Source organism: Pseudomonas guariconensis, from assembly GCF_040822035.1.
GTDB lineage: Bacteria > Pseudomonadota > Gammaproteobacteria > Pseudomonadales > Pseudomonadaceae > Aquipseudomonas > Aquipseudomonas guariconensis.
This window is the reverse complement of the sequence record NZ_CP162012.1, coordinates 1,771,456-1,886,798: the sequence shown is the minus strand read 5'-3', so window position 1 is coordinate 1,886,798 and position 115,343 is coordinate 1,771,456. Positions and strand designations below refer to the sequence as shown.

Genomic DNA, 115,343 nt, shown 5'->3' with positions numbered 1-115,343 from the left:
CTTGCCATGGCCCATGCGGTAGCCGCCGCGGGCTTTGTCCAGCAGGTATGGCGCATTGGTCATGCTTTCCATGCCGCCGGCCACCACCACATCGGCGCTGCCGGCCAGCAGCAGGTCATGGGCCATGATCGCCGCCTGCATGCCCGAGCCGCACATCTTGTTCAGGGTGGTACAGGTGGTGTGCTTGTTCAGCCCCGCGCCAAGCGCAGCCTGGCGTGCCGGTGCCTGGCCGAGGCCTGCCGGCAGGACACAACCGAACAGCACCTGCTCGACGCTGTCGCCCTGGATACCGGCACGCTCGACGGCGGCACGGATGGCGGCAGCGCCCAGCTGCGGCGCACTCAGGCTCTTGAGGTCGCCCTGCAGACCGCCCATGGGCGTGCGCACGGCGCTGACGATGACGATCGGGTCGTTGGCGAGTGTCATGTGCGGATCTCCTTACTTGGCAGCCATGCGCAAGGCACCGTCGAGGCGGATCACCTCGCCGTTGAGCATGCTGTTCTCGATGATATGGCGGGCCAGGGCTGCGTATTCCTGCGGGCGCCCAAGGCGCGGCGGGAACGGCACGCCAGCGGCCAGGGAGTCGCGGACCTCCTGGGTCATGCCGGCCATCATGGGCGTCTCGAAGATGCCTGGGGCAATGGTCATCACGCGGATACCGAAACGCGCCAGCTCACGGGCCGTCGGCAAGGTCAGGCTGGCGATGGCGCCTTTGGAAGCGGCATAGGCGGCCTGGCCGATCTGCCCGTCGTAGGCGGCGATCGAGGCGGTATTGATGATCACCCCGCGCTCGCCGCCTTCGTCCGCCGCCCCTTCGGCCATGGCCGCCGCCGCCAGGCGCAGCAGGTTGAAACTGCCGATCAGGTTGACGTTGATCACCTTGGCGAAGCTGGCCAGGCCATGGGGGCCATGTTTGCCTAGGACCTTCTCGGCGCCGACGATGCCGGCGCAATTGACCAGCCCGTGCAGGCTGCCGAAGGCGCTGACCGCAGCATCGACGGCCGCTTTGGCCGCCTGCTCGTCGCTGATGTCGGCGACGGCGAAGCGGGCCTGCTCGCCCAGCTCACGGGCCTTGGCCTCGACCGCTTCGGCATTGAGGTCGACCAGCATGACCTTGGCACCGGCGGCGACCAGCATCTGCGCGGTGGCAGCACCGAGCCCGGAAGCTGCGCCACTGACGATGAAATGCTTGTTGGCTATCTGCATGATGTACTTCCTCAGGCGCTGGCGTGTGAAGCCTGCGCGGCTTGTTGTAGGGCAATTTCCTGATTACGCAGGATGAAGCGTTGCAGCTTGCCGCTCGGCGTCTTGGGCAGCTCGCTGACGAATTCGATTTCCCTCGGGTAGGCATGGGCGTACAGACGCTGACGCACATGCTGGCGCAGGGCTTCCTCCAGTTCGGCGCTGCCTTCGAACCCCTTGGCCAGCACCACGAATGCCTTGATCAGTTCGGTACGTTCCGGATCGGGTTTGCCGATCACCGCAGCCTCGATCACCGCTGGATGTTCGATCAGCGCACTCTCCACGTCGAACGGCCCGACCCGGTAGCCTGAGGTGGTGATCACATCGTCACTGCGACCGACAAAGCTGATGCTGCCATCGGCATTGAGCTCGACGGTGTCACCGCTCAGGTAGTACTTGCCGACGAAGGCCTTGGTCGGCAACCCGTGGTAGCCCCCGAACCAGCATAGCGGCGACTGTTCGCGATCGACGGCGAGGATGCCGGGCTGTCCGGACGGCAACTCGTTGCCCTGCTCGTTCAGCACCACGATGCGGTGGCCGGGGATGGCGAAACCGGCCGAGCCTGGGTGGACGGTATGCTTGAGCGCGTGGTGGTTGCACAGCACCATGCCGAGCTCGGTCTGGCCGTAATGGTCGTGGATGGTCACGCCCAGCTCGTCCGCGAACCAGCGAATGACCTCCGGGTTCAGCGGCTCGCCGGCACTGCTGACCACCCGCAGGCGACCTTTGATCGGTGCCGAGAAATCGCTGCCGGCGGCTATCAGCAGCCGATAAGCAGTCGGTGAGCCGGCCAGGTTGGTGATGCCGTGCTTGTCGATCATCCGTGCGCAGCTCTCGACGCTGAACGGGCCGTCGTAAAAGGTGGTGGCGTGCCCCAAGGCCAACGGGCCGGTGACGGCGTAGTAAAGACCATAGGCCCAGCCCGGGTCCGCCAGGTTCCAGAACTTGTCGTCCGGGCGCAGATCGATGGCATCGCGCATGTAGCCTTGGAAGGCGACGATGGCCCGCAACGGCACCTCCAGTGGTTTGGCCGGCCCGGTGGTGCCGGAGGTGAACATCAGCAGGAAGGGGTCGTCCCCAGTACGCCACACAGGCTCGCATTCGTTGGGGGCAGCGTTGAGCTCGGTATGAAAATCCAGCTCACCGGCCGCCGCGCCCACCGTGATGATCGTCGGGCAATCCGCGACATCGTTGAGCTTGGGCCGGTTGTTGCGCTCGGTGACCACCACACGGGCGTGGGACTGCTCCAGGCGATGCTCGATCGCCTTGGGACCGAAGGCGGTGAATAGCGGCTGGTAGACCGCCCCCAGACGCCAGGTGGCGAGAATGCTCACCAACAACTCAGGGGTGCGTGGCATCAGGCCGGCGACCCGGTCACCGGCGCCGACGCCTTGAGCCTTCAACACATTGGCAAAGCGCTTGGCCAGGGCCTGCAGTTGGTCGAAGCTGTAGACCGCGCCATTACCGTCGCGATCCTCCCAGATCAACGCAGGCCGATCGCTGCCCACATGGCGGTCGCAGCATTCGACACAGGCATTCATGGCCTGCAGGTTGCCCTGCAACGCAGCCTGGACAGCCTGGGTGTAATCGAACGAACGGGCGGCTTCGGCGTAGTCACGCATCGTCAGACTCCTGGTTATTGTTGTTGGAGTGGACCCTTTGTCTGACGATGTTCGCGCCGGTCACCCAGGCCGGCAATGGCCAAAGCTGTCAATCTGGATGACCGGTTTGGCCGTTGTCATCTCACGCCTGATCGAGGGCCTGCGACTCGAGGATTTCGCAGGTCAACAGCTCGACCCTCTTCTGCACCGCCGCCTCTCGCGCCTTTTGCAAACGCGCCCATCGCTCGGTGTACTCCTGACTGGAGAGCCCTGTGCGGGCGTCGTCCAGTTCCGAGCCTTGCGCCTCGAAAGACGCGCCAAGATCGGCAAAGGCCGCCGGATGGCGGGCTTGCACGTAGTCGCGCCAGAACTGCCTCCCCCCCAGGCTCTCGGCCAGCGCTTGATTGGTTTGCGCAGCCTGCACGGTGCGCAAGGCCTCTTGCAACTGTGCTTCGCTGACGTTGGCCAGGTTCGTGAAGCGCATCGTGCGCGGCTGGAAAGGCAAGTCCAGTGTCTGGGCCAGGCGCACCCGGTAGAACAGATCGATCTCGACGGCATCGACGGCCCGCCCGGCAGCCACCCGCTGGGCAATGTCCCGGGAGGCGAAACGCTGCACCTGATCCAGGCGGAACAACTTGCGGCCCAGCTCCAGCAGCGCTTCGCCTGCGTCTTCAATACCCGTTCGATTTTCCACCTCGACCACCTGCCGGTGCACCAGCAGGTCACTGAACTGACGGGCAACGCTGTCGCTGCAGGTGCGCGGCTGATTGGCCCACGCATACAAACCGTCGCGCAGGGACGGGTTGTCGGCCAGGAACCCAATGAGTTCCCAGACTTGCTCGGCCAGATCCGCTGGCGTGCGTTGGTAATCCGATGTGCGTCGCAGTTCGCCCAATAGTTCGAACAGGCCGTTGCTTTCGGGTGTCGCGGCAAGGCTGTCCCATTGCGCCTGTCGAGCCTCGCGCAGATCGGCCTGGCTATCGTGCAGCCACCGGTCACGGGTTGTGATTGCTTCCACAACCTCGATGTCCAGCGGGTCATGGGGCAAATGGTCGATATCCAGCGCAACCAGGCGAGCCAATTCCCAAGACGGCAGCGGATTGCCCTCGATGATGAACGCCATCCGATGCGCCAAAGGCATGTGCAGCGTCTCGGTCGGAACACTGGCGATCAGGTTGTCACGCAGATCCACGTATGTGAGCCGTTCGCACAACTCGAGGCCCGACGGCCAGGTAGCCAGGCTGCATCGGCGCAGGCGTAGCTGATCCAGCCTTGGGAGATGGTTCCAGCGCATCTCCTGCGCCCCCAGTGGATTGAAGCTCAGGTCCAGCACCTGAAGCTCGGGCAATGTCGTGAGAATAGCGATGCCGGCGGCATCGAGCCGAATGCCGTTGCGCGCCAGCTGCAGGCTGCGCAGTTCGGACAGATACCCCAAGCCTTGGGGCACACGGCGCAGGCGGTTGTCCGCCAGGTTCAATCGCCGTACGGAACCGAAGCAGCGCAGGAACGGCGTAGGCACCTGCTCAAGATCCATGCTCGACAGTGACAGTTCCGTTACGTGCGCGAACTCGACCTCCGTGGGTATCTCAGGCAGGACCTGCGACGCGAAACCGCTCAGGTCCAAGCGCATGCCTTGTGGCTGCCCGTCTTCCCCGGTCACCGACTCCCCCTGCAGCCGCCAGCATTGGCGCAACCGCTGGCCCAGGTGTTGGCGCAGCGTGCGCCTGGATGCGCTCCCTTCAGCCGACACCCATCGGTTGAGCGCCTCGTCGAGCTGGGCATATTGGCTCTCCTGGACCAGCAACACTTCGAACGGCGAACCCGGTAAGCTGAGCAATTGCGCGAGAAATGCTTCCACCCGCTCGTCATCGAACTGCGGGTAAAGGCTGCGAATACGTATCCGCAAGGTGTCCGCCGCACGCTGACGCACCGCGCCACGGCCACTGAGTGGATAGCCGAGCCGGCCATCGGTCAGGCGCCGGGGCAGATTGAGCGACGCTGCATGCTCCGGCCAGCTGAGCAGTTGCAACAGTGCCTTGCGCGTCGTCGGCAGTCGACCTTGAACCAGCAAACGCAACGCCTGTGGCACATCGCCGGCTGCCAAGCCCAACCGAGTGGCCTGCTCGGACGTCAGCGCGGCGCTGACCGCCTCGAAGATCCCGCCCGGCTCGGCGACGTCTGTTTCCAGCTCACGCCCATGGTAGTCATAGAGACGGAACCGGCCTTCCTTGCGCACCAGCAACGTTCGGGCCTCGTCACGCCTGGCCGTGGGCGCGATCACCGCCAGACGCGGGCCGGTGTCCGAACCTTCACGCAGCTCCAGGTTCACCTCTTGTGGCCAGTTGGGCACACGCGACAGCACGGCCAACACCAGTTCACCACACAGGTTGCTGTCGGCATGGGACAGGTAGACCCCTTCCAAGGCGCGCGCCAATCGAGCGTGCTGACTGAGCACGCGCGCCCTGCGCGCGAGCGCCAGAGGTATTCGGGACTCGGCCAACGCCAGGCTACGCTGCGCCGCGGACACATCGCTGATCGCGTCCTGAGCATAGGCCTCCGGTAATCCGGGAAAATCCCGCTTCAGCAGGGTGCGCAACGCATCGTCGGCCAGGGTCTCCTGGCTCAGGTGCTGGAGCAGTTGCTCGCGTAGCAGCGCCTGGTCACCCAGCAATTTTTCACGTCGGGCCGTCGGGCTCAGCGTCTGCAGTTCAGGTCGGGCATCGCACCATGCCTGGATCTGCGCCTCGCCCTCGGTGCCGGCGACCAGGTGATCGAAGAACGCCTCGATTCGTCCATGGGCCTCGAAACGCCGCAAGGTGCTGCGCAGTTGCACTGGCAATGGGCGGTTCTCCACCAGTAACGCGCGCAACTGGGTTTGGTCCATCACCGCGATGCGCAGAATCTGCTCGGCATGCTCGGCGTCCAGGGGCTCGGGCATCGGCCACAAGGTATCGAGCATTTGGGCGCTGTCGCTCCACTCCAGCGGGTTGTCCTGGCGCAGACGCCAGCAGCGCTCGCCATTGGTCTCGACGATTGGACCAAACGCGTCCTGGCGCTCAGGATGACGCAGACGCCAGGGGCCGTCCGATACCGGCCGGTGTACTTCGTAGTAGCGTTGCCCCCGGCGCAGCCAGCGCCGCTCGCCCGTGCCACAGAGCCCATCCGGCGCAGGCTGGGGGTCGGCCGGCGAACACGCATAGACACTCAAGTCGTTGTTCCAGAGCCGAGCCGTGCTGCCATCGACCGTCACCGGTTCCAGCGCATCGACGAACGCGCTGCGCTCAAACCCACTGGCCACGGCCTGGGCGCCGGTGGCCACCACGCCGGCCACCGCCAGGTTCTCTGCAACACCCAGCATATGATCAAGCGCCTCGTGCTGATGACCGCGCTGCCAGTCCACTGCCCCCTCGAACACATGAGCCAATGTCTGCACGACGAACTGCCCCAGCAGCACGGCCCCGACAGTAGGCACGAACAACCCGGCCAGATTGGCCAAGCCAAGCCCCGCGTCCTTCCAAGCCTGCAGCCTGGACTTGCTGGCCTGGTGGTCCACTTCGGCGGTCGGTACCAACAGCAGGCGGGCATCGGCTTTCAGGCGCTCAACCTGGCGCTGCACAAGGCCATCGAATACATCGCCAGTCACCGGTTCGCCTTCGATCTGCAGATCAGGCTGGGTATCGGCCAGGCGCAGTTTGAGCAGTGCCAGCCATTCTGGCCGCTGGCCGAGCGCGATTCGCTGGCCGAACGATTGTTGATACTCCGGCCGCTTGAGTGACTCAACCAGGGCCTGGTTCAAGGCCGAGCGGGAAGAATAATGGCGCACGGCATGCTCCGGATCCCCTCCCAGGTAGAGCACCTGCCCCACATCCTCACCTTCACTGTCGCGCAGTTGCACCAGCAACCCATCCACCAAAGGCTGCCCGAGTACCGTCAGCAAGCCGGGATAGGCGAGTGTCTGCCCGCCCTGCTCGCTGCCAGCATCCACCACCCGCTCCAAGGCCGCCTGCGCGCTGCTGTCCAGCCGTCCTTCCAGCCCAGCGACAGCGGCCGCAAGCTTCAGACCTGCGCGCTTTTCGCCAGCCAGGGCGGTGCAAGTGGACGGGTCGAATACCTTGTTCAGCAAAGCCTGATAGCCAGCACCGGCGTCCAGTGCGCGGCATTGCCGGACCAGCTCGGTCAGGTCAGGTGTCAGCACGGTGTCTTTGCCTTCGGCCACCAAACCACTGCCGTCGTAGAACCGGGCGCCCTCGGTGAAGTTCTGCATCAGTCTCAGCAGACCGGGATGGCGACGCTCATCGGGCGTGTAATCCAGCCAACCGGTGCTCAATGGAACCTGCAGACTGGGCAGGATCTCGCGCCATTGCAGCGTATCGGGGGCCGGCGTGGTGGGCAGCAGCGGGCGCAGTTTTTCCTCCGCATACGCCTTGAGCCCGACCAGGGCTTCGGTCGCCTTGCTCACCTTGGCCTGGCTGGCCTTCAGAGCCTTGTAATGCGTCCGAAGCGCGCTGATCTGCCCAGGCGTGCCCTGCTCCAGCCAAGCAGGCAATCGCTTGATGATGAAGTCATCGGTAGCCGTGGCCAGCTTGGCTTTTTTTGCCGCATCCAGGGGTAGGTTGTCGCGCTTTGTCATGGTGAACCCTTCGTGTCGAAAGGCGCCACCTTGGCGACAGGCCGTCTCGCGCGGCAGACGGAAATCCGCCTAGGGTAGTGCCTTGGCCGGGCCGGACATTCCGCTCAGCTCGCGGTAGTGCCCTGGGTTGCACCCAAACCATTTACGAAACGCCTTGTAGAAGGAGCTGCTGTCAGCGAACCCCAGACGTTCGGCGATAGTGCCCAGCCCTACCTCACAATCGGCCAGCCATTGGATCGCCAATTGGCGCCTTACGCTGTCCTTGAGGCCCTGGTAGGTTTGGCCTTCTTCGGCCAGACGACGGCGCAGCGTCGATGCAGACAGGCACAGCTGGCGTGCCAGCGTTTCGGCATCCGGCCAGGAGGCCGGGTCCAAGACCAGCAGGTCGTGGCGAATGCGCCGTGCCAGGCTGGCCGGATCGCGGTACTTGACGAGGATGTTGCCCGGCGCTTCGGCCAGAAAACGCTGCAGTTCCTCTGCTGTGCGCTTGAGCGGTACATCCAGGCAGTCGGCGGCGATGATCATGCGCGTGCGGGGTCGGTCGAACTGCAGGTTTTCCGAGAACATCACCCGATAATCGTCGCAAAACGGCGGCTCGGCACAGCGCAAATCGATGGCCAGGATCGGGATGCGTCGCCCGGCCAGCCAGCAGGCCACGCCGTGTACGATCATCCAGAAGGTGAAGTAGGTAAAGGCGCGGCGCGGTGTCTCCCGCGGCTCGTTGATGACGATTTCGGCCAGGCTCTGCTGGCGCACCAGGCTCGGCTGCAGGTCCTCGAGCATCAACGACAGAAACGCCAGGGCAGTTTCCAGCCCTGCACCGAGGGTGGGTTGGGCCATGCTGGCCCGGCACAGGAACGCCAGGCTGCCACTGCGCAGGCCGCGCGGGTCCATGGCGAAGAATTCGTCATTGCAACGGCGCGCCAGCAGGCGCCAGAGCCGGGCGTAGGCTTCTGCACTGACCCGTGCCTGGGGCAGGTCGAGCTCGCTGGCGTCGATGCCAGCACGGGCCAGCAAGGGCGCGTCAGCCTGCCCGGCCGGGCAGGTCTGCAACAGCGCCTCGCGCACCAGTTGCATGGAAATGGTGTCTTTCTCGCTCATTGGCCATCCAGCGCCTGTGTTGTTTCAGCCGGCCATCTTAGGCCCGTGGGGGAAAAACGCCAGCGCCGGGCAGCGGGGCTTGCTGCGTGGCGCTTGCTTCAAAGGCTTGCGGCCAACCCCAGGAACGCCTGGATCAACCGCAATTCCCGGCGCCGCTCCAGGCAGCCGATCATGTGCCGATTGACCAAGCCTTCCCCGGCCAATGGCCTGGCCACCACCCGAGGGTCGTGGGCCACCTCCATCGACGAGACGATGCCAAAGCCTAACTCGGCCGCCACCGCCTCGGTGACCGCCTCGCGGCTGTCCAGCTCCAGCAACACCCGAGGCTGCACCTTGGCCGCGGTGCAGGCCTGGTCGAAGGTGCGGCGGGTCATGGAGCTGGGTTCGCGCAGTACCATGATCTGGCGGTCCAGGTCAGCCAGAGGCAACTCGCCCTCGCCTGCAGCCCAAGGATGGCTGGCCGGCAACAACACGCACAGCCGCGAGTCCCCCAGGCTTTGCAAGTACAGGCCCTTGCGCGGCTCGACCTCGGTGAGCACGGCCACGTCGGCGTGCTCGGACAACAGCGCCGCCAAGGTCTCCTGGGCGTTGCCCAGGCGCAGGTTGACGGTGATGCCCGGATAGCGCGCCCGCAGCATGCCAAGCATCGGCATCACCCGGTGCGGGCCATCGGCCGCGACCTCCAGGCGCCCAGTGAGCAATTGCCGGTTGGCCTCGAGCATCGCCTGGGCCTCTTCGGCCAGGCTGAACATCGCCCGGGTGATGGCCGCCAGACGCGTGCCCTCCTCGGTCAACTCCACCCGTCGCGCGGTCCGGCGCAACAACGTGATCTGGTAGTGCTCCTCCAGCGCCTTGACGTGTCCGGTCACCGCCGGCTGGCTGATGAACAGGCGCGCCGCAGCGCGGGTGAAGCTGCCTTCGCGGGCCACCGCATCGAAGGCACGCAGTTGGAACAGGTTCATAGCTATCGGCCTTACTTATGGCTGGCATAACGACAAACAATTTGATTGATAACTCGGCAAATTGCAATTTAGGCCCCGTAAGTTTCAGCCCACCGCTTGTGAGGAATACCGGAATGAGCAACGCCCCGATCCTGCTGACCCCTGGCCCATTGACCACCTCGTCCCGCACCCGCCAAGCCATGCTGGTGGACTGGGGCTCCTGGGACCGCGACTTCAACCAGCTGACCGCCAGCCTGTGCGAGCAACTGCTGGCCATCGTCAACGGCGCGGCCACCCACCACTGCGTCCCTCTGCAGGGCAGCGGCACCTTCGCCGTGGAGGCCGCCATCGGCACCCTGGTGCCACGCGACGGCAAAGTGCTGGTGCTGATCAACGGTGCCTACGGCCAGCGCCTGGCCAAGATCTGCAAGGTCCTGGGCCGTGCCTACAGCACCTTCGAGACCGCCGAAGACCAACCGACCACCGCCGCCGATGTCGACCGCCTGCTGGCCGCCGACCCGGCCGTCACCCACGTGGCGCTGATCCACTGCGAAACCAGCACCGGCATCCTCAACCCGCTGCCCGAGATCGCCCAGGTGGTCAAACGCCACGGCAAGCGCCTGATCATCGACGCCATGAGTTCCTTCGGCGCCCTGCCGATCGATGCCGCACACGTACCTTTCGAGGCCCTTATCGCCGCCTCCGGCAAGTGCCTTGAAGGCGTACCGGGGATGGGCTTCGTCTTCGCCGAGAAAAACGCCCTGGCCGCCTCCGAAGGCAACTGCCACTCCCTGGCCATGGACCTGCAAGACCAGCAGGCGTACATGGCCAAGACCGGCCAATGGCGCTTCACCCCGCCCACTCACGTAGTGGCGGCGTTGCATGAAGCCCTGGTGCAATACAACGAGGAAGGCGGCCTGCCCGCTCGTCACCAACGCTACGCCGACAACTGCAAGACCCTGCTCGAGGGCATGGCCAAGCTCGGCCTGCGCAGCTTCCTGCCTGCCGAGATCCAGGCGCCGATCATCGTCACCTTCCATGCTCCGCGAGACGCTCGCTACCAGTTCAAGGACTTCTACGAGCGCGTCAAGGCCAAGGGTTTCATCCTCTATCCGGGCAAGCTGACCCAGGTGGAAACTTTCCGCGTTGGCTGCATCGGCGTGGTGGGTGCCGAGGGCATGCAAGCTGCCGTCGATGCCGTAGCCCAGGTGCTGCGGGAAATGGAAGTGCTGGACATCTAATTCAACGACCGACCCTTTTCTTCAGGAACCCGCGCACATGAACTACAGCAACCCAACCCAGCTGCAAGCCGCCATCCTCGACTGGGCCGGTACCGTGGTCGACTTCGGCTCCTTCGCCCCGACCCAGATCTTCGTCGAAGCCTTCGCCGAATTCGATGTCCAGGTATCCATCGAAGAAGCCCGTGGCCCGATGGGCATGGGCAAGTGGGATCACATCCGTACCCTGTGCGATGTGCCCGAGATTGCCGAGCGCTACCGCAAAGTGTTCGGCCGTACGCCGACCGATGACGATGTCACCGCCATCTACGAACGCTTCATGCCCCTGCAGATCGAGAAGATCGCTGTGCACTCGGCGCTGATCCCAGGCGCCCTGGACACCCTGACAGGCCTGCGCAAGGATGGCCTGAAGATCGGCTCCTGCTCCGGCTACCCGAAAGTGGTGATGGACAAGGTGGTGGAGCTGGCCAAGCAGAATGGGTATGTCGCCGACCACGTGGTGGCCACCGACGAAACCCCGAACGGTCGTCCGTGGCCGGCCCAGGCCCTGGCCAACGTGATCGCCCTGGGCATCGATGATGTCGCCGCCTGCGTCAAGGTCGACGACACCGTGCCAGGAATACTCGAAGGCCGTCGCGCCGGCATGTGGACCGTCGCTCTGGTCTGTTCGGGCAACGCCCTGGGCCTGACCTGGGAGGGTTACCGCGCCCTGAGCGCCGAGAAGCTCGAAAGCGAGCGCAAGCGCATCCACGCGATGTTCGAAAGCTCCCGCCCACACTATCTGATCGACACCATCAACGAGCTGCCAGAGGTCATCGCCGACATCAACCGTCGCCTGGCCAAAGGGGAAATGCCACAGGCCTCGTAAGCCTCAGGTGCCGCTCGCGGACAAGCCCCCACTTACAAGGGATGCACTGCCCCGTCAGTGCGGGCTCGTCCACGAATGGGTCGGATCGCTCATGCAGATGTCAGACCGCGCGGTTGAGCTTCACCCAGGCCGCGAACTTGTCGATGAAGGCCTGCAGGAACGGGCGAGTCTTGTCATTGAGCTTGCCCGAATCTTCGAACAGGCTCGCCGCCCCCCCGAGGTAGGCCTCCGGCATCTGCATGCAGGGCATGTCCAGGAACACCAGCGCCTGACGCACCGCATGGTTGGCCCCGAACCCTCCAATCGCGCCCGGCGATACGCTCACCACCGCTGCTGGCTTGCCGCTCCAGGCGCTTTGCCCGTAGGGTCGCGAGCCCACATCGATGGCATTCTTCAACCCACCAGGCACCGAGCGGTTGTATTCAGGGGTGACGAACAGCACCGCGTCGCTGCGCCGGATCTCGTCGCGAAAACGCTTCCAGGCCTCCGGCGCATTGGCCTCGACATCTTCGTTGTACAACGGCAGGTCGCCGATTTCGACGATCTTCAGCGCAAGGCTGGAGGGCGCCAACTCTCCCAGGGCCCGGGCCACCTTGCGGTTGTAGGAATCCTTACGCAAGCTGCCGACGACGACCGCTACCGAATAAACCTGGCTCATGGTGGTGTGCAACCTCTATTGGTTGGGGAAGTTGTAGTTATAGATGACCGCTCCCCATTCCCGGAGTTTTTTTCCCACCTGCGGAAAACTTCCCCCCGGTTTCATCGGTCTATGCCTGCAGATGTTTCCGATAATTTCAGAGGTTTTCTCGCAAATGGCAGCAATCCTGGTCGGCCAATTCCACGCTCGTGACGCCGAAGGCCGCATCTATCCCGTGCACGAGTTCCAGGAGTCGACGCTCCAGGCCGACGGCAGCACCCTCGGCGCCCCCATCGTCACCTACCGACTGCCCGTCGGCGACCGGGTCAATCACCTGGGCGAAGACCGCTTCGAACTGGCCCGCAGCGGCGTTGAACTCATCCGCATTCCTTGATGCAGTCGACCGTATAGACGGGGCCCTGGCCAGCGTCTTCGCATTGCAGGCCATGGACATCGGCGACAAAACCCGGAAAACCGCTGTTGAAGGCCCGGGCGAAGGCCAGATAGTCGATGATTGCCCGCGTGGAGTCGGTAAAGCGCTCCCCCGGCATGATCAACGGAATGCCCGGTGGATACGGCACCAGCATGACCGCCGAGACACGCCCCAGCAGCGCCTCGATCGGCACGGCCTCCACCTCTGCCCGCACGAGTTGGTCATAGGCTTGGGCCGGGCTCATGGCCATCTCCGGCAAACGGGTGAACAGCCGCTTGAGCTGCTTGGCCGTTGCATTGGTCCGGTAGCAGTCATGCAACTGCTCACACAGATCACGCAGCCCTAGGCCCTGATAGCGTGACGGCGCTACCGCCATCACGCTGGGCAGACAAAGACTCAACGGTGTGTTGCCATCGTAGTGGCGCTTGAACTCCAGAAGCTCGGTGAGCAAGGTGCTCCACTTGCCCTTGGTAATACCCATGGAGAACAACACCAGGAAGCTGTACAACCCGGTCTTCTCCACCACCAGCCCTCGCTCCCAGAGAAACTTGCTCACCACCGCCGCCGGAATGCCGTGCTCGCCCAAGGCGCCCCCTGCCGTGAGCCCCGGCATCACCAGGGTGACCTTCAGCGGGTCGAGCAGCACGTAGTCCTGCTCCACTTCGCCAAAACCGTGCCACTCGGCGCCCGGCTGCAGCAGCCAGTCCTGCGCCGCCAGGCGGTGGATCCCTTCGGCTGCAGGTGGCTGCCAGATGCTGAACCACCAGTCATCAGCGGCGATGTGTTCACGCAGGTTAGCCAGTGCACGACGAAAGCTCAGGGCTTCGTCAAACATCTCCTGCAACAGCGAGCGCCCGGCCGGGCCTTCCATCATGCTCGACGCCACGTCCAGTGACGCCAGAATGCTGTACTGCGGCGAGGTGGAGATGTGCATCATGAAGGCTTCGTTGAAGCGGTCGCGGTCCAGTTGCCGCTGGCTGCCATCCTGCACGTGGATCATCGACGCCTGGCTGAACGCTGCCAGCAGTTTGTGGGTGGAATGGGTGCTGAACACCAGCGGGCTGCCGTCGCCACGCGCTGTGCCCATGGCATAGCGCCCGGCAAAGAACTCGTGGAAGGCGGCATAGGCGAACCAGGCTTCGTCGAAGTGCAGCACCTCGACACTGGCGCCGAGCTCCTGCTTGATCAGCCCTGCGTGATAGCACAAACCGTCATAGGTGGAGTTGGTCACCACGGCCAGGCGAATACGCGCCGCCCGCCCCCGGGCCAGAGGGTTGGCCTTGATTTTCGCCTGAATCGAGGCCGCGCTGAATTCGCTGAGCGGGATCGGACCGATGATGCCCAGTTCGTTGCGCTCCGGGCACAGGTAGACCGGGATGGCGCCAGTCATGATGATGGCGTGGACCACCGACTTGTGGCAGTTGCGATCCACCAGCACCAAGTCGTCGCGACCGACCATGGCATGCCAGACGATCTTGTTGGCGGTCGATGTGCCGTTGATCACGAAGAACGTGTGGTCGGCGCCGAAGTTACGCGCAGCTCGGGCTTCGGCCTCGGCCAAAGGGCCTGTGTGGTCGAGCAGTGAGCCGAGCTCGGGCACCGAGACCGACAGGTCCGAGCGCAAGGTGTTTTCCCCGAAGAACTGATGGAACGCCTGCCCCACCGGGCTCTTGCGGTAGGCCACGCCACCGCCATGACCAGGCGTGTGCCAGGAATAGTTCGATTGCGCGGTGTGCTGCACCAGGGCCTTGAAGAACGGCGGTAACAAGCCGTCGAGATAATTGTGGGCGGCGCGGGCGACTTGACGGGCAAGAAAGGGGACGGTGTCTTCGAACAGGTAGAGGATGCCGCGCAACTGGTTGAGCTCGCTCATGGCTTCAGCCGGGGCATATTCGAGGGTGACCTGTTCACCGAGGGCGAAGATCGGCAGGTCTGGCGCACGTTGTCGCGCCAGGCGAATCAGCTCAGCCATGCTTTGCAACAGATGAGCGTCTTCTCCGACGCCTTCGGCGGCGATCAACATGCAGGCCAGGCCGTGATGGGTCGCCGCTACCAGCCTGGCTTCAGCCTGGTCGGCGGCGGCCAGGATGGCGAAACCGTCCTGGGCGAGCTCCTCGGCAATGCCGCGCACGCGCTCACCGGCGACGCTGTCGGCCTTGATCGCGCGGTGGACGATGAGGATGGGGAACTTGAGGTCCTTGTACATCGGCAACTACTCCCTTCGCAGGACAGGTCCGTCCTTTCAGGGTAGAAGCTGGCCGATCAGGCTGCGCATCTTTCTGCGGGCGCTGGCGTCGCCTGGGAAAGGGCCGCAGAGCGGCCCCGGTATAGCCAATCAGCTGGCGGCAGGCTCCGTGAGCGCCTGCCACATCGACGGCGCCCCCGCCGATTTGGCGATCGCTGCCAAGCGCTCGGCATGTGCTTCGAGCTCCTCGGCACTGGCCAGGATGACTCGCCCCGGCTGGCGCCCGACGATGCGGCGGATCTCGCTGCCGGTACCGCCTTCGCCGGACTCGTCGCCGTCTGCCCCATGGGCCGCCAGCGACAGGCTGGTCTGGCCACCGGTCATCGCCAGGTAGACGTCGGCCAGCAGTTCGGAGTCGAGCAGTGCGCCGTGCAGCTCACGACCGGAGTTGTCGATGCCATAGCGTTTGCACAACGCATCGAGGCTGTTGCGCTGGCCCGGGTGCCGCGCCCGCGCCAGCATCAGGGTGTCGATGACGGTGCAGTATTGGGAAACGTCGGCGCGGTCGTGCTGGCCCAGCAGGGCGAACTCGTTGTTGATGAAGCCAACGTCGAACGCCGCGTTGTGGATGACCAGGTGCGCGCCTTTGATGTACTCGAAGAACTCTTCGGCGACATCGGCGAATCGCGGTTTGCCGATCAGGAAGGCATCGGTGATGCCGTGCACCCCGATCGCGCCTTCGTCACTCTCGCGGTCCGGTTGCAGATAGACGTGGAAGTTGCGCCCGGTCAGGCGCCGGCCGATGACCTCGACGCAGCCGATCTCGATGATCCGGTGGCCTTCGGTGACCGGCATGCCGGTGGTTTCGGTATCGAGGACGACGTACCGGTTGACTTGCTGCTCCACGCGGGTGGCTCCAACTTGCATCAGGACAAAGCCGGGATTGTACCCCAAACGACAGGGTGGGGCGCTACGTCGGGTGAACCCGCTACCACCTGACCAACCCAGGCTTTGGCAGCGGCCATACCCGCTGCAGTGCACCTTTGACTCAAGGACTCAGCGCTTGGCACGCACTTCGTCGACACCGCGGTTGGCCAGTTGGTCGGCACGCTCGTTGCCAGGGTGGCCGATGTGTCCACGCACCCACTTCCAGGTAACCTTGTGACGGTTGACCTGCTCGTCGAGCTGCTGCCAGAGGTCGGCGTTTTTCACCGGTTCCTTGGCCGCCGTTTTCCAACCGCGCTTCTTCCAGTTGGCCATCCACTCGTTGATGCCTTTCATGACGTATTGCGAATCGGTGGTGAGCACCACCTCGCATTCACGCTTGAGTGCCATCAGCCCCTGGATCGCAGCCATCAGTTCCATGCGGTTGTTGGTGGTTTCGCGCTCGCCGCCCCACAGCTCCTTCTCGACGCCTTTGTAAATCATCAGCACACCCCAGCCACCCGGGCCCGGGTTGCCCTTGCAGGCACCATCGGTGTAGATCTCGACGCTCTCGCTCATGTACCGCCTTTTCGCTCTGTGATATCGACCGCAGGCCCCTCAGGGCTCACTGTGGCGACGATTGACCTTGGCCAGCGGCAACGGCAGCAGTTTGCCCATGGGCTCGCGGCGCTCCAGGCGCAGCGGCCGCAGGCCCACCACCATCTTGCGCGCCACCACCAGGTAAACCCCGCCGCCAGCAGTCTGCCAACCGCCGGCCATGCGCTCCCAACCGGCCAGGCGCTGGTGCCAGGCCGGCGAAGCAAGCGGCGGACGATAGCACCCGAAGCGGCGTTTCTCCAGCGCGAAGCCCAGCAGGTTGAGCCAGTCGCCAAGACGCGACGGCGAGATGCAACGAGCCTTGCGCAACGCCCCGTGACTGAAGAAATGGCGCACGCCCCAACTGCTCCAGGGGTTGATCCCGACGATCAGCAGATGCCCGCCCGGGCGCACGGCGCTGGCGGCTTCACGCAACAAGCCATGGGGCGAGAGGCTGAAATCCAGGCCATGCTGCAGCACCACCACGTCGGCGGCATGCTCGGAAAGCGGCCAGGCCTGTTCTTCGCAGACGATTTCCACTCCCGGCAAGGGGGCGCCCAGGCGCACGTTGCGCTGCACTTGAGGCGCATTGGGCGGAGGCTCGGCACAGGGGCCGTAATGCACCAAGAAGCCGCCGAAGAAGCGGCCGAGTTCATCCTCGAGGAGTTTTTCCTCCTCGCGCAACATCAACTGCCCGAGCGGCCCGTTGAACCACTCACGGGCCAGGCTCATCAGCGCGATCCAGTCAGGATCGGCCTGGGCAAAGGCTTTGTCGGTCATTGCGTTCTCCCTCGAAGGTTCTCCGTCCGCGCCATCGCGGCTAAGATGCCTTCATGTTCACGCCAGGCGATTCGGTACGCACATGATACAGATCGATGCTCTTCCCGCTTTCTCCGACAATTACATCTGGCTGTTACAGGATACTGCCAAACGCCGCTGCGCGGTGGTCGACCCCGGCGATGCCGCCCCGGTGCAGGCCTGGCTTGCGGCCAACCCCGGCTGGGTGCTGGAAGACATCCTGATCACCCACCACCACCACGACCACGTCGGCGGCGTTGAAGCCCTTAAGCACGCCACCGGCGCACGCGTCTGCGGCCCGGCCCAGGAACGCATTCCAGCCCGCGACCTGGCGCTGGACGACGGCGACCAAGTAAAGGTGTTGGGCCTGGACTTCGACATCATTGCAGTGCCCGGCCACACCCTGGGCCATATCGCTTACTACAGCGCGCCGCTGCTGTTCTGCGGAGACACCCTGTTCGCCGCCGGATGCGGTCGCCTGTTCGAAGGCACGCCCGAACAGATGCACCAGTCCCTGTCGCGGCTGGCCGCACTGCCCACCGAGACCCGAGTGTACTGCACCCACGAATACACCTTGAGCAACCTGCGTTTCGCCAAGGCCGTGGAGCCGGAAAACCTGCACGTTGCCCAACGATTTGCCGACGTTACCCGGTTGCGCGATGAAGATCGCATCAGCTTGCCCTCGACCATCGGTCTGGAACGGCTCACCAACCCCTTTCTTCGCACGGCTGAAACATCAGTTAAACAAAAAGCAGACGAATGGAAGGGACATTCCAATACAAGCCAAGCCTCTGTTTTTGCTGCCTTGAGGTCTTGGAAAGACACCTTCTGATAACCCCAAGATATATCGCAACCCGTTGTCAACGGTTGACCCGGGGGGGACCGGTTTCTAGAATCGCCGAAATTTTTCGCCCGGAAACCTGTCCCAGCCGATGTCTTCCCGTAGCCGCAGAACCTCTCATTCCGTCGCCCTGACGCGTCTGGCCCAAATCAGCGCGCTGGCTCTGGCCGCCACCTTGGTGGGCTGCCAGAGCACCCGTCAGCTCGACGAATCCGACAGCGTTCGCGCAAGCTACCAGGCGCGCGTCAAGCACAAGCCTGCCCCGCTGATGGTCAAGAAAGCCGAGCAAGCCCCCCAGGATGTCTGGGAGCGCATGCGCCAGGGCTTCGCCTTGCAAGACAACATCGACGTCAACCCACGCATCGAGCAGCAACGCCTGTGGTTCGCCAGCAACCCGTCGTTCCTGGAAAACGCTGGCGAGCGTGGCAGCCTCTATCTGCACTACATTGTCGAGCGCCTCGAAGAGCGCGACATGCCGCTGGAGCTGGCCCTGCTGCCAGCGATCGAAAGCGCCTACAACCCGATGGCCTACTCCCGCGCCCATGCGGTCGGCCTGTGGCAGTTCATCCCCTCGACCGGTCGCCACTTCAATCTGCGTCAAACCAATTTCTACGATGGCCGCCGCGACATCACCGCGTCGACCAACGCTGCGCTCGATTATCTGGGCCGCCTGCACGACATGTTCAACGGCGACTGGCTGCTGGCCCTGGCGGCCTACAACGCCGGTGAAGGTACCGTGAGCCGGGCTATCGAGCGCAACGAGCGCCTGGGCCTGCCCACCGACTACTGGAACCTGCCGCTGCCCCAGGAAACCCGCGACTACGTGCCCAAATTGCTGGCCCTGTCGCAAGTGGTCATGACTCCGCAAGCCTACGGCGTCAGCCTCAGCCCCATCGCCAACGAACCTTACTTCGAAGCCGTGGCCATCAACGATCGCCTGGACCTGTCGCGTGTTGCGGCGTTCGCCGACATCGACGAGGACGAGCTGATCCAGCTCAATCCGGCCTTCAAGAAACGCATGACCGTGGACGGTCCCAAGCAGCTGCTGGTGCCCACCGCCAAGGCCCAATTGCTGACCGACAGCCTGTCCAACCTCAAGCCTGAGGAACTGGTTAGCCTGCAACCGAACAAGGCCGTGTTCCAGGCTGCCCTGGCCGAGACCAAGGCACCTGCGGCGACCCGCAGCTACCGGGTCAAGCGTGGCGACAACCTGGGCGCCATCGCCAAGGCCAACCGCGTGTCGGTGAGCGACCTGAAGCGTTGGAACCGCCTCTCGGGCAACCACCTCAAGGCCGGCCAGGTGCTCGCCTTGCGCGGTGGCAACCCATCGAGCGGAGCCGCCAACCGTGTCGCGGCCTCCAAGCAGCGCTCCACTCAATACAAAGTCCGCAAGGGCGACTCCCTGTATGCGGTGGCCAAACGCTTCAACGTCGAGATGAAGCATCTCAAGCGCTGGAATCCACGTAGCGGCCATGCCCTCAAGCCTGGCCAGACGCTGACCGTCTACCTGTCGCACTGATCCGATTGCCTTGGGGCCGCTGCGATGGGTGACAAAGCAGCCCCCGAGGACAAATCCAGTCACACTCCCCCGCGCCCAGCCCCGCGCCAGACACCCTTTTTCCATCCCAGACAAGCTGTTACTGTAGCCCGACCAACGCCCCACGCTGCCTGGATCGGATCACCGACTTGATACGTCCCCTCCTGTTGCTTTCACTCAGCCTCGCCATGAGCCTTCCCGCTGCCGCAACGGTGAGCGAAAGCCACGGTTATGCGCAGTTCGGCACCCTCAAGTATCCAGCCACGTTCACCCATTTCGACTGGGTCAACCCGCAAGCACCCAAGGGCGGCACGTTGCGGGCAATGGCGTTCGGCACCTTCGATACGCTCAACCCTTACACCTTCAAAGGCTCGAGCCCGGTCACCACGCCGAATTTCCTGCAGTACGGGGTCAACGAGCTTAATGAGCCGCTGATGGTCGGCACTGGTCAGTACGATCCTTCCGGAGACGAGCCCACCTCCAGCTACGGACTGATCGCCCGCTCCGTTGAGTACAGCGAGGACCGCAGCTGGGTCGTGTTCAACCTGCGCCCCGAGGCGCGATTCCACGACGGCCACCCCATCACCTCAGCGGATGTCGCGTTCTCCTACCGCACCCTGCTCAAGGAAGGCCATCCGATCTACCGCACCAACCTGCAGGAAGTGCAGCGCGTGGACATCCTCGGCCCGCTGCGCATCCGCTTTGTCTTCAAGCGCGCCGGCAACCCGCTTTTGATCCTGCGCCTGGGCGAGATGCCGGTGTTGCCCAAGCACTACTGGAAAGGCCGCGACTTCAAGGCCACCACGTTCGAACCACCGCTGGGCAGCGGCCCGTACCGTATCACCGAAGTTCAGCCCGGCCGGCGTCTGGTGTTCGAGCGAGTGAAGAACTACTGGGGCAAGCACCTCGCCGTCAACCGCGGCAAGTACAACTTCGACCGTGTCGAGTACGAGTTCTACCGCGACGCCACGGTCGCCTTCGAAGCCTTCAAGGCCGGCGAGTTCGACATCTACATCGAGCATCAGGCCAAGAACTGGGCCAACGGTTACACCTTCCCGGCCATCCGCCGCGGCCAGGTGATCAAGGCGCAGATCCCGCACCGCATCCCGACGCAAACCCAGGGGCTGTTCATGAACAGCCGCCGGGCCAACTTTAGTGACCCGCGGGTGCGCCAGGCCCTGGGCCTGATGCTCGACTTCGAGTGGACCAACCGCGCCCTGTTCAGCAGTGCCTACCGCCGCTCGACCAGCTACTACCCCAACAGCGAGTTCGCCGCCAGCGGTCTGCCCAAGGGCAAGGAGTGGCTGCTGCTGGCGCCGTTCCGTGACGAACTGCCGCCCAAGCTGTTCACCGAACCCTACACGGTGAGCCACACCGACGGGCGCGGCATCAGCCGCCAGACCCTGCGCCAGGCCCTGGCGCTGTTCGCCCAGGCCGGCTGGAAGCTCGATGGCCAGCGTCTGGTCAATGCCAAGGGCCAACAGTTCCGCATGGAGTTGCTGCTGGTCAACCCGAACCTCGAACGCATCCTTCAGCCCTACGTGGAAAACCTCGCCAGCATGGGCATCGACGCCCACCTGCGCACGGTCGACCGCGCCCAGTACAAGCAGCGCCTGGATCAGTTCGACTTCGACATGATCCTCATGACCCTCAACCAGACCCTGAGCCCGGGCCTGGAGCAATGGCTGTACTTCCACTCGAGCCAAGCCTCGGTCAAGGGCAGCAAGAACTACGCTGGTGTGAAAGACCCTGTGGTCGATCACTTGCTCGACACCCTGCTCGCCGCCCGCACCCGCGCCGACCAGGTCGCTGCGGCCCGCGCCCTGGACCGGGTGCTGTCGTGGCAGTACTACATGATTCCCAACTGGTATCTCGACAATCACCGCCTGGCCTACCGCAACCGGTTCGCCTTCGTCACCACGCCGCCCTATACCCTGGGCCTGAACAGCTGGTGGCTCAAGACTTCGGAGAAAGCCCAATGATGCCAACGCACCCTTTGCGCCTGCTGGCCGGCAGCCTGTTGCTGGCCTGCCTGAGCCTACCGGCGATGGCCGCGCCGCAACACGCCCTGACCCTCTACGGCGAGCCGCCAAAATACCCGGCGGACTTCAAGCATTTCGCCTATGTAAACCCTGACGCCCCCAAGGGCGGCACCTTCCGCCAGTCCAGCTTCGGCGGTTTCGACAGCCTCAACCCGTTCATCAACAAGGGCGTGCCAGCCGACGACATCGGCCTGATCTACGACACCCTGATGCGCCAGAGCCTCGATGAGCCCTTCACCGAGTACGGCCTGGTGGCCGAGAAGATCGAAAAAGCCCCCGACAACGGCTGGGTACGCTTCTACCTGCGCCCCGAGGCACGCTTCCACGACGGCCACCCGATGCGCGCGGACGACGTGGTGTTCACTTTCAACGCGCTGATGAGCAAAGGCGCACCGCTGTACCGCGGCTACTACGCCGACGTCGCCGAGGTGATCGCCGAAGACCCGCTGCGGGTGCTGTTCAAGTTCAAGCACAAGAACAACCGCGAGCTGCCACTGATCCTCGGCCAGTTACCGGTGCTGCCCAAGCACTGGTGGGAAGGCCGCGACTTCGACCGTGGCAACCTGGAGATTCCGCTGGGCAGCGGCCCGTACAAGGTCGCCCAGGTCAAGGCTGGGCGCTCGATCCGCTACGAGCGGGTCAAGGACTACTGGGCCAAGGACCTGCCGATCAACCGCGGCTTCTACAACTTCGATGTCATGACCTACGACGCGTATCGCGATAACACCGTCGCACTGGAAGCGCTCAAGGCCGGGCAGTTCGACTATTGGCTGGAGACCAGTGCGAAGAACTGGGCCACCGCCTACGACATCCCAGCGGTGCGCGAAGGCCGGCTGATCCGCGAGCAATTGGCCAACGGCAACCCCACCGGCATGCAGGGTTTCATCTTCAACTTGCGCCGCCCTGTGTTCCAGGACGTGCGGGTGCGCGAGGCGCTGAGTCTGCTGCTGGACTACGAATGGACCAACAAGCAGTTGTTCAACGGCGCCTACACTCGCACCGGCAGCTATTTCGAGAACTCCGAGATGGCCGCCAGCGGCCTGCCAGGGCCGGATGAACTGAAGATCCTCGAGCCCCTGCGCGGCAAGATCCCCGAGCAAGTCTTCACCCAAGCCTTCCGCAACCCGGTCAGCGATGGCAGCGGCATGATCCGCGACCAACAACGCAAGGCCTACAAACTGCTGCAGGAAGCCGGCTGGAAGATCGTCGACGACAAGATGGTCGATGCTCAGGGCAAACCGGTGTCCCTCGAGTTTCTGCTAGCCCAGACCGAGTTCGAGCGCATCCTGCTGCCGTTCAAGCGCAACCTCGCCGACCTTGGAATCGAGCTGAACATCCGCCGCGTCGACGTTTCCCAATACATCAACCGCCTGCGCTCGCGCGACTTCGACATGATCGTCGGCGGTTACCCGCAATCGAGCTCGCCGGGTAATGAGCAGCGTGAGTTCTGGACCAGCGCCGCCGCCGACAACCCAGGCAGTCGCAACTTCATCGGCCTGCGCGACCCGGCCATCGACCAACTGGTCGAGCAGTTGATCAACGCAGACTCGCGCCAGAGCCTGATCGCCCACACCCGCGCGCTGGACCGCGTGCTGCTGTGGGGCTACTACGTAATCCCCAACTGGCACATCAAGACCTGGCGCGTGGCCTACTGGAACCACATCGGCCATCCTGAGGTGTCGCCCAAGTACGACATCGGCATCAACACCTGGTGGATCAAGCCCGGTGCGAAGCCGGCCGAGGCCCAGGCCGAAGAAGCGGCAGCCGCGCAAGAGGCGAACTGACATGCTGGCCTACATCCTGCGTCGCCTGCTGCTGATTATCCCGACCCTGTTCGGCATCCTGATCATCAACTTCATCATCGTCCAGGCCGCTCCCGGCGGCCCGGTGGAACAGATGATCGCCAAGCTCGAAGGCTTCGAAGGCGCCACCAGCCGCATCGCCGGCGGCGGCGCTGAAGTCTCGGTGGCCGGCTCCAACTACCGTGGCGCCCAAGGCCTGGACCCGGCCCTGATCGCCGAAATCGAGCGCATGTACGGTTTCGACAAGTCGGCGCCCGAACGCCTGTGGATCATGATCAAGAACTACGCCCGCCTGGACTTCGGCGAGAGCTTCTTCCGCGATGCCAAGGTCATCGATCTGATCGCCGAGAAGATGCCCGTGTCTATCTCCCTGGGGCTTTGGAGCACGCTGATCATGTACCTGGTGTCGATCCCGCTCGGGATCGCCAAGGCCGTGCGCCATGGCAGCCACTTCGATGTCTGGACCAGTTCGGCAATCATCGTCGGCTACGCCATCCCCGCCTTCCTGTTCGCCATCCTGCTGATCGTGCTGTTCGCCGGCGGCAGCTACTTCGACTGGTTCCCCCTGCGCGGACTGACCTCCAACAACTTCGACGAGCTCTCCACCAGCGGCAAGATCCTCGATTACTTCTGGCACCTGGTGCTACCGATCACCGCGCTGGTCATCGGCAACTTCGCCACCATGACCCTGCTGACCAAGAACAGCTTCCTCGACGAGATCAACAAGCAATACGTGGTCACCGCCAAGGCCAAGGGCCTGAGCCGCTCGCGGGTGCTGTACGGTCATGTGTTCCGCAACGCCATGCTGCTGGTGATCGCCGGCTTCCCCTCGGCGTTCATCGGCATCTTCTTCACAGGTTCTCTGCTCATCGAGGTGATCTTCTCCCTCGACGGCCTGGGCCTGATGAGCTTCGAGGCAGCGATCAACCGCGACTACCCGGTGGTCTTCGGCACCCTGTTCATCTTCACCCTGCTGGGGCTGGTGGTGAAACTGATCGGCGACCTGACCTACACCCTGGTCGACCCCCGCATCGACTTCGCCAGCCGGGAGCATTGACATGGCACTCTCCCCTCTCAATCGCCGGCGCTTCGAGCGCTTCAAGGCCAACCGCCGCGGCTGGTGGTCACTGTGGATCTTCATCGTGCTGTTCGGCCTGAGCCTGGGCGCCGAACTGATCGCCAACGACAAACCCATCGCCGTACGCTACGAAGGCCAGTGGTACTTCCCCGCCTTCAAGCGTTACCCGGAGACCACCTTCGGCGGCGAATTCCCCCTGGAAGCGAACTACAAGAGCCCCTACATTCGCGAACTGCTCGCGGCCAAGGACAGCTGGGTGCTGTGGGCGCCCATCCCGTTCAGCTACCAGAGCATCAACTACGACCTCAAGGTCCCGGCCCCGGCACCGCCCTCGGCGGACAACTGGCTGGGCACCGACGATCAGGGCCGCGACGTGATGGCCCGGGTCATCTACGGCTTCCGCGTCTCGGTGCTGTTCGCCCTGACGCTGACCGTGCTCAGCTCCATCGTCGGCGTCATCGCCGGCGCCCTGCAGGGTTTCTATGGCGGCTGGGTGGATCTGGCCGGCCAGCGTTTCCTGGAGATCTGGTCGGGCTTGCCGGTGCTGTACCTGTTGATCATCCTCGCCAGCTTCGTACAGCCCAACTTCTGGTGGCTGCTGGGCATCATGCTGCTGTTCTCGTGGATGAGCCTGGTGGACGTGGTGCGCGCCGAGTTCCTACGCGGGCGCAACTTGGAATACGTGCGCGCCGCCCGTGCCCTGGGGATGCGCGACGGCCCGATCATGTTCCGGCACATCCTGCCCAACGCCATGATCTCCACCATGACCTTCATGCCGTTCATCCTCACAGGTGCCATCGGCACCCTCACTGCCCTGGACTTCCTCGGCTTCGGCCTGCCACCGGGCGCCCCCTCGCTCGGCGAGCTGGTGGCCCAAGGCAAGTCCAACCTGCAGGCACCTTGGCTTGGCATCAGCGCCTTCGCCGTGCTGGCGATCATGCTGAGCCTTCTGGTGTTCATCGGCGAATCCGCCCGCGATGCCTTCGACCCGAGGAAATGACATGAGCGAACACAACCTGATCGAAGTGCGCGACCTCTCGGTGGAGTTCGTCACCGGTGAACACGTGCATCGCGTGGTCGATGGCATCAGTTTCGACATCCGCAAGGGCGAGACCCTGGCCCTGGTCGGCGAAAGCGGCTCGGGCAAGTCCGTCACCGCGCATTCCATCCTGCGCCTGTTGCCCTACCCCCTGGCGCGCCACCCCAGCGGCAGCATCCGCTACAACGACCAGGACCTGCTGCAGCTCGGTGAAAAGCCCATGCGCCGCATCCGCGGGGACCGCATCGCGATGATCTTCCAAGAGCCGATGACCTCGCTGAATCCGCTGCACACCATCGAAAAGCAGGTCAACGAAATCCTCCTGCTGCACAAAGGCCTCACCGGCAAGCAGGCCACTGCCCGTACCCTGGAGCTGCTGGAGATGGTCGGCATTCCCGACCCGCACAAGCGCCTCAAGGCCCTGCCCCACGAGCTGTCCGGCGGCCAGCGCCAACGCGTGATGATCGCCATGGCCCTGGCCAACGAGCCCGAGCTGCTGATTGCCGACGAGCCCACCACCGCGCTCGACGTCACCGTGCAGTTGAAGATCCTCGACCTGCTCAAGGAGCTGCAGGCCCGCCTGGGCATGGCCCTGCTGCTGATCAGTCACGACCTGAACCTCGTGCGACGCATCGCCCACCGCGTGTGCGTGATGCAGTGTGGGAAGATCGTCGAACAGGCCGACTGCACCACCCTATTCAAAGCCCCGCAGCACCCCTACACCCAAATGCTGATCAACGCCGAACCCAGCGGCGCCCCCGCCCACAACCCCGTGGGCGACCCCTTGCTGGAAGTCGAAGACCTGCGCGTGTGGTTTCCCATCAAGAAAGGCCTGCTGCGCCGCACCGTCGACCACGTCAAAGCCGTGGACGGCATCGACTTCAGCCTGCCTCAGGGCCAGACCCTCGGCATCGTGGGTGAAAGCGGCTCCGGCAAATCCACCCTGGGCCTGGCCATCTTGAGGTTGATCGCCAGCCGCGGCGGTATCCGCTTCCACGGCCAGAACCTCGAAGGCCTCAGCCAGAAAGACGTGCGCCCCCTGCGACGGGAAATGCAGGTCGTGTTCCAAGACCCCTTCGGCAGCCTCAGCCCCCGCATGTGCGTGGCCGACATCGTCGGCGAAGGCCTGCGCATTCACCGCATCGGCTCCCCTGCAGAACAGGAAGCGGCGATCATTGCCGCGCTGGAGGAAGTCGGCCTGGACCCCCGCACCCGACACCGCTACCCACACGAATTCTCCGGCGGCCAACGCCAACGCATCGCCATCGCCCGCGCGCTGGTGTTGAAGCCTGCGTTGATTCTGCTGGATGAACCCACCTCCGCGCTGGACCGCACGGTACAGCGGCAGGTGGTGGAGTTGCTGAGGAATCTGCAGCACAAGTACAACCTGACGTACCTGTTCATCAGTCATGACCTGGCGGTGGTGAAGGCGTTGAGTCATCAGTTGATGGTGATCAAACATGGGCATGTGGTTGAACAGGGGGATGCGCAGACGATTTTTCATGCGCCGCAGCATGCGTATACGAAGCAGTTGCTGGAGGCGGCGTTTTTGGAGGTTTAGGGGGCAGGACGAACCTGTTACGCGCGTTTTAATGGCTAAGTGCAGGAGAGGTCTCGCCTGCACCTGGCTTTTGAAAGAGCCCCACGCGCAAAACGTACGTAAACCTCACCAGCATCCGTCAGGCGCACCGTCCTGAACGGCATCTCTATATCCTATCGAGCCAGTTAACGTTGTATAAGCGCTTGTAAATCAAGCATATTTTATTTTTCTTTGAAACTGCTGTAGCGAGGGTATTGACCATGGAGAACGATCGTTCTACCATTGCCGACATGAACAGCGAAAATAGTAACGACACTAAAGAGCGGCTATTGAAGATCGGGGAAGACTTGATCTATCGCGGCGGAATTGCTGCAACCGGAATGGATCTTTTAGTAAAGACATCTGGTGTCGCTCGCAAGAGTATCTACCGCTATTTCGGCACTAAGGAAGCGCTCGTAATAGAAATTTTAAAGCGCCGCGACAGAAACTGGATGCGATGGTTTGAGTCGGAAGTAAATAAAGCCGATTCAGCAGCAGACAAGCTGCTACGCATGTTTGATGTGCTTTGCGACTGGTTCGCCTCTGAAAATTTCAGAGGATGCGCATTCATTAATACCGCCGGTGAAACAGGCGACCCAGAAGATCCAGTACGACGTGTGGATAAAGAGCACAAAGAAAACGTAAAAGCGTTTGTGCTCTCTCTCTGTAAAGAATATGGCTTCGATGATCCAGAGGCGCGTGCGCGCCAATTTCTGATTCTGATCGACGGCGCCATCACCGTTGCCCATTTACTTGGTGACAGCCGATCAGCAGTTGATGCAAAAGCCATTGCACAACAACTGCTGAATCGTTAATCGCCAGTAGGCGGGCGATACCAGCCCAGTAAGCGAGGAATTAAAATGTCCGCTCATAACGAAGTACGCCCGCCCGTACCGCCATTCACACGTGAAACCGCCATTCTCAAAGTACGTCTGGCCGAAGATGGTTGGAATAGCCGCGACCCAGAAAAAGTCTCTCTGGCTTACTCCCTTGATACCCAATGGCGTAACCGCGCTGAATTTGCATTTAACCGTGAGCAAGCAAAGAATTTCCTGACTCGTAAATGGGCCAAAGAACATGAGTACCGTTTGATCAAGGAGCTGTGGGCATTCACCGAGAACCGCCTGGCCGTTCGCTATGCTTATGAATGGCACGACGATTCTGGTAACTGGTTCCGCTCGTACGGTAACGAAAACTGGGAGTTCGGTGATGACGGTCTGATGATCAACCGCTATGCCTGCATCAATGACATGCCCATTAAGGAATCCGAGCGCAAGTTCCATTGGCCTCAGGGCCGTCGTCCAGACGATCACCCAAGCTTGTCCGATCTGGGCTTGTAAACGTTTCCCGTGTACACGGAAGTTCACCCTATTTTCTCTATGTTCTCTCACTCTGTAATTGGCGTGGCGCCCGATGGGTTCCCAGAGGGTAAGCCACGCCTTTAAATGCTTTTGAAGCATGGCGCTTATACGCCGCTCTCCTTCCCTTCTGCTGCATGCTCGCTAGCGCGCGCTCTGCGTGGCTGACAGGCGGCCCTCGGTACTGACCACCAAGGCCATCCGGCGGTCATTTCTGCCTGACTGCGGGACGCTTTCACACCGTGGGTTGGGTGATGCGATTGTTCAATGAGAACAATAGCGCAAATATATTTTGCGCGCCAACTATTCAGACACAAAATAAACCCACGCAGCAAGCAGTCGCTGATCCCAATATCCACGCTCACGGAGAATCATCATGACTTTTAGCAAAGCACTCGCCATCGCCACCCTGACCTTTGGCACCAGCGTCGGCGCCTTTGCCCAGAGCGCCACCCCCTACCACTACGGCATGAACTTGGACATCGCTCGAGTGATCGCTGTAGACGCGCCGGCCAACACCGCCAGCTACGCCAGCACCGCCACCCTCACCTACCGCGACAGCCACGGCAAGCTGCAGAAAATCAGTTACCTGCGCCCCACCACCTCCGCCAACCAGAACTAATGACTCCAGCGTCCCAGGAGCTTGACCATGAAAATGTCCCGCACCCTCACCGCCGGCCTGCTCGCCCTCGCCGTCAATAGCGCCTTCGCCGCTGGTAGCCCCGGTGTTGAAACCACCACTCAAGGCTTCCTGCAGGCCCTAGCCGCGGGTGGCGGTAAACCGTTGGAAACCCTGTCCCCGAAAGATGCCCGCGGCGTGCTCACTGGCGCCCAGGCCAGCGTGAAAGTGGATGTCTCCGGTGTCCAAATCGAGCGCCGCAGCATTCAGGTCGACAGCCAGGCGCTGGAGATCCGCGTGATACGGCCACAAGGCGCGAAAGGCGAACTGCCTGTGTTCATGTTCTTCCACGGAGGTGGCTGGGTGTTGGGTGACTACCCGACGCACGAGCGCCTGATCCGCGACCTGGTGGTCGGCTCCGGTGCAGCAGCGGTCTATGTCGACTACACCCCGTCGCCGGAAGCCCAATTCCCCACGGCCATTAACCAGGCTTACGCCGCCACCCGCTGGGTTGCCGAGAATGGCAAACAGATTGGTGTCGATGGCAGCCGCCTGGCGGTGGTAGGCAACAGTGTCGGTGGCAACATGGCGGCGGTGGTCGCGATCAAAGCCAAGGAGGCCGGCACGCCCAAGCTGCGGTTCCAAGCCTTGTTGTGGCCGGTGACTGACGCCAACTTCAACAACGGCTCGTATAACCAGTTCGCTGAAGGTCACTTCCTGACCCGCAATATGATGCAGTGGTTCTGGGACAGCTATACCACCGATCCGAGGCAGCGTAACGACATCCATGCATCGCCACTGCGCGCCAGCCTGGATCAGTTGAAAGGCTTACCGCCAGCATTGGTGCAGACCGCCGAGATGGACGTGCTGCGCGACGAAGGCGAAGCCTATGCCCGCAAGCTGGAGGCTGCCGGTGTACCGGTGACCGCCGTGCGTTACAACGGCATGATCCACGACTTCGGCCTGCTCAACGTACTCAGCCAGGTGCCTGGAACCCGCAGTGCATTGGACCAGGCTGCCCAGGCGATCAAGCAACACCTGAAGTAATCGAGAGGGACCGAACCGGGGCGGCATTGACGCCCCGGTCGTGCTTGTAGGCTCATCGGCACCTTGTACCGGCCAGCCCACCGATCGGCATACCGTTCCCTGCGCGAAACGGTGCAAAGCCTTGAGCAGCCTCGGCTCTATTCGTTCACCAACAAAGAAGGTCAATCACCGAGCCGCCACTCAAGGATCGGAAGACTTCGGGCCTCGCCATTGATCGGGCGCGATACATCGCCCACATGCCGGGCCCCGAGCCGCTCGTAGAAGGCCCTGGCGGAAGGATCCGACTCAACCGCTAGAATGGTTACGCCCAGCCCGCGTGCTACAGCCAGGGCGTGGTCTACCAGGCGCCGTCCGTGCCCTCTTCCCATGGCCGAGGGATCAACCCAGCAATGCTCCAGTTGCCAGCCATCCTCGCCGTGCTCCAGCCCATAGAAGCCCAACAATGCGCCATCCGCCGCGGTCAGCACCGCATAATGGCCGTTCAGTTGCGTAGAGTGGATGGTCAGCGCGCCCTCCCACGCATTCATCCAAGCTTCGGGATAACCCCAATGAGCCTTGCTGCGTCGGGCCAAGGCGCTCAGAGCCTGCGCATCCGCCTCACGTGCCGGACGCAGCGTTGGGGTGTCGTCCATCAGCATCGCTAGCGCCGCCGGGTCGGTAGCCAGCAGACTGAACTGGTGCAGGCTGAGGAAGCGCCCGCCCTTGTACTCCACATCTCGCAACGTTCCCTCCAGCACAAAGCCGAGGCGCTCCAGCAAGCGGGTACTGGCGGAGTTTTCAGGCTCGACATCTGCATGGATGCGGTGCACGCCGAGGGTATCGAAGGCGAAGCGGAGGATGGCGAGCAGGCAATCCTGCATCAGCCCCTGGCCCCAGTTTTCAGGCATCAGCCAATAGCCGATATCCACGCTGCGATCGGCTTTAGACCAATCATTGAAGCCACAAGCACCTATCAGTTCGTCTTGACCCGGTAAGGCGATACCCCACCAGATGCCTCGATCCTCCTCCAGCAGCGCGTCGTACCAATGCATTTGCTCGTGGGTCGCCTCGATGCTATCGAAAGACACACCATAGTGAGCAATAACCTGCGGGTGGGAAAGTCCGGTAAAAATCGCCGCTACATCGCCGCAATGTATCCGGCGCAGTGTGCAACGCGGGAGCAAGAATTCGGGAAACTCGACAGAAAAGTCCATCATTATCAAATTCACAGGCCTGGATCACCGGAAAATCTTCTCAACAAAGGACGCGGGTCTACAAGGACTGTCAGGAGAGGGATGGCAGAACAGAAAAATAGGGCGATTGCGTGGTGTCGCCATCAAGCGGTTTGGGACGGCAGTTGCTGAAAGCGACTGGCAGGTATGGGTCGGTAGCGGTCGCTATCGACCCATAGATACCTCACGGCAACGGCCGGAATGTTTTGCTTCTAATCCGCCTAATGAAGATACTCCGCGAAATAATTCGCAGAGAGATTTGCTGAAGCTTTGACATTGGTCTCGGCTTCCTACCTAACGCTATCGGCGTAGCCTAGATCGCATGGCAATCACCGCGATCATCAGAGGATGATCTACGCTTTGAGAGCAATACTTCAGATCGAAGAAACATCACACACGGTTGTTACGGCCAAATGCCGGTGGCAAGGGAATGTTCATTCTTCGGAATCCGACACCCTCATCGCCATCAGCCGGGGTACGCTCCGTGAGAAACAAACAGCCTGTGCTTGCCGTTCTATTACTCACGGTTCTGATTAATGGCTGCACCACGCCTAATGTGTTACACGAACCCAGTCAGGCCTTGCCTGCGTACACTTCGGCGTTCGGTCGTTCAATTCAGGCCCAGGTTGCTCCCCATCAAGGTCAGTCGGGCTTTCGCTTGCTCTCCGATAGTACTGAGGCTTTCGCCGCCCGCGCCGAGCTGATTCGCAATGCTCAAAGCAGCATCGATCTTCAGTACTACATCGTCCACGACGGTATCAGCACTCGAATACTGCTGAGCGAGCTGCTTGTCGCTGCAGATCGAGGCGTGCGCGTGAGAGTTTTGCTCGATGACACCACCAGCGATGATTTGGAGGAAACCATCGCGACGCTCGCCATGCATCCGCGTATACAAATCCGTGTTTTCAATCCGCTGCACTTGGGTCGCAGTACTGTCGTGACGCGTACTTTGGGCCGCCTCTTCAACCTGTCCCAGCAGCACCGGCGTATGCATAACAAATTGTGGGTGGTAGACAACAGTGCCGCTATCGTCGGAGGACGCAACTTGGGCGACGAGTATTTCGATGCCGAGCCTAACAGAAATTTTACCGACATCGACATGCTCAGTGTCGGCCCGGTTGCACAGCAGTTGGGACATAGTTTTGACGAGTACTGGAACAGCGTCCTGAGCAAGCCCATCGAGCAGTTTGTATCGTTCAAGCCGACTAGTAGAGATCTGAAAGAGCTTCGCATGCGGCTGGATGCCTCCTTGGAGGAAACCCGCACTCAGAATCATGCGCTCTACCAGCAACTGATGCGCTATACCACTCAGCCTCGCCTGAACCACTGGCGACAAGAATTGATCTGGGCTTGGAATAAAGCGTTGTGGGATGCGCCGAGTAAGGTCTTGGCGGAGGGCGAACCCGCTCCGTATTTACTATTGACCACCCAGTTGGCACCCGAACTTAACGGCGTCACCAAAGAGCTCATTCTAGTTTCGGCCTACATGGTACCCGGTCAACCAGGGGTAGTGTATTTGACACGTCGTGCCGATGCCGGGGTGTCGATCAGCTTGCTGACCAATTCACTGGACGCAACCGATGTTCCCGCTACGCATGGTGCCTACGCGCCTTATCGGAAGACCTTGCTCCAGCATGGTGTGCAATTGTTCGAGCTACGCCGCCAATCCGGTGCTCATAGCGAAAGCAAGCCGCGTCTCTTTCACAAGGGGTCTTCCAACAGTTCCGACTCCAGCCTGCATACCAAGGCGATGATTTTCGACCAGCAGAAAGCCTTCATCGGCTCGTTCAATTTCGACTCGCGTTCATTGCTGTGGAACACCGAAGTTGGGGTGCTGGTCGACGATCCGGTTCTCGCCGGGCGGGCGCGTGAACTGGCTTTGGAGGGTATGGCGCCTGCCCTCAGCTATCACGTCCGGCTGGAAGATTCGCAGCTGGTATGGATCACCGAAGACAATGGCAACCAGCATACGTTGACCAAGGAACCGGGGAGTTGGTGGCGGCGCTTCAATGCGTGGCTGAGCAGCACGATTGGACTGGAGAAGATGCTATAGCGAGGGACGAACAAGTCATGCGGACGTGGACGAAAGGCTCTTTGCGGTTTATCAGTCAGATGACGATGGCGACTGGCATATACCTGCTCGCAATGATCGTTGACTCCCGGCTACTAGCTACACCTCAAACGGCTAGAGAAATAATAGGGTTGCTGGACTTCGTAGAGCACAGTGACTGCAAATTTGTCCGCAACGGATCTGAATATTCAGGTCCCCGTGCGCGAGCGCATCTAGAGCAGAAGCTGCATTATCTCCAAAGCAAAAACATGGTGAAAAGCGCGGAAGAATTCATTGACCTCGCTGCCACTAAAAGCACTATGAGTGGACGCGCCTACAAGGTGCGATGCGCAGAAGGTGTGGAGCCGGCAGGTATCTGGTTGCACAGAGAACTGCAGAGGCAACGAAAATTTCAATAATCTTCTAGTAAACCATGGGCGCTGCCCGATCCGCCGAATCCATCGCTGACAGATATCGAGCAATGCCATGAATAGTATGATTAATTTTGGCTGGAGCATGTCCATTATGGGTCGATACAGTTGAAAAAAGTCAGACTTTCAGTTCGCCAGCACCCCGGCATAAAACTGCTTTGATGCGCTGGCGATGCGCTGGTACTTACGCTGCTGCCGGTTAATGCCGCGGATATCTAGAAAAAATATCTCTGCACTACGCCAGAGCAGCATCCACGCGGTGACGGTAACGACTCCCACGGGGATGGTGCCTTCAATGCCCAGAGCTGTGCCTGCCAGCACCAAGGCCAGTGCCAAGCCCAGGAGCGTCAACGCTACCAGGCGTTGGGTGCGAATATCCCCTCTGAGTTGTTCCCTCTTTTCCGCAAAGGTATTACTGATGGCCTGCTGCAGGCGTTCACGCTCCTCTTCTGGACAGCGAATGTGCAGGCACAGCTCGTGGTGGTACCAGGCGCTATCTGACAGGTAGTCCACCAGCTCGGGGCTTAACTTGGGGTTGTCCGGCGAGGCAAACGGATTGAGGTAATCGTGGGTAATCGTCAGATCGATTGTTTTAGTCATAACGAGCCTTTACCTAGTTGAGCTGTGAACGGTGACTTGAGTGTTCGAGGTAAAGCTAGTCGCAAGACAACTGCTCTGCCTGATCGGCAGTCGGACGCGCGGTAGCAGACGCGTATTTATCCGGAATGCGTCGGCTTATGTGGGCCGTGAACGCCTCCATCAGCGCTGACTGCTATCACGCTCTGCGTGAGGTACATCAGGCAGCGTGCAGCGCATGCGCGGATAAGGGTTAGAGGCAGTTGTTGGCCCTTCTCTACTTGTAATCCCTGGCGGCTTTGGGTCGAGAGCGGCCACTCGTGATTGGAGATTTCGTCCCAAAGCGGACGCTAAATCTTGCTGCTTTGTAGCAGCCTATCGCCGGCAAGCGCGTCTCAAGGTTTACAATCGAATGCCGTATTCAGGAAAAGCCGATGCTATACACCATCGCCCCAGAGGAGTGCCAGAGCTTTGTACGAAAGCTGGCACGGAAAATCGACATTACAAGTGACCTTCCGGCGCATATTTTCCTTGATCAGAACCTTTGTTATTGGTTCTTTGAGCGGTCACTTCTTTCTGACTTGGACCTGCTTGAAAGTCTGTTGATCGAAAGCCATCTGCAATTCTCAAGCGGGATGGGAGTGCTGTTTTCATGGGGCACCCGCGATTGCGTGGGCAGGTTCTTCGATGGCCGAAATACAGAGGAGAGTGTGCTTGAGCTTCAGCGCCAATCATTCCTATCAGACACGCCGCTGGAAATGCCGCACTTAGTATTCAGCCCGACCTATGAATGGCTTGCCTATGAAAGTGCTTTCGAAGAGTGGGGCGTGTTGGCAATGGACCGCTCCCTGATAAACACTGATTTTGCAGGGTATCTTAATCGTGAATTCATCAGCATCGGGGAAGCGTGGAGGCTCAGCAAGCTGGAGGACTTCAATGGCATGTTGGCTAGGGCTTTCCTCCACAATTACGCCTGCGTTTGAGGATTGATCAGTAATCTACCGGCATTATTCGCTGGGAAACTAACGCCGTGTATTGCCCACTTCCAAGGGCTGCTCTGGGTCGATAGCTGCCGGTCGTGGATGACCGCTATCAACCCATTGCAGCCATTCGAGATAGGGCTATTCATTCCCGCCAGAAGTGGACGCTCGATCCACACCCGTTTTCAGCCAAAAAGAAAAGCTGAATCTCTCCGCAGGCCTGCACTGCTAAAGTTTCCGGCTCACCAGCCGACAGTTGTTTATCCCATTTCACGGATGATTTGAATGTTCCGCTCTCTTTTCGCCGGCGTTGCTTTGCTCGCCTCCGGCGCAGCCTGCGCTACTCCCGTACAGGCCGTCACCACGCCCGATCAACTGTTGACTGAATTCTCTCGTTGCGATGCGCATTTCTTCGAGCGGCTGCGCGATGCGCGTCTGCCAGCAGGAACCTTGCGTCTGAGTGATTACGGCTCGGTCAAGGCTCCGACCATTTTGAATCCGTTACAGGAAGGGGGCACTTACCAACACTTCGAAACGCCTCTAATGGTCAATGGCGTGGCTCTTATTGGCTATTACAACCACGCCGAAACTATAAAGAACGTCGGCAATTTCCTGTTCTGGGGTTTCGTAGCCGATGGTTCGCCTAAAGAGGTGGCAGCGAAACTCAAGCCGCTGATCGTTGACAACGCACGCTTTGTCGGGCAAGGCAAAGCCATTGCTCGCGCTGAAATCCGCCGCGTCGGAGACCCGATCGGCCAATGGCGAACCGAAGGACTAACCGGTCCTGGCGTCGCCACGCCGTTTGGTTTCGTAGACCGCGTGCTGATCGTCGACACTGGCGACACGGTACCGCCGCTGGCGGGCCACACCACTGTGCTCTGCTCGCTTCAAGGCACTGTGACCGCGCCGCTCCTGCAGGTCTATCGCCCTGATCTCAATGCACATCTGCTCGACTGACAAGGATGCCTAACGTGAATGCTCGCTGGCCCATTATCATCGCCTGCACCGTCATCCTCACAGGTTGTGCTGGGATGCAAAACCCGAAAAACCCCAACCTGATCCACTGCACTAATCAGTTCAAAGCGCACAAAGTCGCAAACTACCCTCTGGCGTTGCAGGAGGGTGATCTATGCCTGCAAAAGAATACGCTGTCCGCTTCGCTGCAAAGTTTGGTTTACGCGGTGCAGGCGGATGCGTATAGCAACCTCAAGCGCTTCCCCGAAGCCGTGGTCGCCAAGGAAAAATCCATGCAGCTCGACGGTAAGCCTAGCCCACGCGACAACCTGGATTTGAGCGCCATGTATCGTGACGCTGGCAATCCGAAAAAGGCGCTCGAACTCGTCCAGTACAACCTTGATAACGGAATCGGAGAGGCAGGCAAAGGCACCGGCTTTCACATGCCGACCTATTATCATTTGGGCCTCGCGCTGACAGATCTTGGGCAATACCGGGAGGCCGCCGAAGCCTTCAGCACGGGCCTTCAGCGCCAGCCAGACTACGCATGGGCCTATTATGCGCGTGGAATAGCGTACGACCATTTGGAGAGTCAAGATGATGCCAAAGCCGACTTCATGAAGTTCTCGCAGATGGTCAACAAGAGTTACGTGAAAAATGAGCACAAGGCCAAGCTCGCAGAGTACGGGATTTCGCTGCCCTGATAGGTCAGTGAGTCGCGAGGGACTGTTATCGACCCATAGTGGCCGTGGCTCTTCGAAGTTGCAGGGGCGCCACGGCGCCCCTGTCTAGGATCACGTAGACATCCGTCGCATGATCAACTCACCATCAATGACTTCACCGGTCTCGACGAAGCCTTCGGATGCATAGAGACGTCGCGCGCCGACGTTTTCGGGGTCAACACCAAGGGCGACGCTTGGTCCCCCAGGCAAGGAGTGGAGATGAGCCATGAGCGCTCGCAGGGCCGCACGCCCGTAACCACGGCCTTGGTGGTTGCGATCAATCATCAGGCGGTAGATCCACCGGCTGTTCTCATCCGGATCGAGGGCGTGCATTAGGAAACCTACTAGCTCACCAGTCTGCACGGCCTCTTCCAAATGCTCCGAAACCGTAGAAAAAATCAGATTCCCCCTCTTCCTCGTAGTCCATTTCCCAAACACACTCCCGCCACCTTTTTTCCGTTGCGGGTGCTCTGGCAGGGCTCTAGTCTCGGCGAGCCGTTGCACTTCAACGACGCGGCTTTGACAGGCCGCAACGGAACGCAGGGGCATAGCTTGGCCTTCAATGGCGGCTGTGTGTGGGGCACGTTCGCGTGCGCCGGTCTTCCTGTATTCCACCGGTCTGTCAACCCATACGCAGCTGCCACCCACCTGTTTGACAGCAGGTCGTGTGCAGCACTATCGGGAATACAGGAGTTGCCATGCTGAAAAACGATCTTCGATCCATCTCGCTATCCCTTTCTCAAAGCACGATCCCCAGCCTCAACGCAAATTCAATCCATTCGGATCGTAGCTCACCATCCAATCCCGCTACTCCCACTTTCGATTCAGGTTTTGGGCTTGCGTGTCCAACCCTAAGACGCTGCATTTAAGCCTTTAACCATGTGCTATCTGCGCCGGCCCATTCGCGAGTGAATCCGCACCCACAGAGGTTTTGCGTTGTCGTGGGGGCAGCGGTGTGCCTGCGGGGCGGCGCTGATCATTTCAGGGAGATCGAACAATGACCACGAAGGACATCGAGCCGAGGACGGTGGGCAGGACGAAGTTCTACCAGGGCGAGGGCATGACCGCGCCGCTGTTTTGCATCGAGCCTGGTATCTCGGAGTTGATGGGGTATGTGGGGGACATGACCCTAACAGGCGCGATGGACGACAAGCCGCAGTTGGTATGGGCGTCGCACTATCTGGCGGCGTTAGCGAAGGCGCTGATGGATGATGCGGAGTTGGGCATGATGGGCTGAGGTCAAGGTGCTGTTGGATTCAGGGCTGCTTTGCAGCCCTTGCGCCGCGTTGGGGCGCGAAGCGGCACCGGTCAGGGCCCCGGGGCAACCAGGCGATAGCCTACGCCGGCTTCGGTGATGATGAACCGCGGCGCAGTCGGATCATCCCCCAACTTCTGCCGCACGTGGGCGACGACGATGCGCAGGTAATGGGTGTCATCGACGTGCGTCGGCCCCCAGATGTCCTTGAGCAGTTGCTGCTGGGTGATGACGCGGCCGGGGTGGCCGGCGAGCTGGGCGAGCAATGCGTACTCTTTGCGGGTCAGGGCTACTTCCGCACCGTCGAGGGTCACCTTGCGAAACGCAAAGTCCACCACCAAGGGGCCGAAACTTACGCTCGACTGGACAGCGTCGGCCTGGGACGTCTGGCGCAGCAAGGCGCGGATGCGGGCAAGGAATTCCTGGATGCCGAAAGGTTTGGTCACGTAGTCGTTGGCGCCGCCATCGAGTGCGTCGACTTTCTGTACTTCACTCGCGCGCACCGAGAGCACCAGCACTGGCACGGCGCTCCATTCACGCAGCTCGCGCAGCACCTGTTGGCCGTCCATGTCGGGTAGGCCAAGGTCGAGCACCACCAGGTCCGGCTTGCTCAGCGCGGCCTGGGCGAGGCCTTCGGCGCCGGTGGCGGCTTCGATGACTTTGTAGCCTTGTGAGGCGAGGCTGATGCGCAGGAACTTGCGGATCTGCGGCTCATCGTCGATGACCAGCAGGGTGGCGGACTGACTCATGGGGCTTCGCTTTCAGGCTCAGGTTGTGGAGGCAACGGCAAGCATAGAGTGATGCAGGTGCCCTGACCATCGATGCCGTCGCCGACGAGGATCTGCCCGCCGTGGGCGCCGATCATGCCTTGGCAGATGGCAAGGCCAAGGCCGGTGCCCTGCCCTCCCCGGTCGCCGCGGGCTGCGGTGTAGAACATGTCGAAAATCTTCTCGCGCTCACTCACCGGAATGCCCGGGCCTTGGTCGCTGACGGCGAAGTGCAGTTGCTCGTTCTGCTCAGAGACTTGCAACGCCAGGCGCCCGTTGACCGGCGAGAAACGGGCCGCGTTTTCCAGCACGTTGACCAGCGCCTGTTCGATCAGCGCCGGATGCACGAACAGCAGCGGCAGCTCGGGCGGCACATCGGTGTGCACACGCAGCGGAGCCAGGACCACGCGCAGGCGGTTGAGGGCGCTGCCGACGATGTCGGCCGGGGCGACCCAGTCGCGGGCGAGCTTGAGGCCGCCGTGGCCGAGACGAGTCATGTCCAAGAGGTTCTGGATATAGCGGTCCAGGCGTTCGGCTTCGTTGCGGGTGCCTTCGAGCAGCTCTTGGCGATCGGCCGGGGGGATGGCGTCGCCCAGGGCCAGCAGGCTGTCGATACTGCCGCGCATGGCGGTCAGGGGGGTGCGCAGGTCGTGGGAAACAGAGGCCAGCAGTGCACTGCGCAGTTGTTCGGTCTCGCCATGCAGGCGCGCGGCCTCCAGTTGCTCGCCCAGGCGGGCGCGAGCCAGGGCCTGGGCCAGGGGTTGGCCGAGAGACATCAACAGGCGTCGGCGTTGGGGGCTTAAGGTCTCCCCTGTGCGTGGGCGCACGCCAAGCAGGGCCAGGGGTTGATCGTCCACCGCGAGCGGCCACCACCACCAACGCCCATCAGGCAGGGTGTCGCTGCCGTGCCCGGCGGCCTGGCCGTGCTGCCAGGCCCATTCGGCGGCGGCGCGTTCGTTGTTGGTCAGTTGCGGTTCGTGGCTGCTGGTGGCTTGCAGCAGGCCCTCAGCATTGCGCTCGAGCAGGCAGGCCTGCATGTCCTGCCAGGCGCCCAGGTGCTGGCCGGCGGCGTTGAACACAGCCTGGCGGTCCGTGGCCACGGTGAGACGACGTGAGAGGTCCAGCAGTTGCGTGGTCTCGGCCTGGGTTTCGCGCAGGGCCTGCAACTGACGGCGCTGGCGGGCGGCGAGGTTGCCGGTGAGGCCCGCCATGAGCAGGAAGAACACCAGGGTGAGCACGTCTTCTTCGCGCTGGATGGCGAAGGAGAAGTTCGGCGGGATGAACAGAAAGTCATAGGTGAGAAACGACAGCGCCGCGCAGGCCAGCGCCGGCCCCAGACTGCTGCGCACCGCCACCAGCAGCACGGCAGCGAGGAACACCAAGGAAATATTGGGCAGCGCCAGCACACTGGATACCGCCCACGACAACCCTGCTGCCAGCACGGTGGCCACCAATGCCAGCAGGTAATGGCGCCAGACCCACACGCGCTGCACCGCCGAGGGTGCTGTGCGGGGTTGGGTGTCGCGGTCGAGGACGTTGATTTCCAGGCCGTGGCTTTCTCGCAGCAGGCGCGCGGCCACGCCTGCGCCGAACAAGCGACGGCGCAGCCGATCGCGGGACTGGCCTACCAGCACCAGGCTGGCCCGGCGTTCGCTGGCGTGCTGGATCAGGGTGCGGGCCACTTCGCCGGCACGCAGCACGACCACTTCGCCGCCCAGACGCTCGGCCAGTTGCTGGGCGGCCTGCAGGCGCTGGCGGGCGGTCTCGTCGCGCAGGCGGCCGTTGTCCACGTGCACCAGGCTCCAAGGCAAGTGGCGGCGCTGGGCAACGCGACTGGCATGGCGCACCAGGCGTTCGGCCTGCTCGTCACCGTCCACGCCCACCAGCAGGCGCCCGCGCAGGGCCGGGGCCTCCTGACCGCGCTGGCGGTAGCCGTGGGCGAGGTCGGCATCGACCTGAGCGGCGGCGGTCTGCATGGCCAGCTCGCGAAGGGCGGTGAGGTTGGTCTGGGAGAAGTAGGCGTCGATGGCCGCCCTCGCCTGCTCCGGCACATAGACCTTGCCCTCGCGCAGGCGCATGAGCAGCTCACGCGGTGGGAGGTCGATCAGCACCAGCTCGAAGGCTTCCTGCAGGACCCAGTCCGGCAGGGTCTCGCGGACCTGAACGCCGGTGATGTCGCGGACTTTGTCGTTGAGGCTTTCCAGGTGCTGGACGTTGACGGTGGTGTAGACATCGATGCCGGCAGCGAGCAGTTCCTGCACGTCCTGCCAGCGCTTGGCGTGGCGGCTGCCGGGGGCGTTGGTGTGGGCCAGTTCGTCCACCAGGGCCAAGGTGGGGGCGGCCTTGAGCAAGCCGTCGAGGTCCATCTCCTCGAGGGTCACGCCGCGGTAGTCGGTACGCAACAAGGGCTGCTGGGCCAGGCCGCCGAGCAGCGCCTCGGTTTCGGCGCGGCCGTGGGTTTCGACGATCCCGGCCAGCACTTGCACGCCCAGGCGTTGCTGGGCGTGGGCGGCCTGGAGCATGGCGTAGGTCTTGCCCACGCCGGGGGCGGCGCCGAGAAATACCTTGAGCTTGCCACGACCTTCGCGCGGCAGGCCCGCCAGGAGCGCATCGGCGCGGGCGGAGTCACTCATGTTTCATCCTTCGATTTCAGAGAGCCTGGAGCCTGCTGTGCAGGCCGCAGGCTTCGCTAGCTCCGATAAGGCTCAGGAACCGGAGGGCATCGGGGCCAGGCGCTCCAGCGCCTGGTTCAGCGCCAGCACGTTGACCACAGGCGGGCCGATCAATGGGTGGAGGGTGGACGCTTCCACCAACGCTTGCAAGCGCTGCACCGGCACTTGCCGCGCCGACGCCACACGGGGCAGTTGGTAGGCCACGGCATCGGGCGGCAGGTGCGGGTCCAGGCCGCTGCCGGAGGTGGTCAGCAAGGCCAGGGGTACAGGGCCTTGCTGGGGTTGATAGAGCGCAGAGGCCTCGGCCTTGACCCGCTCGGCCAGGGCCGGATTGCTCGGCGAGAGGTTGCTGGCGCTGCTGGCGACGGTGGCGTAGGCGCCGGCCGACGGGCGCGAGTGGAACCAGGCATCGCCAGTGAAGTCCTGGGCGATCAAGGCCGAGCCGCGCACCCGCCCCTGCTCGTCACGTACCAGGCTGCCATTGGCCTGCTCAGGGAAGGCGACCTGGGCGATGCCGGTCACCGCCAAGGGATACAGCGCGCCGGTGACCAGGGTCATCAGCAGGGCCAGGCTCAGGGCCGGGCGCAGGTAAGTGGTCATGTCCATCTCCTTCAAACCAGGTGCAAAGCGTTGAGCAAGAGGTCGATCGCCTTGATCCCGGCAAACGGCACGATGATGCCGCCCACACCGTAGATCAGCAGGTTGCGTCGCAGCAGGTGGGCCGCGCTCGCCGCCTGGACGCGCACGCCGCGCAGTGCGAGCGGGATCAGCACGACGATGATCAGCGCGTTGAACACGATGGCCGAGAGGATCGCGCTCTGCGGGCTCTGCAGTTGCATGAGGTTGAGCACGCCCAACTGCGGGTAGATCACGGCGAACAGCGCCGGCAGGATGGCAAAGTACTTCGCCACGTCGTTGGCGATGGAGAACGTGGTCAGCGCACCGCGGGTGACCAGCAGCTCCTTGCCCACCTGGACCACGTCCAGCAACTTGGTCGGGTCGCTGTCCAGATCGACCATATTGGCCGCCTCGCGCGCGGCCTGGGTGCCGTCGTTCATGGCCATGCCGACATCAGCCTGGGCCAGGGCGGGGGCATCGTTGGCGCCGTCCCCGCACATGGCCACCAGACGGCCGTCGTTCTGTTCCTGGCGGATGCGCGCCAGCTTCTTCTCCGGCGTGGCCTCGGCCAGCACATCGTCGACCCCCGCTTCGGCGGCAATGGCAGCGGCGGTCAGCGGGTTGTCGCCCGTCACCATCACCGTACGGATCCCCAGCTTGCGCAGCTCGGCGAAACGCTCGCGAATGCCGGGCTTGACCACATCCTTGAGGTGGATCACTCCCAGCAAACGCTTGTCGATGCACACCAGCAGCGGTGTGCCACCGCTCTGGGCGATACGCTCGACTTCACGGGCCAGCGGCGTGGGCATCTCCAGGCGTTGCAGGCCGACGAAGGCCAACACCGCATCGACCGCGCCCTTGCGGTAGCAGCGTTGCTGGAAGTCGATACCCGAGAGCCGCGTCTCGGCACTGAAGGCAATGGCTTCGAACTGGTTGGCCGAAGGTTCGATGAACGCCTGTTGCTGACGTAGGTATTCGACAATCGACTTGCCCTCGGCAGTGTCGTCGGCAAGCGAGGCGAACAACGCGCCCTCCCCCAGTTCCCGCGCGGTGATGCCGGGCGCGGCATGCAGTGCACTGCAACGACGGTTGCCGAAGGTGATGGTGCCGGTCTTGTCGAGCATCAGCGTGTGCACGTCACCCGCCGCCTCCACCGCACGGCCGGAGCGGGCGATGACGTTAAGGCGCACCAGGCGGTCCATGCCGGCGATGCCGATGGCCGAGAGCAGGCCACCGATGGTGGTGGGGATGAGCGTGACCAACAGCGCAGCAAGGAAGATCAGCGGCAGGCTGCCACCCGAAAAATGGGCGAACGGCTGCAACGTCACCACCACGATCAGGAAGATCAACGTCAGGCCGATCAGCAGGATATCCAGGGCGATTTCGTTGGGGGTCTTCTGGCGTTTGGCGCCTTCGACCAAGGCGATCATGCGATCCAGGGTCGACTCGCCGGGGTTGCTGGTGATGCGGATCAACAGCCAGTCCGAAACCAGGCGGGTGTTGCCGGTCACCGCCGAGCGGTCGCCGCCGGACTCACGGATCACAGGGGCCGACTCGCCGGTGATGGCCGCCTCGTTGACCGCAGCGATGCCTTCGAGCACCTCGCCGTCACCGGGGATCAACTCGCCGGCAACGACCTTGACCACATCGTCCTTGCGAAGCTGGGTGGCGGGCACGGTCTCGAAGCGGCCATCGACGGTGCGACGCTGGGCGGTCAGGCCCTGACTGCCGGCCTTGAGGCTGTCGGCACGGGCCTTGCCACGGCCTTCGGCCAAGGCTTCGGCGAAGTTGGCGAACAGCACGGTGAACCACAGCCACAGGGCGATCTGCAGGGCTACACCGGTTCCCACACCACTGCCGGGGACGAAGCACAGTAGCGTGGTCAGCAGCGCGGTCAGGGCGACCACCAACATCACCGGAGAGCGTTTGAGTTGGCGGGGGTCGAGCTTGACGAAAGCCTGGACCAGAGCCGGACGCCAGAGCGCGGCGAAGCGGGTCTGGTCCACGGCGGTGCGGTTGGCTTTGACATCAGGAATAGGCATGTTCATGGGAGGTCCTCAGAAGCCCAGGCTCAGGTGTTCGGCAATCGGCCCGAGGGCCAGGGTCGGCAGGAAAGTCAGGCCACCGACCAGCACAATGGTCACCAGCAGCAGGACCACGAACAGCGGCCCATGGGTGGGGAAGCTGTTCAGCCCCTGGGGCGCGCTCTTCTTCGCTGCCAGGCTGCCAGCCAGGGCGAGCACCGGCAGGATGTAGCCGAAGCGGCCGATAAGCATGGCCAGGCCGATCATCAGGTTGTGGTACGGCGTGTTGGCACCGAAACCGGCGAACGCCGAACCGTTGTTGGCGGTGCCGGAGGTATAGGCATAAAGCAGTTGGCTGAAGCCGTGGGCACCGGGATTGGTCACGGCACTGGCAGGCCCGGGGAGGCTCGCGGTGATGGCGCCGAGCACCAGCACACCCACCGGCATCACCAGCAAGGTCGCCACCAGCAGTTGCACCTCCCGCGCCTGGAGCTTCTTGCCCAAGTACTCTGGCGTGCGACCGATCATCAGGCCCGCCAGGAACACGGCGATCAGCACGAACAGCAACATGCCGTAAAGGCCTGCGCCGACGCCGCCGAAGATCACCTCGCCGACCATCATATTGACCATGGCCACCATGCCCGTGAGCGGGTTGAGGCTGTCATGCATGGCATTGACCGAACCGTTCGAGGCGGCGGTGGTGGTCACGCTCCATAGCACCGAGGCGGTGGTGCCGAAGCGGCTTTCCTTGCCTTCGAGCGGCGCGGTCTGTTGTACCTGGGCGCTTTCCAAGGCAGGGTTGGGCTGTTGCTCGGACCACAGCGCCGTAGCGCCGCCGATCAGGAACAGGCCCAGCATGCAGGCGAGGATCGCCCGGCTCTGGCGCAAGTCTTTGACGTAATGGCCGAAGGTGAACACCAGCGCTGCCGGAATGAGGATGATCGATGCCACCTCGAACAGATTGCTCCAGGCTGTGGGGTTCTCGAACGGGTGCGCCGAGTTGACGCCGAAAAAGCCGCCGCCGTTGGTGCCCAGTTGCTTGATGGCGATCTGGCTGGCGGCCGGGCCAAGGGGAAGTGCCTGGTCGCTGCCTTGCAAGGTCAGTGCGTGGGCGTAGTCGGCGAAGGTTTGCGGCACGCCCTGCCACACCAGCAGTAGTGCCAGCACCAGGCACAGTGGCAGCAGCACGTAGAGGGTGGCGCGGGTCAAGTCGACCCAGAAATTGCCTAACGTGGTGGTGGAGCGACGGGCAATCCCTCGGCACAGGGCGACCAGCACGGCAAGACCGGTGGCGGCGCTCACGAAGTTCTGCACAGTCAGGCCGATCATCTGGCTCAGGTAGCTGACCGACGCTTCACCGCTGTAGGCCTGCCAGTTGGTGTTGGTCATGAAACTGACTGCAGTGTTGAACGCCAGCGTCCATTCCTGCCCCGGCAGCTGCTGCGGGTTCAGCGGCAGATACCCCTGGAGCAGGAGCACGGTGAACAGCAATACGAAGCCGACCAGGTTGAAGGCCAGCAAGGCCAGGGTGTATTGCTTCCAGTTCTGCTCCTGCTCGGCGCGTACACCGGCCAGGCGGTAGCAACCGTGCTCCAGCGGGCCGAGCACCGGTGTCAGCCAGGTGCGCTGCCCTTCCATCACCTTGAAGCAAAAGCGCCCGAGCCAAGGTGCTGGCAGCAGCACGATGGCGAAGAACGCCAACAGCAATAGATAGTCGTAGCTGTGCATGGCCGCCCCTTAGCTGCGATCGGCGCGCAGCAGCGCCACCAGCAGGTACATCGCCAACGCCACTGCCAGCAGCAGTGACACCCCGTCCAGCATGTTCATGTGCGCATCTCCCTTGGTACGGCGCATGGGCCGCTTTAGGGAAATTGTCCGAGGGAGGAGCGTAAAGGGACGAGATGGGGGGTGGGGTCAGGGCATAAAGAGTGCGTAAAGATCAGCCTTTTCGGCAGCCGCCATCGTCGCGGGTACCCCGCAAGGATGGCGGCATGGAGAGCCTTGGCCTGACTACCGCTGGGGTGTCTGCTGCCCCGCGTTACGGCTCCAGTCCAGCAGCAGGCTATAGCCCACCGCCAGCAAGGTCGGCCCGATGAACAGGCCGATGAAGCCAAAGGCGATCAGCCCGCCGAACACCCCGAGCAGCACGATCACCAACGGCAGGTTGCCACCGCGGCTGATCAAGTACGGCTTGAGGACGTTGTCGACGCCGCTGATGATGAAGGTGCCCCACAGGCCGAGGAACACCGCCATGCCGTACTCACCCTTCCACACCAGCCAGCCGGTGGCAGGTATCCAGGCCAGCGGCGGCCCCATGGGAATCAGGCTGAGCATGAAGGTCACCAGCCCCAGCACGATGGCGCCCGGCACACCGGCGATCAGGAAGCCGATCAAAGCCAGCAAGCCTTGGGCCGCGGCAGTGCCGATCACGCCGTTGACCACGCGCTGCACGGTGCCAGCCACCAGGTCCAGGTAATACTCGGCGCGTTCCCCCATCAACCGCTGCAACAGGCGCAGCACGAAGGCCGCCAGGCGCGGCCCGTCACGGTAGAAGAAGAACACGAACACCAGGCTCAGGGTCAGCTCCAACGCGCCGCTGCCAATCTGCGCACTGCGCGCCAGAAGCCAGTTGCCGACCTGCCCCAGGTGCGGCTTGACCGAGGCCAGCAAGGCCGCGCCCTGTTGATCCATGGAATCCCACCAGCGCACCAGTCGCTCCCCCACCAGGGGGATGCTGCCCAGCCAGTCGGGGGCGTCGGGCAAGCCGTCGACCTGCACGTCCCGGATGAACGCGGTGGCATCACGGATGTGGTCGGCCAGATTGAAGCCGAGCCACACCAGCGGCAAGGCCACCACCAGGATCCACACGGCGGTCAGTAGGCTCGCGGCGAGCGTTTCGCGCCCGCCCAGCACGCGGGTGAGCAAGCGCATCAGCGGCCAACTGGCGAAGGCCAGGATGGCGCCCCAGAGCAATGCCGAAATGAAAGGCGCCATCACCCACAACCCGGCCCCGAGCAGGGCCAGCAGCAGGATCTGGATCAGCAGGCGGTCATTGTTGGGCATGGAGGGACTCATTCAACGGATCAGCTCAAGGTGCAGGCCATCGGTGGGTGCCGTCCCGACTTCCAGGCGGGTACTGCGCACGCCGGCGTTTACCAGTTGCTCGCGCCAGGCTTCGGCCTGGGCGCCGCTGAGGCTGGCGCGCAGGGTGCTGTCCAGGTTCAGGCTGCGCCCGAGCAAGGCCACCCAGGTGGGCTGCGGTGCGGCAAGGTCAGGGTAGTCCAGCTTGCCGGTGTCGCGCAGTTCGCGCAGCACCGTGGCTGGTGTCGGCAACAGCTCGCCCAGAGGCTGGTCGGCCACGAACTCCTCGACGTGCAGGTAGGCGCGGCGATTGCCACGGGTGACGCTGTAGAGCGAGACCAAGGTGTCGGCCTCTTCGGCGGAGCGGCGCAGGAGGATGAACGCCTGTTGCTCGTCACCACCATTGAGGCGGGCATTGGCGAATACTTCGTTGGCCCACAGGCTGGCTTCGCCGCAATCGCGGCCCTGGCACCAGAACAGCGGATAGCCCCCCTCGCGCTGCAAGGCCTCGCGGGCACTGGTGAAGGCCTCGCGGGCAGTCCGTTCGACAGGGAGCTGATAGGTGACGGAACTGACCTGACCGCGGCTTTCGACTTTTTCGTCCACCCTCAGGCGGCCGCTGATCTTGCGTAAAGGGCCCATGGGATAGACCCGCTCCTGCTCCACGGCCGGACGCTGGTCGACCACTTTGGCATCCACCGGCACGGGCAGGCTGCCGGCCCACGACAAGGGGCTGGCCAAGCCCAGGCAAACGGCGATCAGTGTGCGCGTGATCATCGGCCACCTGTCACGCACAGGGCGCCGATGGGGTAATCCAGGATGTCTGGCATGTGCATGGTTGTCTCCGTGTTCAACCCGCCAAGCCTCGACACTTGTCCTGTGCAAGTCAAGAAAAGCCGAAGAAGCGATTGAAACAGTCTGCAACAAGGGTTGCGCCCGGTTCGTCATTCAAATGCAGGTGATGGCCACCGGGCAGCGTGACCTGCTCAAAGGGTAGCTGCTCCAGCAAGGCTGTGTGCTGCGCGAGCATGCCATCGGCCGCCACCACCAGGCAGGCCGGGCATGCGACCCGATGCACGAAGGCCATGGCCTGCGCCTCGTTCAGGCGTACCGGTGATGGCAAGGTCAGGCGGCTGTCGCTGCGCCAGCTGTAGCCGCCCGGCACCGGCATCAGGCCACGCTGGGCCAGCAGCTCGGCGGCTTCGCGGCTGACCGCGACCATGCCTTTCATGCGCGCCTGCACGCCATCTTCAAGGGTCGCGTACACCGACTTGTGCTTGCCATCCAAGCGCAGTTGCGCCTGCAGCGCCATGCCCAAGCGTTCGGCGGCGTCCTGCTCGCGGGCCGTGGGCGGGATCACGCCGTCGATCAACGCCAGGTGGCTGATGCGATCGGGCAAGGCTCCCGCCAGCTGCACGCTGATGATTGCGCCCAACGAGTGTCCGAGCAGACCAAAGCGCTTCCAGCCCAGTTGCTCGGCCACCCGCAGCACATCGTGGGCGTAGTCGGCCAAAGCGTAACCGGCGCCGACAGGGCGATGCTCGGAATAGCCATGCCCGGCCAGGTCCAGGGCGACTACGCGCAGCCCGTCGAGGCGCGGCGCCAGGCGGGCGAAGCTGTTGGCGTTGTCTAGCCAGCCATGCAAGGCGATCACCGGCAGACCGTCATCCGGCCCGAACAGGTGCGCCGCCAGCTCGATATGGCCGAGGCTCAGACGGATCTCTTCGACATGCGTGCTCATGCTCGACTCCAGCGATCGAACAGGCCCTTGATCAAGTGCGCTGTATCCCCCGGCCGCTCCAGCGGGAACATGTGCCCACCGGGCAGGCTGTGGTATTCGCCCCGGGGAATGCCGCGCACCGCCAGGGCATGGTGGCGGCGGATCACCCGGCTCTGGTCGCCACGCACCACCGCCAGCGGTACCTGCAGCTGGCGCGCTGGCGCCGGGCTGACGTGGGGGATACTGCGGTAGATGTCGATCTCGGTCGTGGGGTCGAAGCGCAGGCGCAAGCCCTCCTGGGTGGCTTGCAGGCCGTGCTCCAGATACGCCTCCAGGCAATCGGGGTCGAAGTGGCGGAACAACGTCTTGCCGGCGAAGTAGGCCCGTGCGCTGTCACGGTCGGGGAATGCCTCGCGACGCCCCAGGGTTCGCCCGGCCGGGGTGATGCGGTCGATGAAGCCCAGGCGCTTGGCCGCGCGGATCATCCACTGGTCGGCGCGGGTCAGCACAGGCGAATCGAGCATTACCACGCCTCGGTAGTACTGCGGGCAACGTAGCGCGGCATGCAGGTGCAGAAGGCCACCCAGGGAATGGCCGACGCCCCAGACCGGCTGCCCCTGCTGGGCCAGGTGGTGAAGCAACTCATCGACCAGGTTCTGCCAGTTGTCGTTGACCGGGAATCGGGGGTCGTGGGCATGTTGCGCCAGGTGCTGGACCTGGTAGTCCGGCGCCAGGGCGGCGAACAACTTGCCGTAGGTGGCCGAAGGGAAGCCATTGGCGTGGGCGAAGAAGATCTGCTGCGACATGGCGGCCTGGTCTGAATGGGAAGTGATGGCCCATTGTCGGCATGGCGTGCTGGGGCGGCAACGTTCGGAAAGGTCATCGCTGAGGGCGATCCGGACATGCCTGGCATGTGTGTCGCCTTCTTCGCGCGTGAACCCGCGAAGAAGGTACCGTCAACAGCCAGGGTCAGCCGGCGTGGTACAGCCCGTGCAAGGTCATCAACCCAGCCAGCGGCCAGTCCCCTTCCAGCTCAGCCAGGGTCGCTGTGCTCAGCGGCGCCGGTTGCTGGCCATGGCCGTGTTCGAGCATGCCTACCAAGGTGCCGACCAAGGGTTGGTGACTCACCAGCAGCACGTGCTCCAGGCCCAGTTGGTCCAGCTCGCCGATCACCTGCCCGACATCGCTGTCGGGGGTGAGCCAAGGCACGGTACGCACCGGCTCATCCAAGCCCAAGGCGTCGTGCACCAGAGCGGCTGTCTGCTGGGCTCGAACGTACGGGCTGGCGATGATCGCCTGCAGCGGTTGGCCCAACAGGCGCGCGGCACTACGCAGCACCTGCTCGCGACCATGGTTGGTCAGGCGCCGCTCGGCGTCGGTGTTGGCGCGTGGCTCGGCCTCGCCGTGGCGCAGCACCCAGACCTTCACAGCTTGGGCTCCTGATCACGCACCGGATGAGGCGCCGAGGCAACTTCGTGAGGCACTTCGCCTTCAGGGGCGCGAGGGGTCGGCCAGTCGGCGAACGGCCAGGGCTTCTGGTCGCTGTGGAAGGTGCCAAAGCGGCCGATCTGCGCCAGGAACTGGCTCAGGCTGTCGCCGAAATTCATCAGGCTACCGCTGGGCGCGCCATAGACCAGGCGGTAGATCAGCTGGACCAGCACCAGGCCACCCAGCAACAGTTGCGCCATGTGCCAGACCAAGAGGAACACCAGCATCCACAGTACCCGCAGGATGATCGATTCGCGCTGGGCGCGGTTGGCTGTGTCGTTCATGCATGTGCTCCGGGATCAATTGAAACCGCTGATGGAAATGAAATCGACGTCGGTCTTGGGCTCGGCGCGCATCAGGTGCTCGATCACCTGGTTCAGCGTACGCCCCTCGAAGAGGATCGCGTGCAGGCCAGCCACCAGCGGCATGTACACCTGTACCTCCTGGGCCTTGGCCTTGAGTACCTTGAGGGTGTTGACCCCTTCGGCCACCTCGCCCAGGCGACTCACCGCCTGCTCCAGGCTCAGACCCTGGCCCAGGGCATGGCCGACCTGATAGTTGCGGCTCTTGGGCGAGGAGCAGGTGACGATCAAGTCGCCAACCCCGGCCAGGCCCAGGAAAGTCATGGGGTTGGCGCCCTGGCTCACGGCGAAGCGGGTCATCTCGGCCAGCGCGCGGGTGATCAGCATGCTCTTGGTGTTCTCGCCCATGCCCAGGGCGACGGCCATGCCGGCAATGATGGCGTAGACGTTCTTCAACGCGCCGCCGAGTTCGACGCCGAAGCGGTCGGCGCTGGCGTAGACGCGGAAGGTGCGGCCATGCAACACCGCCTGCACACGTTGGCAGAGGGCTTCGTCCTCACTGGCGACCACGGTGGCGGTCAGGGCGTGTTCGGCGATCTCGCGGGCCAGGTTCGGCCCCGACAGCACGCCGATGCGGGCCTCGGGCGCGATCTCTTCGAGGATCTGGCTCATCAGCTTGAAACTTTGCGCCTCGATGCCCTTGGTCAGGCTGACCAGACCCTTGCCGCGCAACAGTTCGGCATGGGGCGCCAGCACGCTGCGCAAGGCGCTGGAAGGTAGCGCGACGAAGATCAGGTCGCAGGCCTGCAACGTGGCCAGCAGGTCGTTGACAGGTTCCACCCCGTCCTGCAGGCGAATGCCTTTGAGGTAGCGAGGATTCTCGCGATTGACGCGCATGGCCTCGGCCTGCTCGGGGTCACGCATCCATTGCCGGACCGGCACGCCGTTTTCGGCCAGCAAGTTCGCCACGGCGGTGCCGAAGCTGCCGCCCCCAAGAACTGCAACAGGTTGCTGTTCAGTCATATCCAATCCGTTAAAGCCAATAAGTTAAGTTGGCGACCGGGGCATTATACGGCGCGCATGCGACAGAGCCAGTGGCAGTGCCAGCCCTGCGTATGGATATCAAATCGCACTGGCAAAACCCAAGCGGTCAGTTAACATGCCTGTTTCATCTCTGAAACAAGGCCGTACCGTGTTCCCTGGCACGCCACCTTACCCTCGCCTGCTGTTGCTGACTGCCCTCTTGGGCGGCCCGGCCCTGGCCGATGACATGTTCCTCGACAACCAGGACCTGCCGCAGGTTCTGACCGCGACACGCCTGAAACAATCCCCGGCCGCCGTACCTGGCAGCATGACGGTGCTCGACAGCGAACTGATCCGCGCCAGCGGCGCACGCGACATTCCCGAGCTGATGCGCCTGGTACCCGGCATGATGGTGGGCTACGTCGCCGGCAACCAGCCGACCGTCAACTACCATGGCAGCAACGTCAACGACGCGCGGCGCATGCAAGTGCTGATCGATGGCCGCTCGGTGTATCGCGCAGGCCTTGCCACGGTGGACTGGAGCGACATCCCGCTGGCCATCGAGGACATCGACCGGATCGAGGTATTCCGCGGCCCCAACACCGTGAGTTACGGGGCCAACGCCTTGATGGCCGTGGTCAACATCCTCACCCGCAACCCCGCCGACAGCCATGGCACCCGCGTGAAGGTGACCCGCGGCCAGGACGGCATCAACGATTACTACGCCAGCCAGGGCTTCGGCTGGGAAGGCGGCGACATGCGCCTGTCGCTGTCCGGCATGCAGGATGATGGCTTCGACGAGGACCAGTTCGGCAACGACTACCGCGACAGCCGCCGCCTCAACCGCTTCAACCTCAGCGCCAGCCACAACCTGGCGGTCAACCAGACCCTTGAATGGCAACTGGCGGCCAAGGAAGGGAGCAATCAGCGGCCCTATACCTATCAGCCGGTGTTTCCCTTCGTGACCGCCCGAGGCGACAACGCCGACGTCAATGCCAAGGACTATGCGGGCTCGATGCGCTGGAACATCGATTTCAATCCCGAACACAGCCTGTATGTCCAGGGCTCGGCCCAGCACTTCGACCGGCAACAGGTCTGGCTGGCCTGCGATGCGGCCATCGCCTTCAGCCCGGAGCTGACGCGGCTCTGGCAGATCAACCCGGACTATGCCGAGCAAGTGGCACGCAACGCCAACAACCCGCCTCCCAGCAGCGACCCCGTGCAGAACGCCCTGCGCGATCAGATCGCCAGCCAATGGGCCAATGGTGGTCGTGAAGTGGTTTGCGGCGATGTGGACCAAAGCACTCGGGAAACCCGCTTCGATCTCGAGGTCCAGGACACCCTGAGCCTGACCGACAACCTGCGTCTGCTCAGCGGAATGAACTACCGTTATGATCGCGCCGACTCGCAGACCTACTTCAACGGCAGCCTGGACGACCAGACCTGGCGCCTGTTCGGTCAACTGGAGTGGCGCGCCGACGAGCACTGGATTCTCCAGGGTGGCGCGATGTTCGAGGACTCGCGCCTGTCGGGCAGCTCGCTCACCCCGCGCATGGCGGTCAACTACCTGATCACCCCGCGTCACGGTTTGCGCGCGGTGTACTCCGAGGCGGTGCGCTCGCCGGACATGTTCGAGAACAACGTCAACTGGAGCTACACGGTCAACAACCTGACCCCCAACGTGTATGGGTTGCAGCACGGCGAATACTTCGTCAAGACCCGCGGCCCTGGCGACCTCGAACAAGAGCGCATGCGCTCGCGGGAGCTGGGCTACAACGGCAATTTCAGCGACATCGATTTGAACATGGATGTGAAGTTGTTCTATGACGAGATCACCGGAATGATCAGCGAGCCGTTGCGCAACAACCAGTACATCGCCAGCAACGCCAACAAGGCCCGCTTCAGCGGCAGCGAAGCGCAGCTGGACTGGCGCCCTACCCTGCGTGACCGACTGCGCCTGACCTACGCCTACGTCGATGCCTGGGCCAGCAACCCCAGCGACCGACGCCTGAGCGCACGCAACAGTGGCTCGGCCGGCTGGATGCGCGAATGGGGCCAGGGCTGGTCCAGCGCCCTGTTCTACTACGGTGACGACGCGCTCAACCAGTACCGCTACGAACGCCTCGACCTGCGCGTGGCCAAACGCTTTCGCATCCAGGGCAGCAATCTTGAGCTGGCTGCGCTCTGGCAGCAGCGCCTGGATGACGAGCCGGTCACCGTGCCGCAGAACCGCTACGACAGCCGTCACCGCTTGAGCGTGAGCGCGGAGCTGGAGTTCTGATGGCCTTGTTGCTGCGCCTGTTGCTGTTCTGCCTGTGGCCTTTGGGCGCGGTATCAGCCAGCGAGATTCTGTTGGTAGGCGCCAGCGACCAACCAGGCGTACGCAGCTTCGTCTCCGCCCTGGAAGCGCGCCGTCCCAACGACCAGGTGCATTTCAAGACCGTCGACGCCCTGCCCAAGCCAGGGCAGTTGAAGGCTGATGTGCGCCTGGTGCTGCTCGACAGCGCAGCATTCGAATGGCGCCTGGGCGAGGCCGCTGGCCCTCCGGCGCTGGCCTTGCGGGTCAGCCGGGTACAGGCGGAACAACGCCTGGGAAAGTCGCGTCCCGCCTACCTGTGCCTGTTGTGGAGCGATCCACCGCCTGGTCGGCAATTGCGCCTGACGCGCTACTTGTTGCCACAGGCGCGACGAATCGGTGTGCTGTACGGCGAACATAGCCGCTTCATGCTTGACGAACTGCGCCTGGCCGCCCGCCCGCTGGGCCTTGAGATCGTCGCACAGGACTGGCCGGACCCGCGCGACAGCCGCCCGCTGCAACACCTGCTGAGCAACAGCGATGTCCTGCTGGGGATCGACGACCCCGACCTGTACAACTCCAAGACCGCCAAGAACGTCCTGCTCAGCAGCTATGGCCGGCAGATGGCGCTGATCGGTCCCAACGCAGGTTTTGTCCGCGCCGGGGCGCTGGCCAGCACCTTCAGCGACCAGGACGACTGGCTAGCGGTGCTCGACCAATTGCTCGACCGCTCGCCCGCCAGTTGGCCGCGCAGCCACTACCCCACGCACTATGGGGTCAGCGGCAACCAGCAAGTGGCTCGCGCCCTGGGGCTGGAGCCGATCGACCCCAAGGCCGCCGCCGTGGTCCTGGCCGAAGGAGAGCCCACCCCATGAGCAACCGCCTGAGCTGGGACATCCACACCCGCACCCAGATCATCAGCCTGGGCCCCGCCCTGTTGCTGACCCTGCTGCTGATCAGCTTCTTCACCTTCGTGCGTCTGCAGGACCTGCGACAGGAGCTCAACCATACCGGGCAACTGATCGCCAACCAGTTGGCTCCCGCCTCCGAATATGGCGTGATTTCCGGCAACAATGAGGTACTCGAAAGCCTCATGCGCGCGACCCTGAGCATTCCGCACGTACGCTTTCTCGAGGTGCAGGACAGCCGCAACCACATCCTGGTGTACGTCGAGCAGAACGGCGAGAACGTCAACCGTGCCCAGCGCGTGGAAGTGTTCCAGGCGCCGATCCGCCTGCAGCAGATCCGCCTGGACAACGACTTCTTGCAACAGGGCAACGCGCCTGCTCCCAGCATTGGCGATGACTATCTGGGGCGGGTGATCGTGGGCATGTCCGACGATGCCTTCAGCCAGCGCCAGCAGGAAATCGTGATAAAGGCCGGCATCCTGGCCCTGTTCGCCTTGCTGTTCACCTTTCTGCTCGCCCGCCGCCTGGCCATGAGCCTGGCCAAGCCGATCAGCGACATGGGGCATGCGGTCAAGGCCATCCAGAAGGGCGAATTCAAGACCCAGGTGCCGGAAGTCGACGACAGCGAGCTGGGGCACCTGGCCCGACACATCAACAACCTGGCCAGTGCCTTGGAGAAAGCCAGCACCGAGCAGAAGCAGGCCATGGCGCAGATGATTCAGGCGCGTGAGGAGGCCGAGCAAGCCAACCGGACCAAATCGGAGTTCCTGGCGATGATGAGCCATGAACTGCGCACCCCCATGAACGGTGTCCTGGGCATGCTGCAACTGCTCGAGACCACCCCGCTGACCAGCGAGCAGGCTGACTACACCGCCGTGGCCAGCGAATCCACCGGGCATCTGCTCAAGGTGATCAACGACATCCTCGACTTCTCGCGGATCGAGCGCACCACGCTGGAACTCGAACACATCGCCTTCAACCTGGGCGAGCTGATCAGCAGCAGCGTTCAGTCGTTCCAGCACAGCGCCCAGCAGCGCGGGCTGGGCCTGCATTTGCAGCTCCCCCAAGGCATCGACCAGTTGCAGGTCACAGGCGATCCGACACGGATCCGCCAGATCTTGCTGAACCTGATCGGCAACGCCTTGAAATTTACCGAACACGGCCAAGTGGAAGTGGAGGCCCGCTGGCGGGCCCTGGATGCCCAACAGGTGTGGTTCACCTGCGCGGTGCGTGACACCGGCATCGGCATCGACAGCGACCGCCTGGAGATGATGTTCGTGGCCTTCCAGCAGGCCGACAGCTCGATTTCCCGTCGCTATGGCGGCACAGGCCTTGGCCTGGCGATCGCACGGACCCTCGCCGAGCGCATGGGCGGGCAGTTGCGCGGCGAAAGCCGCGAAGGGCTGGGCTCGACCTTCACCCTGGAAATGCCTTTGGCCCTGGCCAGCGCCACGGCGACCTTGCTGCCGGCCCAGGACGTCGAAGGCCAAGCGGCCTGGGAAGGCGGGCAGATCCTGCTGGTAGAAGACAACCCGGTCAACCAGAGCGTCATCGAGGCCATGCTGCGCAGCCTGGGCTTCGATGTCGTCACCGCCCTCGATGGTCTTCAGGCCGTCGAGCAGGTGCTTGAACAACGCTTCGCCGCCGTGCTGATGGACTGCCGCCTGCCCGTTGTGGACGGCTACGAGGCCACTCGGCGTATCCGCCTGCTGCCCAACGGCGCGCAGGTGCCGATCATCGCCCTCACGGCCAACGCGCTGCAGGGCGATCGCGAGCGATGCCTGGCAGCGGGGATGAACGACTACCTGAGCAAGCCTTTCAAACGAACGGAACTGCAGCAGGTGCTGCAACGCTGGTTATCCGGACGGACAGCCGCGACTGGCGATTAACGCCGAAATGCGGCAGTCTAGGGAGATAGAGGCCAGAACGCGGCTTGTCCGGTGTCGGTGACGGGTCGCCCGACGACGCAAAGCAACCGAATTAACCGCCGTGGCCACTAGACAGGACCTGCATAGGCCCTGAAAATAAGCGTTTCAGTGCACACCTGTACTTCTTTGCCAGGTGCGCTGTGACTTTCACCACAACGCAATAGTCTACCTGTAGGCTGCCGTCTCGGACTCAACCGCCGAGCCGGCCGGGAAGATTCAGCCCCAGCCGCACGGGGATTATTGAGGAGCTCGCATGACCAAACAAAACGCCTTTACTCGGGAAGATTTGCTGCGCTGCAGTCGCGGTGAGCTGTTCGGCCCAGGTAATGCGCAACTGCCCGCCCCGAACATGCTGATGGTCGATCGCATCACCCATATCAGCGCCGAAGGCGGCAAGTACGGCAAAGGTGAATTGGTCGCCGAGCTGGATATCAATCCGGACCTGTGGTTCTTCGCCTGCCACTTCGAGGGCGACCCCGTCATGCCAGGCTGCCTGGGCCTGGATGCCATGTGGCAACTGGTCGGTTTCTTCCTTGGCTGGCAGGGTCTGCCAGGCCGCGGCCGCGCCTTGGGCTCGGGCGAAGTGAAATTCTTCGGCCAGGTACTGCCTTCGGCCCAGAAAGTCACCTACAACATTCATATCAAGCGCGTCCTGAAGGGCAAGCTGAACATGGCCATCGCCGATGGCTCGGTCAGCGTCGACGGCCGCGAGATCTACACCGCCGAAGGCCTGCGGGTCGGCGTGTTCACCTCCACTGACAATTTCTAAGGGTTATTCGCATGCGCCGCGTCGTTATCACTGGTCTGGGCATCGTATCGTGCCTGGGCAATGACAAAGCTACCGTCACCGAAAACCTGCGCAACAGCCGTCCGGGTATCCGTTACAACCCGGAATACAAGGAAATGGGGCTGCGTAGCCAGGTTTCCGGTTCCATCGACCTCAACCTCGAAGAGCTGATCGACCGCAAGGTCTACCGCTTCGTCGGCCATGCCGCTGCCTACGCCTACCTGGCCATGCAGGACGCGATCAAGGACGCCGGTCTGACCGAGGAGCAAGTCTCCAACCCGCGTACCGGCCTGGTTGCAGGTTCCGGCGGCGCCTCCACCCTGAACCAGATGGAAGCCCTGGATACCCTGCGCGAGAAAGGCGTCAAGCGCGTCGGCCCGTACCGCGTCACCCGCACCATGGGCAGCACGGTATCGGCGTGCCTGGCCACCCCGTTCAAGATCAAGGGCATCAACTACTCGATCTCGTCGGCATGCGCCACCTCCGCACACTGCATCGGCACCGCCCTGGAGCAGATCCAGTGGGGCAAGCAGGACATCGTCTTCGCCGGCGGCGGTGAAGAAGAGCACTGGAGCCAGTCGTTCCTGTTCGATGCCATGGGCGCCCTGTCGACCAAGCGCAACGAAACCCCTGAACTGGCCTCGCGCGCCTATGACGCTGACCGCGATGGCTTCGTCATCGCCGGTGGTGGCGGCATGGTCGTGGTCGAGGAGCTGGAACACGCCCTGGCCCGTGGCGCCAAGATCTATGCCGAAATCGTCGGCTACGGCGCAACTTCCGACGGCTACGACATGGTTGCCCCGAGCGGCGAAGGCGCGATCCGCTGCATGCAGCAGGCGCTGGCCACCGTCGACACCCCGATCGACTACCTCAACACCCACGGCACCTCGACTCCGGTCGGTGACGTCGCCGAGATCAAAGGTGTACGTGAAGTGTTCGGCGACAAGGCTCCGAAGATCAGCTCGACCAAGAGCCTGTCCGGCCACTCCCTGGGTGCCGCAGGCGTACACGAGGCGATCTACTGCCTGCTGATGATGGAAAACAACTTCATCGCCGGCTCCGCCAATATCGACGAGCTGGACCCGGAGGTCGCCGACCTGCCGATCCTGCGCCAGACCGAACAAAACGCCAAGATCGACACGGTCATGAGCAACAGCTTCGGCTTCGGTGGCACCAATGCCACCCTGGTGCTCAAGCGCTGGACTGGCAAGTAACAGCCTGACCTCGCTGCAACGAAAACGCCCCGACTGGTTCGGGGCGTTTTCGTTTGGCTGCAAGAACAGAGCGAGGGCCTTGCCCTTGCTGGGCTACACCGAAAACCTGTGCACCAGTGCGTTCAGATCCACCGCCAGCTGCGACAAGGCCTGGCTCGCCGCCGAGGTCTGCTCGGCCCCCGCCGAGGACTGGTGCGCCAGGTCGCGGATGGTGGTCAGGTTGCGATCCACTTCTCGGGCCACCTGAGCCTGCTCTTCCGATGCACTGGCGATCACCAGGTTGCGTTCGTTGATCCGCGCTATGGCCGCCGTGATCGCCTCCAACGCCTCGCCCGCGGCATGGGCACCCTCAAGGGTCGAACGCGCCCGCTCATTGCTTTGTTGCATGCCGTGCACGGCACGTTCGGTGCCGGCCTGGATGGCAACGATCATCTGCTCGATCTCGCGGGTAGACGTCTGTGTGCGGTGGGCCAACGCCCTTACCTCATCAGCCACCACCGCAAAGCCACGCCCCGCCTCTCCCGCCCGCGCCGCCTCGATAGCGGCATTGAGCGCCAATAGGTTGGTCTGTTCAGCAATAGCACCTATCACATCCAGCACCTTGCTGATGTCCTGAACCTGCTGGGCCAGTTGCCCGACCTCATCGGCATTGTCGGCCACGCCCGCCGCCAGGGACTCGATGGCATGCACGGTCGCCTGCACCTGTTCACGCCCCTGGCGGGCGATACGGTCGGACTCGCGGGAGGCCTCTGACGTCGCTACCGCATTGCTCGCCACCTCCTCCACTGCCGAGGTCATCTGGTTGACGGCCGTCGCCGCCTGTTCGATTTCCTGGCTCTGTTGCTGCAACCCTCGGGTAGCGTCCTCGGTAACCGCACTGAGCTGCTCGGAAGCTGAAGCTAACTGTCCCGCCGAATCGGAAATTCGTCCGATGGTGTCACGCAGGCTCTGCTGCATGACCTTGAGCGCCGCCTGCAAGCGCGCAGGCTCGTCCTCGCCCTGCACAGTGATCTGCGGCGTCAGGTCGCCCTTGGCGACCGTCTCAGCCACCTGTAACGACTGCCCCAGCGGCCGCACGATACTGCGTGTCAGGGCCAGCGCCAGGACCACGGTCATGGTCACCGCCACCAGTAACAATCCCCACACCCAGACCTTGGCCCCTGCGTAGACCGCCTCGGCAAGATCCGTGGCGCGATCGGCATGGTGGATGTTCAGCTCGATCAGTTCGTTGAGGGTCGCGGTCATCTGGTCAGCGAACTGGTTCATCTCGCCGTTGACCAAGGTCGCGGCCGCATCGGTGCGCCCTTCGCCCGCCAGTTGCATTACCTGGCCCTGCAGGTCCAGGTATTGGCGTTCAAGCCCTTGGTAGCGAGTGAGCAGCGTGTGCTCTTCCGGCAACACGATCAGCGCCTTATAACGCTGCTGGACTTCGTTCAAGCCGGCTTTGAGTTCTTCGATACGCGCACGGTTCTGCTGTTGTGCCGCCGGCGCCGGGTCGATCAGCAGGCGCAAGGTCAGGGCGCGGATTCGCAACATGTCCTGAGTCATGCGCCCGACCGAAATGACACTGGGCAACCAGTTGTCGTCCACCTGCTCGGCTTGCTGGCGCATCTGTGTCATCTGTTGGAGAGAAAAGCCCCCGAGCAGGGCGACCAGCAAGGCCATCAGGCCAAAGCCAAGCCCCGCACGGGGGGCGATATTCAAACGTCTCAGACTCATGTACAGCTCCCTCTGCCACGTTGTCGTTGTTATAGACACTATCGGGGAGGGGCCGAATTTGCTTAAGACGAAAAGGCAATATCAAAGGGCCAGAATCAAGCGGCACGCATTATTTTGGTGCACCCGGTAGCACTGACAGAAAATTCGTGTGCGCCACACGGTTGGCCACTTCGACCGGCAGCGCATCGAGGAAGGCATCAAAACCGTGCATCTGCTCGCCGATTCCGGAAAAGCGCCCGACCACATCCGAACCGAGCATGAAACGCCCCGGGAACCGCTCGACCAGCTTGACCCATGCCTCGTGCGGCTTGCCCTGCCCGTCCAGCAAGTAAGGCTCGCGCATGCTCCAAGAGAGGTCGATATACAGGTTCGGGTAGTCTTCGAGCAGCCGAGTGAGCACCGGCAGGAGGAAGTTCATCTGTGTCTGATGCCGATGGATTTCCGCGCTGGTACCGGCATGGGCCCAGATGAAGCGGGTGTGTGGATGGTTACGCAGTGGTTCTTCGATCTCCGCCAGGTAAAGCGGGTTGCGCTCGCGCTTGGAGGTGATGTTGGAATGGATGAGCACCGGCAAGTCACGCTCGGCCGCCAAGTGATAGATCCGCGTCATGGCCTCATTGTTGGCCCTGGGCGTATCGCCACTGGTGAGCGCAGTCAGATCGTCATGACGGGTGAACACCTCGCCAATGCCCTGCCAAAGCCCTGGGTACAGCTCAAGCATGCGCTCGATGTGGCTGACGGCATTCTTGTCCACCGGATTGAAGCCGCTGAGAAATGGATGCAAACGTCGGCGCTGCTGCGGCGGCAACTGCTGCACCGCGGCGGCGACGTAGACATCGGTGGCGCTGTACCAGTAGGCGTCCGCATCATCACCGGCGTAGTAGCGCGGGCGCTTGGGCTCATCTTCATGCCACTTCTTGGCCACAGGAATACCCGCGATCATGGACTGCTCGACCCCAGCCTCGTCCATGGCCTTGAACAGCGCAGCCATGCCCTCGCTCTCCTGGAAGAAGTCGACGTAATGCAGGTGGGCATCACTGTAGCGGTAATCCCGCGCCTGCACCGTCAGGCACAGGACGGTGGACAACAGCAGGCAGGCCAGCGCTCTGGCGATCATGGTGGTCTTTCCTCTGCGGCTTGGAGAAGAGTAGACCCGAGCCTGCGCAAGGCGGTTCAGCCCGCTTCGCTGAACCGCTATGCTTGAGGCATCCGTCGCCCGCCTGGAGCCCTGTCATGAGCCGCCCCTTGATCATTCATCCGCGCGCCGAATCGGTAGAGGGCCAACCGATCCTGCGCCCACTGCCATCGGCCCAGTGTCGCAGCGTGGGTCCTTTCGTGTTCTTCGACCACATGCTCGATACACGCTATGCCCCCGGCAGCGGCATGGACATCCGCCAACACCCGCATATCGGCCTGTCGACCCTGACGTATTTGTTCGAAGGCGAAATCCTGCACAAGGACAGCCTGGGCTCCGAACAGCGCGTCCTGCCCGGCGATGTCAGCTGGATGACTGCAGGTAGCGGCGTCGCTCACGTCGAGCGCACTCCCGCCGATGCCTTGAGCAGGGGTTCGCGCCTGCATGGCCTACAGGTATGGCTGGCTTCGCCCCGCGAGAATGAGCAAGGGCCGCCCAGCTACAGCCATCATCCGGCCGATAGCCTGCCAGTCAGCGACAATCTGGGCGTAAGCATCCGCATGATCGCAGGCCAAGGGTTTTGTCTTGAATCCCCAGTGCCGGTGCTCTCCCCTACCCTATATGCCCTGGTGCAAATGCAGGCGGCCACCACGCTCAACGTGCCCCTCGAACATGCCGAGCGTGCCCTCTACCTGCTCGATGGCGAGCTGCTGCTGGGCGAGGACGAGGTCGAGCCATGCAACCTGCTGGTACTGCCCGAAGGCGAAGAGGTGACGCTGTATGCACAAAGCGAGTGCCAGCTGGTGCTGATCGGTGGCGCGCCACTGGATGGGCCACGGCGGATGAACTGGAACTTCGTGGCCAGCGATCCGGAACTGATCGAACAGGCCCGGGCGCGCTGGGCTGCGGGGGATTGGCCGACAGTGCCGGGGGAAACGTCGCGGATCGAATTGCCGCGTTGAGAGGGCCGCCATGTGGTCAACGCAGGCCTCGCAAGGACCCAAGGGGCTTGTGGCGTTGTAGCGCGGCAGATCCGTGGGCGCTGGCTTAGCCTGCGATGGGCTGCCGCGCAGCCCTTGCCCAGTCAGCGCTGGAACACTTCGTCCAGCAGGTTGTGCATGGCACGGAACGCACGCTCGCTGGTACGGCGGTCGTATTGCATCTTGCCGGGCACGTTGGCGGACGGGTCGGTGAACGAGTGCACCGCACCGCCATAACTGAGCAATTGCCAGTCGACCTTGGCCGCGTTCATCTCCTCCTCGAACTCCGGCAACTGCTCCTTTGGCACCAGCGGGTCGGAAGCACCGTGCAACACCAGCACAGAGCCTTTGATGCGCTGGGCATCGGCCGGGTTCGGCGTATCCAGCGTCCCGTGGAACGACACTGCCGCCCGTAGGTCGGCGCCGGTACGGGCCAGCTCCAGAGCGCAGCAACCACCGAAACAGAAGCCAAAGGTCGCCACCTTGCCCGGCTCCAGCAATGCCTTGGACTGCCCGAGCAATTGTGCCAAGGCTTCCTGCATGCGCTTGCGCAGTTCGCCACGGTCATTCTTGAGCGGCATCATCGCCGCGCCCGCCTCGTCGGCATTGGATGGACGAACCGATTGTCCGTAAAGGTCAGCGACCAGCACCACATACCCCTGGCTGGCCACTTCCTTGGCAATCCGTTCGGCGCCTTCGCCGACGCCCATCCAGTTCGGCGCCATCACCAGGCCCGGCTGGGGCAGCGCGCCCGGCTCATAGACCAGGCGGCTCTCGTAGGCCTTGCCCGCATGGTGATAGACCAGCGATTCGACGATTACCTTGCTCATCAAACTCCTCCTTGCACCATGAAAAAAGCCCGCCGAAGCGGGCTTTGTCTTCAACTCAAGCAGACAATTCGACCAACAGCTTGTTCAGGCGACGAACGTACGCCGCCGGATCCTTCAAGCTGTCACCTGCTGCCAGCGCAGCCTGGTCGAACAGGATGTGGGAAAGCTCCGCAAAGCGGTCCTCGCTCTGTTCATTATCCAGCTTCTCGATCAGCGGGTGGCTCGGGTTGAATTCGAAGATCGGCTTGGAGTCCGGCACCTTCTGACCACTGGCCTCGAGGATCTGGCGCATCTGCAGGCCCAGGTCCTGCTCGCCGATGGCAAGGATCGCCGGAGAGTCGGTCAGACGGTGCGAGACACGCACTTCGGCGACACTCTCACCCAGGGCGGTCTTCAGGCGCTCGACCAGGCCTTCCTTCTCCTTGGCGACTTCTTCCTGGGCCTTCTTGTCTTCCTCGGAGTCCAGCTTGCCCAAGTCCAGGTCGCCACGGGCGACATCGACAAAGGCCTTGCCGTCGAACTCATTGAGGTAGCTCATCAGCCACTCGTCGATGCGGTCAGTCAGCAGCAGAACCTCGATGCCTTTCTTGCGGAAGACTTCCAAGTGCGGACTGTTCTTGACCTGTGCGTAGGACTCGCCGGTCAGGTAGTAGATCTTGTCCTGGCCTTCCTTGGCGCGGGCCAGGTAGTCCGCCAGCGCAACGCTCTGCTCGCCGCTTTCGTCGGCGGTCGAGGCAAAGCGCAGCAGGCCGGCAATCTTCTCCTTGTTGGCGAAGTCTTCGGCCGGGCCTTCCTTCATCACCTGACCGAAGTTCTTCCAGAAGCTCTTGTACTGTTCAGGCTCGTTCTTCGCCAGTTTCTCCAGCATGTCCAGCACGCGCTTGGTCAACGCCGACTTCATCGAGTCGATGATCGGATCCTTCTGCAGGATTTCGCGCGAGACGTTCAGCGACAGGTCATTGGAATCGACCACACCCTTGATGAAACGCAGGTAAAGCGGCAGGAACGACTCGGCCTGGTCCATGATGAATACGCGCTGCACATACAGCTTCAGGCCGCGCGGCGCTTCGCGCTGGTACAGGTCGAACGGTGCGCGGGCCGGCACGTACAGCAGCGAGTTGTACTCCAGCTTGCCTTCGACCTTGTTGTGGCTCCAGGCCAGCGGGTTCTCGAAGTCATGGCCGATGTGCTTGTAGAACTCCTGGTACTCCTCGTCCTTGATCTCGGTACGCGGACGGGTCCACAGGGCGCTTGCGCGGTTGACGGTTTCCCATTCCTGGGCAGGCTTTTCTTCGCCTTCGGCGGTCTCGACGTGCTGCTTGGGCAGTTCGATCGGCAGAGCAATATGGTCGGAGTATTTCTTGACGATGTTGCGCAGGCGCCAACCATCGGCGAACTCTTCTTCGCCCTTCTTCAAGTGCAGGACAATACGGGTACCGCGTTGCGGCTTGTCGAGCGTGGCGACTTCGAACTCGCCTTCACCCTTGGACGACCAGTGGACACCCTCGGCGGCAGGAAGACCTGCGCGACGGCTGTAGACATCGACCTTGTCGGCGACGATGAACGCCGAATAGAAGCCGACGCCGAACTGGCCGATCAGGTGCGAGTCCTTCTTCTGGTCACCGGTCAAGTTCTTCATGAAGTCGGCAGTGCCGGACTTGGCGATGGTGCCCAGGTGCGTGATGACGTCTTCACGGCTCATGCCGATACCGTTGTCCTCGAGGGTCACGGTGCCGGCGTCCTTGTCGAAGCTCACGCGGATCTTCAGCTCGGCGTCGTCTTCGAGCAGCTCTGGCTTGGCCAGCGCTTCGAAACGCAGCTTGTCGGCGGCGTCGGAGGCGTTGGAAATCAGCTCACGCAGGAAGATCTCCTTGTTCGAATACAAGGAATGGATCATGAGGTGCAGCAGTTGCTTTACCTCGGTCTGGAAGCCCAGGGTTTCTTTTTGAGTTTCCACACTCATGGTCTTCAAAACTCCGATCTGTTGGCGGTGGCCGCCTGGCGCCCCTCGAAGGGCTGCGTTGGCGGCGGATGTCCAGCAGATGGGGGCTGGCCTGACTATTTCAAGGGCTTTTCCGGTTCAATCTTGAAATGAGCACGCGCGGTAGCGATCGGTGAGTCGGGGTCGGCCTGCCAGGCGGTGATGGCGACGTTGGTCACCCGACGCCCCTGGCGCCAGAGCTGACAACGCGCGAACGTGTCGCGATAGTGCCCGGCCCGCAGGTAATCGATGGAGAAATCGATGATCTTGGGAATGCTGGCGCTCTCACTGTAGATCAGTAGGTAAAGGGCCGCGGAGAGCTCCATGAAGCCTGCGATCACCCCGCCATGGATCGCGGGCAGCAAGGGATTGCCAATGTTGTCCTGGTTCGCCGGCAGACGAAACAGTAAGTCATCACCCTGGCGCTCGCACTCGATGCCGATGAGTCCGGCGTAGGGAATCAGCCTCAGCAAAGGCTGGTAATTGCCGACGGCGTGGGCTTCGTTGAGCTGGAGACGAACATCAGCAGGAATCATGACCTCTCCTCCTTGAGGCTGTTGCCGAAGCGGATGCCGCCCTTGACCTCCTGCCCTAGACGCATGAAGGTGCCGACCACATGACAAATCGGGCGTGACGGATCGTCCTGGTAGGCAGTGCCGCGGGTAAAGATCACGTCGCGAGTCACCCGGTAGCACTGCGCATGGCCGTGAATATCCTTGCCTGCCTCGGCCGGGTGCATGTAGTCGATGCGAAGGTCCAGCGTCGGGCAGACCTCGAAGCGCGGCAGGGCGCACAAGGTGGCCATGCCACAGGTGGTGTCCATCAGCGTGGTCAGGGCTCCGCCGTGCACCGCGCCGGTCTGCGGATTGCCGACGATGGCCGCAGACCAAGGCAGCACCAGTGTCATGCCTTCGGCATCGGCGTGGTGGACTCGCATCCGCAATAACTGACAATGTTTCAATGCGGACAGAAAGCGTTCGGCCATGGCCCGCAGGTCTGTATCTGTCATGGGGCAACCTGTTTTTGTGAGGCTATTCACTCTGCACAAATCCGAGGAAAAGTCTATCTGGATCCACGTTATATATATCTGTAATCTTCGCGGAACTTATTCCACTTACTTGAGCTCGAATGGAACAAGTAAGTTATTCCACCAAGGAGAGACACCCCATGCGTAAACCTTTTGCTTTTGCCCTGATGCTGGCCGCTGCCATGGGCCTGGCCGCTTGCGACAAGGCGAGCGAAAACAAGGCTCCGGAAACCAAGACCGAGCAAGCCGCCCCTGAAGCTGCCCCAGCTACCCCGGCTCCAGAAGCCGCCCCTGCTACCCCAGCTCCGGAAGCCACTCCTGCTCCGGAAACCGCTCCAAGCGAAGAGCCGGCCAAGCAGTAAGCAGCACGTAAAAAAACCCGACACTGTCGGGTTTTTTTATGCCTGGCGTTCAGGGAAGGGGTCAGCTAGCCGGGCTGGCAGGCTCTTTGAGCCCCTCCCCGGCCACCGGCTCGGTGGGCGTGAATACCATTACCTCGAGCACATCGGAATGAAACTCCCGGCGATAGAGAATCAGCACCACGCAGACACTGGTGACCATGAACAACCAAGGGCTGATGAACCAGGTCAGCATGGCCATTCCGAAGTAATACGAACGCAGCCCGAAGTTGAACTGGTTGGCTGCCAGTGATAATACCCGCGCCGCTCTAGATGCAAATGCCTTGCGCTCCAACTCACTGACTTGTCGCTCACCGATCATGGGCGCAGAACCCACCAGAACTGCGGCGAAGTTGTACTGGCGCATACACCAACTAAAAGTGAAGAAGGCATAGACGAACACCATTGCCAGCCCCAGCAGCTTGATTTCCGACATGCCTTGGGACGCCTGCTGCACCAGAGGCAGGTCGGCCAGCAACGACAGCGCGCGGTCCGATGCCCCGAGCACGGTGAGGATACCGGCAAGGATGATCAGCGTACTGGAGGCGAAGAACGAGGCGTTGCGCTCCAGATTGCCGATCACGCTGGCATCGGCGATGCGGTTGTCACGCAACAACATGCGGCGCATCCAGTCCTCCCGGTACAAGTGCAGCACGCTGGCCAGGCACGCGGTGTCGCGCCCTTTCCAAATCGCATAACGGGTGTAGCCACCCCAACAGAGGGCGAACCAGCAGGCCGCAACCCAGTGGCTCAGATTGCTTTGAATGAAGCTCATGCAGGCTCCTGATCGTTCAAGTCCTGAGAATATTGAAGTCCGCTTTTCGACGCACGGCGGCCAGAAAAGACACGCTCTGGAAACAAAACGTAGCAACAAAAAACCCCGTATCCGAATGGACACGGGGTTGGCGTTTTGACCATCGGCTGGCGCCCTTTGGCTTGTGGCCGGCGCCAGCGCTCTGGCTTCAACGTATCAGGCCAGCGCCTCGCGGGGCTTGCCCAGCATGCGATCGCATGCAACGGCCAAGCCCAGGGTGATGACCGACGGCACCAGCCAGGCCAGGCCCTGATCGCTCAGCGGCAGATGGGCCATGGCGTCCGGCAGCATGTGCGCCAGGTTGCTGCCTTTGATGGCATCGACCATGCCGAACAGCAGCGACACCAGCATTACCGGCGCCAGGATGCGCACCGGCGAGTTCCAAAGCTCTTTGACGAAGCTCAGGCCCACCACAACGATGCAGGGCGGGTAGATGGCGGTCAGAACCGGGATCGAGAACAGGATCAGCTTGGTCAGGCCGAGGTTGGAGATCAGCAGCGAGAAGCCGGCCAGGATCACTACCAGTGCACGGTAGGACAGCGGCAGGATCTGGCTGAAGTACTCGGCACAGGCGCAGGTCAGGCCCACGGCGGTCACCAGGCATGCCAGTGCGATCAGCACCGCGAGGAAGCCACTGCCCAGCGAGCCGAAGGTGTGCTGCACGTAGGCATGCAGGACCGCAGCGCCGTTGGTCGCACCCATGGCGATGTCATGGCTGCCGGCACCCAATCGGAACAGGCTGATGTACACGAGCGCCAGGCCCACACCAGCGATCAGGCCAGCGATGATGGCGTAACGGGTGATCAGTTTCGGCGACTCCACACCGCGCGAACGGATGGCATTGACGATGACGATACCGAAGACCAGCGCACCCAGGGTGTCCATGGTCAGATAGCCATTGATGAAGCCCTGGGAGAACGGCGCGGCCACGTAGGCCGGCTGCGCCTCACCGATGGTGCCGGCCGGCAGCGCGAAGGCAGCGATGCCCAGCACGGCCAGGGCGATGATCTTCAACGGGGCCAGGAACCGGCCGACGGTATCGAGCAGCTTGCCCGGATACATCGACACGGCCAGCACCACGATGAAGTAGATCAGGCTATAGATGAACAGCGCCAGCGGGCTCTCACCCGTCAGCGGTGCCACACCGACCTCGAACGAGACCGTAGCTGTACGCGGGGTGGCGAACAACGGGCCCACCGACAGGTAGCACACGGCCGCCAGCAGGCCGCCGAAGAACTTGCCGATCGGGCTGCTCAGGGCGTCCATGCCGCCGCCGACCTTGGCCAGGGCAACCACGGTGATGACCGGCAGACCCACAGCGGTGACGAGGAAGCCAAGGGCTGCCATCCAGACATGTGGACCGGATTGCAAACCAACGATAGGCGGGAAGATGATGTTGCCCGCGCCGACGAAAAGCGCAAACGTCATAAAGCCAAGCGCCAGGATATCCTGGCCTTTCAACACTTTCATTTAGGGTAGTACCACACTGCTGAAATCGGGGTTCGAGAAGGGATTTCCCCAGGGGTATGGGAAAATGCTGCCCGGCTTGATAGGCCAGACCCGTTTAGCGTGTCGTTCCCTTTTGGGGGACGGGCACAGAGTGAACGCGTAGGTTAACCGTTTTACCCGGTAAACGCACTGGCACAGGCCTGCTTGTCCGATGTGCGTATGTTCTTGTCGTCTGGGTGACTCTGTGACGCGGTTAATGCTGGCAGATAGGATCAAACCCGTCTGCCTTAAAATCCCTATCAAATCGATCGATTTTTCTTACAAGTTACACAAACCTGCCGAAAACGCCGGCTTGTCCTCGGCAGGTCATTCCTCAAAGCGGTTTGTCAGCCGCGTCTATCCCAACGCTCTGCCAAAAGCGTTTGATTTCGTGAATGTTGCCAAAGTTGTAGCGTGGCCCGGTGTAAAAGCCACCGTCACCGGAACAAAAAATTTCGGAGTCGACGCCGGTCTGCGGCAAGGTTTCGCTACCGGCGCTGTATAGACGGGCTTGCGCCCAAACAGGTTTGTGCATGACTTTCTACCTTTTTCACGGTTTACATCAGGATTGATGTGCTTGCCACAGCGCCTGGATGCGCTGGTGTATATGCTGCTCCTGCGAACCAAGCCCCGAATAGATCGGCCGCAGTTCCTCATCGAAACACCACTCCTGCCGCCCATTTCGGCTCGCGGCAGGAACAGCGACCATCAATGCCAACGACAGGGAAAACTCCTCGGGAGGAATCTGATAATGCAGGTCTTCAAAGGCACGCATATGTAGGAGCTTGCCTGGGCTCAAGCGAACTTCTTCAGGCTCACCCAGTACAGGCCTGGTCCGCGCGTCGACCTGCGCTGCATTGAGTATCGGGTACTTCATGGTTCGGTAGCCGCAGCCTTGATAACCCACGGCATACAGTTCGAAATCGTGGGTATGTGGCACGCCATAGATGAAGGTTTGCCGCTCAGCCTGCGCTTGGGCCGGCAACCAGCAGGTCATTCGCAGGGAGACGTACTGCGAGGCATGCAACGCAAAACCGTACGGGCTGTACACCTGCTCCCCGCGGCTGAAGGCGTGTTGCTGGATGTGCTCATACATGCACTCCCCAAGCAGGCTGCGATTCTGCGCAAGCGCCAGAAGGTCGGCGCTGATCGCGTCCTGCTCTCGCTCAAGATCCCGCTGCTCGAGTCGCTCGATGAATGTATCCAGTTTCATGCCGCCCCCTGCCCAAGGTAGTTCGACAGCATGTCGTCGAGTGCAGGGTCGGATAGTGAGCGAAGGACCTTCAGATAATGCTCAAGATGCCCTGGAGCCAATCTCATCAACACCTCGAAAGCCCGCCAACGGACAGCCGAATGGTGGTGATAGATCAGCTCACCTGCCACAGCTTCCAGATACGGATCCTCGATGCGCTGGAGTGCATCGAGCCACACAAGAAAGCGCGAAACCTGCGGATCGGCGGGAAACCAGGCGATACGTGCCAGCGTGGTGCGGTCGAACACCTCGATGTCACTGCCGGGGTTTGGCAGGTTCAAGCTGAAGACCAGACGCTCTGACCGTTCATCTGGGCATAGCGCCACCACCTTACAAGCACCGTCTACAAGCACGGGCGCTTGGGGTGTCACCTCCACCTTCACACCGTTGCACAGGCGGTCGGATTCGCGGTTGAACAGCCATAGGGCGTATTCGAAGCCCTGGGGTGCAAACCAGATGCTGTAACCCGAAGTGGAATACAGATGATCCGCTGTCGAGCGCACCCGCGTGACATCCAGTGCAACAGGTTCATGTGGGGCATTGAGTCGTAGACGCTCACTGAAATGAGCGACCGTGCCACACAACATGGCCTTGCTCCCAGGCTCGCCCTGGTCTTTCATGCGTTGGTCAAAACCCTGCCATGCGGCGTTGACGAATGCACGCATGTCGGTACACCTCACCTGTTCCAACAGGACGGCCGGTTCGGGTTTCCTACTCAGCAATGCTTCCATGAAGTTTTCTTTCATCCGCTCTTCTGATCTCGAGCGGGATGATCTCTGACATGGGTAACGTCATTAAGATGGAAGTAATCCCCTGAAACGACAAAGGCCACCCGAGGGTGGCCTTTGTGCGCGTGGGGGGTAAAGCGTATTACTTCTTCATTTCCCAACCGGTCAGCTCGGCCAGCGCCTTGCCGATGTCAGCCAGGGAACGCACGGTTTTGACACCAGCGTCCTGGAGGGCGGCGAACTTCTCGTCCGCAGTACCCTTGCCACCGGAGATGATGGCGCCAGCGTGGCCCATGCGCTTGCCCGCAGGCGCGGTAACGCCGGCGATGTAGGAAACGACAGGCTTGGTCACATTGGCCTTGATGTAGGCCGCGGCTTCTTCTTCAGCAGAACCGCCGATTTCACCGATCATAACGATCGCTTCGGTCTGCGGATCTTCCTGGAACAGCTTCAGGATATCGATGAAGTTGGAGCCTGGGATCGGGTCACCACCGATACCAACGCAGGTCGACTGACCGAAACCTGCATCGGTGGTCTGCTTGACCGCTTCGTAGGTCAGGGTGCCGGAACGGGAAACGATACCGACCTTGCCTGGCAGGTGGATGTGGCCTGGCATGATGCCGATCTTGCACTCGCCCGGGGTGATGACACCTGGGCAGTTAGGGCCGATCAGGCGTACACCCAGCTCGTCGCACTTGACCTTGGCGTCCAGCATGTCGAGGGTAGGAATACCCTCGGTGATGCAGACGATCAGCTTGATGCCACCAAAGGCAGCTTCCAGGATCGAGTCTTTGCAGAACGGAGCCGGAACATAGATGACCGAAGCTTCGGCGCCGGTGGCCTCAACCGCTTCCTTCACGGTGTTGAACACCGGCAGGCCCAGGTGTGTGGTGCCACCCTTGCCTGGGGTTACGCCGCCAACCATCTTGGTGCCGTAGGCGATGGCTTGTTCGGAGTGGAAAGTACCCTGCGAGCCGGTGAAGCCCTGGCAGATGACTTTGGTGTCTTTATTGATCAGGACGCTCATTACTTGCCCTCCGCAGCTTTGACAACTTGTTGAGCAGCGTCGGTCAGGCTGGTTGCCGCAATGATGTTCAAACCGCTTTCTGCCAGTACTTTAGCGCCCAGTTCGGCGTTGTTGCCTTCGAGGCGAACGACGACCGGAACTTTAACGCCGACTTCTTTCACTGCACCGATGATGCCTTCGGCAATCATGTCGCAACGAACGATGCCGCCGAAGATGTTGACCAGAACGGCCGCGACATTGCTGTCGGACAGAATGATCTTGAACGCTTCGGTAACGCGCTCTTTGGTAGCACCACCGCCAACGTCGAGGAAGTTGGCCGGCTTGCCGCCGTGCAGGTTGACGATGTCCATGGTACCCATGGCCAGACCGGCACCGTTGACCATGCAGCCGATGTTGCCTTCCAGGGCAACGTAGTTCAGTTCGAACTTGGCAGCGTGGGCTTCACGGGCGTCGTCCTGGGACGGGTCGTGGAAGGTCTTCAGCTTTGGCTGACGGTACATGGCGTTGGCATCGATGTTGATCTTGGCATCGAGGCAGTGCAGGTCGCCGTCGGCCTTGATGACCAGCGGGTTCACTTCCAGCAGGGCCAGATCGTGATCCTTGAACAGCTTGGCCAGGCCAACGAAGATCTTGGCGAACTGTTGAACTTGCTTGCCTTCCAGACCCAGCTGGAACGCCAGTTCACGACCTTGGAACGGCTGAGCGCCGACCAGCGGATCGATGGTAGCCTTGAGGATCTTCTCGGGAGTTTCGTGAGCGACTTTCTCGATGTCCACGCCACCTTCGGTGGAAGCCATGAACACGATACGGCGGCTCGAACGATCGACTACAGCGCCCAGGTACAGCTCTTTGGCGATGTCAGTGCAGGATTCGACCAGGATCTTGGAAACTGGTTGACCGTTGGCATCGGTCTGGTAGGTGACCAGGTTCTTGCCGAGCCACTGTGCAGCGAACGCCTTGGCGTCTTCCTTGCTGCGAACCAGCTTGACGCCGCCCGCCTTACCGCGACCACCAGCGTGGACCTGGGCCTTTACGACCCACTCGGAACCGCCGATCTTGTCGCAGGCTTCTGCAGCTTGCTCAGGGGTATCGACTGCGAAACCCTTGGAAACTGGCAGGCCGTATTCAGCGAACAGCTGTTTACCCTGATACTCGTGAAGATTCATGCTTTTTACCGTCTTCGTTAGGTACTGCGCTTCGGCGCTGCGCCATCACTGGCGCCGCACCACCTGTGACCGTTGACCCCGGGTTTCCCGTGTGATCCGGTCCGGCGGACGTTCCGCGGTGAGTCTTGCACGCAAGACCCACGACGGGCAGCCCGCCGTGGTTTCTTATAATTAACGCTTCTTACGGTTGGCGACGTGAATGGCGCCGCCATTCACAGCCAGCGCTGCTTCATGCAGCGCTTCGGACAGGGTCGGATGGCTGAAGACCATCATGCCCAGATCCTCGGCACTGGTGCCGAATTCCATTGCGATCGCGCCTTGCTGAACCAGCTCGGCAGCCGATGGGCCGATCACGTGAACACCCAGGACACGGTCGGTCTTGGCATCGGCGATGACCTTGACGAAACCGCCGGTATCGTTGGCTGCCATCGCACGGCCGCTGGCCGCGAACGGGAAGGTGCCCACGTTAACCTCAACGCCCTCGGCCTTCAAGGCCTGTTCGGTCTTGCCGACCCACGCGATTTCCGGGTGGGTATAGATGACCGACGGAATCAGGTCATAGTTCATCTGGGCTTTGTGGCCCTTGATGCGCTCGACGACCATGATGCCCTCTTCCGAGGCCTTGTGCGCCAGCATCAGACCACGGACCACGTCACCGATGGCGTACACGCCCGGTACGCTGGTCGCGCAGTAGTCGTCGACGTAGATGTAGCCACGCTCGTCGATGGTCACACCGCTGTCGGCAGCCAGCAGGTCGGTGGTCACCGGACGACGGCCCACGGCCACGATCAGTTTGTCGAAGACGATCTTCTGCTCGCCGTTGGCGTCGGTGTAGGTGACTTCGACTTCTTCGCCATTGACCTTCGAGCCGGTCACGCGAGCGCCCAGCTTGATGTCCAGGCCTTGCTTGGTCAGGGTCTTCTGGGCTTCCTTGGAAACCGCGGTGTCAGCGGCCATCAGGAAGGTGTCCAAGGCTTCCAGGACGGTCACCTGGGCACCCAGGCGGGACCATACCGAACCCAGCTCCAGACCGATCACGCCTGCGCCGATGACGCCCAGACGCTTCGGTACCGATTGGAATTCCAGGGCGCCGGTGGAATCGACGATGACTTTCTGGTCGACCGGAGCAGGCGGAATGTCGATCGGACGCGAGCCGGAGGCCAGAATCACGTTCTCGGCTTCGATGACTTCGGTGGTGCCGTCAGCCTTGGTGACTTCGACTTTCTTGCCAGCCAGCAGTTTGCCGTGACCTTGGATAGAGGTAACACCGTTGGCCTTGAACAGGGTGGCGACACCACCGGTCAGGTTCTTGACGATGCCAGCCTTGCGGCCAACCATCGCAGCAACGTCCATCTTCACTTCGCCAGTGGAGATACCGTGGACGTTGAAGCTCTCTTTGGCCTCCTTGTACTTCCAGGAGCTGTCCAGCAGGGCCTTGGAAGGAATGCAACCCACGTTCAGGCAGGTACCGCCCAGGGCCAGTTTGCCCTCGGCGTCGGTGTATTTCTCGATGCAGGCGGTCTTGAGGCCGAGCTGAGCAGCCTTGATCGCGGCCACGTAGCCGCCAGGACCTGCACCAATCACCACTACGTCGAATTTCTGGGTCATAAAAGATTCCTTTTTAGCTTCAAGCGGCAAGTTGCAAGCCGCAAGACTGGCAAGCTTCGACGTGAAGCTTGCCGCTTGCAGCTTGCAGCTGCGCGATTAGATGTCCAGCAGCAGACGAGCCGGATCTTCCAGCAGATTCTTGATGGTCACCAGGAAGGTTACCGCTTCCTTGCCATCGATCAGGCGGTGATCGTAGGACAGCGCCAGGTACATCATCGGGCGAATGACCACTTGGCCGTTGATCGCCATCGGACGCTGGATGATGTTGTGCATGCCCAGGATGGCAGCCTGCGGCGGGTTGACGATCGGGGTCGACATCATCGAGCCGAAGGTACCACCGTTGGTGATGGTGAAGGTACCGCCAGTCATCTCTTCGATGGCCAGTTTGCCTTCGCGGGCCTTCTTGCCGAAGGTGGCGATGCCGTTCTCGATCTCGGCCAACGACATCGATTCGGCGTTGCGCAGGACAGGAACCACCAGGCCGCGGTCGCTGGAGACGGCAACGCCGACGTCAGCATAACCGTGGTAGACGATGTCGTTGCCATCGATCGAGGCGTTGACGGCCGGGAAGCGCTTCAGTGCTTCGGTGGCAGCCTTGACGAAGAACGACATGAAGCCCAGGCGTACGCCGTTGTGGGACTTCTCGAACAGGTCCTTGTACTTCGAGCGCAGGGCCATGACTTCGGTCATGTCCACTTCGTTGAAGGTGGTCAACATGGCCATGCTCGACTGGGCTTCGACCAGACGCTCGGCGATCTTGGCGCGCAGACGGGTCATCGGCACACGCTTCTCGGTGCGATCGCCTGCGGCGGTGACCACTGGCGCAGCAGCAGCGGCAGGCTTGGCAGCCGGAGCGGCGGCAGGCGCGGCCTTCTTGTTGGCGATGGCGGCAACCACGTCTTCCTTGGTGACGCGGCCACCTTTACCGGTGCCGGCAACCGAAGCCAGATCGATGCCGTTCTCTTCAGCCAGCTTGCGAGCGGCTGGAGCGGCGATCGGGTCTTCTTCGCCAGCGTCGGCGGCAGCGGCAGCCGGAGCAGCAGCGGCCGGGGCGGCGGCAGGCGCGGCGGCGGCAGCGCCACCTTCAACGATCGAACCCAGGACTTCGTCGGACAGGACGGTATCGCCCTCGCCCTTGACGATGTCGCCCAGCACGCCGTCGGCGGTGGCCAGAACTTCCAGGACGACCTTGTCGGTCTCGATGTCGACGATCAGCTCGTCACGCTTGACGGCATCGCCCGGCTTCTTGTGCCAGGTGGCAACGGTGCCGTCGGCGACCGATTCCGGGAAGGTTGGGGCTTTGATCTCGATAGCCATTATCAGTGTTTCCTTAAATTCGGTTTCAGGTGCGCGAAGGCGTTAGACAGTGAAAGCATCCTGCAGCAGTTTTTCCTGCTGCTCGGCGTGCATCGAAGCGTAGCCACAGGCTGGCGCGGCGGAAGCGTCGCGACCGGCGTATTCCAGGACCAGCGCCTTGTTGTGGCGGGTCAGGATACGGCGCATGTGATGCTGGCTGCTGTACCAGGCGCCCTGGTTCATCGGCTCTTCCTGACACCAGACCGCGTGCTTGAGGTTGGTGTAAGGCGCCAGGATTTCCACCAGGTCGTCCTCAGGGAACGGATACAGCTGCTCGATACGCACGATGGCGATGTCTTCGCGGCCTTCGGCACGGCGCTTTTCCAGCAGATCGTAGTAGACCTTGCCGCTGCACAGCACGAGGCGCTCGACCTTGGCCGGATCGAGAGTGTCGATTTCCGGGATCACGGTCTGGAACGAACCTTCGGCCAGATCTTCCAGGGTCGAGACGGCCAGCTTGTGGCGCAGCAGCGACTTAGGCGTCAGGACGATCAGCGGCTTGCGCAGCGGACGGATGACCTGGCGGCGCAGCAGGTGGTAGATCTGAGCCGGAGTGGTCGGTACGCAGACCTGGATGTTGTGCTCGGCGCACAGCTGCAGGTAACGCTCCAGACGCGCCGAGGAGTGCTCGGGACCCTGGCCTTCATAGCCATGCGGCAGCAGCATGGTCAGGCCGCACAGACGACCCCACTTGTGCTCGCCACTGGTGATGAACTGGTCGATCACGACCTGGGCACCGTTGGCGAAGTCACCGAACTGGGCTTCCCAAATCACCAGCGCGTTCGGCGTGGTGGTGGAGTAGCCATATTCGAAGGCCAGTACCGCCTCTTCCGACAGGAAGGAGTCGTACAGCTCGAACTTCGGCTGGCCCGGGAACAGATTCTGCAGCGGTACGTAGGTGCTGGCGTCCTTCTGGTTGTGCAACACCGCATGGCGGTGCGAGAAGGTGCCACGACCGATGTCCTGGCCGGTCATGCGGATCGGGTGACCTTCGAACTGCAGGGTGGCGTAAGCCATGGTCTCTGCGTAACCCCAGTTGATCGGCAAGCCACCGGCCTGCATCTTCTGGCGGTCTTCGTAGATCTTCGCGACCTGACGTTGGACGACGAAGCCTTCCGGCAGCTCGAGCAGCTTGGCCGACAGGTCCTGCAGGGTCTTGAGGTCGAAGCGGGTGTCGTGACGCGCAGTCCAGGCATGGCCCAGGTACGGACGCCAGTCGACGAACAGCTCGCGGTTCGGCTCCTTGACTAGGCTCTTGACCACGTGCAGACCGTTGTCCAGGGCGTTGCGGTACTCGTCGATCTTGGCCTGGGCGCGCTCGGCATCGATGCGACCAGCCTGGATCAACGCGTCGGCATACAGCTCACGGGTGGTGCGCTGCTTGCTGATCTGCTGGTACATCAGAGGCTGGGTACCATTCGGCTCGTCGGCCTCGTTGTGGCCGCGACGACGGTAGCAGACCAGGTCGATGACCACGTCACGCTTGAACTGCATGCGATAGTCGATAGCCAGCTGAGTGACGAACAGCACCGCTTCCGGATCATCGCCGTTCACGTGCAGGATCGGCGCCTGGATCATCTTGGCGACGTCGGTGGCGTACTCGGTGGAGCGCGAGTCCAGCGGGTTGGAGATGGTGAAGCCAACCTGGTTGTTGATCACGATGTGCACGGTCCCGCCGGTCTTGAAACCGCGAGTCTGCGACATCTGGAAGGTTTCCATGACCACGCCCTGACCGGCGAACGCAGCGTCACCGTGGATCGAGATCGGCAGAACCTTGTCACCCACGGTGTCGTTGCGACGGTCCTGGCGGGCGCGCACCGAACCTTCCACCACCGGCGAGACGATTTCCAGGTGGGAGGGGTTGAACGCCATGGCCAGGTGGACTTCGCCACCGGGGGTCATCACGTTGGAGGAGAAGCCCTGGTGATACTTCACGTCACCGGAGCCCAGCTCGTTCATCTTCTTGCCTTCGAACTCGTCGAACAGCTCGCGCGGGTTCTTGCCGAAGGTGTTGACCAGCACGTTCAGGCGGCCGCGGTGGGCCATGCCGATCACGACCTCCTTGGTGCCGTAGGAGCCGGAGCGCTGGATCATTTCGTCCAGCATCGGGATCAGGCTTTCGCCGCCCTCGAGGCCGAAACGCTTGGTCCCCGGGTACTTGGTGCCCAGGTACTTTTCCAGGCCTTCGCCCGCGGTGACGCGCTCGAGCAGGTGAGTCTGCACGTCAGCGGAGAATTCAGGACGGCCACGAACGCTTTCCAGACGCTGCTGGAACCAGCTGCGCTGCTCGGAATCGACGATGTGGGTGAACTCGGCGCCGATGGTGCGACAATATGTCTTCTGCAGCGCATCGAAAATTTCGCGTAGGCTCGCTTCCTCTTTGCCGATGAACAGGTCACCGGTACGGAAGGTCGTATCAAGGTCGGCATTGGTCAAGCCGTAGTGATTGATCGACAGGTCTACGGGCGCAGGACGCTGCCACAACCCCAACGGGTCGAGCTTGGCAGCCTGATGGCCGCGCATACGATAGGCCTGGATCAGTCGCAGAACTTCAACCTGCTTCTTCTCGTGTTCACTGCTCACGCTCCCGGCGGATACCGGTTGGGCGCGGCGCTGGTTCTTTGCCAGCAGTACGAAATGGTCGCGGATTGTAGAGTGCGATACATCGGTAGCGGTGCTGCCGTCGGCGGGCAACTTCTGGAAGTAGGTGCGCCACTCTTCTGGCACAGCGTTAGGGTCGTGCAGGTAGAGCTCATAAAGCTCTTCCACATATGCAGCGTTACCACCTGAAAGGTGGGCGCTTTCCCACATGCGCTGCATCACGCTTTCTTGCATGCTTGGTCACCCTCGGTTAGGGGACTGATCGGCAAAAGCCACAGCAAACCTGGAAAAGTCCGAACACAGCGACTGAACCACGCCACCTGGATCCTGCTGATTTTCCGGGTACCAGCCCGGAAGCCCCTGCTGGTCTCATATCTTCATAGGTAATGAGCGCGGGCTTTGTGGGCCCTTGCTCGGGTTTTACCTTGGTGCGGGCTCAGCGCCCGCACCTCGGCTTACTGCAGGTGCAACATTTTTGAATCAGGTGCCGCTTTGCAGCAGCATGTTACGTACGTGACCGATTGCCTTGGTCGGGTTCAGACCTTTCGGGCAAACGTTTACGCAGTTCATGATCCCGCGGCAGCGGAATACGCTGAACGGGTCATCCAGGGACGCCAGGCGCTCCTGAGTCTTGGTATCACGGCTGTCGGCCAGGAAGCGGTAGGCCTGCAGCAGCGCGGCGGGGCCCAGGAACTTGTCCGGGTTCCACCAGAACGACGGGCAGGAGGTCGAGCAGCAAGCGCACAGGATGCACTCGTACAGACCGTCCAGCTTGTCGCGGTCTTCCGGCGACTGCAGACGCTCGATGGCCGGGGCCGGCGTGTCGTTCTGCAGGAACGGCTTCACCTTCTCGTACTGCTTGTAGAAGATGCTCATGTCGACGACCAGGTCACGAATGACCGGCAGACCCGGCAGCGGGCGCAGAACGAGCTTGTTGCCCTTGACCACCGACGACAGCGGAGTGATGCAGGCCAGGCCGTTCTTGCCATTGATGTTCATGCCATCGGAACCGCAAACGCCTTCACGGCAGGAGCGACGGTACGAGAAGCCCTCGTCCTGCTCCTTGATCAGTGCCAGCACGTCCAGGACCATCAGATCCTTGCCACCGGTATCGACCTGGAAGGTCTGCATCTTCGGCGCCGAATCGGTATCCGGGTTGTAACGATAAACTTCGACTTGCAACATAGCGGCCACCCTTAGTAAGTCCGGACTTTCGGTTCGAAGGCAGGAACTGTCTTCGGCGCAAAGTTGACGCCACGCTTGGCAACGCGCTTCTCACCCGGGTAGTACAGGGTGTGGCACAGCCAGTTCTCGTCGTCACGGTCTTCGTAGTCTTCACGGGCGTGAGCACCGCGAGACTCTTTACGGGCTTCGGCCGCGATGGCGGTAGCTTCGGCGACTTCCAGCAGGTTCTGCAGCTCCAGCGCTTCGATACGCGCGGTGTTGAAGGCCTGGGACTTGTCGTTGATCTTGACGTTGGCAATACGCTCGCGCAGACCAGCCAGCTGAGCGATACCCTTCTGCATGTATTCGCCAGTACGGAATACACCGAAGTAGTTCTGCATGCAGCTCTGCAGCTCGCGCTTGAGGCTGGCAACGTCTTCGCCAGTGGTGCGCTCGTTGAGCTTGTTCAGGCGGTTCAGGGCTACGTCGACGTCGGTGTCGCTGGCGTCGCGGTATTCGACGCCTTCGGTCAGCGCCTTCTCCAGGTGCAGACCAGCTGCACGGCCGAAGACCACCAGGTCCAGCAGCGAGTTGCCGCCCAGACGGTTGGCACCGTGAACCGATACGCAAGCCACTTCACCTACAGCGAACAGGCCTGGGATGATCTGATCCTTGCCTTCGGCGTCCATGGTGATGGCCTGGCCATGAATGTTGGTGGCGATACCACCCATCATGTAGTGGCAGGTCGGGATGACCGGAACCGGCGCGACCACAGGGTCAACGTGAGCGAAGGTCTTGGACAGTTCGCAGATACCTGGCAGGCGGCTGTGCAGCACCTCCTCGCCCAGGTGGTCGAGCTTCAGCAGCACGTGGTCCTTGTTCGGGCCCACGCCGTTGCCGGCGATGATTTCCTTGACCATGGAACGGGCGACGACGTCGCGACCAGCCAGGTCTTTGGCGTTCGGCGCGTAACGCTCCATGAAGCGCTCGCCGTGGGCGTTGATCAGGTAGCCACCCTCGCCGCGGCAACCCTCGGTGACCAGTACACCGGCACCGGCGATGCCGGTCGGGTGGAACTGCCACATTTCGATGTCCTGCACCGGCACGCCGGCACGCAGGGCCATGCCGACACCGTCACCGGTGTTGATCAGGGCGTTGGTGGTCGAGGCGTAGATACGGCCCGCACCGCCAGTGGCCAGTACGGTAGCCTTGGACTTGATGTACAGGGTTTCGCCGGTTTCGATGCAGATCGCGATCACGCCGACAAAAGCGCCGTCCTGGTTCTTCACCAGATCAACGGCATAGTACTCGTTGAGGAAGGTGGTGCCTGCTTTCAGGTTGCCCTGATACAGGGTGTGCAGCAGCGCGTGACCGGTACGGTCGGAAGCGGCGCAGGTACGGGCGGCCTGGCCACCCTTGCCGAAGTCCTTGGACTGGCCACCGAACGGACGCTGGTAGATACGCCCAGTTTCGGTACGCGAGAACGGCAGACCCATGTGGTCCAGTTCGAAGACCGCAGCAGGGCCTTCCTGACACATGTACTCGATAGCGTCCTGGTCACCGATGTAGTCGGAACCTTTGACGGTGTCGTACATGTGCCAGCGCCAGTCGTCGTTCGGGTCGGCCGAAGCGATGGCGCAGGTGATGCCGCCTTGGGCGGATACAGTGTGCGAACGGGTCGGGAAGACCTTGGTGACTACGGCAGTCTTGTGACCGCCCTGGGCCAGCTGCAGCGCAGCGCGCATGCCGGCACCGCCGCCACCGATGATGATGGCGTCGAAAGAAATGGTTGGAATGCTAGCCATGGATCAGATACCCCAGAGAATCTGCACACCCCAGACGAAGTACGCGAACATCGCAACGCCGCACACAGCCTGGAACAGGAAACGAATCGCAGTCGCCGACTTGCCGAAGGACATCGGCGTCAGGTAGTCGGTGGCAATGGTCCACATGCCGACCCAGGCGTGAGCGCCCAGGGCAACGAGTGCCAGCAGACTGAAGATACGCATCGCGTTGTTGGAGAACAGACCGTGCCACTGGGCATAGTCGAGACCCGGGTGAACGGCGACGTAGCCGATCAGGAAAATGAAGTAAGCCGCGAGAACGACCGCAGATACGCGCTGCGCCATCCAGTCATAGAGGCCCGAACGCGACAGGTTCGTGACATTAGTTACCATACCCAAACTCCCGCCAGAACGATCAGCACCACGGAGATGACGATCACGATTTTCGAGCCCAGCTTGCCGCCCTCGAGCGTCTCACCGACACCCATGTCCATGATCAGGTGGCGTACACCTGCAACGAGGTGGTACAGCAGGCCGGACAGCAGGCCCCAAGTCACCAGCTTGGCCAGCGGACTGGTCAGACACGCCTTCACCTCGGCAAAGCCCTCCTCGGAACCCAGCGACTTGCCCAATGCGTAAAGCATGATGGCCAGGCCAAGGAACAGGATGACGCCGGAGATACGGTGAAGAATGGACGTGTACGCGGTGATCGGGAGTTTGATGGTCCTTAGGTCTAGGTTTACAGGTCGTTGGCTTTTCACGGCTTTTTTCACACTGAAGAGCCCCTAGCTAACAGGGCAAAGTTGTTGGTAAGTGTACTGGTCAGGTACCCACCACCCAGGGAGCGACGACCCCCAGCGGAACGGGCTTGCAAGCCCCTGGCGGTCGGTTGCGGAGTATAGACAGTTAGGCTGCTTATGACAACGTGAGGGGCTAGCCCAAATAGCGCATTGCCTTTAGCGAACAAAAGGCGTAAATGGGCGAGAATTTCGTGAAAAATCAGGGCTCAGAGGGTGTTTCAACCAGCCTTTAGGCAAATTGACATTCGAATTTATCCCTCTATAGTGGTGCGGGCCCTGCGTGGGGGGTCTGTCTGATGATTTCAAGCATTAATAGGAGGCCACATGGCTGACAAAAAAGCGCAGTTGGTCATCGAGGGCGCTGCCCCCGTCGAGCTGCCCATTTTAACCGGCACCGTTGGTCCCGATGTTATCGACGTCCGCGGGTTGGGGGCTACTGGTCACTTCACCTTCGACCCCGGTTTCATGGCGACTGCGTCCTGCGAGTCGAAGATCACCTACATCGATGGCGACAAGGGTGTCCTGCTGCACCGCGGCTACCCGATCGAACAGCTCGCCGAAAAATCGGACTACCTGGAAACCTGCTACCTGCTGCTCAACGGCGAACTGCCGAACGCCGAGCAGAAGGCCCAGTTCGTCAGCACCGTGAAGAACCACACCATGGTTCACGAGCAGCTGAAATCCTTCTTCAACGGCTTCCGCCGCGATGCTCACCCGATGGCGGTGATGTGCGGCGTGGTCGGCGCCCTGTCGGCGTTCTATCACGACTCCCTGGACATCAACAACCCGCAGCATCGCGAGATCTCTGCGGTGCGCCTGGTCGCAAAAATGCCGACCCTGGCCGCGATGGTCTACAAGTACTCCATGGGCCAGCCGATGATGTATCCGCGCAACGACCTGTCGTACGCGGAAAACTTCCTGCACATGATGTTCAACACGCCGTGCGAGATCAAACCGATCAGCCCGGTGCTGGCCAAGGCAATGGACCGGATCTTCATCCTCCACGCCGACCACGAGCAGAACGCCTCTACCTCCACAGTGCGCCTGGCGGGCTCCTCGGGCGCCAACCCGTTCGCCTGTATCGCCGCCGGCATCGCTGCACTGTGGGGTCCGGCCCACGGCGGCGCCAACGAAGCCGTACTGACCATGCTCGATGAAATTGGCGATGTCTCCAACATCGACAAGTACATCGCCAAGGCCAAGGACAAGAACGATCCGTTCAAGCTCATGGGCTTCGGTCACCGCGTTTACAAGAACCGCGACCCACGCGCCACCGTGATGAAGAAGACCTGCGACGAGGTGCTGAGCGAACTGGGCATCAAGAACGATCCGCAGCTCGAACTGGCGATGCGCCTGGAAGAGATCGCACTGACCGATCCGTACTTCATCGAGCGCTCGCTGTACCCGAACGTCGACTTCTACTCCGGCATCATCCTGAAGGCGATCGGCATTCCGACCAGCATGTTCACCGTGATCTTCGCCCTGGCACGCACCGTTGGCTGGATCTCGCACTGGAAGGAAATGCTCTCCAGCCCGTACAAGATCGGCCGTCCGCGCCAGCTGTACACTGGCCACGAGCAGCGTGACATCGTTGACTTGAAAGACCGCAAGTAAGCTCTTCGAGCCGAACGTAAAAAAGGCTGCCCTTGGGCAGCCTTTTTTATAGCGCAGCAACCGAAAGACCGCTGCTCACCGCTTCGCGGGCATGCCCGCCCTCAGACTCAGGGCTTTTCAGCCTTGTCGCGCAACCCTTTGAGGGTATTGAACGGGGCGTCGACCACGAACTTGTTGGCCAGCCAGGACGGCACACTGCCTCCAGGCTCGGTGTGCACTTGGTAGGTAACCTCGGTGCTGTCACCCTTGGGCACCAGCTTCCAGAAGCCTTGGACCTGTGCCACACGCACATAGCCCTTTTCCTCCGGCAGGTATTTGGGGTCCTCCTCGAGCTTTCGGACCAGGCTGCCGTCAGCCTCCTCGGTGGTGGTCACGTGAAGGATCGAATCACGCGGCGTCACCGGCCAGGGCGTATTGAAACGAGTATAGGTCCAGCTCTGCGCGCCATCCTGTTTGAGCAGCTTTTGCGACTCGCACTCATGAATCCACTTGCAGGCACCTACGGTGTCCTCCTGCAAAGCCTTGACCTTGGCCAGCGGCGCCTTGATCAAGGTCACGCCGCGATAGGCTTTGTACTTCGAACCCGGCACTTCACTGAGGGACACCTTGATGCCGTCCTCATCCTTGGCCACCTGCCAGTTCTCGGCCCAGGCAGCCGGCGACAGCAGAACACCGACGCCACACAGCAGTGCAATACGCTTGATCGATCTCATCGTTTTGTTCCTTGTTGTCGAAGATCCAACCTGTTACGCCGCCGTCATTTGCTCCAACCAGCCGAGAATCCTGATCGCCTCGTCGCGATCATTGCCGCACACCTCCACGTCCGCCTTGAACCCACCACACACCGCCGGCCGCTCAGGCTTGCCAAACAACTCACAGAGGTTGTCAGTGGTCAGGTGCAGGCACCGCTCGCCAGCTGGCTTGCCCTGGGGCATGCGCGGCATCGGCGAGCTGATGGATGGGGCAATGCAGCATGCGCCGCAGCCCTCTCGGCATTTCATGAAACAGGACTCCCACGAGCAAAACGGGACGAACGTCCCTGGATAGTAACCGCTCAAACATATGTTTGAAATTGCGGATCGGATGAAATCTGCCGTGACCCGGCAGTCAGTTGGAACACCTACTGACGAAACTCGAAATCGATAGCAGCGCCCTCCACATCATGACGACTGTCGTTGCGCAGCTGTAACTGCATTTCGTTGTTGATCAGGCGCCCATTGAGTTGGAAGGGACTGTCATCGCTGACTGGCTTTTGCGGAAACATGGACGGCAGCAAAGGCTTGCGCCGCATCACCGGATCACCCACCTCTGGCTTGAGTTCTTCGACCATCGCGGCAGGCAAACTCAGGTCTAGCTTTGGCTTGGGCAACGGCTTGGCGACCGCCTTGGTCAAAGGTTTTTTGCGCACTACCTTGCCGGACGGCTTGGCCTTGCCCCTGCCCGGCGTCTTGCTCGCGACTTTGCCGGCCTTGTTCGCCGCCTGCTTGCGTACTGGCTTGGCCGCCGGCTTGGTTTGCGTCGCAGACGCTTTGGCCGCCGGCTGCGTGGCGTGTGCCATAGCAGCGGACAGGCACAACGGCGCCAGGCAAAGGAGTAGGACAAAAGAGCGAAGCGCTTTCATGGACATCAGGAGCGTGCTGGAAAAGTGTGCGTATGCTCTCTGTTCCGAACGCCACTGGCAAGATTTACAACAGTGATCCTGTCGACGATTTGCATAACTGATGAGCCAGCAGACCCAGCGTGATCACTGCACGCTCGGCCTCCTTGTTCCATGGAATGCCGCAGTTGAGCCGAATGCAATGGTTGAACTGCTCGGTGTTGCTGAAGATAAGCCCCGGCGCGATGCTGATGCCTTGCTCCAACGCCCGCACATGCAGATCTTGGGTGTTGACCCTCCCAGGCAGGCTCACCCAGAGAATGAATCCTCCCGTAGGCCGGGTCATCTGCGTACCTTCAGGAAAATGCTGCTGCACGGCCAACTGATAGGCGCTGAGGTTCTTGCGGTACTCCTGGCGGATGTACCGCAGGTGGCGGTCATATCCGCCGTTTTCCAGATAGGCGGCCACACCCATCTGGGTGACGCTGCACGCCGAATGGGTGGTGAAGGTCTGCAGCCGCTGGATCTCGTCCTGGTAACGACCGGCAATCATCCAACCTACCCGCACTCCAGGCGAAAGGGTCTTGGAAAAGCTTGAGCAGTAGATGACCCGATCCAGACGATCGAATGCCTTGAGCGCCTTGGTCCGGCCTTGCTCGAACATCAGTTCGCCATAGATGTCGTCCTCGACGATCTGGATATCGAAGTCCGAGGCCAGACGCAACAGCTGCTTTTGCCGATCCTCAGGGATCGTGCCCCCCAAGGGATTGCTCAGACGCGGGGTCAACACCAGGGCCTTGATTGACCATTGGTTGGCAGCCAACTGCAAGGCCTCAAGACTGATGCCGGTCGACGGGTCACTCGGAATCTCGATGACCTTGAGCCCCAACAAGTCGGCCAATTGCAGCAATCCATAATAGGTGGGCGACTCCGCAGCGATCAGGTCGCCTGGGCGAGTCAGTACCCGCAACGACATTTGCAGGGCATCGACGCAACCATGGGTCACCACCACCTCACGCGGATCGACCAGCACCCCGGCGTCACGCATACGAATGGCTATCTGCCGGCGCAGTGGCTCGAAACCAGGACTGAACATGTAACTGAAGGCGCGCGGGCTGTGAAAGCGCGTCACTTTGGCCAATTGCTGATGCAGAGCCCGCACCGGCAAATAGTCAACGTGCGGGACTGCCGCACCAAAGGGGAAAACTCCGTCTCGTCGCGCCTCGGTCAGCACCTGTTGGATGATGCTCGCACGAGTGACCAGGCCCGGCCGCTCGACCCGGGCGATATCCGGGGTCTGTGCGGTGAGTGCCGGGGTCTGGTGCACGTAGTAGCCGGACTGCGGCCGCGCGCGGATCAGGCCTTGATCCTCCAGATTGGCATAGGCCTGCAGCACCGTGGCATGACTGACGTTGAGCTGGGCGCTCATCTTGCGCACGGAGGGCACACGCTCACCAGGCTGGTAGACACCTCGGCGGATGTCATCGGCCAGTTGCTGGGCAATGCGCTGGTACAACAGCAGGTTGGTCATGGCGGCTCTCGAAACGCGGACGGGTTCGTTGTTCTTGTGCGACTCAAAGCCGAGTCAGAATACCGTAACAGTTACGAAGTGTACTGGGACAGATTGGAGAATAGTCAACAATACAGTGAGGTAACAATCACAGAATCAACAAACCCGCCCGTTACCGACGAACGAGATAGCCAAAAACCTACAAGAACGCCCGGCTTCAACGCGCTGGCGCGAGCTTGCCCTTGTCGTCGGAAAAGACGATTTCGACCCGACGGTTCTGCGCCCTGCCCCGCTCGGACGCATTGGCGTCGATCGGATACTGGTCGCCATAGCCTTCGACCTGTATGCGTTTTTCGTCTACACCCAGGTCGATCAACATATCAGCCACGGCCTGGGCACGATCCCGCGATAGCGCGAGGTTATCCTCGGGCAGTCCGGTACTGTCGGTATACCCTTCGACCCGCACCACACGACGAGGATTGAGCTGCAGGAACTGGACGAGCTTGAGCACCGTGCGGCTGGCAGAGGTCTTGAGCTCGGCGCGACCAGTGTCGAACAGCACATCGCCCAACGTCATCACCAAGCCACGATCGCTTTGCTCGGAGGCCATGGCCGCGATCTGCGCTTCGACCCACTTACCCTGCTGTTGGACGCTGGCCAATTTGGCTTCGCGCAGACCCAGCTGCAAGCGCTGGCGCTCCAGGTCGAGCTTGGCCAGACGCTCTTGATTGAGGGCCAACTTGGCATGCTCGGCCGCGATCTCGCTGTAGCGCTTGCTCAAATAGGCGTAGTGACGCACGTCGGACCCGGTGCCGATGTAGCTCGAGAGACGCTCGGCACGCGCCAGGGATTCACCAGCACGAATCACATCGCGCGGCGCGCTGCGCAGCACATCGGCATCATCCTTGACCTTTTGGAAGGCGACCGCCGCTTCATCGAGCGCCGACTCGCTGCGCTGGCTCGCGCAACCCTGCAACCCGACCAGCGCCATCAGCGCCAGTGCAGCCATTGATTGGCGACGCATCATGGCTGGACCTCCAGTTGCTTGCGAAGGCGCTTGACCCGCGCCTGCACGACCTGAAGCTGCTCTTCGCTCTTCTGGGTCAACACCCGAGCCTCGGCCAGGCGCGCATCCAGCTCGGCCTGCTCGGCGCGCATGCGCGCGTCACGGTAATCCTCGGTGGCCATGTTGGTCTTGGCTCTCGCAAGTTTGTCTTCGGCCAGTTTCAATTCCGCCACCTGCTCGGTGGCACCGACGGCCTTGGCCTGCTCCAGGGCCTGCTCGGACAGACGCATCTGCTCGTTGGGCGCAGGATCGTTGGCACAGCCAGCCAGGCCGAGCATGGCCAAGGCAAGGATCAGTGGTTGGGTTCTCATTGCATTCCTACTGTTTAGGGGCATCCAGAGGCGCCTGCATCTGCGCCTTCCAGCGCTCGACATTGCGCTGCAGCACAGCCTGGGACACCCCGGAGATCGGCAATTCTGTCAGTTTTTTTGCCAGTTGTCCGCGCAGCCAGGCGTCATTGCAGGCCGAGTTGTGCGACACAGCGAGGTACAGGCCTGGGCGGTCCACCGGCAAGCCGCGGGCGATCAAGTCGTTGCCCATCCCCAGACTCTGGACCATGCCCATGCCCGAATAGCGCCCGGCCAGCACATAATCGACCTGGCCCAGTACCAGTTTCTGGAAGGCCTGAGTCAGGTTCTGCGCAGGGGCCAGCTTGAGCTGGGCCTTGGCGAAGGCTTCGAAAGCCGGAGTCAGGCGAGCCCGCTCGGAAATACTGCCTTGGTACTGGGCAAGGTCCGCCGGCCCGTCGAAGACCAACGTGGCGTCATGACGAGTCCAGACAAGGTACTCGTTGAGCTGCAACGGCGGATGGATGTAGTCCAGGGCGGTCAACTGTTCGACCTGCATGGGCGTATCGATCAACAGGTCCATACGCCCGCTGCGCACCTCCTCCAGCGCCTGGTCGCGCTTGCCGGCGTGCAGCACTTCGACCGACACCCCAAGCTCGGCGGCGACCTGACGCAGCAGGTCGACATTGGCACCGATCAGATGCCGAGGATCTTTCGGATCCTGCCAGGAATACGGCGGAGCATCCGGGCTGCCGGTCGCCACCAGGCGTTCGCACTTGCCTGCTGCCATTGTCCATGGCGCCGACAACGCCGCCATGCAGGCCAGCACCCTGCCCGCTTTGCGAAACTCCATGCCCTACTCCTTGCAGCCAGAAAAAAGCCCGGCCCTCGTTTCGGAGGGCCGGGCTTCTTTATAAGTGAAGCCGCCGGATCAGACCAGCTTTTCCAGCTCTGGAACCGCCTCGAACAGGTCGGCGACCAGGCCGTAGTCGGCGACCTGGAAGATCGGTGCTTCTTCGTCCTTGTTGATCGCAACGATCACCTTGGAGTCCTTCATGCCCGCCAGGTGCTGGATCGCGCCCGAGATACCGACGGCGATGTACAGCTGCGGCGCAACGATCTTGCCGGTCTGGCCGACCTGCATGTCGTTGGGCACGAAGCCTGCGTCGACCGCGGCACGCGAGGCACCGACAGCAGCGCCAAGCTTGTCGGCCAGGGCGTACAGATGCTTGAAGTTGTCACCGTTGCCCATGCCGCGACCGCCGGAAACGACGATCTTGGCAGCGGTCAGCTCAGGACGGTCGGACTTGGCCAGCTCCTCACCAACGAAAGCAGACTTGCCAGCGTCGTGCACGGCACCAACGGCCTCGACAGCAGCCGAACCACCCTCGGCGGCCACGGCGTCGAAGCCGGTGGTACGCACGGTGATGACCTTGACCGCAGCGCTGGACTGCACGGTAGCAATGGCGTTACCGGCATAGATCGGGCGCTTGAAGGTGTCGGCAGACTCGACCGAGATGATCTCGGAGATCTGGTCGACGTCCAGCAGCGCGGCGACGCGTGGCAGGATGTTCTTGCCATTGGTGGTGGCCGGAGCCAGCACGTGGCTGTAGCCCTTGCCCAACTCGGCGATCAGCGGCGCTACGTTTTCCGGCAGCGCGTGAGCGTAGGCGGCATTGTCAGCGACCAGTACCTTGGCAACGCCAGCGATCTTGGCGGCAGCTTCAGCGACACCACCGACGTTCTGGCCTGCGACCAGCACATGGATATCCCCACCGATCTTGGCGGCAGCGGCAACAGTGTTCAGGGTAGCCGGGGCAACGGCACCGTTTTCGTGTTCAGCGACAACCAGGATAGTCATTTAGATTACCTTCGCCTCGTTCTTCAGTTTCTCGACCAGTTCAGCCACCGACTTGACCTTGATACCCGCGCTGCGAGCAGCCGGGGCTTCGACTTTCAGGGTCTTGGTGGTGGAAGCGGTGGAGACGCCCAGCGCGTCTGGAGTGACAGTCTCCAGCGGCTTCTTCTTGGCTTTCATGATGTTCGGCAGCGACGCATAGCGTGGCTCGTTCAGACGCAGGTCGGTGGTGACGATCGCCGGCAGGTTCAGCGCGACGGTCTGCAGGCCGCCATCGATTTCACGGGTGACGTTGAGCTTGTCGCCAGCCACTTCGACCTTGGAGGCGAAGGTGCCTTGGGCGTAGCCGGTCAGCGCAGCCAGCATCTGGCCGGTCTGGTTGTTGTCACTGTCGATGGCTTGCTTGCCAAGGATGACCAACTGTGGCTGCTCTTTATCGACAATGGCCTTGAGCGCCTTGGCCACGGCCAGGGAGTTGAGCTCTTCGGCGGTCTCGACCAGGATGGCGCGATCGGCACCCAGCGCCAGGGCGGTACGCAGCTGCTCCTGAGCAGCGGTCGGACCGACGGCAACGGCGACGATCTCGGTCGCAACGCCCTTTTCCTTCAGGCGTACGGCTTCTTCCACGGCGATTTCGCAGAAGGGGTTCATGGACATCTTGACGTTTGCAAGGTCGACGCCGGAGTTGTCCGCCTTGACGCGAACCTTGACGTTGTAGTCGACCACTCGTTTGACAGCTACAAGAACCTTCATGGATTCCTCGTTACTCTCCGGTGAAAAGAATGTCGCCTGGGGCATGCCCGGCGATTGCGCGTGGGTACAAGGGCACCTCTAAAAACGTTCCTGGCTGCGGGGAATTTCCTGTGACCGAACAGTCCTGTTTCGACTTCGCCGGCAAAACCGACGGGTCATTTTCTGTCGTGGCGTGTAGACTCCACTACAAAACCGGATTCGGCCCGAAAACCCTGCTCCATGCCTGGTCTTTAGGGGTACACCTGCGCCCGGCGGTCAGCCTACGGCGAGCGTAAAACCGCTCGTATCTTGACCGTAACACCTAATCCGGTCAATACGGCAAATCGGCCAGCCTCCAGCCGCGTTCCAGTGATTTTACTGGGCTCCGGCAAATTCAAACAAACGTTTGTATTGGACCCGCCAAGTGGTGTAGATATAATGCGCGGCCAAGACAAAGCGGTGTAGTCCGTCATCCACGAAGCTACAGCTTACACAGTCGTGCATGGCCCTCCATCACCCAAAAAGACAAGACAAGCAACAGCGATGAGCCTTGAGTAGGAGAGAACCAGTGGAACGCGAATACATGGAATTCGACGTGGTCATCGTCGGCGCAGGCCCGGCGGGCCTGTCCGCCGCCTGCCGCCTGAAGCAGAAGGCCGCCGAAGCCGGTAACGAGATCAGCGTCTGCGTGGTCGAGAAAGGCTCGGAAGTCGGTGCCCACATCCTCTCCGGCGCGGTGTTCGAGCCACGTGCTCTGAACGAACTGTTCCCCGACTGGAAAGAACTCGGTGCTCCGCTGAACACCGAAGTCAAGCGCGACGACATCTATGTACTCAAGGATGCGAGCAGCTCGACCAAGGTCCCTGACCTGTTCGTGCCAAAGACCATGCATAACCAGGGTAACTACATTATCTCCCTGGGCAATCTGTGCCGCTGGCTGGCCCAACAAGCCGAGAACCTGGGCGTGGAAATTTACCCAGGCTTCGCCGCCCAGGAAGCGCTGTTCGATGAGAACGGCGTGGTCCGCGGAATCATCACGGGCGACCTGGGGGTCGACCGCGAAGGCAACCCTAAAGACGGCCTGTACACGCCAGGCATGGAACTGCGCGCCAAGTACACGTTGTTCGCCGAAGGCTGCCGTGGTCATATCGGCAAACAGTTGATCAAGCGCTTCAACCTCGACAGCGAGTCCGACGTCCAGCACTACGGCATTGGCCTCAAGGAAATCTGGGAAATCGATCCGGCCAAGCACGAGCAAGGCCTGGTGGTGCACACCGCCGGCTGGCCGCTGGACGTAGTGAGCGCCGAGAACACCGGCGGCTCCTTCCTTTATCATCTGGAGAACAATCAGGTGGTGGTCGGCCTGATCGTCGACCTCTCCTATGCCAACCCCTACCTGTCGCCATTCGATGAGTTCCAGCGCCTGAAGCACCACCCGGTGATGAGCCAGTACCTCGAAGGCGGCAAGCGCATCAGCTACGGTGCCCGCGCCATCTGCAAGGGCGGCCTGAACTCGCTGCCGAAGATGGTCTTCAACGGCGGCGCACTGATCGGTTGCGACCTGGGCACCCTGAACTTCTCCAAGATCAAAGGCAGCCACACCGCCATGAAGTCCGGCATGCTCGCCGCCGACGCCGTGGCCGAAGCTCTGTTCGCCGGTCGCGAAGGTGGCGACACCCTCGACAACTACGTCAGCGCCTTCAAAGCCAGCTGGCTGTATGAGGAGCTGTTCGCCAGCCGCAACTTCGGCCCTGCGCTGCACAAGTTCGGCCCCTTGCTCGGTGGTGCGTTCAACTACATCGACCAGAACTGGTTCGGCGGCAAGCTGCCGTTCACCCTGCACGACACCAAGCCGGACTACGCCTGCCTCAAGCTGGCAGCCGATTCGCAGAAGATCGACTACCCCAAACCCGACGGCAAGCTCAGCTTCGACAAGCTGAGTTCGGTGTTCCTCTCCAGCACCAACCATGAAGAGGAACAGCCCTGCCACCTGAAACTGGCCGATGCCAGCGTACCGATCGCCAGCAACCTGCCGCTGTATGACGAACCTGCCCAGCGCTACTGCCCGGCCGGCGTGTACGAAGTGGTTACCCAGGAAGACGGGAGCAAGCGCTTCCAGATCAACGCGCAGAACTGTGTGCATTGCAAGACCTGCGACATCAAGGACCCGGCCCAGAACATCACCTGGGTCACTCCAGAAGGCGCAGGCGGGCCGAATTACCCGAACATGTAACATCGCCCCGCATGAAAAAAGCCCCCAAGGCCAGGCCTTGGGGGCTTTTTCGTTTGGGTTGCAGGCCATCACATCGCCGGGGTTTGCGTCCTGTATCGGATCTGCGTACTGCTCGTATCCAGCCCAAGTTGGGCCAGCCGTTCGCGCACATGTGCCAGACATGTGCCGCCATCGGGCAGGTAATGCCCGGACGCGTCGTTGATCATCCCCAAAAGATCCTGCACAGCCATGTGGGTCGCAACACGAGTGATGGTGAGCTCTCCGGCGCACACCACTGGATTGCCGGAGCCGAGTTGGCTATGACGGATATAGCTGCTGCGGGACGCGGTCTTGTCCCAACGCCGGATGATGATGCTTCCCTGTGGGGTGTAGACCCACGTGTAAGAATCGATTGCGGTATTGGGCTCAAGATAGACCGGTTTCTTGTCTTTGAGATCGTAGGCCAGAAGCCTGCCCTGATACTCGCCAATCAACTGGCACACCCCCGTGAGCGTTTCCGGTTCATACGAACGCCAGTTCAGCCAATCGGACAGCAGTGGCCCCCAATTGACCGGATAGGTGTACCCGGCAAAGTCCAACGGCGTCTGACCGCCCTCCTCACGCCAGTCCAGCCAATTGATCGTACCCGTCCAGTTTGCGCCTGACGTTGGCAACAGCCATGGACTGTCGGACCCGAGCACACGGTTGCTCATGTGGTCATTGACCACCAGATCCAGCGCGTTCATACGCCATGCTGGACCGTAGCCGTCGCCGCTTACCTGATACAGCTCCACGCTGACGAGTTCGTCGGCAAAGATGGTGCGCCCTTGGAACATACTGGCCAGATCCACCTCGGCAGCCAGCGCCGAGCCTCGTTCGAAATTCCTGGCCAGAAGCTGCTGATGACGGCTGCCATTGATCGAGAAGTAGACGCTGTCCGAAGTCCCGGCGCTGTAGTCGTCGCAGACCTGCACATGCAGGACCAGCTTCTCGACCTGCATGCCCGACGCCTTGTTACGCGGTCGTTTCACCTGCCAACGCACAGATGGCAACCCCGGGTCCTGAGGCTGAAGCCAGACCTCGCCATGCGCCGGGTCTGCGCACAGCGCCTGCGCCTGAGGGCCAAACGCAAGCACCCCTTCGGGAGAAAGATGCCATTTTTCAAGCCCTTGGGCGGGCGGCAGACAACGTACTCCCAGGCCAAGGACTTGACCGGTGGCGACGCTGCTCAGTTTTCCGTCCTTGAACATCCATTGCATGGCCAGGGTCTCCGGCCCCGAATCAATGCGCACGCCCTTTTCATCGGCCATCAGCAAAGCATGGTCATGGCCCAGGCAAAAAGGGATACCCACTGGCAATCCCTCGATTTCGGACTCGCGGCCGTCCTTGCCATCCAGCGAATCAAGTTCCAGGTGCGAGATTTGCACCTCATGGCCATTGGCATCGATCAGACGCAGTGCAACGCCACTGGCCGCCTCCTGGATATCAGCGATATGCCGGAACCCTTGCAGAGGTCGGCCCCCCGTGAGCCGCTGGCCATCCCCATAGACCACCAGCCAGGCCTGCTCATGGTGTACCCGGTCATCAAAGACGCAGGCTTTGCTGTTTCCCCAGCGTATGACGGGCGTACTCATCACAGGGGCATGACCGGGATCAGCCTCTGGCGTGTCGCGCGCCACACCGGAGAACAACATGTCCTGGGGGATTTCCGGCAGTTGCTCGCGCGTCTGCCACTTCACGTTAAAGCCATACATCGGCAGCCTCCAAATCCGGTAGATGCGGGTGCTTGAATCAAGCACCGAGCAATCTACGCAGAGGCTCCACCACCGACAGTCAGTGCCGTTCCCCTTACCTTGCGTGAACCCTAGCTCGCGCACCGTAGGACACGCACTGCACCTTCAGAGGGGCGAGGTAGCCGAGCACGACGTCGCGCACGCCACTCCACGACCGCGGAAGTAGGCCGCCGTCATGAAACCGACAAGCCCCATGATCAGGCAGAACCCGACGCACACCCAGGGGCTCCATGGCATCAATGCAATCAACGCCAGCGGCGTGGTGCTGGCCCATAAGGCATAGGCGATGTTGTAGGTGAAGGAAATACCCGACACTCGGATCTGCGCCGGGAACAACCCGACCATCACTGATGGCACCACCCCTACCACACCGCAGGACAACCCTGCCAAGGCATAGGCCAGCCACGTCCAGCCAAACTGCCCCACCAGACTTGCGTACAACGCTCCGATGCCCACAGGCAACAGCAGGCTGTAGATCATCAAGGCGCGCCAGGCACCGATGCGGTCGACCAGCAAGCCGGCCAGCACGCAACCCATGTTGAGAAAGACAATTCCCACGCTGCTCAGGGCGAAGGTGTGGCCCGCTGCGATGCCGAAGCGCTGCTGCATCACGGTAGGGGTGATCACCACCAGCACCACCACTGCCGACGTCAGCACGCAAGTCAGCAAGGCCGCCGGAATCAGTGCATGACGATGCGTGCCCAGCACGCTACGCAGCGGGAAGGCCACTGGCTGTTCCTGGCGTTCGCGCAGGGCCAGGAACACCGGCGTTTCACTCAACCAGCGGCGCAACCAGACGCCGACGACACCAAACACACCGCCCAACAGGAAGGGATAACGCCAGGCGTAGTCGAGAATCTCCTGCGGACTGTAAAGCTTCGCCAACAAGGTCGCGGTCAAGGCGCCCAGCAGGTAGCCGAAGGTCAGTCCGGCTTGCAGAAAGCCCAGGGCATAGCCGCGTCGGCCCACAGGCGCATGTTCGGCAACGAAGGTCCAGGCGCTCGGCACCTCGCCACCCACCGCAGCGCCTTGGAGGATACGCAACGCCAGCAAGATCAGCGGCGCGGCATAGCCGATATCGGCATAGGTCGGCATCAGGCCGATCAGCAGGCACGGCAGGGCCATCATCAGGATGCTCAGGCTGAACACCCGCTTGCGCCCCAGGTGGTCGGCGAAGTGCGCCATCAGGATGCCGCCCAGGGGCCTGGCCAGGTACCCGGTGACGAAAATTCCGAAACTCTGCAGCAGCCGCAACCACTCAGGCATTTCAGGCGGGAAAAACAGCTGGCTGAGGGTCAGGGCGAAGAACACGAAGATAATGAAATCGTAGATTTCCAACGCGCCGCCCAACGCCGCCAGGCCCAGGGTCCGGTGATCGCCGCGGCTGAACCGGGGTGCACGGGCGGTATCGATGACAGTCATGGCATGGTTCCGCAAATCGGCAAAGGGCAAGAGGATAGCAAATGCCACCCCCTTGCCCCACCTGACTCAGCTCGAACGGCTGAACACTGTGTGGCCGAAGTTTCGGTGCCGGATCGGATTGCCCTTGCCCGCCAGGCTCGCCGGCAGCGGCAACTGCCCTACCACCAAAGGCAGGTCGATGATCGCCATGAACGATTGCAGCGCCTCGTCATCCGGTACGCGCGGCAGGCTGATGTTCACCGCCTGGCGCTGGGCCTGAGGCACTGCGGGCACCTTCAGGTGCTGAGAATGGTAGAGCAAGGCATGCTGGATCTGGGTGCTGACCCGGCAAAAGCGCGCCAGGTCGACGCCGGCGTGGCTGGCCAGCTCGATGTTGCCGATCAATAGATTGAATGGCTGCAGCGCGCTCTGCACCAAACGCTGGAGGTCTTCGAAACTTTCCACCGGGGCGATGCGGTAGTAGCCCAGGCCATTGAGCATTTTTTCCAGCTGCAAACGTTGGCACGGATGCTCGTCGGCAATGAGGATGCGCATGGTCTTGTTTGCCATTGTCTGCACCTGGGCAACGAGGCGTTGAGGGAATATGCCCTGCCCCTACTGCGCCAGTACAGGCAACCACCACGACGGGGGCCCGGCCGGGGTCTTTCCTTGATAGTTGTCGGGAAAGCAGGAGAAATCAAGTCGCCAGCATGGGGAATTTTCATTTCCCATCAAGGGTGTAACGCGGCTGATACGGGTGTTTCAGGGATGTGTCGGCAACGTCAGGATTCCCACTCGCGCATGCGTACGCGGCAGTGTTTCATGGCATTGACAATATGCTTTTCCACCAGGCTGCGAGAAATCCCCAGGCGCTCGGCGATCTGCGGGTGAGACAGCCCTTCGAGTTTGCGCAGCAGGAAGCTGTCCCGGCAGGGTTTGCTCAGCTCATCAAGGGCGCGCTGCATCAATTCCAGGCGCTGGTCCATCTGCATGCTGTGGGACAACCCAGGCCCGTGCCAGCGCTCGTCGGTGTCCAGCACTTCCAGCGGCTCGGCCTGGCGCACCTGATGACGTCGGTGGCGATCGACCACCAGGTTCAGCGCAGTGCGGTACAAAAAAGCGCGCGGGTGTTCGATGCGCTGAGCGTCAGTGCGCTCCAGCACTCTCAGGTAGGCATCGTGGGCGACGTCCTCCGCCGCCTGACGGTTGCCCAGGCGCGCGGAAAGGAAACTCACCAGCTCACGATAGTAATGTTCCACGACGGTACCTGGCATTTCCTTGCTCGACACTTGCAATCGGAACACGGGACGAAGTGATATCAGCGCGACATATTACAAATTATAATTATTCTCAGCAACAACCCACCCCCACTTCTCGAATCGACTAAATCTCCCCGTTGTGGCTTCGTCTACCTGAGACCGCCCTGCGTGCCACGATTGGCCGCGTGTGACTTTCACCCCTGGCCGGAAGCCCGCATGAGACGCTTAATCCACACCCGCCGTCGGATCCTGCTCGGTGGCCTGGGCCTGCTTGGCCTGGGCGCCATCCTGGCCTGGAAGACCCTGCCCTTCGGCACCCTGCCGGTTAGCACCGTCCAGGTCGTGCGAGGCGATATCGAAAGCAGCGTCACGGCCTTGGGCACCTTGCAGCCCAGGCGTTATGTCGATGTGGGCGCCCAGGCCTCCGGGCAGATCCGCACGTTGCACGTGGAGGTGGGCGATGTGGTGCGCCAGGGTCAGTTGCTGGTCGAGATCGACCCGTCCACCCAGCAAGCCAAGCTCGATGCCGGTCGCTACTCCATCGAAAACCTCAAGGCCCAACTGGCCGAGCAACGCGCCCAGTACCAGCTGGCGACGCAACAGTACCAACGCCAACGTGATCTAGCCGCCGCAGGCGCCACCCGCGAGGAAGACCTGCAAACAGCCCAAGCCCAACTCAAAGTGACCCAGGCGCGCATCGACATGTACCAGGCGCAGATCCGCCAGGCTCAAGCCAGCCTGCGCAGCGACGAGGCCGAGTTGGGTTACACGCGCATCTATGCCCCCATGAGCGGCACCGTGGTCGCTGTGGATGCCCGGGAGGGCCAGACCCTCAACGCCCAGCAACAGACGCCGTTGATCCTGCGTATCGCCAAACTCTCGCCGATGACCGTCTGGGCCCAGGTATCGGAGGCCGACATCGGCAAGGTCCAGCCCGGCATGAGCGCCTACTTCACCACCCTGGCCGGCGGCAAGCGCCGCTGGAGCAGCCGCGTGCGGCAGATCCTGCCGATCCCGCCCAAGCCGTTGGACCAGGCCAGCCAGGGCGGCGGCAGCCCGGCCAGCGCCAGCGCCGGCACCACCGGCAACAAGGTGGTGCAGTACACCGTGCTGCTGGATGTCGACAACCCCGATGGCGCCCTGATGGCCGAAATGACTACCCAGGTGTTCTTCGTTGCCGGCCAGGCCAAGCAGGTGCTCACAGCCCCCCTGGCCGCTCTGGAGGACGCCGATGACGACGGCCTGTACTTGGCCCAAGTGCTCAATCGCGAGGGCAAGATCGAGCAGCGCCAAGTGCGAACGGGCCTGAGCGATCGTCTGCGCGTGCAGATCCTCGAAGGCCTGAGTGAAGGCGAACAACTGGTTATCGGCGCCCCGGCCGCCAGCGGAGGTTGAATGCCTGTCCCTCTGATCGAACTCACCGACATCCGCAAGGCCTATGGCGGCATCGACACACCGAAAGTCGAGGTGTTGCGCGGCATCAGCCTGACCATCCACCCCGGCGAGTTCGTCGCCATCGTCGGTGCCTCGGGCTCAGGCAAGTCGACGCTGATGAACATTCTCGGCTGCCTTGATCGCCCCAGCGCCGGCAGTTATCGCTTCGCCGGCAAGGACGTCGCCGACCTGGACAGCGATGAGCTGGCGTGGCTGCGTCGCGAGGCCTTTGGCTTCGTGTTCCAGGGCTATCACCTGATCCCCTCGGGCTCCGCCCAGGAAAACGTCGAGATGCCGGCCATCTATGCCGGAACGCCCGCCGCCGAACGCCACGCCAGAGCTCGTGCGCTGCTCGAACGCCTGGGGCTGGCCAGCCGCACCACCAACCGCCCGCACCAGCTCTCCGGCGGCCAGCAACAGCGGGTATCGATCGCCCGGGCACTGATGAACGGCGGACACATCATCCTCGCCGACGAGCCCACCGGCGCGCTGGACAGTCACAGCGGCGCCGAAGTCATGGCCCTGCTGGATGAGCTCGCCCACCAAGGCCACGTGATCATTTTGATCACCCACGACCGCGAAGTGGCGGCACGAGCTCATCGGGTCATCGAGATCCGTGATGGCCTGATGATCAGCGACTCAGCCGACGAGCAACCTGCAACCGCTACGTACCCAGGCCTGCAAGCCGACGAGCTGCGCCAGCGTCTGGACCGCGGCGCCACCCTGCGCGGCGCCTGGAAAGGCGAGCTGCTCGAAGCCCTGCAGGCGGCCTGGCGGGTCATGTGGATCAACCGCTTCCGCACTGCCTTGACCTTGCTCGGCATCGTCATCGGCGTCGCCTCGGTGGTGGTGATGCTGGCCGTCGGCGAAGGCAGCAAGCGCCAGGTCATGGCACAAATGGCCGCGTTCGGCTCGAACATCCTCTACCTGTCCGGCAAAGCGGCGACACTGCGCGAACCTGCAGGCCTCATCACCCTCGATGATGTCGACGCGATCGCCGAACTGCCACAGGTCAAACGCGTCATGCCGGTGATCGGCGAAGAACTGATGGTGCGCTACGGCAACAACAGCCAGCAGTTCTATGTCGGTGGCAACAACACCTGGTTCCCGGAAGTCTTCAACTGGCCAGTGGTCGAAGGGGCCTTTTTCAGTGAGTCTGACGAGGCCAGTGGTGCTGCCGTGGCGGTGATCGGGCAGAAAGTGAAGGAGAAGATGCTCGGCAACCGGCGCGACCCGCTGGGCCAGTACCTGTTGATCGGCAACGTGCCGTTCCAGGTCGTGGGCATTCTGGCCGGCAAGGGTGCAAGCTCGGGGGACCAGGACAGCGACGAGCGCATCGTGGTGCCCTACTCCGCCGCCGCCATCCGCTTGTTCGGGCGCTATGAGCCCGAGTACATCGCCATTGCCGCTCTCGACTCATCCCAGGTCCACGCCACCGAGGCGGCCATCGACCACCTGCTGCGCCAGCGCCACCAAGGCAAGCGCGATTTCGAACTGACCAACGATGCAGCCTTGATCCAAGCCGAAGCCCGCACCCAGAACAGCCTGTCGCTGATGCTCGGCGCGATTGCCGCCATCTCCTTGCTGGTTGGCGGCATCGGCGTGATGAACATCATGCTCATGACCGTGCGCGAGCGCACCCGTGAGATCGGCATCCGCATGGCCACTGGGGCCCGTCAGCGCGACATCCTGCGTCAATTCCTCAGCGAAGCGGTGATGCTGTCGATGGTCGGCGGGGTCACCGGCATCGTACTGGCCCTGTGCATCGGCGCAGGCCTGATGCTGGCCGACATCGCCGTGGCCTTCGCTCTACCCGCCATGCTCGGTGCATTCGCCTGCGCCGTCGTCACCGGCGTGGTGTTCGGCTTCATGCCAGCCCGCAAGGCCGCTCGCCTCGATCCGGTCAAAGCCCTCACCAGCGTATAACTCATGACATTGCCCAGCCGCATCAGCCTGTTGACCCTGAGCCTCGCCCTTGCCGCGTGCAGCACACCGCCCAGTCCAGAGGCCGATATCACCGCGCCGGCGACCTGGCAGGCGCAGCGCGAAGACGCCACCCGCCCCCTGCCCGATGCCATCTGGTGGAAGGCATTCGCCAGCCCCCAGCTGGACCAATTGATCGAGCGAGCCCTGCGCAACAGCCATGACCTCGCCGCCGCCACCGCACGGGTGCGCCAGGCCCAGGCCCGCGCAGTGATCGCCGGCGCACCTTTGTTGCCAGAGCTGCAGTTCGGCCTGGATGCCAGCCGCCAGCGCCTGTTGCGCGGCGACGGCAACGACCAACTCGATGCCAGCAGCAGCGAGCGTACCAGCACCTCCTTCGGCACCCGCCTGAGCGCCAGCTACGAGATCGATTTCTGGGGAGGCCTGCGCGCTGCACGCGACAGCGCCTTGCATGGCCTGGACGCCAGTCGCTTCGACCGCCAGACGGTCGAGCTGACGCTGACCTGCGCGGTGGCCGACAGTTACCTGCAAGGCTTGGCACTGGAGGAACAACTGCGTATTGCCCGTCTGAACCTGGACAATGCGCGTGACGTGCTGGCGCTCGTACAAGCGCGGGAACGCTCAGGTTCGGCCACACGCCTGGAGTTGGCCCAGCAACGCAGCCTGGTGGCCGCCCAGGAACGCCAGGTGCCGCTGCTTGAGCAGCGATGGCAAGACAGCCGCGTCACCTTGGCCACTCTGCTGGGCGAGCCGGTCCAGCACGTGCCCGCCAACCGTGGCACGATCGGCGCCTTGCAATGGCCGCGCATCGGCAGCGGCGTCCCCAGCGATCTGCTCGGCCGCCGCCCCGATATCGCCGCTGCCGAGGCACGCCTGGCGGCAGCCAGCGCCAACGTTCAGGTCGCCCGGGCCGCGCTGTTGCCCAAGCTGACTTTGGGCGCCGACCTGGGCAGCGGCGCGCGCACCTTCGCCCAGATCCTGGACAGCCCCTATTACACCCTCACCAGCGGGCTGATCGCGCCGGTCTTCAACAACGGCCGCCTGCGTGCCGCCCGCGACCTGGCCACTGCCGAGCAGCAAGAACTGCTGGAAAACTACCGGACGAGCATTCTGGCGAGCTTTGCCGACGTGGAGAAGGCGCTCAATGCCATCCAGGGTGTGGACCACCAGCGCCAGTGGCAGGACGAGGAAGTGCGCCAGGCGCGCATCGCCTTCGATCTTGCCCAGCAACGCTATGCCGCCGGCGCAGAGACCCTGCTCAGCGTGCTGCAGACCCAGCGCACCCTATATGACGCGCAGGACCAGCAGGCGCAATTGCGCCTGGCCCGGCTACAGGGCAGCGTGGCGTTGTACAAAGCGTTGGGGGGTGGCTGGCAGGTGCCTTCGCGCTGAAGGGCATCGGGGCCGCAATGCGGCCCCTGGACATCGATCAGGACACGATGTTCTTCAGCGAAAGATGCCGCGCATACCAGGGCCGGCGAGGCACCCGCCGCACCAGGTCGCCGATCGCATCATCCTCGCCAAAGGTGATGCGCAGCGCCAGTTTCATGATCTCGACATCCATCTCCACCGACTTGCCGGGACGCGTGCCAGGAACCGTGCTGCAACCATGGGTGTCCGGCCCCAGCCAGGGGTCATCGACCTCTACCCAGCGCCCTGGCGCGAACCAGTCCACACCGTTGACCTGCATACGCCGCACCTGGCCTGGGTGGTAGCGCTCCTGGGCGCGGTACCAGTCCTCGATCCGGTCGTCGATCCAACCATGGAAGCCCCAGAACACAGGGTTCACATGGGAAGAGAACGGGTCACCGAGAAAGTCGTTCTCCGGCCCGAACCAACGCAGGGCGAAGTCAGCCGGATCGCGGGCGAAAGGCACCGGCGCACCATTGAGCGGATCACGCGGCACCGAAGCCCAGCACATGTGCAGCCAGTCATGCAGGGTCATCTCCATCTCCGATCCCAGCGCGCCCAGGCTCAGCTTCGCGAGGTACCGAGGGTCCTGGTATTGCGACTCCCAGACCTGGAAGTTACTGCAAAACGTCTCGCTGGCCTTGATCGCCGACACCCACTGCCCATAGGGCTCATCATCCGGCGCCTGCCAGCTCGGTGGCACACAGCAACCATCGTGATTCTCGTGATAGCGGGCAAAGCCTGCCCGGTCGAGCTCGACATTTGGCGCAGGCAATGGGAAGTGCGTCCAGGATGGTAAGTCCTGCAGCTGACGAGCGGTCTGCAGCATATGCCTGTGCATGAACAGAAAATCGATCCCCGAGCCATTGCGGTGCTTGCGCGGGCCGCGGGCATCGCGCTCACGCTCCCGTGGGCCTGGCTGCCAGCCCAGGCCACGCAGGGCGCCGCGCTGCTGTTCGGACAGGTCGTGCCATTTGTCCCGGGTGGCATGCCAAAGCTGGTGGAACAACCGATGCTCGGCACTGAGCACCCAGGCGTGCATCTGTGGCGTATAGCCGATGCGCTCGCGGGCTTCGGGGAAGCGCCGCTTGACCGCGACGAAGCGGCTGTCGGCCACCGGCAGCATGAGCGGTCGGTCCAACCGCTGCAGACGTCCGCTCAGGGTACCGGTGCCAGCATTGGCGAAATCGCCCCAGACCTCGTCGAGACTGGCAATGCATTCGTAGCTGGCCCCTCCCTGCTGGTTCAGCAAGCGCCAACGCACCTGCGCAGACGATGCCTCGACCAGATCGCCCAACACTCGATAGCGGGCCACCCCGTCACTACGCAAGCGCTCACCGGTATCGACAAAGCCGCGCAAGCCGCGCCCCTTGGTGGCAACGTCGAGAAACAGCTCGACACCGACCACGGGCAACCCTTCAAGGCCCGCTTCTGTGCCTTCGAAGCGCAGGTCCCAGATGCCACGCAGGTGATCGGCCAGTACTTGTCCTGCGTAGTCGGCCAACTCGACGCTGGCCTCCCCTGGCGTGACGATGTCGTCCTCAGGATCGTGGGTCAGCGCCTTGTGTGCGTGATAGGCAGCCGTACCGGTTGCCCCCGCCACTGCCAGGCCTGCGATGAATCCTCGTCGGGAAATGCCCATTGCGCCTCTATCCGTTCCAGCCACACTGCGGGTTCTGTCCAAGCTAGGACGTAACCTGGATCGGGAAATTTACTGCTGGCAGAAGCCCCGAGCCTTGGCAGGTTCCGTTCGTTCAACCGGCGGACACCGCTGCCTGCACGGCCTGAGCAAAGCGGTCGGCCACGTCGTCGATTTGTTCGGCACTGATGATCAGCGGTGGCAGGAAGCGCACCACCGCACCGTGGCGCCCGCCGAGCTCCAGGATCAAGCCGCGCCTGAGGCATTCGCGCTGAATTTTCGGTGCCAGGGTGCCGTTGGCCGGAGCCCGGCCCAGCGCATCGACGGCGCCATCCGGGTTCACCAGTTCGACCCCAAGCATCAGCCCACGCCCCCGAACATCTCCAAGCTGCGGATAATCCTGCTGCACACGCAGCAAGTGGCCACGCAAGCGTTGGCCCATGGCCTCGGCGTGCTCGGCCAGGCGATGCTCGACCAAGTAGCCCATCACCGCGGAACCTGCCGCCATGGCCATTTGGTTACCGCGGAAGGTACCGGCATGGGCTCCAGGCTTCCAGGTGTCCAGCCAGTCGCGATAGACCACCACCGCCAGGGGCAGGCTGCCGCCGATGGCCTTGGACAGGGTGACCACGTCCGGCACGATGCCGGCGTGCTCGAAGGCGAACATGCGCCCGGTGCGGGCAAAGCCACTTTGAATCTCGTCGACGATCAACGCGACGCCGGCCTGCTCGGTGATACGGCGCAGGCCACGCAACCACTGGATATCCGCAGGGATCACTCCGCCTTCGCCCTGCACCACTTCGACGATCACCGCCGCCGGCAACGCGACACCGGCTTCCGGATCGCACAGCAGGTTCTCCAGGTAATGCAGGTTGGCACGCACGCCCGCCTCGCCACCCAGGCCGAAGGGGCATCGATAGTCATAGGGATACGGCAGGAACTGCACGCCATTGGCCAGCAGCGCACCCAGCGGCTGTTTCGGCCCCAGGCTGCCCATCAGGCTCAACGCCCCCTGGGACATGCCATGGTAGGCCCCCTGAAAGGCCAGCACCGTGCTGCGTCCCGTGGCGGTGCGTACCAGTTTCAGCGCCGCCTCTACCGCATCGGTGCCGGTCGGTCCACAGAACTGGACCTTTGCCTCCCGGCGCAAGGCTTCGGGCAGGATGCCGAACAGGTCCTGGACGAAGCGGTCCTTGACCGGCGTGGTCAAGTCCAGGGTGTGCAGGGGCAGCTCTTCGGCCAGCACGCGCTGGATGGCCTCGATCACCACCGGGTGGTTGTGGCCCAGGGCCAGGGTGCCGGCACCTGCCAGACAATCGATGAACTGACGGCCTTCGACGTCCTCGACATGGATGCCACGGGCACGCTTGAGTGCCAAGGGAATACGCCGCGGGTAACTGCGGGCGTTGGACTCCTGTTGCTGCTGGCGCAACAGCAGGGGGGAATCCTCGAACTCGTACAGCGTCTGTGGCGCGCTGCTCGGCAGGACCTGGGCAAGGCTGGAAGCGATCGACATCGGAAAAATCCTCGCGAACAAGCGAATGAGCCCCGCCACGCCCCGGTAAGCGGATGGGTGTCGGGTGGTTATCGCTTGGAAAACGCTTCAGCGAGGCAAGGATTTAGCTGTCAGGCAGGTTTTTCCGCAGGCGCACTCTTCGTGGGTAAACCCGCTCCCGCAGAGCCCAGGTGGGCCGAATGGGAACGGGTTTAACCGTCATGAGGTTTGCGCCACATCGAGGATCAAGCCTCCTGGCGCGCCGGCACCTGCAGCCACACCCGCAGCCCATCGTTGTGGCTTTCGAAGCGCAGGCTGCCGGCGCAGCGCTGCACGATGGCCTGGACAATCGCCAGCCCCAACCCGCAGCCACCGCTCTGGTCATGACGCCAGAAGCGTTCGGTCAGGTGCTCGATGTCCTCTTCGGCGATCCCCGGCCCGTGGTCCCGAACCATGAAACCCACCTGCCCGTCGGCCATCTGCACCTCCAGTTCCACCGCGTTTTCGCCGCCGTGGCGCAGCGCGTTGTCCAGCAGGTTGCGCAACGCCGCCACCGCCAGCGGCGCGGGCATGCCCAGGTAGATCCGGCTGGCCTCCTCCGGCAGGCGTACCACGATGCGGCGGTTGTCGCCGCCGCCGGCGTCTTGCACCGCCTGGCGTGCCACCTGCTCGGCGCTGCACTGCACGCCGTCGTCGAACGACAGGCTGCCCTCAACCCGGGCCAGCATCAGCAGTTGTTCGAGAGTCCGGTGCATGCGGTCAGTGCCTTGCTCGGCATGCTCAAGGGCCTGCTCGCGGACCGCGCCGTCAGTCATGCGCGCGACCTGCAGGTGGGTCTTGATCGCCGTCAGCGGGCTACGCAGCTCATGGGCGGCATCGTCGGTCAGGCGCCGTTCGCGCTCGATGGTCTGGGCGATGCGCAAGAACAGTTGATTCTGGGTCTCGAGCAATGGCTGCAGCTCACTGGGCATGCCCGCCACCTGCAGCGGCTCGACGCTGTCGGCGCGGCGTCTGCGCAGCGCATCGCGCATGCGGTTGAGCGGCTCCAGCCCTTTGCCGACGCCGATCCACAACAACCCTAGGCTGCCAAGCAGGGCCATCAATACCGGCGCTGAGGCTGCCAGCAAGATCGAGCGATTGAGCGCCTCGCGTTCCTGGTGACGGTCGGCGGTGGTGATGCGCACATCGCCATGGTTGTAGGTGAAAGTGCGCCACAGCGCACCGTCGATGGTCTGGTCACGGAAGCCACTGCGCTGATCGTCCATGGCACCGTCGTGCTTGTGGTTGCTGGCCAGGATCTCGCCGCGCAGGGAGCTGACCTGGCAGGCCATGCCATCCGGCACGCTGAGCTGGTCGGCGGAGAAATGCGCATCCTCGCCCTTGGCCGCCAGCGGCTGCGGCAGTTGTTCGATCAGCCCGGCGACCATACGCGCCGATGCGACCAGCCGTTGGTCGAGGGAAAACATCATCTGTTGGCGCAGGTCGCGCAGCATCCAGGCGGCGGCCAATGCCCAGATGATCACGAAGGCGCTGCCAAGGATCAGCGTCAGGCGCGCGCGCAGGCTCATGGTGCTGGCTCCTGCGGAGCCTGCGCCGGGCCTAGGCGATAACCCAGGCCGCGCACGGTCTCGACGATGCTGTTGCCGAGCTTGCGGCGCAGGTGATGGATATGGACGTTCAAGGCATTGCTTTCGACCTCGTCGCTGAAGCCATAGACGCAGTCCTTGAGCTGCTCGCTGGAGAGCACCCGTCCGGGATTTTGCAGCAAGGCCTGCAGCAGCGCCTGCTCGCGGCGGGACAGGTCCACCGCCCGGCCGGCCAGGGTGGCCTCGCAACTGCTGGGGTCGTAACGTAGGGGGCCATGCTCGATGACATTCACCGCACGACCCGCTACGCGCCGCAACAGAGTGTGCAGACGGGCCGCCAGTTCGCGCAGGTCGAAGGGTTTGAGCAGGTAGTCGTCGGCCCCGGCCTGCAGGCCATCGACCCGGTCGGTGACCGCATCGCGGGCGGTGAGCACCAGCACGGGCAGGGCCACGCCTTGTTGGCGCAGGCGGCGCAGCAGTTTGAGGCCATCTTCGTCGGGCAGGCCCAGATCGAGGATCATCACATCGAACTGCGCAGCCTGAAGCAAGGCCTGCGCGGCCGAAGCGGTGGCCACCCTGTCCACGGTCAAGCCTTGGGCGGCGAGGCCGGCGCAGATGCCGCTGGCGATCAGGTCGTCGTCCTCGCAAAGCAGTACGTGCATGAGGGGTCTCCGATGGGGAAGCTTGTATTGCACGCTTGGCGGATTAAGAACCGATTATGAATGATTAACGAGACGGCTGTACCCGCCCATTGCCAATCGAACCTCGGGCGGCACTTGCAGGATGGCAGCAAAACGACACCGGTTAACTTTGGGTTAATCAGCCAAGGCCAGCATGGCCAGATTCACAGTACTGCCAAGGCGAAGACATGCGCGTTCTCCTGCTCTTCCTGACATTTCTGCTGGCCGGCCCGCTGCAGGCCAACCCGTTCGAGACCAAGCCCGACTTCCTGCCGGTCAACCAGGCTTTCGTCCTGACCCATGACCGCCAGGCCGACGGCCAGATGCGCCTGAACTTCCAGATCAAGGACGGCTATTACCTCTACCAAAAGCGTCTGAAGTTCGACGGCCTCGCGCCTGAACAACAGCCACAGCTCCCTCCCGCCGAAAACCACCATGATGAGTTCTTCGGTGACAGCGCGGTCTACCGCCACCAACTCCAATTGCTGATACCCGCCACTGCCCAGGGCCAATTGCGCCTGGGCTGGCAAGGCTGCGCCGATGCAGGCTTGTGCTACCCGCCTCAAACCACCGCCATCGACCTGGGTGGCCAGGCGGTGCCGGCTTCGGATCAAGCCACTGACCAGGCCCTGGCCAGCGACCTGCAACAGGCCAGCCTGGCGTGGAGCCTGCTGGCGTTCTTCGGCCTTGGCCTGCTGCTGGCCTTCACGCCCTGTTCGCTGCCGATGCTGCCGATCCTCGCCGGGCTGGTCCTGGGCAATGGCGCCAGCGCCCGCCGTGGCTGGCTGCTGGCGGGGGTCTATGTACTGAGCATGGCGCTGGTCTATGCCGGCCTCGGCGTGGTGGCCGCCCTGCTCGGCGCCAGCCTGCAGGCCTGGCTGCAACAACCCTGGTTGCTGGGCAGCCTGGCAGCGTTGTTCGTGATGCTCGCCCTGCCGATGTTCGGCGCCTTCGAACTGCAACTGCCTGCCGCCCTGCGCGATCGCCTGGACCGGGCCGGCCAAGGCACCCGTGGTGGCAATGTGTATGGCGCAGCCCTGCTCGGCGCGCTCTCCGGTCTGCTCATGGGGCCCTGCATGACCGCACCGCTGGCCGGCGCATTGCTGTACATCGCCCAGAGCGGCGACGTGCTGCAAGGGGCGTTGGTGCTGTTCAGCCTCGGGCTGGGCATGGGCGTCCCTCTGCTGTTGCTGGTCACCCTCGGTAACCGCTACCTGCCCCGCCCCGGCGCCTGGATGAACCTGGTCAAGGGGCTGTTCGGTTTCGTCTTCCTGGCCATGGCCCTGTACACCTTGCGCAGCCTGCTGCCGGCCCCGTTGCTGCTGGCCCTGGGTGGCGCCTGGTTGATCGCCCTGGCCTGGGCCGCCTGGCCGGCCCTGCACCGTTTGCCGGCCCTGCGCGCGATCCCCTTGCTGGGTGCGCTCTGGGGCGGGCTGTTGCTGGTCGGCGCGGCCGCTGGCGGCGACGATCTGTGGCAACCCTTGCAGCCCTTTGCCGGCAGCGGCGTGCAAAGCGCGGCCAAGGCCGAGGACGCCTTCGTCACTGTCAGCCAGCCCCAGGATCTGCAACGCGAACTGGACGCTGCCAAGGCGCGTGGCCAGTGGGTCATGCTGGACTACTATGCCGACTGGTGCGTGTCGTGCAAGGTGATGGAGAAACAGGTATTCGCCCGGCCCGATGTGCTTGCCGACCTCGCCAGCGTGCACCTGGTGCGCCTGGACGTCACCGCCGACACGCCCGCCAGCCGCGAGTTGCTGCAACGCTACCAGGTGCCAGGCCCGCCCAGCCTGATCTGGATCGGTCCGGAAGGCGACGAGCGCCGAGCCCGGCGCATCACCGGTGAAGTGGATGCCGCAGCCTTCAAGCAACACTGGGCACAGACCAGGAGCCAAGGCTGATGCTGACTGTGACCCTGGGGCCACTGACCATGGCCCTCAACCACCTGCTACTGCTCGCGGCCCTGGCCGTGGCCAGTGTCGTGGGCTGGTGGGTGGCCCGGCGCGGCGGTGAAAGCCCCGAGTCGGCGCTGTTCAACCTGTTCCTGCTGGGGCTGCTGTGTGCCCGCGCAGGTTTCGTCCTGGCGTACTGGCCGATGTTCCGCGACGATCCGCTGCAGGCGATCGACATTCGCGACGGCGGTTTCCTGCTGTGGGCCGGCCTGATCGGCATCGTCATCGGCGCGCTGTGGCAGGGCCGGCGACATCCGGGCCTGCGTCGGCCACTGGGCTGGGCGCTGCTGAGCGGTGCGGTGTTCTGGATCCTTGCCAGCCTAGGCAGCCATCTCTACAGCAAAGGCACCGAGTTGCCGACATTGAGCCTGCGCAATGCCGGCGGCCAATCGGTGGCACTGCACGATTACCGAGGCAAGCCGCTGGTGATCAACCTCTGGGCCACCTGGTGCCCACCGTGCCGTCGGGAAATGCCTGTGCTGCAACAGGCCCAGGACGAGTACCCGCACGTGACGTTCCTGTTCGTGAACCAAGGCGAGACGCCGGAGAACGTCAGCACCTTCCTGGCCACCACCGGCTTGAGCCTGACCCACGTGCTGTTCGACGGTAGCGGTCAGCTGGCCCAGCAGGTGGGCTCCATGGCCCTGCCCACCACCTTGTTCTACACCGCCGAAGGGCGCTTGATCGGCAGTCACCTGGGCGAGTTGTCCCGGGCCAGTCTGCACCGCGCCCTGGAACCTTTCGAGCAGGCCAACCTGCCCGCCTCCGCCGCACAAGGAAATTGACATGCGATTGAATGCCCTCCTGCCCCTTGCCCTCATGGCTTTCACGGCCCCCGCATTGCAGGCTGAAGAGTTGCCCAAGGCCATCGAGCAACTGCAAGCCAAGGGCGCCGAAATCAAAGGCACCTTCGATGCGCCCAATGGCCTCAAAGGCTATGCCGCTGCCTACCAGAACAACGGCATCGCCCTGTACCTCACCCCCGATGGCAAGCACGTGCTGGTGGGCAGCCTGTTCGACGAACAAGGCAAGGACCTCAGCGCCGAGCCGCTGGAAAAACTCGTGTATGCCCCGATGAGCAAAGCGATCTGGGCGAAGATGGAAAAATCCGCCTGGATCGCCGACGGCAGGGACGACGCACCGCGCAAGGTGTACCTGTTCAGCGATCCCAACTGCCCGTACTGCAACATGTTCTGGGAGCAGGCGCGGCCTTGGGTGGAATCGGGCAAGGTGCAACTGCGCCACATCATGGTCGGCATCATCCGCGAGGACAGCCCGGGCAAGTCAGCGGCGCTGTTGGCTGCCAAGGACCCGGCCAAAGCGCTGCAACAGCATGAGAAAGCCGGCAAGGCGAGCACCCTCAAGCCGCTGGAGACCATCCCCGAGGCGGTGCGTCAAAAGCTGGAGGCCAACATGGCCTTGATGGAAGAGATGGGCTTGGCAGCGACCCCGGCGATCTTCTACCAGAATGACAAAGGCCAGTTACAGAGCCAGCAAGGCGCGCCGCGGCCCGAGATGCTCGGGCAGATTCTGGGCAAGCGCTGAACAGTAGCCTGCCCAGCCCCCTGATGCGCGGGTAAAACCGCCCCCGCAGGCACCGTGGTTGTGAGAACACCGCAGTGTCTGCCAGAGCGGGCTTCCCGCGAAGGGGCGCAACGCGGCCCCTACACCTCAAAGCGCCTCCAACTCCGCCATCAGGTCACTGAGCCGGTCGACCTTGCCCTCATCCAGCGCGCTGCCCTCCAGCGCTCGCACGTATTCGGCCAATGCCTCCACCGTGTTGCACTCGAACATCGCCCGCAGCGGCACATTCAGTTGCAACTGTTGTTGCACACGCGAGGCGATCTGGGTTGCCAACAATGAATGCCCGCCCAACTCGAAGAAGTTGTCGTGCACCCCCACGCGCTCGACCTTGAGCACATCGGCCCAGATCCCCGCTAGCTTGTGCTCCAGCTCGTCGCGGGGCGCCAGGTAGTCCTGGCTGTGCTGCGCGCCGATGTCGATCGCAGGCAGGGCCTTGCGGTCGAGCTTGCCGTTGGCGTTGTGGGGCAGGTTCGCCAGCCAGGCCCAGTGCAGCGGCACCATGTATTCCGGCAACTCGGCGCGCAGACGCGACTTGAGCTGCTCCAACAGCACGGCATCGGCCGCCACGCCCTGATGCGCCACCAGATAGCCGACCAAGTGCTTGCCGTTGATGCCTTCCTGTACGCCCACCGCCGCATCGCGAATCTCGACCTGCTCATGCAGACGGGCTTCGATCTCACCCAGCTCGATGCGGTAGCCGCGGATCTTCACCTGGTGGTCGATCCGGCCCACGTACTCGAGCACACCATCGACCCGGCGCCGTGCCAAGTCGCCCGTGCGGTACAGACGCTCGCCTGGGGCACCGTAGGGGTGAGGGATGAAAGCCAGCGCCGTGCGCAGCGGGTCCCCCACATAGCCACGCCCCACGCCGGTACCGGCCACACACAACTCGCCCACCGCTCCCAAGGGCACCAGCGCCTCGGTCTCGTCGAGCAAGTACAGTCGGTTGTTATCGGTCGGCGTGCCAATCGGCAGGTAGCTGCCGCGGGTAGATGCAGCATCGACCCGGAAGAACGCCACATCGTCCGAGCACTCCGCCGGGCCATAGGCGTTGACCAGCCCGATGTGCGGATAGCGTTGCAACCATTGGGCGGCCAGCTCCGGAGGCATGGCCTCACCGGTTGGCAGCATCCAGCGCAGGCCCTCGAGTGCCCGCTGCTCGCTGGCGAGCATGCCCTGGATCAGCGAAGGCACACTCTCGAGCACCGTGATGCCAGTGGCCTGCACGTGCGCCAGCAGGCCTTGTGGGTCGTGGGCGATGGCGTTCGGCACGATCTGCACCCGGGCGCCGAACAAGGGCGCTGCGAGGAACTGCCACACCGAAATATCGAAGCTCTGGGACGCGGTCTGGGCGATCACGTCGTGCTCGTCCAACTCCAGGTACGGCACCTTGCTCAACTGGTTGTTGAGCATGCCGCGTTGCTCGACCATCACCCCCTTGGGCAGGCCGGTGGAGCCGGAGGTATAGATCACGTAGGCCAGGTTGTTGGGCGCGCTGTAGATGCCTGGGTTGTGACTGGCCATGGCACTGGCTTGCACCTGCTCCCATACCAGCAACGTCGGCCTGGCGACCCCGGAGATCTCATCGAGCAACTGACGCGCCTGCTCGGCGCACGCCGCCGTGCACACCAGCACCGGCGTACGGCTGAGTTCGACGATGCGCTGCAGGCGCGCAGGCGGCAGGCCCGGGTCCAGCGGCAGATAACCACCGCCGGCCTTGAAGCAACCGACGACCATGCCCAGCAGCGGAAGACCACGCTCGGCGAGCAGCGCCACCGGCTGATCGACGGCCACGCCCGCGGCGATCAAGGCATGGCCCAGGCGGTTGGCCACAAGGTTCAGCCCGGCGTAATCGCAGGACGCGTCCAGGCAGCGAGCGACCGTGCGCTCAGGGTGCGCGGCGACCCGCGCCTCGAACAGCTCGACATAGCTCTGCTCCAGCGCATAGGCGTGTTCGGTGCGGTTGCAGTCTTCCAGCAGGAAGCGTTGCTCGGCTTCGCCAAGCAACGGCAGTTCGGCCACATCACCGTCAAAGCCGTCTACAAGCGCCAGCAGCAGGCGCTTGAACTCGGCCAACAAGCGCTCGACGGTGGCGAAGTCGAAGTAACGCTGGTCGAACGACAGGTGCAGGCCCAAGTCGTCGCCCGGGTAGCACACCGCCGTGAGCGGGAAGTTGGTGTGGGTACGGCCCGAATCGGAGCTGGCGTTCAATTGCTGGGCATGGTCCAGCACGGCGGTTTCCACCGGGGCGTTCTCGAACACGAACAGGCTGTCGAACAGTGGCTGGCCCTTGGGCAGTTCGCTGCACTCCTGGATCGCTACCAGCGGCAGGTACTCGTACTCGCGCAGTTCCATATTGCGCTCAAGCAGGCTTTGCAACCATTGCCCCACGCGCTGACGCTGGCCCGGCTCGGGCAGTCGCACACGCAGGGCAATACTGTTGATGAACAGGCCGACAGTGCGCTGCATCTGCGGCAGGCTGACCGGGCGGCCGGCCACGGTGACGCCGAAGACCACGTCGCGCTCGCCGCTGTAGCGGGCCAGCACCAGCGCCCAGGCCGCCTGGGCGAAGGTGTTGATGGTCAACTGATGGGCCTGGGCCAGCTCGCGCAGTCGCACGCCGTCGCGCACGTCCAGGCGGGTGTAGCAGTCGCCGACGATCATGCCGTTGCCCGCATGGTCATGGCGCAGCGGCCGGTCGCTAGGGATGGCCGTGGCGCGCTCGAAGCCTGCCAGGTTGCGCTGCCACCACTGGCGCGCCTCACCCAGGTCCTGGCGTTGCAGCCAGCCGATGTAGTCGCGGTAGCGCGGCGGCACCGGCAACTGAGCGGCGCGCCCCTCGCCCAGGGCCTGGTAGAGCGCGAAGAAATCGTTCATCAGCAACGAACGGCACCAGGCATCGATGAGGATGTGGTGGTTGCTCATCATGAACCAGTAGCGGTCGTCAGCAACCCGTACCAGCCGCAGGTGGAAAGGAGCCTCGCGCAGCAGGTCGAAGCCGGCTTCGCGCTCCTGCTTGTGCAGCGCTTGCAGGCGCGCCTCCTGGGCCGCGTCGTCAAGACCGCGCCAGTCTTGGTAGTCCAGCGGCGTCTTGCCTGGTTTGTGGATGATCTGCAGCATCGCTTCGCCGGCGTTCCAGCTGAACGATGCTCGCAGGGCCTCGTGGCGCGCCACCACGGCCTGCCAGGCCTGGGCGAAGCGCTCGTGATCCAGGGCGCTGTGGATGCGGTAGCGGTCTTGCATGTAATAGATGCCTGTGCCCGGTTCCAGCAAGGTGTGCAGCAGCAGGCC

The 115,343-nt window shown here is 62.6% G+C and carries 100 protein-coding genes (2 of these 100 only partly in view); 35 read left to right on the top strand and 65 right to left on the bottom strand.

The window, feature by feature from the left end; all coding sequences use genetic code 11:
• The 6 genes from AB1N67_RS08515 to AB1N67_RS08490 all read right to left on the bottom strand — a co-directional run.
• A protein-coding gene (locus AB1N67_RS08515; protein WP_090345832.1) for an acetyl-CoA C-acyltransferase crosses the window boundary here: on the bottom strand, positions 1-426 show its beginning. It extends 768 nt beyond the left edge of the window; the window shows 426 of its 1,194 coding nt (coding positions 1-426); the start codon lies at positions 424-426; the stop codon falls past the left edge of the window.
• A 12-nt stretch (positions 427-438) separates the two neighbouring features.
• Positions 439-1,206 (bottom strand): SDR family NAD(P)-dependent oxidoreductase, encoded by a 768-nt coding sequence (locus AB1N67_RS08510; protein WP_090345834.1) that lies wholly within the window; start codon positions 1,204-1,206, stop codon positions 439-441.
• 11 nt (positions 1,207-1,217) lie between these two features.
• Positions 1,218-2,864: an AMP-binding protein gene (locus AB1N67_RS08505; RefSeq protein WP_367863670.1), complete on the bottom strand. Its 1,647-nt coding sequence runs from the start codon at positions 2,862-2,864 to the stop codon at positions 1,218-1,220.
• Positions 2,865-2,985: 121 nt separating this feature from the next.
• On the bottom strand, positions 2,986-7,473 hold the full coding sequence (locus AB1N67_RS08500) for an NEL-type E3 ubiquitin ligase domain-containing protein (RefSeq protein ID WP_367863669.1): 4,488 nt from the start codon (positions 7,471-7,473) through the stop codon (positions 2,986-2,988).
• A 69-nt stretch (positions 7,474-7,542) separates the two neighbouring features.
• Complete coding sequence (locus tag AB1N67_RS08495) at positions 7,543-8,574, bottom strand: AraC family transcriptional regulator (RefSeq protein WP_043214117.1); 1,032 nt, start codon at positions 8,572-8,574, stop codon at positions 7,543-7,545.
• 98 nt (positions 8,575-8,672) lie between these two features.
• Positions 8,673-9,536, bottom strand: a complete 864-nt coding sequence (locus tag AB1N67_RS08490) for a LysR substrate-binding domain-containing protein (protein WP_043214119.1) — start codon at positions 9,534-9,536, stop codon at positions 8,673-8,675.
• 113 nt (positions 9,537-9,649) lie between these two features.
• Between AB1N67_RS08490 and AB1N67_RS08485 the strand changes: the two genes are divergently transcribed.
• Together AB1N67_RS08485 and phnX are read left to right on the top strand one after the other, a co-directional pair.
• The gene (locus tag AB1N67_RS08485; RefSeq protein ID WP_043214121.1) at positions 9,650-10,756 is read left to right on the top strand and encodes a 2-aminoethylphosphonate--pyruvate transaminase; all 1,107 of its coding nucleotides are present in this window, start codon (positions 9,650-9,652) and stop codon (positions 10,754-10,756) included.
• A 37-nt stretch (positions 10,757-10,793) separates the two neighbouring features.
• Entirely contained in the window at positions 10,794-11,621 is an 828-nt protein-coding gene (phnX, locus tag AB1N67_RS08480; RefSeq protein ID WP_043214125.1) for a phosphonoacetaldehyde hydrolase, read from the top strand.
• A 100-nt stretch (positions 11,622-11,721) separates the two neighbouring features.
• On the opposite strand, the gene AB1N67_RS08475 is transcribed toward phnX, so the two are convergent.
• Complete coding sequence (locus AB1N67_RS08475) at positions 11,722-12,279, bottom strand: NADPH-dependent FMN reductase (RefSeq protein WP_090345844.1); 558 nt, start codon at positions 12,277-12,279, stop codon at positions 11,722-11,724.
• A 154-nt stretch (positions 12,280-12,433) separates the two neighbouring features.
• Between AB1N67_RS08475 and AB1N67_RS08470 the strand changes: the two genes are divergently transcribed.
• A complete protein-coding gene (locus AB1N67_RS08470) occupies positions 12,434-12,652 on the top strand; it encodes a hypothetical protein (RefSeq protein WP_043214129.1) in 219 nt (72 codons plus the stop codon).
• Here the strand turns inward: AB1N67_RS08470 and AB1N67_RS08465 are convergent.
• From AB1N67_RS08465 to AB1N67_RS08450, 4 genes are all read right to left on the bottom strand, one after another.
• Positions 12,636-14,897: an Orn/Lys/Arg decarboxylase N-terminal domain-containing protein gene (locus AB1N67_RS08465; protein WP_102081781.1), complete on the bottom strand. Its 2,262-nt coding sequence runs from the start codon at positions 14,895-14,897 to the stop codon at positions 12,636-12,638. The genes AB1N67_RS08470 and AB1N67_RS08465 overlap by 17 nt on opposite strands.
• A 129-nt stretch (positions 14,898-15,026) precedes the next feature.
• Positions 15,027-15,803, bottom strand: coding sequence for a DNA polymerase III subunit epsilon (dnaQ, locus tag AB1N67_RS08460; RefSeq protein WP_043214132.1), 777 nt, complete (start codon positions 15,801-15,803; stop codon positions 15,027-15,029).
• A gap of 129 nt (positions 15,804-15,932) precedes the next feature.
• The gene (rnhA, locus tag AB1N67_RS08455; RefSeq protein ID WP_043214135.1) at positions 15,933-16,379 is read right to left on the bottom strand and encodes a ribonuclease HI; all 447 of its coding nucleotides are present in this window, start codon (positions 16,377-16,379) and stop codon (positions 15,933-15,935) included.
• A 39-nt stretch (positions 16,380-16,418) separates the two neighbouring features.
• Positions 16,419-17,177 (bottom strand): class I SAM-dependent methyltransferase, encoded by a 759-nt coding sequence (locus AB1N67_RS08450; protein WP_043214136.1) that lies wholly within the window; start codon positions 17,175-17,177, stop codon positions 16,419-16,421.
• A gap of 82 nt (positions 17,178-17,259) precedes the next feature.
• Between AB1N67_RS08450 and gloB the strand changes: the two genes are divergently transcribed.
• From gloB to AB1N67_RS08395, 11 genes are all read left to right on the top strand, one after another.
• The gene (gene gloB / locus AB1N67_RS08445) at positions 17,260-18,027 is read left to right on the top strand and encodes a hydroxyacylglutathione hydrolase (protein ID WP_043214138.1); all 768 of its coding nucleotides are present in this window, start codon (positions 17,260-17,262) and stop codon (positions 18,025-18,027) included.
• A 100-nt stretch (positions 18,028-18,127) separates the two neighbouring features.
• Positions 18,128-19,555, top strand: a complete 1,428-nt coding sequence (locus tag AB1N67_RS08440) for a lytic transglycosylase domain-containing protein (RefSeq protein ID WP_090345848.1) — start codon at positions 18,128-18,130, stop codon at positions 19,553-19,555.
• 167 nt (positions 19,556-19,722) lie between these two features.
• Entirely contained in the window at positions 19,723-21,555 is a 1,833-nt protein-coding gene (locus AB1N67_RS08435; protein ID WP_202959342.1) for an extracellular solute-binding protein, read from the top strand.
• Positions 21,552-23,399 carry an extracellular solute-binding protein gene (locus AB1N67_RS08430; RefSeq protein ID WP_043214145.1) on the top strand — a complete coding sequence of 616 codons (1,848 nt, stop codon included), beginning with the start codon at positions 21,552-21,554 and terminating at the stop codon, positions 23,397-23,399. Before AB1N67_RS08435 ends, AB1N67_RS08430 begins: the two co-directional genes overlap by 4 nt.
• 1 nt (position 23,400) lies before the next feature.
• The gene (locus tag AB1N67_RS08425; RefSeq protein ID WP_043214147.1) at positions 23,401-24,474 is read left to right on the top strand and encodes a microcin C ABC transporter permease YejB; all 1,074 of its coding nucleotides are present in this window, start codon (positions 23,401-23,403) and stop codon (positions 24,472-24,474) included.
• Position 24,475: 1 nt separating this feature from the next.
• Positions 24,476-25,495, top strand: a complete 1,020-nt coding sequence (locus AB1N67_RS08420) for an ABC transporter permease (protein ID WP_043214149.1) — start codon at positions 24,476-24,478, stop codon at positions 25,493-25,495.
• A gap of 1 nt (position 25,496) precedes the next feature.
• The gene (locus tag AB1N67_RS08415) at positions 25,497-27,095 is read left to right on the top strand and encodes an ABC transporter ATP-binding protein (RefSeq protein ID WP_102081777.1); all 1,599 of its coding nucleotides are present in this window, start codon (positions 25,497-25,499) and stop codon (positions 27,093-27,095) included.
• Positions 27,096-27,364: 269 nt separating this feature from the next.
• Positions 27,365-27,928, top strand: a complete 564-nt coding sequence (locus AB1N67_RS08410) for a TetR/AcrR family transcriptional regulator (protein WP_043214153.1) — start codon at positions 27,365-27,367, stop codon at positions 27,926-27,928.
• 45 nt (positions 27,929-27,973) lie between these two features.
• Complete coding sequence (locus tag AB1N67_RS08405) at positions 27,974-28,453, top strand: nuclear transport factor 2 family protein (RefSeq protein WP_043214154.1); 480 nt, start codon at positions 27,974-27,976, stop codon at positions 28,451-28,453.
• Between the two features lie 394 nt (positions 28,454-28,847).
• Positions 28,848-29,093: a DUF2790 domain-containing protein gene (locus tag AB1N67_RS08400; protein ID WP_043214157.1), complete on the top strand. Its 246-nt coding sequence runs from the start codon at positions 28,848-28,850 to the stop codon at positions 29,091-29,093.
• Between the two features lie 27 nt (positions 29,094-29,120).
• Positions 29,121-30,137 (top strand): alpha/beta hydrolase fold domain-containing protein, encoded by a 1,017-nt coding sequence (locus tag AB1N67_RS08395; RefSeq protein WP_367863668.1) that lies wholly within the window; start codon positions 29,121-29,123, stop codon positions 30,135-30,137.
• Positions 30,138-30,298: 161 nt separating this feature from the next.
• Here AB1N67_RS08395 and AB1N67_RS08390 read toward each other — a convergent pair whose 3' ends face one another.
• A complete protein-coding gene (locus AB1N67_RS08390) occupies positions 30,299-31,333 on the bottom strand; it encodes a GNAT family N-acetyltransferase (RefSeq protein ID WP_367863667.1) in 1,035 nt (344 codons plus the stop codon).
• 499 nt (positions 31,334-31,832) lie between these two features.
• Here AB1N67_RS08390 and AB1N67_RS08385 point away from each other — a divergent pair, with 499 nt between their 5' ends.
• Together AB1N67_RS08385 and AB1N67_RS08380 are read left to right on the top strand one after the other, a co-directional pair.
• Positions 31,833-33,401, top strand: coding sequence for a phospholipase D family protein (locus AB1N67_RS08385; RefSeq protein ID WP_367863666.1), 1,569 nt, complete (start codon positions 31,833-31,835; stop codon positions 33,399-33,401).
• Between the two features lie 17 nt (positions 33,402-33,418).
• Positions 33,419-33,817 carry a DUF5329 domain-containing protein gene (locus AB1N67_RS08380; protein WP_367863665.1) on the top strand — a complete coding sequence of 133 codons (399 nt, stop codon included), beginning with the start codon at positions 33,419-33,421 and terminating at the stop codon, positions 33,815-33,817.
• 138 nt (positions 33,818-33,955) lie between these two features.
• Here the strand turns inward: AB1N67_RS08380 and AB1N67_RS08375 are convergent, their stop codons facing one another.
• The gene (locus tag AB1N67_RS08375; protein WP_102081772.1) at positions 33,956-34,429 is read right to left on the bottom strand and encodes a hypothetical protein; all 474 of its coding nucleotides are present in this window, start codon (positions 34,427-34,429) and stop codon (positions 33,956-33,958) included.
• A 410-nt stretch (positions 34,430-34,839) separates the two neighbouring features.
• Here AB1N67_RS08375 and AB1N67_RS08370 point away from each other — a divergent pair, with 410 nt between their 5' ends.
• From AB1N67_RS08370 to AB1N67_RS08360, 3 genes are all read left to right on the top strand, one after another.
• A complete protein-coding gene (locus AB1N67_RS08370; RefSeq protein ID WP_289717102.1) occupies positions 34,840-35,388 on the top strand; it encodes a hypothetical protein in 549 nt (182 codons plus the stop codon).
• 282 nt (positions 35,389-35,670) lie between these two features.
• Positions 35,671-36,342: a hypothetical protein gene (locus AB1N67_RS08365; protein WP_232095228.1), complete on the top strand. Its 672-nt coding sequence runs from the start codon at positions 35,671-35,673 to the stop codon at positions 36,340-36,342.
• Positions 36,343-36,347: 5 nt separating this feature from the next.
• Positions 36,348-37,043, top strand: coding sequence for a tetratricopeptide repeat protein (locus tag AB1N67_RS08360; RefSeq protein WP_090345868.1), 696 nt, complete (start codon positions 36,348-36,350; stop codon positions 37,041-37,043).
• 90 nt (positions 37,044-37,133) lie between these two features.
• Here the strand turns inward: AB1N67_RS08360 and AB1N67_RS08355 are convergent, their stop codons facing one another.
• Positions 37,134-37,610, bottom strand: coding sequence for a GNAT family N-acetyltransferase (locus tag AB1N67_RS08355; protein WP_317847379.1), 477 nt, complete (start codon positions 37,608-37,610; stop codon positions 37,134-37,136).
• A 448-nt stretch (positions 37,611-38,058) separates the two neighbouring features.
• Between AB1N67_RS08355 and AB1N67_RS08350 the strand changes: the two genes are divergently transcribed.
• Complete coding sequence (locus AB1N67_RS08350; protein WP_102081769.1) at positions 38,059-38,298, top strand: DUF3077 domain-containing protein; 240 nt, start codon at positions 38,059-38,061, stop codon at positions 38,296-38,298.
• Positions 38,299-38,369: 71 nt separating this feature from the next.
• Here the strand turns inward: AB1N67_RS08350 and AB1N67_RS08345 are convergent, their stop codons facing one another.
• The 13 genes from AB1N67_RS08345 to AB1N67_RS08285 form a co-directional block, all read right to left on the bottom strand.
• The gene (locus AB1N67_RS08345; RefSeq protein WP_090345877.1) at positions 38,370-39,065 is read right to left on the bottom strand and encodes a response regulator; all 696 of its coding nucleotides are present in this window, start codon (positions 39,063-39,065) and stop codon (positions 38,370-38,372) included.
• Positions 39,062-41,716: a DUF4118 domain-containing protein gene (locus AB1N67_RS08340; RefSeq protein WP_367863664.1), complete on the bottom strand. Its 2,655-nt coding sequence runs from the start codon at positions 41,714-41,716 to the stop codon at positions 39,062-39,064. Before AB1N67_RS08340 ends, AB1N67_RS08345 begins: the two co-directional genes overlap by 4 nt.
• A 72-nt stretch (positions 41,717-41,788) precedes the next feature.
• Positions 41,789-42,355, bottom strand: coding sequence for a potassium-transporting ATPase subunit KdpC (kdpC, locus tag AB1N67_RS08335; protein WP_043215936.1), 567 nt, complete (start codon positions 42,353-42,355; stop codon positions 41,789-41,791).
• A gap of 11 nt (positions 42,356-42,366) precedes the next feature.
• Entirely contained in the window at positions 42,367-44,421 is a 2,055-nt protein-coding gene (kdpB, locus tag AB1N67_RS08330; protein ID WP_148921458.1) for a potassium-transporting ATPase subunit KdpB, read from the bottom strand.
• 9 nt (positions 44,422-44,430) lie between these two features.
• Complete coding sequence (gene kdpA, locus AB1N67_RS08325) at positions 44,431-46,125, bottom strand: potassium-transporting ATPase subunit KdpA (protein ID WP_102081767.1); 1,695 nt, start codon at positions 46,123-46,125, stop codon at positions 44,431-44,433.
• 9 nt (positions 46,126-46,134) lie between these two features.
• Complete coding sequence (gene kdpF / locus AB1N67_RS08320) at positions 46,135-46,224, bottom strand: K(+)-transporting ATPase subunit F (protein WP_043211358.1); 90 nt, start codon at positions 46,222-46,224, stop codon at positions 46,135-46,137.
• Between the two features lie 183 nt (positions 46,225-46,407).
• Positions 46,408-47,460, bottom strand: coding sequence for an AI-2E family transporter (locus AB1N67_RS08315; RefSeq protein WP_070574169.1), 1,053 nt, complete (start codon positions 47,458-47,460; stop codon positions 46,408-46,410).
• Positions 47,461-47,472: 12 nt separating this feature from the next.
• Positions 47,473-48,255, bottom strand: a complete 783-nt coding sequence (locus tag AB1N67_RS08310) for a DUF4892 domain-containing protein (protein WP_367863663.1) — start codon at positions 48,253-48,255, stop codon at positions 47,473-47,475.
• Between the two features lie 109 nt (positions 48,256-48,364).
• A complete protein-coding gene (locus AB1N67_RS08305) occupies positions 48,365-49,219 on the bottom strand; it encodes an alpha/beta fold hydrolase (protein ID WP_182818392.1) in 855 nt (284 codons plus the stop codon).
• Positions 49,216-50,004, bottom strand: coding sequence for an alpha/beta fold hydrolase (locus AB1N67_RS08300; protein ID WP_043211368.1), 789 nt, complete (start codon positions 50,002-50,004; stop codon positions 49,216-49,218). The genes AB1N67_RS08305 and AB1N67_RS08300 overlap by 4 nt, the downstream gene beginning before the upstream one ends.
• Positions 50,005-50,167: 163 nt before the next feature.
• A complete protein-coding gene (gene sixA, locus AB1N67_RS08295) occupies positions 50,168-50,626 on the bottom strand; it encodes a phosphohistidine phosphatase SixA (protein ID WP_182818390.1) in 459 nt (152 codons plus the stop codon).
• Complete coding sequence (locus AB1N67_RS08290) at positions 50,623-50,970, bottom strand: DUF4389 domain-containing protein (RefSeq protein ID WP_043211372.1); 348 nt, start codon at positions 50,968-50,970, stop codon at positions 50,623-50,625. Before AB1N67_RS08290 ends, sixA begins: the two co-directional genes overlap by 4 nt.
• 15 nt (positions 50,971-50,985) lie before the next feature.
• Complete coding sequence (locus AB1N67_RS08285; RefSeq protein WP_043211374.1) at positions 50,986-52,011, bottom strand: NAD(P)H-dependent glycerol-3-phosphate dehydrogenase; 1,026 nt, start codon at positions 52,009-52,011, stop codon at positions 50,986-50,988.
• 136 nt (positions 52,012-52,147) lie between these two features.
• Between AB1N67_RS08285 and AB1N67_RS08280 the strand changes: the two genes are divergently transcribed.
• The 5 genes from AB1N67_RS08280 to fabB all read left to right on the top strand — a co-directional run bounded on the left by AB1N67_RS08280 (position 52,148) and on the right by fabB (position 59,144).
• Positions 52,148-54,292, top strand: a complete 2,145-nt coding sequence (locus tag AB1N67_RS08280) for a TonB-dependent siderophore receptor (RefSeq protein ID WP_177343699.1) — start codon at positions 52,148-52,150, stop codon at positions 54,290-54,292.
• Positions 54,292-55,182, top strand: a complete 891-nt coding sequence (locus tag AB1N67_RS08275) for an ABC transporter substrate-binding protein (RefSeq protein WP_043211378.1) — start codon at positions 54,292-54,294, stop codon at positions 55,180-55,182. Before AB1N67_RS08280 ends, AB1N67_RS08275 begins: the two co-directional genes overlap by 1 nt.
• Positions 55,179-57,104, top strand: coding sequence for an ATP-binding protein (locus AB1N67_RS08270; RefSeq protein WP_070574175.1), 1,926 nt, complete (start codon positions 55,179-55,181; stop codon positions 57,102-57,104). The genes AB1N67_RS08275 and AB1N67_RS08270 overlap by 4 nt, the downstream gene beginning before the upstream one ends.
• Positions 57,105-57,396: 292 nt before the next feature.
• Complete coding sequence (gene fabA / locus AB1N67_RS08265) at positions 57,397-57,912, top strand: 3-hydroxyacyl-[acyl-carrier-protein] dehydratase FabA (protein WP_043211383.1); 516 nt, start codon at positions 57,397-57,399, stop codon at positions 57,910-57,912.
• A gap of 11 nt (positions 57,913-57,923) precedes the next feature.
• Positions 57,924-59,144 carry a beta-ketoacyl-ACP synthase I gene (gene fabB / locus AB1N67_RS08260; RefSeq protein ID WP_367863662.1) on the top strand — a complete coding sequence of 407 codons (1,221 nt, stop codon included), beginning with the start codon at positions 57,924-57,926 and terminating at the stop codon, positions 59,142-59,144.
• A 93-nt stretch (positions 59,145-59,237) separates the two neighbouring features.
• On the opposite strand, the gene AB1N67_RS08255 is transcribed toward fabB, so the two are convergent.
• Both AB1N67_RS08255 and AB1N67_RS08250 read right to left on the bottom strand, forming a co-directional pair.
• Positions 59,238-60,863 carry a methyl-accepting chemotaxis protein gene (locus AB1N67_RS08255; RefSeq protein ID WP_182818386.1) on the bottom strand — a complete coding sequence of 542 codons (1,626 nt, stop codon included), beginning with the start codon at positions 60,861-60,863 and terminating at the stop codon, positions 59,238-59,240.
• Between the two features lie 109 nt (positions 60,864-60,972).
• Positions 60,973-61,980 carry an amidohydrolase family protein gene (locus AB1N67_RS08250; RefSeq protein WP_043211390.1) on the bottom strand — a complete coding sequence of 336 codons (1,008 nt, stop codon included), beginning with the start codon at positions 61,978-61,980 and terminating at the stop codon, positions 60,973-60,975.
• A gap of 116 nt (positions 61,981-62,096) precedes the next feature.
• Here AB1N67_RS08250 and AB1N67_RS08245 point away from each other — a divergent pair, with 116 nt between their 5' ends.
• Positions 62,097-62,960 carry a pirin family protein gene (locus tag AB1N67_RS08245; protein WP_043211393.1) on the top strand — a complete coding sequence of 288 codons (864 nt, stop codon included), beginning with the start codon at positions 62,097-62,099 and terminating at the stop codon, positions 62,958-62,960.
• 122 nt (positions 62,961-63,082) lie between these two features.
• Here the strand turns inward: AB1N67_RS08245 and AB1N67_RS08240 are convergent, their stop codons facing one another.
• From AB1N67_RS08240 to AB1N67_RS08225, 4 genes are all read right to left on the bottom strand, one after another.
• A complete protein-coding gene (locus AB1N67_RS08240) occupies positions 63,083-63,808 on the bottom strand; it encodes a dienelactone hydrolase family protein (protein ID WP_367863661.1) in 726 nt (241 codons plus the stop codon).
• A gap of 55 nt (positions 63,809-63,863) precedes the next feature.
• Complete coding sequence (htpG, locus tag AB1N67_RS08235) at positions 63,864-65,771, bottom strand: molecular chaperone HtpG (RefSeq protein WP_367863660.1); 1,908 nt, start codon at positions 65,769-65,771, stop codon at positions 63,864-63,866.
• Positions 65,772-65,866: 95 nt separating this feature from the next.
• Positions 65,867-66,325 carry a PaaI family thioesterase gene (locus AB1N67_RS08230; RefSeq protein WP_090345916.1) on the bottom strand — a complete coding sequence of 153 codons (459 nt, stop codon included), beginning with the start codon at positions 66,323-66,325 and terminating at the stop codon, positions 65,867-65,869.
• Positions 66,322-66,798, bottom strand: a complete 477-nt coding sequence (locus tag AB1N67_RS08225; protein ID WP_043211400.1) for a PaaI family thioesterase — start codon at positions 66,796-66,798, stop codon at positions 66,322-66,324. Before AB1N67_RS08225 ends, AB1N67_RS08230 begins: the two co-directional genes overlap by 4 nt.
• Positions 66,799-66,956: 158 nt before the next feature.
• Here AB1N67_RS08225 and AB1N67_RS08220 point away from each other — a divergent pair, with 158 nt between their 5' ends.
• Positions 66,957-67,178 carry a hypothetical protein gene (locus AB1N67_RS08220; RefSeq protein ID WP_043211402.1) on the top strand — a complete coding sequence of 74 codons (222 nt, stop codon included), beginning with the start codon at positions 66,957-66,959 and terminating at the stop codon, positions 67,176-67,178.
• 61 nt (positions 67,179-67,239) lie between these two features.
• Here AB1N67_RS08220 and AB1N67_RS08215 read toward each other — a convergent pair whose 3' ends face one another.
• The 14 genes from AB1N67_RS08215 to sdhC all read right to left on the bottom strand — a co-directional run bounded on the left by AB1N67_RS08215 (position 67,240) and on the right by sdhC (position 82,975).
• On the bottom strand, positions 67,240-67,989 hold the full coding sequence (locus tag AB1N67_RS08215) for a DUF599 domain-containing protein (RefSeq protein ID WP_043211404.1): 750 nt from the start codon (positions 67,987-67,989) through the stop codon (positions 67,240-67,242).
• Between the two features lie 195 nt (positions 67,990-68,184).
• Positions 68,185-69,498, bottom strand: a complete 1,314-nt coding sequence (brnQ, locus tag AB1N67_RS08210; RefSeq protein ID WP_043211407.1) for a branched-chain amino acid transport system II carrier protein — start codon at positions 69,496-69,498, stop codon at positions 68,185-68,187.
• Positions 69,499-69,850: 352 nt separating this feature from the next.
• Positions 69,851-70,051, bottom strand: coding sequence for a hypothetical protein (locus AB1N67_RS08205; protein ID WP_043211409.1), 201 nt, complete (start codon positions 70,049-70,051; stop codon positions 69,851-69,853).
• 27 nt (positions 70,052-70,078) lie between these two features.
• Positions 70,079-70,729 carry a hypothetical protein gene (locus tag AB1N67_RS08200; protein WP_043211410.1) on the bottom strand — a complete coding sequence of 217 codons (651 nt, stop codon included), beginning with the start codon at positions 70,727-70,729 and terminating at the stop codon, positions 70,079-70,081.
• Entirely contained in the window at positions 70,726-71,514 is a 789-nt protein-coding gene (locus tag AB1N67_RS08195) for a hypothetical protein (protein ID WP_090345919.1), read from the bottom strand. The genes AB1N67_RS08200 and AB1N67_RS08195 overlap by 4 nt, the downstream gene beginning before the upstream one ends.
• Before the next feature lie 124 nt (positions 71,515-71,638).
• On the bottom strand, positions 71,639-72,523 hold the full coding sequence (gene sucD / locus AB1N67_RS08190) for a succinate--CoA ligase subunit alpha (RefSeq protein WP_043211414.1): 885 nt from the start codon (positions 72,521-72,523) through the stop codon (positions 71,639-71,641).
• On the bottom strand, positions 72,523-73,689 hold the full coding sequence (gene sucC / locus AB1N67_RS08185; RefSeq protein WP_011534748.1) for an ADP-forming succinate--CoA ligase subunit beta: 1,167 nt from the start codon (positions 73,687-73,689) through the stop codon (positions 72,523-72,525). The genes sucD and sucC overlap by 1 nt, the downstream gene beginning before the upstream one ends.
• Positions 73,690-73,860: 171 nt before the next feature.
• The gene (gene lpdA, locus AB1N67_RS08180) at positions 73,861-75,297 is read right to left on the bottom strand and encodes a dihydrolipoyl dehydrogenase (RefSeq protein ID WP_043211417.1); all 1,437 of its coding nucleotides are present in this window, start codon (positions 75,295-75,297) and stop codon (positions 73,861-73,863) included.
• A gap of 96 nt (positions 75,298-75,393) precedes the next feature.
• Positions 75,394-76,614 (bottom strand): 2-oxoglutarate dehydrogenase complex dihydrolipoyllysine-residue succinyltransferase, encoded by a 1,221-nt coding sequence (odhB, locus tag AB1N67_RS08175; protein WP_043211419.1) that lies wholly within the window; start codon positions 76,612-76,614, stop codon positions 75,394-75,396.
• A gap of 42 nt (positions 76,615-76,656) precedes the next feature.
• Positions 76,657-79,488, bottom strand: a complete 2,832-nt coding sequence (locus AB1N67_RS08170) for a 2-oxoglutarate dehydrogenase E1 component (RefSeq protein ID WP_043211421.1) — start codon at positions 79,486-79,488, stop codon at positions 76,657-76,659.
• 246 nt (positions 79,489-79,734) lie between these two features.
• On the bottom strand, positions 79,735-80,439 hold the full coding sequence (locus AB1N67_RS08165) for a succinate dehydrogenase iron-sulfur subunit (protein WP_043211423.1): 705 nt from the start codon (positions 80,437-80,439) through the stop codon (positions 79,735-79,737).
• Between the two features lie 11 nt (positions 80,440-80,450).
• On the bottom strand, positions 80,451-82,223 hold the full coding sequence (gene sdhA / locus AB1N67_RS08160; RefSeq protein ID WP_043211425.1) for a succinate dehydrogenase flavoprotein subunit: 1,773 nt from the start codon (positions 82,221-82,223) through the stop codon (positions 80,451-80,453).
• A gap of 3 nt (positions 82,224-82,226) precedes the next feature.
• Complete coding sequence (gene sdhD / locus AB1N67_RS08155; RefSeq protein ID WP_043211427.1) at positions 82,227-82,595, bottom strand: succinate dehydrogenase, hydrophobic membrane anchor protein; 369 nt, start codon at positions 82,593-82,595, stop codon at positions 82,227-82,229.
• The gene (gene sdhC / locus AB1N67_RS08150) at positions 82,589-82,975 is read right to left on the bottom strand and encodes a succinate dehydrogenase, cytochrome b556 subunit (protein WP_023628897.1); all 387 of its coding nucleotides are present in this window, start codon (positions 82,973-82,975) and stop codon (positions 82,589-82,591) included. Before sdhC ends, sdhD begins: the two co-directional genes overlap by 7 nt.
• A 351-nt stretch (positions 82,976-83,326) precedes the next feature.
• Between sdhC and gltA the strand changes: the two genes are divergently transcribed.
• The gene (gene gltA / locus AB1N67_RS08145; RefSeq protein WP_043211428.1) at positions 83,327-84,616 is read left to right on the top strand and encodes a citrate synthase; all 1,290 of its coding nucleotides are present in this window, start codon (positions 83,327-83,329) and stop codon (positions 84,614-84,616) included.
• Between the two features lie 107 nt (positions 84,617-84,723).
• Here gltA and AB1N67_RS08140 read toward each other — a convergent pair whose 3' ends face one another.
• The 9 genes from AB1N67_RS08140 to AB1N67_RS08100 all read right to left on the bottom strand — a co-directional run bounded on the left by AB1N67_RS08140 (position 84,724) and on the right by AB1N67_RS08100 (position 91,687).
• Complete coding sequence (locus AB1N67_RS08140; protein ID WP_043211429.1) at positions 84,724-85,329, bottom strand: START domain-containing protein; 606 nt, start codon at positions 85,327-85,329, stop codon at positions 84,724-84,726.
• A gap of 33 nt (positions 85,330-85,362) precedes the next feature.
• On the bottom strand, positions 85,363-85,617 hold the full coding sequence (locus tag AB1N67_RS08135; protein WP_043211431.1) for a YkgJ family cysteine cluster protein: 255 nt from the start codon (positions 85,615-85,617) through the stop codon (positions 85,363-85,365).
• Between the two features lie 119 nt (positions 85,618-85,736).
• Positions 85,737-86,237 carry a hypothetical protein gene (locus AB1N67_RS08130; RefSeq protein ID WP_197853298.1) on the bottom strand — a complete coding sequence of 167 codons (501 nt, stop codon included), beginning with the start codon at positions 86,235-86,237 and terminating at the stop codon, positions 85,737-85,739.
• Positions 86,238-86,301: 64 nt separating this feature from the next.
• Positions 86,302-87,744 carry a PLP-dependent aminotransferase family protein gene (locus AB1N67_RS08125; protein WP_043211432.1) on the bottom strand — a complete coding sequence of 481 codons (1,443 nt, stop codon included), beginning with the start codon at positions 87,742-87,744 and terminating at the stop codon, positions 86,302-86,304.
• 196 nt (positions 87,745-87,940) lie between these two features.
• Positions 87,941-88,750 (bottom strand): OmpA family protein, encoded by an 810-nt coding sequence (locus AB1N67_RS08120; RefSeq protein WP_043211433.1) that lies wholly within the window; start codon positions 88,748-88,750, stop codon positions 87,941-87,943.
• On the bottom strand, positions 88,747-89,100 hold the full coding sequence (locus AB1N67_RS08115; RefSeq protein ID WP_043211434.1) for a DUF4398 domain-containing protein: 354 nt from the start codon (positions 89,098-89,100) through the stop codon (positions 88,747-88,749). The genes AB1N67_RS08120 and AB1N67_RS08115 overlap by 4 nt, the downstream gene beginning before the upstream one ends.
• A 7-nt stretch (positions 89,101-89,107) precedes the next feature.
• Positions 89,108-89,929 (bottom strand): ABC transporter substrate-binding protein, encoded by an 822-nt coding sequence (locus tag AB1N67_RS08110; RefSeq protein ID WP_043211436.1) that lies wholly within the window; start codon positions 89,927-89,929, stop codon positions 89,108-89,110.
• Between the two features lie 78 nt (positions 89,930-90,007).
• Positions 90,008-90,937: an electron transfer flavoprotein subunit alpha/FixB family protein gene (locus AB1N67_RS08105; protein ID WP_043211437.1), complete on the bottom strand. Its 930-nt coding sequence runs from the start codon at positions 90,935-90,937 to the stop codon at positions 90,008-90,010.
• Positions 90,938-91,687: an electron transfer flavoprotein subunit beta/FixA family protein gene (locus AB1N67_RS08100; protein WP_043211439.1), complete on the bottom strand. Its 750-nt coding sequence runs from the start codon at positions 91,685-91,687 to the stop codon at positions 90,938-90,940.
• Positions 91,688-92,234: 547 nt separating this feature from the next.
• Between AB1N67_RS08100 and AB1N67_RS08095 the strand changes: the two genes are divergently transcribed.
• Entirely contained in the window at positions 92,235-93,899 is a 1,665-nt protein-coding gene (locus AB1N67_RS08095) for an electron transfer flavoprotein-ubiquinone oxidoreductase (protein WP_043211441.1), read from the top strand.
• Between the two features lie 68 nt (positions 93,900-93,967).
• Here the strand turns inward: AB1N67_RS08095 and AB1N67_RS08090 are convergent, their stop codons facing one another.
• The 4 genes from AB1N67_RS08090 to AB1N67_RS08075 form a co-directional block, all read right to left on the bottom strand.
• Complete coding sequence (locus AB1N67_RS08090) at positions 93,968-95,632, bottom strand: hypothetical protein (RefSeq protein ID WP_367863659.1); 1,665 nt, start codon at positions 95,630-95,632, stop codon at positions 93,968-93,970.
• Between the two features lie 144 nt (positions 95,633-95,776).
• On the bottom strand, positions 95,777-97,093 hold the full coding sequence (locus AB1N67_RS08085; protein WP_052352466.1) for an MFS transporter: 1,317 nt from the start codon (positions 97,091-97,093) through the stop codon (positions 95,777-95,779).
• A 66-nt stretch (positions 97,094-97,159) separates the two neighbouring features.
• Complete coding sequence (locus AB1N67_RS08080; RefSeq protein WP_043211443.1) at positions 97,160-97,642, bottom strand: response regulator; 483 nt, start codon at positions 97,640-97,642, stop codon at positions 97,160-97,162.
• A 212-nt stretch (positions 97,643-97,854) separates the two neighbouring features.
• A complete protein-coding gene (locus AB1N67_RS08075; protein WP_070574319.1) occupies positions 97,855-98,331 on the bottom strand; it encodes a sigma-70 family RNA polymerase sigma factor in 477 nt (158 codons plus the stop codon).
• A gap of 216 nt (positions 98,332-98,547) precedes the next feature.
• On the opposite strand from AB1N67_RS08075, the gene AB1N67_RS08070 reads away from it, so the two are divergent.
• From AB1N67_RS08070 to AB1N67_RS08060, 3 genes are read left to right on the top strand one after another with little or no spacing between them, the layout of a single operon-like run.
• A complete protein-coding gene (locus AB1N67_RS08070; protein ID WP_090345928.1) occupies positions 98,548-99,726 on the top strand; it encodes an efflux RND transporter periplasmic adaptor subunit in 1,179 nt (392 codons plus the stop codon).
• Complete coding sequence (locus AB1N67_RS08065) at positions 99,727-101,691, top strand: MacB family efflux pump subunit (protein ID WP_367863658.1); 1,965 nt, start codon at positions 99,727-99,729, stop codon at positions 101,689-101,691. It abuts the gene before it with no gap.
• Positions 101,692-101,694: 3 nt separating this feature from the next.
• Positions 101,695-103,101 carry an efflux transporter outer membrane subunit gene (locus tag AB1N67_RS08060; RefSeq protein ID WP_336202303.1) on the top strand — a complete coding sequence of 469 codons (1,407 nt, stop codon included), beginning with the start codon at positions 101,695-101,697 and terminating at the stop codon, positions 103,099-103,101.
• Between the two features lie 37 nt (positions 103,102-103,138).
• On the opposite strand, the gene AB1N67_RS08055 is transcribed toward AB1N67_RS08060, so the two are convergent.
• The 4 genes from AB1N67_RS08055 to AB1N67_RS08040 form a co-directional block, all read right to left on the bottom strand.
• A complete protein-coding gene (locus AB1N67_RS08055; RefSeq protein ID WP_102081755.1) occupies positions 103,139-104,761 on the bottom strand; it encodes a twin-arginine translocation signal domain-containing protein in 1,623 nt (540 codons plus the stop codon).
• A 112-nt stretch (positions 104,762-104,873) separates the two neighbouring features.
• Complete coding sequence (locus AB1N67_RS08050) at positions 104,874-106,274, bottom strand: aspartate aminotransferase family protein (RefSeq protein WP_102081754.1); 1,401 nt, start codon at positions 106,272-106,274, stop codon at positions 104,874-104,876.
• 224 nt (positions 106,275-106,498) lie between these two features.
• On the bottom strand, positions 106,499-107,821 hold the full coding sequence (locus AB1N67_RS08045) for an ATP-binding protein (RefSeq protein WP_090345942.1): 1,323 nt from the start codon (positions 107,819-107,821) through the stop codon (positions 106,499-106,501).
• Positions 107,818-108,501, bottom strand: a complete 684-nt coding sequence (locus AB1N67_RS08040) for a response regulator transcription factor (protein WP_253131452.1) — start codon at positions 108,499-108,501, stop codon at positions 107,818-107,820. Before AB1N67_RS08040 ends, AB1N67_RS08045 begins: the two co-directional genes overlap by 4 nt.
• Positions 108,502-108,707: 206 nt before the next feature.
• On the opposite strand from AB1N67_RS08040, the gene dsbD reads away from it, so the two are divergent.
• Genes dsbD through dsbG form a run of 3 tightly spaced genes read left to right on the top strand, consistent with a single transcriptional unit; the run spans position 108,708 to position 112,013 of the window.
• Positions 108,708-110,417 (top strand): protein-disulfide reductase DsbD, encoded by a 1,710-nt coding sequence (dsbD, locus tag AB1N67_RS08035; RefSeq protein WP_182818338.1) that lies wholly within the window; start codon positions 108,708-108,710, stop codon positions 110,415-110,417.
• Entirely contained in the window at positions 110,417-111,253 is an 837-nt protein-coding gene (locus AB1N67_RS08030; RefSeq protein WP_043212321.1) for a TlpA disulfide reductase family protein, read from the top strand. Before dsbD ends, AB1N67_RS08030 begins: the two co-directional genes overlap by 1 nt.
• Position 111,254: 1 nt before the next feature.
• Positions 111,255-112,013 (top strand): thiol:disulfide interchange protein DsbG, encoded by a 759-nt coding sequence (gene dsbG, locus AB1N67_RS08025; RefSeq protein WP_197853279.1) that lies wholly within the window; start codon positions 111,255-111,257, stop codon positions 112,011-112,013.
• A 126-nt stretch (positions 112,014-112,139) separates the two neighbouring features.
• Here dsbG and AB1N67_RS08020 read toward each other — a convergent pair whose 3' ends face one another.
• Positions 112,140-115,343: the 3' end of a non-ribosomal peptide synthetase gene (locus AB1N67_RS08020; RefSeq protein WP_367863657.1), read on the bottom strand. The gene runs 9,750 nt beyond the window's last position; 3,204 of the gene's 12,954 nt are visible here — the last part of the coding sequence; its start codon lies off the right edge, out of view — the gene reads right to left on this strand; its stop codon occupies positions 112,140-112,142.

Coding starts and splice junctions, on each gene's coding strand:
- AB1N67_RS08045 (WP_090345942.1), bottom strand. CDS start 107,821: ATGAGCCTGCGCGCGCGCCTGACGCTGATCCTTGGCAGCGCCTTCGTG.
- AB1N67_RS08280 (WP_177343699.1), top strand. CDS start 52,148: ATGCCTGTTTCATCTCTGAAACAAGGCCGTACCGTGTTCCCTGGCACG.
- kdpC (WP_043215936.1), bottom strand. CDS start 42,355: ATGACCACTTACCTGCGCCCGGCCCTGAGCCTGGCCCTGCTGATGACC.
- AB1N67_RS08040 (WP_253131452.1), bottom strand. CDS start 108,501: ATGCACGTACTGCTTTGCGAGGACGACGACCTGATCGCCAGCGGCATC.
- AB1N67_RS08195 (WP_090345919.1), bottom strand. CDS start 71,514: ATGAAAGAAAACTTCATGGAAGCATTGCTGAGTAGGAAACCCGAACCG.
- AB1N67_RS08130 (WP_197853298.1), bottom strand. CDS start 86,237: ATGAAAGCGCTTCGCTCTTTTGTCCTACTCCTTTGCCTGGCGCCGTTG.
- AB1N67_RS08170 (WP_043211421.1), bottom strand. CDS start 79,488: ATGCAAGAAAGCGTGATGCAGCGCATGTGGGAAAGCGCCCACCTTTCA.
- AB1N67_RS08380 (WP_367863665.1), top strand. CDS start 33,419: ATGCGGACGTGGACGAAAGGCTCTTTGCGGTTTATCAGTCAGATGACG.
- AB1N67_RS08470 (WP_043214129.1), top strand. CDS start 12,434: ATGGCAGCAATCCTGGTCGGCCAATTCCACGCTCGTGACGCCGAAGGC.
- AB1N67_RS08405 (WP_043214154.1), top strand. CDS start 27,974: ATGTCCGCTCATAACGAAGTACGCCCGCCCGTACCGCCATTCACACGT.
- AB1N67_RS08415 (WP_102081777.1), top strand. CDS start 25,497: ATGAGCGAACACAACCTGATCGAAGTGCGCGACCTCTCGGTGGAGTTC.
- AB1N67_RS08240 (WP_367863661.1), bottom strand. CDS start 63,808: ATGAGCAAGGTAATCGTCGAATCGCTGGTCTATCACCATGCGGGCAAG.
- lpdA (WP_043211417.1), bottom strand. CDS start 75,297: ATGACCCAGAAATTCGACGTAGTGGTGATTGGTGCAGGTCCTGGCGGC.
- kdpB (WP_148921458.1), bottom strand. CDS start 44,421: ATGAACATGCCTATTCCTGATGTCAAAGCCAACCGCACCGCCGTGGAC.
- AB1N67_RS08290 (WP_043211372.1), bottom strand. CDS start 50,970: ATGAACGACACAGCCAACCGCGCCCAGCGCGAATCGATCATCCTGCGG.
- AB1N67_RS08070 (WP_090345928.1), top strand. CDS start 98,548: ATGAGACGCTTAATCCACACCCGCCGTCGGATCCTGCTCGGTGGCCTG.
- AB1N67_RS08060 (WP_336202303.1), top strand. CDS start 101,695: ATGACATTGCCCAGCCGCATCAGCCTGTTGACCCTGAGCCTCGCCCTT.
- AB1N67_RS08225 (WP_043211400.1), bottom strand. CDS start 66,798: ATGACAGATACAGACCTGCGGGCCATGGCCGAACGCTTTCTGTCCGCA.
- sucD (WP_043211414.1), bottom strand. CDS start 72,523: ATGAGCGTCCTGATCAATAAAGACACCAAAGTCATCTGCCAGGGCTTC.
- AB1N67_RS08200 (WP_043211410.1), bottom strand. CDS start 70,729: ATGAAACTGGATACATTCATCGAGCGACTCGAGCAGCGGGATCTTGAG.
- AB1N67_RS08105 (WP_043211437.1), bottom strand. CDS start 90,937: ATGACTATCCTGGTTGTCGCTGAACACGAAAACGGTGCCGTTGCCCCG.
- AB1N67_RS08125 (WP_043211432.1), bottom strand. CDS start 87,744: ATGACCAACCTGCTGTTGTACCAGCGCATTGCCCAGCAACTGGCCGAT.
- AB1N67_RS08500 (WP_367863669.1), bottom strand. CDS start 7,473: ATGACAAAGCGCGACAACCTACCCCTGGATGCGGCAAAAAAAGCCAAG.
- fabB (WP_367863662.1), top strand. CDS start 57,924: ATGCGCCGCGTCGTTATCACTGGTCTGGGCATCGTATCGTGCCTGGGC.
- dnaQ (WP_043214132.1), bottom strand. CDS start 15,803: ATGCAAGTTGGAGCCACCCGCGTGGAGCAGCAAGTCAACCGGTACGTC.
- AB1N67_RS08245 (WP_043211393.1), top strand. CDS start 62,097: ATGAGCCGCCCCTTGATCATTCATCCGCGCGCCGAATCGGTAGAGGGC.
- AB1N67_RS08400 (WP_043214157.1), top strand. CDS start 28,848: ATGACTTTTAGCAAAGCACTCGCCATCGCCACCCTGACCTTTGGCACC.
- AB1N67_RS08090 (WP_367863659.1), bottom strand. CDS start 95,632: ATGTATGGCTTTAACGTGAAGTGGCAGACGCGCGAGCAACTGCCGGAA.
- AB1N67_RS08080 (WP_043211443.1), bottom strand. CDS start 97,642: ATGGCAAACAAGACCATGCGCATCCTCATTGCCGACGAGCATCCGTGC.
- AB1N67_RS08310 (WP_367863663.1), bottom strand. CDS start 48,255: ATGATCACGCGCACACTGATCGCCGTTTGCCTGGGCTTGGCCAGCCCC.
- AB1N67_RS08425 (WP_043214147.1), top strand. CDS start 23,401: ATGCTGGCCTACATCCTGCGTCGCCTGCTGCTGATTATCCCGACCCTG.
- AB1N67_RS08340 (WP_367863664.1), bottom strand. CDS start 41,716: ATGAGTGACTCCGCCCGCGCCGATGCGCTCCTGGCGGGCCTGCCGCGC.
- AB1N67_RS08430 (WP_043214145.1), top strand. CDS start 21,552: ATGATGCCAACGCACCCTTTGCGCCTGCTGGCCGGCAGCCTGTTGCTG.
- kdpF (WP_043211358.1), bottom strand. CDS start 46,224: ATGAACATGCTGGACGGGGTGTCACTGCTGCTGGCAGTGGCGTTGGCG.
- AB1N67_RS08285 (WP_043211374.1), bottom strand. CDS start 52,011: ATGACTGAACAGCAACCTGTTGCAGTTCTTGGGGGCGGCAGCTTCGGC.
- AB1N67_RS08420 (WP_043214149.1), top strand. CDS start 24,476: ATGGCACTCTCCCCTCTCAATCGCCGGCGCTTCGAGCGCTTCAAGGCC.
- AB1N67_RS08255 (WP_182818386.1), bottom strand. CDS start 60,863: ATGAGTCTGAGACGTTTGAATATCGCCCCCCGTGCGGGGCTTGGCTTT.
- AB1N67_RS08110 (WP_043211436.1), bottom strand. CDS start 89,929: ATGGAGTTTCGCAAAGCGGGCAGGGTGCTGGCCTGCATGGCGGCGTTG.
- sdhA (WP_043211425.1), bottom strand. CDS start 82,223: ATGGCTAGCATTCCAACCATTTCTTTCGACGCCATCATCATCGGTGGC.
- AB1N67_RS08505 (WP_367863670.1), bottom strand. CDS start 2,864: ATGCGTGACTACGCCGAAGCCGCCCGTTCGTTCGATTACACCCAGGCT.
- gloB (WP_043214138.1), top strand. CDS start 17,260: ATGATACAGATCGATGCTCTTCCCGCTTTCTCCGACAATTACATCTGG.
- AB1N67_RS08120 (WP_043211433.1), bottom strand. CDS start 88,750: ATGATGCGTCGCCAATCAATGGCTGCACTGGCGCTGATGGCGCTGGTC.
- AB1N67_RS08350 (WP_102081769.1), top strand. CDS start 38,059: ATGACCACGAAGGACATCGAGCCGAGGACGGTGGGCAGGACGAAGTTC.
- sdhD (WP_043211427.1), bottom strand. CDS start 82,595: ATGGTAACTAATGTCACGAACCTGTCGCGTTCGGGCCTCTATGACTGG.
- AB1N67_RS08370 (WP_289717102.1), top strand. CDS start 34,840: ATGCTATACACCATCGCCCCAGAGGAGTGCCAGAGCTTTGTACGAAAG.
- AB1N67_RS08215 (WP_043211404.1), bottom strand. CDS start 67,989: ATGAGCTTCATTCAAAGCAATCTGAGCCACTGGGTTGCGGCCTGCTGG.
- AB1N67_RS08165 (WP_043211423.1), bottom strand. CDS start 80,439: ATGTTGCAAGTCGAAGTTTATCGTTACAACCCGGATACCGATTCGGCG.
- AB1N67_RS08365 (WP_232095228.1), top strand. CDS start 35,671: ATGTTCCGCTCTCTTTTCGCCGGCGTTGCTTTGCTCGCCTCCGGCGCA.
- AB1N67_RS08085 (WP_052352466.1), bottom strand. CDS start 97,093: ATGACTGTCATCGATACCGCCCGTGCACCCCGGTTCAGCCGCGGCGAT.
- sucC (WP_011534748.1), bottom strand. CDS start 73,689: ATGAATCTTCACGAGTATCAGGGTAAACAGCTGTTCGCTGAATACGGC.
- AB1N67_RS08440 (WP_090345848.1), top strand. CDS start 18,128: ATGTCTTCCCGTAGCCGCAGAACCTCTCATTCCGTCGCCCTGACGCGT.
- odhB (WP_043211419.1), bottom strand. CDS start 76,614: ATGGCTATCGAGATCAAAGCCCCAACCTTCCCGGAATCGGTCGCCGAC.
- AB1N67_RS08475 (WP_090345844.1), bottom strand. CDS start 12,279: ATGAGCCAGGTTTATTCGGTAGCGGTCGTCGTCGGCAGCTTGCGTAAG.
- dsbD (WP_182818338.1), top strand. CDS start 108,708: ATGCGCGTTCTCCTGCTCTTCCTGACATTTCTGCTGGCCGGCCCGCTG.
- AB1N67_RS08030 (WP_043212321.1), top strand. CDS start 110,417: ATGCTGACTGTGACCCTGGGGCCACTGACCATGGCCCTCAACCACCTG.
- AB1N67_RS08345 (WP_090345877.1), bottom strand. CDS start 39,065: ATGAGTCAGTCCGCCACCCTGCTGGTCATCGACGATGAGCCGCAGATC.
- AB1N67_RS08390 (WP_367863667.1), bottom strand. CDS start 31,333: ATGATGGACTTTTCTGTCGAGTTTCCCGAATTCTTGCTCCCGCGTTGC.
- AB1N67_RS08360 (WP_090345868.1), top strand. CDS start 36,348: ATGCCTAACGTGAATGCTCGCTGGCCCATTATCATCGCCTGCACCGTC.
- kdpA (WP_102081767.1), bottom strand. CDS start 46,125: ATGCACAGCTACGACTATCTATTGCTGTTGGCGTTCTTCGCCATCGTG.
- AB1N67_RS08065 (WP_367863658.1), top strand. CDS start 99,727: ATGCCTGTCCCTCTGATCGAACTCACCGACATCCGCAAGGCCTATGGC.
- AB1N67_RS08355 (WP_317847379.1), bottom strand. CDS start 37,610: ATGCCCCTGCGTTCCGTTGCGGCCTGTCAAAGCCGCGTCGTTGAAGTG.
- AB1N67_RS08135 (WP_043211431.1), bottom strand. CDS start 85,617: ATGAAATGCCGAGAGGGCTGCGGCGCATGCTGCATTGCCCCATCCATC.
- AB1N67_RS08140 (WP_043211429.1), bottom strand. CDS start 85,329: ATGAGATCGATCAAGCGTATTGCACTGCTGTGTGGCGTCGGTGTTCTG.
- AB1N67_RS08410 (WP_043214153.1), top strand. CDS start 27,365: ATGAACAGCGAAAATAGTAACGACACTAAAGAGCGGCTATTGAAGATC.
- AB1N67_RS08300 (WP_043211368.1), bottom strand. CDS start 50,004: ATGTCGCAGCAGATCTTCTTCGCCCACGCCAATGGCTTCCCTTCGGCC.
- AB1N67_RS08510 (WP_090345834.1), bottom strand. CDS start 1,206: ATGCAGATAGCCAACAAGCATTTCATCGTCAGTGGCGCAGCTTCCGGG.
- htpG (WP_367863660.1), bottom strand. CDS start 65,771: ATGAGTGTGGAAACTCAAAAAGAAACCCTGGGCTTCCAGACCGAGGTA.
- phnX (WP_043214125.1), top strand. CDS start 10,794: ATGAACTACAGCAACCCAACCCAGCTGCAAGCCGCCATCCTCGACTGG.
- AB1N67_RS08205 (WP_043211409.1), bottom strand. CDS start 70,051: ATGCACAAACCTGTTTGGGCGCAAGCCCGTCTATACAGCGCCGGTAGC.
- AB1N67_RS08275 (WP_043211378.1), top strand. CDS start 54,292: ATGGCCTTGTTGCTGCGCCTGTTGCTGTTCTGCCTGTGGCCTTTGGGC.
- fabA (WP_043211383.1), top strand. CDS start 57,397: ATGACCAAACAAAACGCCTTTACTCGGGAAGATTTGCTGCGCTGCAGT.
- AB1N67_RS08375 (WP_102081772.1), bottom strand. CDS start 34,429: ATGACTAAAACAATCGATCTGACGATTACCCACGATTACCTCAATCCG.
- AB1N67_RS08230 (WP_090345916.1), bottom strand. CDS start 66,325: ATGATTCCTGCTGATGTTCGTCTCCAGCTCAACGAAGCCCACGCCGTC.
- AB1N67_RS08305 (WP_182818392.1), bottom strand. CDS start 49,219: ATGAGCACGCATGTCGAAGAGATCCGTCTGAGCCTCGGCCATATCGAG.
- AB1N67_RS08050 (WP_102081754.1), bottom strand. CDS start 106,274: ATGTCGATCGCTTCCAGCCTTGCCCAGGTCCTGCCGAGCAGCGCGCCA.
- AB1N67_RS08465 (WP_102081781.1), bottom strand. CDS start 14,897: ATGTACAAGGACCTCAAGTTCCCCATCCTCATCGTCCACCGCGCGATC.
- AB1N67_RS08495 (WP_043214117.1), bottom strand. CDS start 8,574: ATGAGCGAGAAAGACACCATTTCCATGCAACTGGTGCGCGAGGCGCTG.
- AB1N67_RS08315 (WP_070574169.1), bottom strand. CDS start 47,460: ATGCCCAACAATGACCGCCTGCTGATCCAGATCCTGCTGCTGGCCCTG.
- gltA (WP_043211428.1), top strand. CDS start 83,327: ATGGCTGACAAAAAAGCGCAGTTGGTCATCGAGGGCGCTGCCCCCGTC.
- AB1N67_RS08115 (WP_043211434.1), bottom strand. CDS start 89,100: ATGAGAACCCAACCACTGATCCTTGCCTTGGCCATGCTCGGCCTGGCT.
- AB1N67_RS08485 (WP_043214121.1), top strand. CDS start 9,650: ATGAGCAACGCCCCGATCCTGCTGACCCCTGGCCCATTGACCACCTCG.
- AB1N67_RS08250 (WP_043211390.1), bottom strand. CDS start 61,980: ATGATCGCCAGAGCGCTGGCCTGCCTGCTGTTGTCCACCGTCCTGTGC.
- dsbG (WP_197853279.1), top strand. CDS start 111,255: ATGCGATTGAATGCCCTCCTGCCCCTTGCCCTCATGGCTTTCACGGCC.
- AB1N67_RS08055 (WP_102081755.1), bottom strand. CDS start 104,761: ATGGGCATTTCCCGACGAGGATTCATCGCAGGCCTGGCAGTGGCGGGG.
- AB1N67_RS08220 (WP_043211402.1), top strand. CDS start 66,957: ATGCGTAAACCTTTTGCTTTTGCCCTGATGCTGGCCGCTGCCATGGGC.
- AB1N67_RS08100 (WP_043211439.1), bottom strand. CDS start 91,687: ATGAAGGTTCTTGTAGCTGTCAAACGAGTGGTCGACTACAACGTCAAG.
- brnQ (WP_043211407.1), bottom strand. CDS start 69,498: ATGAAAGTGTTGAAAGGCCAGGATATCCTGGCGCTTGGCTTTATGACG.
- AB1N67_RS08270 (WP_070574175.1), top strand. CDS start 55,179: ATGAGCAACCGCCTGAGCTGGGACATCCACACCCGCACCCAGATCATC.
- AB1N67_RS08490 (WP_043214119.1), bottom strand. CDS start 9,536: ATGAACCTGTTCCAACTGCGTGCCTTCGATGCGGTGGCCCGCGAAGGC.
- rnhA (WP_043214135.1), bottom strand. CDS start 16,379: ATGAGCGAGAGCGTCGAGATCTACACCGATGGTGCCTGCAAGGGCAAC.
- AB1N67_RS08450 (WP_043214136.1), bottom strand. CDS start 17,177: ATGACCGACAAAGCCTTTGCCCAGGCCGATCCTGACTGGATCGCGCTG.
- AB1N67_RS08395 (WP_367863668.1), top strand. CDS start 29,121: ATGAAAATGTCCCGCACCCTCACCGCCGGCCTGCTCGCCCTCGCCGTC.